Raw genomic sequence first — 115,343 nt, forward strand, 5'->3', positions numbered from 1 at the left:
CCTCTTCCCATCCCGAACAGAGAAGTTAAGCCCTGCAGCGCCGATGGTACTGGGGTTACACCCGGGAGAGTAGGTCGCCGCCACATTATTCAAAATGCCCTTCGATAACTCGGAGGGCTTTTGGCGTTTATAGGGGATTCCAACACTTAAGCGACAATCACCCGGGAGAGTAGCCCACGATAGCTAACCTAGGGGGTCATATTATTTAAGCCACCTATTTGCTGGCTTTTTTTATGTCCATATTTTTAATCTACTTAGACCTTCAAAATTCTTTTGGCTTTTTAATCTTGCCTTATCTTTAAATTCTTTTTTAAACCTGACTTTTATCATATTCTTCACTGGATTCTATCACCTGTAAGCTTTTAGCCGATACATACCTTTGGCTATTCTCTAACAGGAAATGGAAGTCAAAACTAAACAGACATTCAAGTTTGAATTACCGGAAACTTTACTTAAGGAGTTTCACGGTCAGGCTTTGGTTAATTCATTTCAACCTGAACAAAAAGAATCCGAATTATTTCAGGCTGATCAAGACATATCACTTTTTTCTGTCGATTTGTATAAAACGCTTGATTGGCTTCATTCACATGATCTTCCTAAGCCACTTGAGAGAGAAGTTTGTCCAGTCCCTGTATTGCTTTACGTGCCGAAATTCACAACCGATCATCTCTTGTTTCACTATGACGGCACTCCGAACTCAGCCAGGTTAATTAGGAATTTCGTCACCTTGTTCGAGAATCTTATTTCAGAAAGTAAGGCAACGATAATTTCACCCAGTTTTATTCCAAAATCAAAAATCAGGGAAGAGCAGGAAATCATTCAATTGGTTTCATCAACAACCCGGGAGACAAGCTTCATCAAATTTAATTTTTCCAGGATTGGGGATTTTTGGTCCTATGCTGTAAAGCACCAATGTACCCTTTTGGTCACCTCTAAGAATTACCAATCAGATTTGGCTAAGGTTCTTTTCCACTTTTATAAAGGAGAAATCTGGAGTGATAAACTTTCCTTTTATCTCTCACTATAATTTGAGTCAAATGATTTTTATCATGTTTTTCCAACCTTTTAATAAATAAATTTAAAGAAAGTCATAGTGATGAGAGTAGGCGTACAAACAGAAATTCCAAGCAAATGCTACCATTGTGGGGAAGAATGTGCGCATGATTCCTTGACTTTTGAGGATAAAAAATTCTGTTGTCAAGGGTGCAAGTTGGTCTATGAAGTCCTATCTCAAAATGATCTCTGTGAGTACTATACTTTAGAATCCAATCCGGGAAAAAGTCAAAAAAACACCAATTCCCTCAAAAATCGATTTGATTATCTCGATGACCAGGAAGCTGTAAATCAGCTTTTAGATTTCAAAAATGAGCAGGAAAGCCATGTAACCTTTTATATCCCGCTTATCCATTGCGCTTCCTGCATCTGGCTTTTGGAAAATTTGTTCCAGATTAATTCTGCTATTACAGGTAGTCGGGTAGACTTTATAAAGAAGAAGGTCCAGGTTAAATTTTTACACGACCGAATCAGCCTTAAAGAAGTTGTAGTCCTACTTTCTACGCTTGGCTATGAGCCGAAAATCAACCTTTCGGATCTGGATCAAAAAGAAAAGCCTACCGTAGATCGGAAAACTCTTACCAAACTAGGTGTAGCAGGTTTCTGCTTTGGTAATATGATGCTATTCAGCATGCCGGAATATTTTTCCGAGGCAAAGCTTTTGGGTGATGGATTCAAAGGCCTATTTGATTATCTCAATGTGGTTTTGTCCCTTCCTATCGTTTTTTATGCAGCGAGCGATTACTATGTCTCGGCATGGAACTCCATCAGACAGCGGAAGATCAACATGGATGTTCCCATCGTTTTGGGGATCATCGCGTTTTTCTTGTATTCCCTTTGGGAAATTTTTCTCCAAGGTAATGCTGGCTATATGGACAGTTTGGGTGGGCTTTTGTTCTTCCTCCTTTTAGGAAAAGTATATCAACAAAAGACTTTTGCTACCCTGGAATTTGACCGGGATTACAAGGCATACTTCCCTGTGGCTGTCACTCGAATGAATAAGGATCAAGAAGAAGTGATTCCTTTGATCAAGCTTCAAGTCGGAGATGTGATTTTGGTGAGGGATGAAGAATTAGTGCCTGCAGATTCCATTTTATTGAGCAGTCGGGCAAATATCGATTACAGCTTTGTGACCGGAGAGGAAGTTCCCGTTCCCAAACAAAAAGGAGAACTAGTCTATGCTGGTGGAAGGCAAAAGGGAGATCCCATTTTCTTGACCGTTCAAAAATCTCCATCCCAAAGCTACCTGACGGACCTTTGGAATAATGAGTCCTTCGAAAAGCCAAACAAAAAGCTTCTGGAGCCATTGGCAAATAGAATCAGCGGGATTTTCACCTGGACTGTGTTGACCATAGCCGTGGGAGCCTTTGTTTTTTGGATTGGGAAAGACCTCAATCTGGCAGTGAAGGCATTTACGACAGTTTTGATTGTTGCCTGCCCTTGCGCTTTATCCATGTCCACTCCTTTTACCTTGGGAAATACATTGAGGATTTTTGGAAAGGGAAAATTTTACCTGAAAAATGCCTCTGTAGTAGAAAGATTGGCCCTAGTGAATACGGTGATTTTTGACAAAACTGGAACACTTACCGATCCTGCAAATGCCAGTATTCAGTATCATGGAGAAGAGCTTTCGCCAGAAAGTAAATCCATTTTGAAAGCTTTGGTCGAAAGATCAATCCATCCTTTGAGTAATCGAATTAATCTTTGGTTGGGAAAGATTGAAGGGGCAAAGGTGGATCGTTATCAAGAAATCAAAGGCTTGGGATTAACAGCCGAGTACAAAGGCCAAAGTATCAAACTTGGCTCTCGAGAATTGACCAACACCCCTTTCAAAGAACTCCCGAATACCGGGAATCTGGTATTCTTTAATGTGGAAGATACCACTTTGGGCTATTTCCATATTCAGTCAGGTTTACGAGAAGGAGCAACCGAAGTAACCCTTTCCTTAGCTCCTTCCTATGAGCAACATATCCTTTCAGGAGATCATGCCCATGAAAGAGATTATTTAAGCCAGTCTTTTTCCCAAAAAATCCAATTCAATTTCAATCAGAGTCCTTTGGACAAATTGAATTATCTCAAAAGGCTCAATTCGCAAGGGAGAAATACCCTTATGGTCGGAGACGGCTTGAACGATGCCGGAGCGCTACAGGAGAGCCAAGTGGGTGTAGCTATCACGGATCGGGTAAGTCACTTTTCACCGGCAAGTGATGCGATTTTGGATGCGGAAGCATTTGCCAAAATCCCAAGTTTTTTGGCCTTCGCCAAAGACAGCAGAAATATTATCAAAGCAAGTTTCGCCTTAAGTTTTCTATACAATATTGTTGGTTTGAGTTTGGCAGTACAGGGATTGTTAAGCCCTGTCTTCTGTGCCATTCTGATGCCTGTCAGTAGTATTTCGGTGGTGGTCTTTACTACCCTTGCTACAAATTTTGTGGGAATCCGGAAAGGATTAATCACCTCTAAACAAAGCTAAAATGGAAGTAATCTTTGTCCTTATAGCCGTCAGTTTGGTTTTGGCCGTCACGTTTCTCATTCTCTTTTTCAGAGCTATGAAGGATGGTCAATTTGACGACGGCTACACCCCTTCAGTGAGAATATTATTCGAAAACCAGCCTAAAAAATCAATTAAAGATCAACCAAAAAAATCCAAGTCCTATGAATGATGCTACTTTGGAAAGGTTCCATTATGACAATAAGATTGTCAAATACTTTGGAGCCGCTACGATTATCTGGGGCCTAGTCGGGATGTTGGTAGGGCTTATCGCCGCTACTCAGCTTTTCTGGCCGGAGGCTAATTTGGGCAATCCATATACCACTTTTGGTAGGATTCGTCCTTTGCATACCAATGCAGTAATTTTTGCATTTGTCGGAAATGCCATCTTCGCTGGGGTTTATTACTCCATGCCTAGATTGCTGAAAGCCCCAATGTGGAATAAAGCGCTGAGCTGGTTCCATTTCTGGGGATGGCAACTCATTATCTTGGCTGCTGCCATCACATTGCCATTAGGTATTACCACTTCCAAAGAATATGCTGAATTGGAATGGCCTATTGACATTGCAATTGCTTTGGTTTGGGTGGCTTTTGGAGCTAACATGATCGGGACTTTGATTACCAGAAGAGAGCGTCACATGTATGTGGCCATCTGGTTTTACTTAGGCTCATTTGTTACCGTCGCTATTCTTCACATTTTCAATTCCCTTGAGCTTCCTGTTTCATTTTTGAAAAGCTATTCAGCTTATGCTGGTGTTCAAGATGCCTTGGTGCAATGGTGGTATGGACATAATGCAGTAGCATTTTTCTTGACTACTCCATTCCTGGGCTTGATGTACTACTTCTTGCCAAAAGCAGCCAACAGACCTGTTTATTCTTATAAACTTTCCATTGTTCACTTTTGGTCTTTGATTTTCATTTACATGTGGGCTGGTCCTCACCACCTGCTTTACACCGCACTTCCAGAGTGGGCACAAGTTCTTGGAACCATATTCTCCGTGATGCTGATTGCTCCGTCTTGGGGTGGTATGGTGAATGGATTGTTGACTTTGAGAGGAGCTTGGGATAAGGTACGTCAAGAGCCAGTTTTGAAATTCATGGTAGTTGCAGTTACTGCTTATGGTATGGCAACTTTTGAAGGTCCAATGCTTTCACTTAAAAATGTGAACGCGATTGCTCACTATACTGACTGGATCGTAGGTCACGTGCACATTGGAGGTTTAGGATGGAATGGATTCTTGACTTTTGGTATGTTATACTGGATGTGGCCAAGATTATTCAAAACTAACATCTACTCCACTAAGCTCGCCAATACGCACTTTTGGTTGGGAACTCTAGGTATCATTTTCTATGCCTTGCCATTGTATGTTTCTGGATTGACTCAATTCTTGATGTTGAAAGAATTCAATGAAGCTGGAAGATTGGCTTATCCTAACTTCTTGGAAACAGTAATCCAAATCGTACCAATGTACATGCTAAGAGCGGTAGGCGGGCTATTGTACTTGTCTGGTGCGGTGATCATGGTTTACAATATGTGGAAGACTGCCAAGCAAGGAGTTTTCCAAGAAACTGAAGAAGATCAAGCACCTGCCTTGGTGAAATCCTACAATCCAAAAGGAGAATTTTGGCATAGAGCATGGGAAAGAAAGCCTGTTTTCTTTACCATTTTGGCCACGGTTGCAGTAGCCATTGGAGGTGTGGTAGAAATTATTCCTACCATTTTGGTAAAATCCAACATTCCAACCATCAGTTCTGTGAAGCCATACACTCCTCTTGAATTAGAAGGAAGAGACCTTTACATCGCCAATGGATGCGTGGGTTGTCACTCTCAAATGATTCGTCCTTTCCGTTCAGAAACTGAGCGATATGGGGAATATTCAAAAGCCGGTGAATTCGTTTACGATAGACCTTTCCTATGGGGATCCAAACGAACTGGTCCAGATCTACATAGAGTAGGTGGAAAATATCCTGATAGCTGGCATTACCATCACATGGTCGATCCTTCTTCTATGTCACCTGGCTCCTTGATGCCTCCATATCCTTGGATGACTACCAATAAGTTGGATATCACAGATCTTCCTGCAAAAATCAGAACCCTTCAAAAGCTTGGGGTCCCTTATCCTGAAGGATTTGATCAGCAAGCAGCTGCGGACTATGAGTCTCAAGCGGCTAAAGTCGTAGCCAACTTGAAAGAGGCAGGAGTGGAAGTGGCTCCAAATACAGAAATCGTTGCCTTGATTGCCTATCTCCAGAGACTGGGTACTGATATCAAACAAAGTGCAGCTTCAACCAAATAAATTCTAAAGCCATGTATAAAGAAATTCTTAGATCCATAGAGCACATTGAGATTTATCCCATTATCTCCTTGCTCATCTTCGTGACCTTCTTTGTAGGGATGTTTATTTGGGTGGTCCGTGTGCCAAAAACTTACGTGGACCATATGAAATCTCTTCCTATGGATGAACATGAATCAACCCCAACCCAGCCATGAAAAAGTTCTTTGCAATACTCACTTTGATGGGCTTTTCCGGTTTCCCGGTATTTGCCCAAACTGAAGAATCCAACTGGTATTCCAAAATAAGCAGTATGGATTCCAATCAACTTACTCTTTTGGTAATCCTGGGAGTAGTTTTGGTAGTCATCGTTCTGTTATTGATCCTGATGATTTATCTGATGTCTTTCATGTCAGCTGTTTTCAAAAAGGAAAACCCAGCTTTGGCTAATGAGCCATCTTGGTGGGATTCCTTCAAGGAAAGATGGGTGACTGGAAAATTAGCTGATGTGGGAAGTAAGGAAGAAAAAGCCAAAATGATGGCAGACCATTCCTACGATGGGATTACTGAGCTGGATAATTTCATGCCTCCTTGGCTACAATGGGTATTCATTGGAACAATAGGTTTTGCGGTTATTTATTTCGTCAATTATTCTGTTTTAGGTGTTGGACTAACTGGGGCAGAAGAATATGAAGAAGAACTTCGACTTGAGGCTATTGCAGCTGAAACACGAAAGGCTTCCATGCTGGCAGGAATAGACGAAAACTCAGTTGTATTTGATGAGGCAGGAATTCCTTCAGGGAAGACCATTTTCGAAACCAATTGCGCCGCTTGTCATGCCAATGATGGGGGCGGTGGAGTTGGCCCTAACCTGACTGATGACTATTGGATCCATGGTGGTTCAATAAAAGAGGTGTTCTCTGTAGTAAAATATGGGGTAGTTGAGAAAGGTATGATTCCTTGGCAGGATCAGCTATCTCCAGAGCAGATTCAGCAGGTGTCTTCTTATATCTTGACTCTTAAAGGAACCACTCCGGCTAATCCAAAAGAGCCTCAGGGAGAACTCTTTTCCGAAACTCCTGCGGAAGCCGCTCCTGTGACAGATAGCACAACGGTAATAGCAGCAGTTCAATAACTTTATTTGGCTGGGGGAACTTGCCTCCAGCCAATAATTTTTCCATATCATGGCCAAGAAGAATTTTAACCCTAATCTAAACCCCGAAGCTTTTAGAGACTCTTTAGCCTCAGTTAGAGAAGACGGAAAGAGGAACTGGGTTTATCCCAAAAAAGTCAAAGGGTTTTTTTATAAGTACAGGACTTACCTATCCTGGATTCTTCTTGCCATTTTGTTTGCCGGACCATTTATTCAGGTAAATGGACGACCTTACATGTTATTCAATATTTTCGAAAGGAAATTCATCATTTTCGGCGCTGTGTTCTGGCCTCAGGATACAATCTTATTGATCTTTTTACTGCTTATATTTTTTGTCTTCATCATCCTGTTTACAGTGGTCTTTGGAAGGGTTTGGTGTGGATGGGCATGTCCTCAGACCTTATTCATGGAAATGGTATTTCGGAAAATTGAATATGCCATTGAGGGAGATGCCAATCAACAAAGAGCCTTAAATGAAGGGCCTTGGACAACGGAGAAGATTTGGAAAAAGGGATTAAAAATTTCTGTATTTGGATTGATTTCTTTAGCTATTGGCCATTTGGTTATGGCTTACTTGATTGGAATTGATGAGGTAAAGGAAATTGTAACTCAGCCACCTACAGCCCATATGGCAGGGTTTATCGGTCTCTTAGTTTTTTCGGGGATCTTTATGTTTGTCTTTTCTTGGTTTAGAGAGCAGGCCTGTATTGTAGTTTGTCCTTACGGCAGACTTCAGGGAGTGCTTTTGGATAATAACAGCATCAATGTGATGTATGATTATGTCAGAGGAGAACCCAGAGCTCCAATCAGAAAAAATCAGGAAGAATCTCAGTCAAAAGGAGATTGTATAGATTGTGCGCTTTGTGTGCAGGTTTGTCCCACGGGGATTGATATCAGAAATGGTATTCAGATGGAATGCGTGAATTGTACGGCTTGTATCGATGCATGCGATGAAGTCATGGTCAAAGTAGATCGTCCAAAAGGCTTGATCCGATATGCCTCTGAAAATAGCATCAAGGAAGGATTCCAAAAGCTTTTTACAGGACGAGTAAAAGGATATTCTATTGTTCTAACAGTTTTGGTTGCTGCTTTTGTGACTTTGATAGCAACAAGGGATAATCTGGAAGCTACGGTAACCCGTTTCCCTGGAATGACCTATCAGGCAAGAACAGATGGAAATGTTTCTAATTTGTACAACATCACTTTAATCAATAAAACCTTTGAGCCACAGCATGTGACGATGGAGTCAATGGTGAATGGGATTAAAGTAGAGATCGTAGGAGATCAAAACTGGGTGATCGAGCCTCAGACTAAGTTTGAGGGAAGATTTTTCCTGGTTCAGAATCAAAGTGAGGTAAAGGTGCCTCAGCAAAAAGTCCTTCTTGTACTTTCTGCTGATGGAAAAGAATTTGACGATATTGAAACCAACTTCATGGCCCCAGTAGGGACCAAATAAGAAAAATTATGGATTGGGGAAAGGGAATTTTGCTAACCATCTTCGGATTTGTAGCCTTCATTATGACCTTGGTGGTCATTTCTGTGAGACAGGATGATATTCATTTGGTCACTGAGAATTATTACGAAAAGGAAATCAAATACCAGGAGCAAATCGAGCGAGAGAAATCCGCTGTCGGATTGGATCGTGAAGTGGTCATGTTTGATGCTTCAAGCAAAACTATTTATCTGGATTTGCCTGTTGGAGCCAAAGGAAGCCTGCAGCTTTTTCGTCCTTCTGATGCCAGACTAGATCAGGAATTACCCTTGGACATTACCACTGAGGGCAAAACTGCTATTCCTGTGGAGAAACTGAAATCTGGTTATTGGAGAGTTCAGTTAACCTGGACTGAAAATGGCTTGGAATATTACGAAGAGAAAAAAATAACTATCTAATGCTCTGGACTGCTTTTCTACTTGGGTTTTTAGGTTCTTTCCACTGTGTTGGAATGTGCGGACCTATTGCCCTCGCTGTAGGAGGCAGAAGCAACCAGAAGTTTCTTTTTAATAAAGTGATTTATAATCTGGGAAGGACACTTACTTATGCCTTTCTCGGCTTACTTGTGGGTAGTTTGGGTTTTTCTCTTTCGTTGGCTGGAGTCCAACAGGGAATCTCTATTGCCATGGGTCTTTTTGTGGTTTTGCTTTCTTTGAGTTATAAAAGAGCAGACCAATTTCTAACCATTCCGGCTTTATCGGGATTTGTCAATTGGGTGAAGTCAAGGCTTAATCGCTATCTCCAATCAGGAGGGAAGTTTGCATTTTTTTCAACTGGAGCAGTTAACGGGCTTTTACCTTGTGGAATGGTATATATGGCTTTAGTGGTAGCCATGGGGATGCAAAGCCCTGTTTTAGGTTCTGCCTACATGTTTTTCTTTGGTCTAGGTACTATTCCAATGCTTTTAGCCTTGATGGTTTCAGGAAGTTTTTTCCCTGTCTTCAAGAGGCAACAAATTCAAAAAGCAATTCCCTATTTGGGAATTTTGATCGGAGTATTGATGATTTTTAGGGGACTTGGACTTGGTATTCCTGGATTAAGTCCTGAATTAGCTGTTTTTGATTATGGCACTCAGCAGGTGGAAATCACCATGTGTCATTGATCAAATGGCCTTACTAAATGTGGTCGTTGCCTTTTGATTTTGATTCATTCTCAAATCAAACTGAGAACAGATATTCCTGACCACAGCCATTCCCTCTTCGGTGACTTTCAAAGTTAATTGAATGGAGTTGATGAGGTTTTCATTTTCCATTTCGTGGAGCTGTTCGAGATTATGCCTATCCAGCTTTTCCCAAATAGAAAATGGAATAGTTGCTTCCCCTTTGCAAATCAAATCCAAAATCAATTGACGGATTTGCAAATCCTCAGCAGAAAGAATATGCCCTTTAATCAAGGGAAGATGGTGATTCAAGAGATTGGTTTGATACTGCTCCATATTTTTTTCATTTTGTGCAAACCCCAACCAAACATCACTGATGCTACTTGCACCAAGGCCTAAAAGCATTTTGGACTTAATTGTAGTATAGCCCATGAAATTCCGGTGTAAGCTTCCTGATTTTTTGGCCAAGCAAAGTGGATCGTCAGGTAATGCAAAATGATCCATGCCTATTTCTTCGTATCCCATTTCAAGTAATTTTTCCTTTCCGAATTCATAAAGAGCTCGCTTAAGTTGCTCGTCTGGAAGAAAGGCTTCGAAGCTTTTTTGTGCTGGAAAAGAAGAAGGTAAATGAGCATAGCTGTAAAAGGCTATCCTTTCCGGCCGAAGTTCTGAAACCTTTGATAAGGTATCCCAAAGGGTTTCTAAATCCTGATGAGGTAGACCATAGATCAAATCGAAATTTATGGACTGATAACCCAATGCCCGTGCATTTTCAGTCGCTTCTTTTACTTTTTCGAAAGGCTGGATTCTGTGGATGGCTTTTTGCACTTTTTCATCAAAATCCTGAATCCCGAAACTCACTCGATCAAATCCTAAGCTTCTCAGAATCTGAAGGTGTTCATACGTGGTGTTATTGGGATGACCTTCGAAGCTGAATTCTGGGTTTTCTGCGATTTGGGCTGATTTGAGAATTTTGGATAGCAAAAACTCCAAGGAATCGGGACTGAAAAAAGTCGGAGTTCCTCCTCCTAAATGAATGGAGGTAATCGTTGGGATGTCTCCTAAAATTCCAAGATAATGTTCCCACTCTCTCAGTACAGCCTCTAAATAGGGAGTCTCCACCTGATGATTTTTTGTGATTCTCTTGTTGCACCCACAATAGGTGCAAAGACTTTCACAAAAAGGTAAATGAATGTACAAACTGATTCCCTCTTCCTTGCCGAATTGATCAAATGCTATGCTGACCAAATCTTCCCATTTTTTTTCATCCAAGTTGTTTTCCCAAAGCGGCACAGTGGGATAGGAGGTATAGCGCGGTACAGGTTTATTGTATTTTTTGATCAATTCAGGAGCGAGTGCCATAGTTATGAATTTTGAAGCAAATTGATCAATTGAGCTTTAGGGTTTGGTGACTAGGAATACCTAAAAACCTGATTTTTGTCAGGGATTGAATGAAAAATAGATGTGGGATTTTTGCCTTTCTACCTTAAATTAAGGCTAGAAAATAGACCCTTATGTTGAACAGAAGTATCAAAAAAATCGGATTCGTTAGCGCTTTCATTTTGCCTGCTTTATTGATTTTCGGGTATTATGCTGGAGGGCCCTTGATTTGGTCTATCCACGTGTTTGTTTTTTTGATCATTCCATTGATGGATTATCTGGTAAAAAAGGATAATGAAAATATTGCCAAGGAAGCGGTAAGCCAGGTAGCTAAGGAAAGGTTTTACAAGTGGGTTACTTTTGGTTGGGTATATATTCAATTTGCAGTCTTATTTTGGGGCCTTTTTGTAGTCAGTACTATTGCATTAACAACAGACGAATGGATAGCTTTGGTTACTGGAATGGCCTTAGTGACTGGAGGAATTGGAATTACTGTCGCGCATGAGTTAGGCCATAAATCAGATCTTTTGGAGCAATTTTATTCCAAGGTCCTTTTGATGACAGTTTGTTACATGCACTTTTTTATAGAACACAACAGAGGACACCATGTACGAGTAGCCACTCCCGAAGATCCTGCGACCAGTCGGTTTGGAGAAAGTTTCTATTCTTTTTGGTTTAGATCTGTAAAGGATGGCTATTTAAGCGCATGGGATTTGGAAAATGAACGCCTTCGCAAGCGAAAAATCTCTCCGTTTTCTTTTTCCAATCAAATGATCCAATTCCATTTGATAACGCTCTTGTTTATCCTTTTGACCTTTTTTGTCTTTTCTTGGATTCAAAGTCGATGGGTTTGGGAAGTCCCGGTCTTTTTTATAGCCCAGAGTATTTTGGCCTTTTCTTTACTAGAGGCTGTGAATTATCTGGAGCATTATGGGATGGAAAGAAAAAAGTTGCCTAATGGATTTTATGAAAATGTAACTCCACTTCATTCATGGAATGCCTCCCAGCGGATCAGTAATTTCTTTCTTTTTCAGCTTCAAAGACACTCTGACCATCATTGGTTTGCCTCTAAAAGATATCAGGTTTTGGATCACCATGAGGAAAGTCCACAGTTACCTGCCGGATACTCTGCTATGATTTTGGTGGCATTTGTCCCTCCGCTTTGGTATTACCTGATGAATCCACGACTGCAAAAGTGGAAAGAAATACAGGCAATGGAATCAGTCTAGTAAGAAATTATTGAGGAAAGTACTCTTCAACCAAAGCCAGCATAAGAAAAACAGCATGGCCCAGAAAAGGTAAATTCTGTAGTAATCCGTAGTTTCCTTGTATCTGTTTTCCAGAATTTCAGCTTTTTCCAAGGTGTCTATTCGATCAAAAATAGCTTTCAATGCATTTCCATCTGAAGCCCGATAAAATTCTCCGCCCCCAATTCTCGCAATTTCCCGAAGGGTAGTCTCATCCAAATAGCTTTCCACCATTTGAGGTCTTCCAAAGAAGTCTGTTCCGTAAGGCACCATTCCGTCTTTTCCGACAGCGATAGTATAAATTTTAATGTTAAAAGCGGAAGCTAATTGGGCGGCGAAAAGTGGGTCGACATTTCCGGCATTACTTTCCCCATCCGACAAAAGGATCATGACCTTGGAAGGAATCTCGCTTTCCTTCATTCGGTTGGTTCCAGCTGCTAAGGCCGAACCTATGGCAGTTCCTTTAGCTTCAATCATTTGAAAATTGATCTCCTTGATCAATTCGGTGAGTAATTCATAATCATTGGTCAATGGAGAAAGAGAATAGGCTTCTCCTGCAAAAACAACCATTCCAATTCTATCACCAAATCGACCATCAATGAAATCTATGGCGGTTTGCTTCGCAGACTCCAGACGGTTTGGGGTGAAATCTTGCAAATCCATGGATTCAGAAATATCCATGATCAAAAGGATATCAATCCCTTCGGTGAATTGTTCTACCCGTTCATTGCTTCGTTGAGGTCTTGCCAAAGCTATTACAATCAAAAGCAGGGAAAGCATGAAAAATACCGTTGGAACTAGCCTGAGATAAGTCCAGGGGTTTCCTTTTGCCACACGCTTTGGAAGTGATAATTCCAACACCGGGTTTTTGAGGAATTTCACGAATTTTCTCACCAAGAGAAACACTGGAATGATCCAAAGTAGGTTTAGGAAAATAGGTTTTTCCCATTCGTAGGATTGGAAGGTCTCAGGCAAAAACCAAGACCAGCTAAAAAACTCAAGCAGGAGTTCTCTCATTTCGGATCTGGTTTAATTTTTCCTGGTATTTGGTTTTGGCAAGTTGAAGCAGGTATTGAGCGGATTCTTCGGTATTCGCTTCTTTTCCTGCATAGATGATCATGTCAATGGATCTCAAGGCTTTTAAGATTTGAGGATCGCCGAGCTCTTGTGCAATTTCACTCGAAGTCCATTCCTGGAAAGGCATGCCTGTGATGCTTTCGAGGTATCCTTTCCAAAGTCCAACCACCTCATCTGCCAACTCAATTGCTGGGGTTTGATTAAGTAAAGCGGTAAGCTTTTTCCATTTTCTCTCAAATTGCATCCACCTTAGCTTTTCTCTTTTTGCTTTGAGGAAAGCTTTGATTCGCTTCGCAAAAAGCAGAAGGAAAGCACCTAAAAACAAGACAACTGCTCCAAAAATCAACAAACCGATCAACCAATTGAAGGATTTTTCCAAAGGCTGGTAGACATTGTTTTCTTTAAATACCAACTGCTCAGGAATAGAATCCAGCATTAATTTTAGTTTTAGTTCGGCCTCTCCCGAATAATAAGTCAAACTATCATATCTAGTGACTTCATAGACCGGAAGAGACAGATAGGAGCTGGGTTCTAATGAGAAATTAGAGAGAAAATATACCGCACTATCCAAAGTCGTTCCTTCCTGAGTGGAGGAAATGAAGGTTTTTTTCTCCAACAGGACAAAAGGAGAAAAATCATAAGCAGAATCAGGAAAAAAGAGTTGAGATCCCTCAGGATATTTTGCTTTCAACACGAAGCCTACTCTTTCCCCAAGTTTAGCTGAATCTTGGGTGAAATATCCTTCCACTTCCACCTGCTGAGAAAAAGCAGGAAGAGTGAGGATTACCATGAAAAAAATGGAAAGGTATTTACCCACGTTTCATTCGTTTGTTTCTGTACTTAAACAAATCAATCAGAGGAGCCACGATGTCCTGTGTGGTGTCAATTGCCAAATAGTTGATCTGGTTTTTCTTGCATATTTCTTTGAGATGATCCCTCTCCAGCGTAAATGTATCGGAGATTTTTTTGGAGAAACTTCCAAATACAGTATTGACCCAAGTCGTCTTACCTCGCTCTTTATCATAGATGGGTATAATTCCCAAAGAAGGAAGTGCAGATTCTCGTGGGTCTGTAAGTTGAATAGCTACCAAATCATGCCTTTCAGCCAAGGCCCGGAAAGACCTTTCGTAGTTTTCATCGATGAAGTCAGAAATCACAATAATGATACTTCTCTTCTTGATCAGATTCAAGGCAAAGGTAAACATCCCGTTCAGGTCTGTCTTCAGGCTTTTGTTTTTGTGATCAAAAATCCCCCCGATCACTTTGATCCCTTGCTTACTTCCTTTGGCCGGAAGGATCAATTTTTCCTGTTGATCTGAATAGGAAATCAATCCTATTTGACTTCCTTCATAGACAGCGGCAAGTGTTAGAACTCCCGCAACTAGCTTTCCTTGATCAATTTTTTTGTTTCCCAATTGACCAATGTCCTGACTTCCAGAGATGTCTAGGAGGAAATAGACGGATTGTTCCTTGTCCTCCCGAAAGGTTTTTACAAAAGTACCATGGCCTTTTGCGGAAACCTTCCATTCTATGGTTCGTACGTCATCTCCGTACTGGTATGGCCTTAGGTCGTCAAATTCCAAACCAGATCCTTTGAAAAGAGATTGGTATTCCCCCTGAAGATGGTTGTTAGCCACCTTTCTGATCATGATTTCATACTTTCTGAGTTTACTGAACAGCTGATCCATGGGGGTGAATTGAGTGGCCTAAGTTAAGCCCTTGGGCTGAATTATAAAATTTGTCTTCCGTAATCGGTCGGGGGAATATCCGTTAAAAAACCCTAATTTTAGCACGTGAAACGAATACTGTTACCTTTCTTGATTTTAATTTTTGCCAGCTCTTGTCTATCCAAGAAAAAGACCCCCGAGGGTTTGTTGGATGAAGAGCAAATGGTTGCCATCCTTTTGGACATCCAATTGACAGAAGGAATTGTGAGTGCCTTGCCGATTCCCTATGATTCATCAACTATGGTTTATGGACTTCTAGAAAAAGAGATTTTTCTTAAACATGGAGTGCCTGATTCGGTTTTCACATCTAGTATGAAGTATTACCTGGAAGATGCCGCCATGATGGAAAAAATTTACGCTAGGGTGATAGATTCCCTGATGGTAAAAGAAGCCAATCCAGGAATAGAGGAAAGAATGTAATGCTATATCCCTCCAATCTCGAACAGAAAATTAATTTTGTCAAAATCAAGGAATTGCTGAAAGAAGAGTGTACCTCTTCTTTGGGGCAGGAATATGTTGAAAAAGTTGCTTTTTCCTCAGACAACAAGCTCGTTGGCAAACTTCTAGACCAAACCGAGGAGTTTCTGAACATCCTTATTTCTGGCGAGCCTTTTCCTTCTTCAAACTTTACCAACCTCACGCCTTTTTTGGAAAAGGCGAAGCTGGAAGGAGCTTTTCTGGATCAGGAGGAATTTTATGAGGTTAAGCTTGCGCTTCAAACCCTCAGAGGCTGTATCTCATTTTTCCAAAAGCACGGAGAGAATTATCCAGCTTTGGGGAATTTACTCGGGCTCTTGCTGGACTTGGATTTGGGATTGCTCAAAGCTATTGATCAGATCATTGATGAGAAAGGAAAAATTCGCAGCAATGCCAGCAAGGAACTCCAGTTAATCAGAAATCAGCTTTTGTACGAAGAATCCAGACTTCGGAAAGTGATGGATAGGATTTTTAAAGATGCCCGAGCAAAAGGCTTGACGCCCGAAGACGCGGCGATGACCATTCGAGGAGGAAGAATGGTAATTCCTGTAGCAGCTGAAAACAAGAGAAAGCTTCGAGGCTTTATTCATGATGAATCTGCAACGGGTCAGACAGTTTTCATGGAACCTGAGGAAGCCTTGGATATCAACAATGAAATCCGGGACCTCGAATACATGGAAAAGCGGGAAATCATCCGGATTTTAACCCGATTGACTGACCAGCTGAGACCGTCCATTCCTGCCTTGCGTAAAGCCACCAATTATTTGGGTTTGATAGATTTTATTCGTGCCAAAGCCAAATTTGCTCAGAAAACAGAAAGTGTAAAACCGGTTTTGTCCAAAGAGAAGACTTTGAATTGGACTCGGGCAAGGCATCCCATTTTGGAAAAAATTCTAAAATCCCAAGGGAGGAAAATAGTGCCTCTGGATGTTAAATTGGAGGGGAATGCAAGGCTTTTGATAATTTCCGGCCCTAATGCCGGGGGTAAATCAGTGACCTTAAAAACGGTTGCTTTGTTGCAATACATGCTCCAATGTGGACTTTTGATCCCCGTTCATCCGGATTCTAGGAGTTCCTTGTTTGATAATTTTTTTATTGACATAGGAGATGAACAAAACCTGGAAAATGACTTGAGTACTTATTCATCACACTTGATGAGTATGAAGCATTTTACCCAGTTTGCCACCAAAAAGACCATTCTCTTCATTGATGAATTCGGTACTGGTACGGAACCTCAATTTGGCGGGGCAATTGCCGAATCTATCCTTTTGGCTTTGAATAAATTAGGAGCTTTCGGGGTGATCACCACACACTATGGAAATCTTAAGCAATTGGCTAACAAAAACCAAGGCTTGGTAAATGGTGCCATGCGCTACGATGTGGATCGCTTGGAGCCGATTTATCAATTGGAAATTGGCAAGCCCGGTTCTTCTTTTGCTTTGGAAATTGCTTCAATAATAGGCTTGTCCAAAGAGATTTTAGCTTACGCAAAAGGTCATATAGGGGAAGAGCGGGTTCGGTATGATCGATTATTGACCCAATTGGAAAACGAGAAAAATCAATACACCAGTCTTCTGGATGAGGTAAAGAAAAAAGACAAGCTTCTCCAAACTCGACTCAAAGAATATAATCAGCTCAAAGAAACTCTTGAACTGACGAAGAAAAGATACATTCAGGAAGCCAAGCTTGAGGCAAAGTCCCTTTTGGATCAGACGAATAAAAAGATCGAGGCGGTAATTCGGGAAATCAAAGAAGGAAAGGCCGAAAAGGAAGTTACCAAGCTGGTGAGAAAAGAATTGGAGGAGTTTAAGAAAGAAGTCAAGCCAGAGAAAGTAGCGCCAAAAGATCCTGAAATTTTGGTCATTGGAGGAAAAATTGAACCCGGAGATTGGGTAAGGTTGAAAGACAATGGAGCGGTAGCCGAGGTAGTTTCGATCAAAAATAAAGATGTGGAAATTGCCATTGGAGACTTGAAGTCAAATGTGAAGCTTACCCGTTTGGAAAAAATTTCGAAAGGTGAATTTAAAAAAGAAGTGAAGGCCTCCGAGAAAAGAGGAAACTACAATACCAACGAAAAAATGATGGAGTATTCTCCCAATCTTGACCTTAGGGGAAGAAGAGGAGAGGAGATTTTAGCCATGATTCAAACCTTTATTGACGAAGGGTATATGCTGGGTGTGAAAAATCTCCGGATTGTTCATGGGAAAGGAGACGGAATTTTGAGAGAAATCACCAGAAATCTGCTCAGAACCATGCCTCAAGTTGGAAGGATGGAGGATGAACATGCCGATCGCGGTGGAGCTGGGGTTACCTTGGTGACATTGAAATAAAAAAGGGAGCTTTTCGGCTCCCTTAAATTTTTCTAGGTGGGTTATTTTTTAAGCAGTTTGAAGCTGTAATTGCCCACCACGGCATTGGTTCTGCTTCCAGGACTTGGAATGGTAAAGACCAAGGTTAAATTATTTCCAGTTTGGGTAAAAGATATTTCTCTTCCTGAAGCGGGCTTTGTTCCCGATAAAGTGATCTTGTCGAAGTTTGCTCCAGCGAACGCCCAGTTTCCATTGGAGTCAAAAAGGTCATTGCTGTTTCTAGAGGTGTAAGTTTTCGAAGATCCAGAATTTAGGATGATCTCAAAGTTTGGATAAGTGCTCGTAATATCTACCCCGTCACGTGTTACTGATCCTCCTCCTGCAATGGTCCAAGACTGAGTTCCTGAGCCAGTTAGGGCTTCAATGGCTAGCTCTTCAGCGGTTTTTGGTGGAGTTGGATCCGGTTTATCATCCCCACAAGAGGAAAGCGTCAAAAAAGAAATTGAAACAAGTGCTAAAATCAAAAATTTGAATTTCATAAGCTTAACTATTAGAATCGTAAAATTAGGTGTATTAAGGAAAGATCAAAGCTTCAAATCTTACTTGTAATCTTCCATTGCAATTTTTTTCTCGCAGAATTCGTATTCTCTTGGCTCGTTTGAGCAAATAATCAGACTTCGGTCTTTTTGATAATTCTTGATCAACTCACTATACCAGGCGATTCCTTTTTTGTCAAGATTGGAAGTGGGCTCATCCAAAAGAATAAGTGGGACATCTGAAAACATAGCCAAACCCAATTTCAGCCTTTGTTTCATACCTGAAGAAAACTGAGAAACCTGCTTTTGAGTATGTGGTTCCAAATAAAGAATTTCTATCAATTCCTTGGAGGTAATATTATCCAAAGGCTTTTTGAATTGAAAATGAAACTCGATCAATTCAGTCAAGGTAAACTCTTCGGGCAATTCCAAATAGGGAGCTGAAATCGCTAGATTAGAATACCATTCAGTTTCGGGGATGGGTTTATTGGCGATGGAATAGGAAATTTTCCCGGAAGTCACCTGGATATTTCCTGAAATGCATTTAAGCAGGGTAGATTTCCCTGATCCGTTTCCTCCGGTCAGGGCGATACTGGATCCAGAGGGAATATGAAGGGTGAGATTTTTGAAAATCCATTCGTATTGAAAGCGCTTGGCTACTTCCTGTAAGTGGATTTCCAACATATCAATTGATATATCCCTTCATTACCCCACGCTCAGAAGATCGGATAAAGTTGAGGATTTCATCTCTTTCCTTGGTCGCAGGCAGGTTGATTTCAATTTCTTCCAAAGCACGGCTATTGTTCATGCTGTTAAGGAATAAATAGCGATAGACTTCTTGGATATGGGAAATGGATTCACTCGAAAAACCTCTTCTCCTCAATCCCAAAGAATTTACGCCTGCATAAGCCAATGGCTCTCTCGCTGCTTTTGTAAAAGGAGGAACGTCCTTTCTAACCAAAGAACCACCAGAAATCATCGCATGCATGCCGATTTTTACAAACTGGTGAATTGCACTGGATCCTCCTACAATTGCCCAATCGTCAATAGAAACGTGCCCGGCAATTTGAACGGAGTTGGCAATGATAACATGACTTCCAATCACACAATCATGAGCAACGTGTACGTAAGCCATTAATAAGCAGTCGCTTCCTACCACTGTGGTTTGTTTGTCGACTGTTCCCCTTGAAATGGTTACACACTCACGGATCGTTGTATTGTCTCCGATAACCACAGTCGATTCTTCCCCTTGGAATTTTAAATCCTGAGGGATTCCGGCAATGACAGCTCCAGGGAAAATTTTACAATTCTTTCCGATTCGGGCTCCTGGAAAGATGGTCACGTTTGAGCCAATCCAGGTATTTTCTCCAATGACCACATTTTCATGAATCATGGTGAATGGATCGACATGTACATTTGGCCCGAGTTGAGCTCCTGGATCAATTGAGGAGAGCGGACTGATCATGATTCTTTTCTGGTTATGCTGGCTGTCATGACGGCTTCGCAAACAAGGGTACTACCTACATAGGCTTCTCCTCTCATTTTTGCGATGCCTCTACGGATAGGAGCCAAAAGTTCACATTTAAAAATTAGGGTGTCTCCAGGGAGAACCATTTTTCGGAATTTGCAATTTTCAATTCCCAAGAAATAAGTCCAATAATTCTCTGGATCATCCACGGTAGACAAAACAAGAATTCCGCCTGTCTGAGCCATAGCTTCCACTTGAAGAACACCTGGCATTACTGGATTTCCTGGAAAATGTCCCATGAAGAAAGGCTCATTCATGGTTACATTTTTAACTCCGGCTACAACAGTTTCGTCCAAATAAATGATTTTATCAATCAATTGAAATGGATATCTGTGAGGAAGGATATTGCTGATCTGGTTAATATCCATCACCGGCGGAAGCTTTGGATCGTAATAGGGAATATGAGAATTCCCTGCTTTTTCCATGGCTCGTTTTAGCTTTTTGGCGAATGCCACATTCGCTGCATGACCTGGTCTTGCAGCTAAAATCTGAGCTTTCAGCGGACGTCCAACCAAGGCTAAATCTCCAACCACATCCAAAAGTTTGTGTCTTGCAGGTTCGTTTCTGTATCGAAGGTCAACATTATTCAGGATTCCTTCCTTTTTAACTTCGACTGTCTGCTTATTGAACATTTTTGCCAAATGCGCCAATTCTTCTTTTTCAACAATTCGATCTACTACTACAATAGCATTGTTTAGATCACCACCCTTAATCAAATTGGAATTGTAAAGCATTTCCAATTCATGAAGGAAGCAGAATGTCCTGCATGAAGCGATCTCATTTTTGAATTGACTGATATCCGTGATGGAAGCATGCTGGCTTCCCAAGACTGGTGAATTATAATCCACCATGACCGTCACACGATAGTTGTCAGTAGGAAGAGCAACCATTTCTACTTCTCTGGAGGCATCCTTGTACTGGATACTTTCCTGCACTTCAAAAAATCTTCTCAGCGCATTTTGCTCTTCAAGTCCTGCATCCTCAAGAACTTCAATGAATTGTATGGAAGATCCATCCATGATTGGAGGCTCTGGACCATCCAGTTGAATCAAAACATTGTCAATTTCCAATCCCACCAAGGCAGCAAGAACGTGCTCAACAGTGTAAACTCTGGCGCCATTTTGCTCCAAAGTAGTCCCTCTGGAAACATCAACTACCAAGTCGCAATCTGCATCTACTGTTGGTCTTCCTTCCAAATCCACTCTCTGGAACTTGATTCCATGATTTGGAGGAGCTGGGAGAAAGGTCATATTAGAAACCACACCAGTGTGCAAACCCACACCCGCTAGTTCCACTTGTTTTTTGATCGTATGCTGTTTTACTTTCATAATATTCCTTTCGGAAGGTCAGGGCTGCAAAATTAGCCCTTTTTTTCGAGTTCTTTGATCCGCTTTTCTAGACCTTCTAGATTTTTGAAAATCGAATAAGATTTCAGGAAGTTTTTCATTTCCATGCCCATGTACCCAAAAATGGTTTGCCCAGGTGTTTTGATAGACTTGGATATGCCTGTATTTGCTCCAATTGTAGTGTTGTCGGCAATTTTTATATGTCCAACTATCCCCGCTTTTCCTGCGATTACACAGTTTTTGCCAATTTCCGTAGAACCTGATATTCCAGTTTGAGCGGCGATGACAGTATTTTCTCCTATGATCACATTATGGGCAATTTGAACCTGGTTATCGATTTTGGCTCCTCTTTTTATAAGGGTTGAGCCCATGGTTGCACAATCAATAGTAGTGTTGGAACCAACACTCACATGATCTTCGAGAATTACATTACCAATTTGAGGGATGGCTTTATAAGATCCATCCTCCTGTGGAGCAAAGCCAAATCCATCCGAACCAATCACAGCGCCGGGATGAATTTCACAGTTGGCCCCAATGATTGTTTCAGAACAAATCCTAGCTCCCGAATGGATAATGGTATTATTTCCAATCTTCACTTTATCTCCAATAAAGGCCTGAGGATGGATTTTTACATTTTCTCCGATTTGGCAGTTTTTACCGATGTAGGAAAATGCTCCCCGGAAACCTTTTGGTCCCATGGTGCTTGAACTATCTATATAAGAAGGTTCCTGAACTCCCTCAAAGGATGCTTTGGAAAACTGGGAATAGGCCTCTAAAAGCTGGGTAAATCCCAAATAAGCGTCTTTTACCCGGATTAAAGTCGTGGAAAATTTCTTGCTGGGAGTGAAATTTTGAGAAACGATAACGGCAGTTGCGTGAGTCTCATAAAGGTAAGGCTCATATTTTTCATTGGCTAAAAAACTGATTCCTCCAGGTTTTCCCTCTTGGATTTTATCCAGTCTACTCACCTTAAGTTGATCTTCCCCTTCTACTTTGCCTCCTAGAATTGCCGCTATTTGCCCTAATGTGAATTCCATTTCAGATTGGTGGGATTAGTAGGATAAAATTAAGTTTTTGGCTTTACATATATAGTATTTCTCCACGACCTTACTCATCACTTGGATGTTTGGTAGGTCCGCCGCCAAAGCGACATCTATTACATTTCCTTTTTTGGTTAGGATATTGATTCGTTCTGTGGCGAGGTAGCCGTAATTGCTGACTTTTCCATAGGAAAAAAAGTAGTGTAAATCTTCATCCGCAATCCCAAGTTTTTGAAGTGTGTTTTCTTGTTGGTTTTTGATTTCCTCCGGAGAAAATGGTTGACTTACCAGATTGATTTTGAAAAGATTTCTAGTAAGAAACATCTGGGAAATGTTTCTGATCACATAATCTGAATGATTTTTCCAAAGTTTGATCGCTCCCCAGATATCAAAGTCATCCAAGCTCAGGAATTGCTTCAGGATAGTCGGATTCTGCTCAAAATCACTCAGCGTAACATTGTTTTTTAGGAAAAATGCGAACTCATCCGATACATGAAACTGAACTCCACTTTGAGCCAGGTTTTTTGCCCTGGTGATCAAATTGATAAGCATTTTTTCTGCACTGACAGTGGTCTTATGCAGGTAAACCTGCCAATACATAAGCCTTCGGGCACTCAGGAAGTTTTCTATGGAATAAATCCCCTTTTCCTCAATTACCAGTTCATCGTTATGAACTGCCATCATTTTGATAATTCTGTCTGCTCCAATTGTACCCTCAGAGACTCCTGTAAAAAAGCAATCTCGCTGCAGGTAGTCTAACCGATCTATGTCCAGTTGACTCGACACCAATTGATTTAAAAACTTCCTAGAGTATTGGTTTTTGAAAATCTGCAAAGCCAACTCCAATTTCCCCCCAAATTCCTGATTTAACATTTCAATGGTCAGAAGAGAAAGTCTTTCGTGGGGAATGCCTTCCAGAAGGCTGTATTCCAAGGCGTGGGAAAAAGGTCCGTGCCCAATGTCATGCAAAAGAATTGCAATTAAAGCAGCTTCGTATTCCTCTTCAGAAATTTCAGTCCCTTTGATCCGTAAATTATCTAAGGTGATGCTCATCAGATGCATAGCCCCGATGGCATGATGAAATCGGGTATGCAGAGCTCCTGGATAAACGAAGTCGGTCAAACCTAACTGTCGGATCCGGCGTAATCTCTGGAAGTAAGGATGATCAATGATCTCAAAAATCAATTCACTGGGAATAGTGATGAAGCCGTAAACGGGATCATTGAGTATTTTCTGGCTTTTCAATCAGCACGCGTTTGATTGGGTCAAAAGTAATTATAATTTTAAAAACAAACGGAACTCACCATGTCTCAAAAGTTCAGCATTCTCTGGGCAGACGATGAAATCGATCTACTCAAGCCCCACATCCTATTTCTTGAACAAAAAGGATATGAGATTACCACGGTGAATTCCGGAGTCGATGCCATTGAGGAGGTAGAAACCAAGAATTTCGATGTGATTTTTTTAGATGAAATGATGCCAGGGATGACTGGGTTGGAGACTTTGCAGCAAATCAAGCAGCTTAAGCCCCAGATTCCGGTAGTTATGATTACCAAAAGCGAGGAAGAGCATATCATGGACGATGCCATCGGGGGAAAAATTGCCGATTACCTGATCAAGCCGCTCAATCCAAGTCAAATTTGGCTTTCCGTTAAAAAGATTCTTCAGAATAAGCAACTTATCGATACCAAAACTACCCAAAGCTATCAGCAGGAATTTATGCAGATCAGTATGGCTTTGGGTGATGCTCAAGATCATCAGGATTGGGCTGAAATCTATAGAAAGCTTACTTTTTGGGAGCTCGAAATTGATGAGACGGAAAACAAAAACATGCTTGAGGTTCTGGAAACCCAGAAAGCTGAAGCCAATTCCTCATTTGCCAGATTTGTGAAAGAAAATTATCTGGATTGGTTGGAAGAGTCCAATACAGATAAACCCTTACTCTCCAATAAGGTGATGAAGGAGAAGGTTTTTCCGGTCCTGAAAAATCACAAACCCTTGTTTTTCATCGTCATCGATAATCTCCGGCTAGACCAATGGGAGGAAATTGAAAGTCTTCTATCCCCTTATTTTCTAATTGCAGAGAAGGAAACGTATTACAGCATTTTGCCTACCACCACGGCTTTTGCCCGAAATGCACTTTTCAGCGGAATGATGCCTTTGGACATGGCAAGATTTTATCCGAATCTCTGGGAAGACGAAGATTCTGATGAGGGGAAAAATAATTTTGAGGAGGATTGGATTCGGATTAATCTGGAGAAAAACCGTCTTCCTATAAAATTCAGCTACAATAAAATCATTCAAACTAATCAGGGAAAAGCAGTTTTGGATCAATTTCATTCCCTAGTTCAAAATGACTTGAATGTGTTGGTTTATAATTTCGTAGATATGGTTTCACACGCCAGAACGGATATGAAAATGATCCGGGAATTGGCTCCTGATGAATCTGCGTATCGTTCCCTGACTAAAAGCTGGTTTGAGCATTCATCTCTTTTTGATTTGTTTAAAAAGATTCATCACGGCGGCTTTGATGTGATTGTCACCACAGATCATGGGACAAAAAAGGTAAATAAGCCTTACCGAATCGTTGGGGATAAAAATGTCACTACAAACCTACGGTACAAGCAAGGAAAGAATTTAAACTTCGAGGCAGGGAAAGTTTTTGAGATCAAAAAGCCTGAAGAAGCAAAACTTCCAAAGCTCAATGTTTCCTCGACCTATGTATTTGCAGTGGAGGATTATTTTTTCGCTTACCCCAATAATTACAATTACTATGTGAATTATTACAAGGATACTTTCCAGCATGGGGGGATTTCTTTGGAAGAAATGATCGTTCCCATTGTACATTTGCAAGCAAAAAAAGGATAAGGTTGAAGACATTAACCTACGATTTGACAACGATTAAGTCTGCAGCTCAGTGGCTTATTGACCAAGCCGGCTCAGAAAAAATTTGGGTTTTTCAGGGGCAAATGGGTGCAGGAAAAACCACCTTGATCAAGGCGCTTGCTAATCATCTAGGTGTTGAAGATGAAGTAAGCAGTCCTACTTTTGGGATAGTGAATGAATATTCAGGTCGATCCGGTCAAAATATCTATCATTTCGATTTTTATCGGATGGATGACCCGTCTGAAGCTTTGGATATCGGAATAGAAGAGTATTTTTATAGTGGAAGTTATTGCTGGATCGAATGGGCAGAAAAAATTGCCCAATTTATTCCTGATGATTTTCTTTTGATTAAACTTGAAATTCTCTCCGAGAATTTAAGATCCATTCACCTCCAACATAGCCGAGATGCCGACTGATTTTCCCGAACTAACCTCTGTGGGGCTGATGACCAAAGAATCACCTCTTGCTGTGAAAAAAGGCTCTAGACCTTTGCATGTTGGGATTCCAAAGGAAGTTTCACCCCATGAAAAAAGAGTTTCTCTGACTCCAGAAGCAGTGGGTTTGTTGAGTAATAATGGTATTCAGGTGGTGGTTGAGGCTGGAGCCGGGCTTCATGCCAAATTTAAAGATCAGGATTATTCAGATGCAGGGGCTACAATTTCATATTCCCGCAAAGAAGTTCTACAAACGGACATTTTACTAAAAATTGATCCTCCTTCTGTTGAAGAAATCAAGGAAATGTCTTCTGGGGCTTGTTTGATCTCTGCTCTTCAGCTAGAAAATCAAAGTGCTGATTTTATTCAAGCACTCAATGAAAAGAAGATTACCGCTGTTGCTTTTGAGTATTTAGAAGACAAAGTAGGCGGGATGCCCGTAGTCCGGGCCATGTCTGAAATCGCAGGAAGTACGGTCATGCTTATCGCAGCCGAGTATCTTTCCAGCGTAAATGAAGGGAAAGGATTGATTTTGGGAGGAGTTACGGGAGTTCCTCCAACTCAAGTAGTAATTATTGGAGCCGGAACAGTGGCGGAATATGCAGCCAGAACTGCTCTAGGTTTGGGTGCAAATATTAAGGTTTTTGACAACCATATCTATAAGCTGAGGAGAATCAAACACCTGATTGGGCAGCAGATTTATACTTCTACTTTGGATAATTTTAGCCTGACGCATGCCCTAGCCGAAGCCGATGTGGTCATAGGAGCTTTGAGGGCAGAAAAGGGAAAAAATAAAATTGTAGTAACGGAGGAAATGGTGGCCAACATGATGCATGGAAGTATCATAATTGATGTCGGAATAGATCAAGGAGGATGTATCGAAACAGCAAAAATGACTACCCATGACGACCCCATTTTTAAGGTCCATGACGTCATTCATTATTGTGTTCCAAATATTGCCTCGAGAGTTGCTCGAACTGCCTCGTATTCTTTGAGTAATATTTTTACACCCATCATTTTGCAGATGAATGATTTGGGTGGGGCTGAAGAGATGATTTTTAATTACAAATGGTTCCTGAGAGGAGTTTATACCTATAGAGGAAGTCTCACCAATGCTTTACTTGCAAGGAAGTTTGGTTTGAATCACAAAGAGCTGCAATTGCTTTTGGCGGCGAGGTATTGATTAGGATAGGAGGTTTTGTCTAAGCAAAAATTCCAGTTGCTCATTGGCCTTAAGCAAGGCCTGAGTCAGTCTTTCATTTTCTCTTCTCAAAGAATAAACCTCATACGCGTTTTTGATCACGGTACGCAAGTATTCTTCCTCCCATGGTTTGGTAAGGTAATGGTAAACCTGACCTTTATTGATGGCGTCAATTACCGCTTGGATGTCTGTATAGCCAGTAAGTAGTAGTCTTATCGGTTTAGGGTGTACAGGGATTATGCTTTCAAGGAATTCAACGCCAGTTTTTTCAGGCATACGCTGGTCTGTTATGATGATGTCGATTTCTTCATCATTTAGAATTCTTTCTCCCTCTTGTGCAGAAATAGCTAGGAATACCTTGAAATCTCTTCGAAAAGTGGCTTTGAATGCTTGAAGATTGTTTTCTTCATCATCAACATAAAGAATTTTGATTTTTTCCTCAGACTGGCTTTCCATCAATGAAGTACCTCGTAAGTGATTTTTAAAACCAAATAATTGCTTTTTCTCTTAAAAAACAAATGCAGAAAATTGTGATTGAGATATTCAGTACTTTTTGATAAAGAAAATCAATCAACTTAGAAGCAAATTTATCTACTAAAAAATTTTTATTAATTCTGAAAAATCTATATTTACTTCGCTTATCACCCTAAGTGCACATGCTTGAATCTTCAGAAATTGATCTAAAAGGTCGGTTCTATCCTGAGATATACAACCCTAGTATTAAAGAGAGTTGGGAAACAATTCTTGATTTAAAGATGCATCCCTTTCTTACGGTGGTTGATGAAATTGATAGTCAAGTAGCGGATTTGATTAAAGCAGATAATCCTGAAAGGTCTTTTTCAAAAATTGAACTAGATCTTGAAGTCAGAAAATATTTGCCATTATCTGAGAAAGATTTTATTGGAAATTGGATTTTTTACCCTTGGAAAAACACCCTTGTACATGTGCTTCCTAAAGAAGATTTTATAAGAATTAGAACACTCAGAAATAACTTCAAAATTACTCCAGAAGAACAACAAGAATTAGGGAAAAAGAAAGTTGGAATAGTTGGACTTTCAGTTGGCCAAAGTGTCGCTCTTGCAATTTCTCTGGAAAGAGGTTGTGGAGAATTGAGACTGGCTGATTTTGATACCCTAGAGCTAAGCAACTTAAACAGATTAAAGGCAGGCGTAACAAGTCTAGGTCTTGAAAAAGTAGTAATTGCCGCTAGGGAAATAAGTGAAATAGATCCCTATCTGAACATTAAAGTGTACAGGGAAGGAATTAATCAATCAAATATTCATGATTTTTTAACCAGCGGAGGGCACCTTGATCTTTTAATTGATGAGTGCGATAGTTTAGATATTAAACTTTTATTGAGGGAGGAGGCTAAGAAAGAGAAAATCCCTGTTCTTATGGAAACTTCCGATAGAGGGATGTTAGATATTGAAAGATTTGATTTAGAACCAAATAGGCCTAGTTTTCATGGCTTATTAGATGGAGTTAAACCAGAAGATCTTAAAAATCTTTCGAATAAGGAGAAAGTATCGATTGTTTTAAAAATTACTGGCCTTGAAACCCTGTCCTTGAGGATGAAGACTTCACTTCTTGAAATAGGGCAAACAATTACTTCCTGGCCACAGTTGGCCTCAGGAGTATTTTTAGGAGGTGCCTCTGTAGCACATGTCTCTAGAAAGTTATTATTGGGAAGCAATGTGGATTCAGGAAGGTATTACATTGATTTTGACGATATCCTCAAAATCGATTCTCCGTTGGAAGAAATAATAAAACCCAATTATCAGGCGATTTCCGATTTTCAAGAGGAAATCATTTCTCAAATTCCTTCAAATATTCTCCAATCAGCCTATTTTTTATCTAAAGAGGAATTGAAAGAAATTGTGGAAAAGGCAAATTTGGCTCCTTCTGGAGGAAATGTGCAGCCATGGATTTGGGTGTTTGATAAAAAAGGGGTTTTGCACCTTATTCATGACTCGAAGCGAAGCCATTCGATGTTAGATTATAAAGGCACCGGATCTCTAATTGCTTTTGGGGCAGCTCTTGAAAATTTACGATTGGCTTCAGCTAAAATTGGAATTGAAACAGAATTCATTTCTCATATTAACAACTTTGGTGATGAGCTAATTGCTTCGATTAGATTTATTTCCAAGTTTAAAAAACCTGTTGATGTTCCTTATTTGGATCTAGCTGAAGGCATTTCCCTTCGATGTACCAATAGGAAAAATGGAGAAAGAATATTTTTAACTCCCGAAGAAATTGCTGTGTTGGAGAATTTGGCAATCGTGGGTGGTTTAAACCTAAAATTTTCTGAAGATGAATCTGATTTGGAGAATCTTGCAAAAGTGGTGGGTGGAATGGACCGAATGAGGCTATTTCACGATCAAGGGATTGCTGATTTTATTAAAGAAGTTAGATGGTCAGAAAAGGAAGCCATTGAATCAAGAGATGGAATTGATATTGCTACATTGGAGCTTTCTGGTACTGAAAAAGCTGCGATGGGATTATTAAAAGATCCTAGGACAGTAAAATTTTTCAGGAAGTTTTTAATGGGTTATGGCCTTACAAAAATTTCAAAAGACACCTTGTTGACCGCCTCAGGAGTTGCCTTGCTCCAGGGTGGAGAATTTGACCCAAAATCGTATTTAAATGCAGGGAAAGTCTTACAAAGAATATGGATTAAGGCGAATTGTATGGGAATTAGCTTTCAGCCCGTAACAGCAATGTTATTTATTTTTAATCTTGTAGAAAGGGAAAGCAAAAGCGGATTTTCATCAAAAGAGGAACAAGAAATAAAAAAATTGAAGAATGATTTTAATTCAATCTTTAAGAACAAGGAAAATGAGCAAAATTTGTTTCTCTTTAGGCTAAATAAGATGGGAGAACCCAGCGTAAGAGCTTTAAGAAGACCCGTGGAGGAAACATTAATAGTTCTATAATATGTTTAAGTTCAAGGCATTTCGAGCTATTGATGATCCGGTGAGATGTCAAAATTTTATCAAAGGGCATGCAGATGTCTTGAGACAATATGGAGTTACAAAGGTTACCTCATCTAATAATGACTGGATGTATAATCCATTCGTGTATGTTATTACAGTTGAAGTTGAGGAGACAGGAGAAATTGTAAGTGGGCTTAGGATTCACATTGCTCATCCTGATTATCCTTTGCCTATGGAAATGGCAGTTTCACAAGTTGACCACAAGATTTTTGATCTGGTTAAAAAATATTCAGTTGAAGGGACTGGAGAAGTATCTGGGTTATGGAATTCAAAATCTATTTCAGGGTACGGAATTGGAGCAGTATTATTGATCCGGGCAGGAATTGCAATATCTGAACAACTTAAATTAGGATCCTTATTAGCCTTGGTTGCTGAGTATACATTAAAACCATCCCTTCAAAAAGGATTCGAAATTGAAGAGGGAATTGGGAACTCTGGAACCTTTTTTTATCCAAAATTAGATTTGGTTGCAACTTCAATAGTAATGAAGGACCCGTACAATCTTCCCAAGGCGGATCCTGAAGAAAGAGAAATTATTCTTGGAATTCGTAATAATTTAAAATGTGAAAAAACCGAGGTCGGTCCAAAAGGTGATTTTTTGGTAAACTACGACCTTATTTTAGAGAACCCTGATTGGAGAAAAGATGTGTAAAAAAATTATTCTTTTTGTTTTTCTAATCCTTTTTTCAACCTATTCATTTTCATCAGGAAAGGAAAATGGGATAATTAACTGCTTCGAGTATTTATTGGAGGACTCTAATAAGTCTGCCGAAGAAATAGCTTTGTCGCTCGACAAATTCGAAAGTAATGGTTGCAATCAATATAATTTTGGAATCAATAAACAAGTAGTATGGATTAAGCTAAATCCTTCATTGTTTACTCAATTTGATCAGCCTGTCCTGGTTTTGAATTCTTCTTTGGTTGATCATATTGATTTGTTTTCATTTAAGAATGGAGAAGTAATTAATCAATTATCAAATGGGAGATTATCAGATTTTTCTTCTAATCAACGCGATTCTCATAAAATTGCATTCAGCATAACTAGGCAAGAAAAGCAAGCAGACTTTATTTTAGTAAAGCTTGAAAATTCAGATAAGAAAATTTTTATTTCTAACATAATGGAGTCTGGGGACTTCGATGATTCTTTAGAATTTGAGTTTATTTTATTTGGTTTATTGACGGGTGTTTTTGTAGGATTATTTTTCTATAATCTATTTCTTTATTTCTCAGTAAGGGATGATATATATTTTGTGTATGTAGTTCATACTCTTCTGGTTTGGTTCGCTCAAGCTTCGATTCTCGGTTTTACCCAATTTCTTCTTTGGCCCGATTGGGATTGGATGAATTCAAGATCAATAGTTATCTTCTCTTCTTTAGTGAGTATTGTAGGAATTTTATTTCTGAAGATGTTTCTTTCTACGAAGAGGTTTGTTCCTATGCTGGATTTTGGATTTAATTTCATATTTTTTGTATATGGTTTCATTTTGGCCAATGCATTCTTTTTTTCCATAACCTTAAGTTATCAGGTTATTCTAGTTACGCAATCAATAGTAGTTTTGTATGTATTGTATGTTGCTTATGCAGTTTTAAGAAGTGGTTTTAGGCCGGCTAGATATTATTTATTGGCCTGGTCCCTATTTATGATTGGAATATTTCTTTTTGTGTTCAGTGAAATGGGCATAATTCCAACAAATGCTCTTACTGCTTATATTATGCCCTTTGGTTCTGCATTAGAAGTGGTATTACTTTCTTTTGCATTGGCGGATAAAATAAATATTCTAAAAAAGGAAAAAGAGGAAGAGCAAGCTGAGAGGTTACGTGTTTTGAGAGAAAATGAGAATCTTATTCGTGAACAGAATACCATTCTGGAAGAGAAAGTAAAAAGTCGAACTGAAGAATTGGAATTTGCACTGAAAAATCTTCAAAACACCCAAAGCCAGTTGGTGAATCAGGAAAAGATGGCTTCTCTTGGTCAGTTGACTGCAGGTATCGCGCATGAGATTAATAACCCTATCAATTTTGTGAGTTCGAATATCACCCCATTGAAAAGGGATATTAAGGATATTTTGGAAATTATTGATTTCTATCGTGATTCTGGACAAAAAGAATTTACTCCAGAAACTAAGAAAGAAGCCAAGAAATTGGAGGAGGATTTGGAATTGGATTATGTTCTTGATGAGGTGGACCAACTGCTAAAAGGCATGGAAGACGGAGCTAAAAGGACCGTTGAAATCGTAAAAGGGCTAAGACTATTTTCCCGAGTGGATGAGCAGGACGTCAAAAAGGTGGATATTCATGACGGGATTAACAGTACGCTTATCTTGTTGAACTCTTCTATTCCAGGCAAAATCAGAATCTTGAGGGAATTTGGAGAATTGCCTATGGTGGAATGCTTGGCTGGGAAAATCAATCAGGTATTCATGAATATCCTGAATAATGCAGTCCATGCACTGGCTGATCATTTGGATAGCATTCCAGATCCAAAGATTTTAATTACTACAAAATCTTTCTCAGATCATGTTCAAATTGAAATTGAAGATAATGGTCCGGGGATGCCAGACCATGTAAAAAATAAAATTTTCGAACCTTTTTTCACTACTAAACCAGTTGGAAAAGGTACTGGTTTGGGGCTTTCCATAGTTTATTCTATTATTGAAAATCACAAAGGAACCCTGGCTGTAGAAACTGAGGAAGGAAAGGGAACAACTTTTATCATAACACTCCCAATTTATCAAAACGCCCCAAAGTATGATTGATAAAATTCATGTGCTCTATATCGATGATGAGGATAATAATCTCAAGTCATTTAAAGCATCTTTAAGGAAAGACTTTAAAATTTTTACGGCGATTGATGCCGAAGAAGGACTCAGAATCGCTTCTGAAGAAGAAATTCATGTGGTTATAGCTGACCAAAGAATGCCTGGAATGACAGGGACTGAGTTTTTTGAAAAAATGGTCAAGATCAATCCTGATCCTGTAAGGATTCTCCTTACCGGATATTCGGATATCGCCAGCGTAATTGATGCAATTAATAAAGGGGAGGTTTACCGATTTATCGATAAGCCATGGAATATTGAGCAAATCAAGAATTCAATCAAGAATGCTGCAGATATCTTTTTCATGAGAAGAGAGTTAAGGGAGAAAAACCAAAAGCTCAAAAAGTTGCATTCTGAAATGAATCAGTTTGTCTATAGCCTTTCTCATGAATTGAGAGGCCCTTTGATGAGTATTTCGGGTGTTTCAAAATTGGCTAAAATGGAAGTCAATGATCCCAATGTGTTAGAATACTTTGAGATGATTGATACCGCGACTGGCAAGCTGGATGATTTTATTTATAAGATGCTAGACTTTTATCGGTCAACTAAAATCGAAAACAAGGTTACAGAGATTCATTTCAAGGATGTGCTTGATCAACAGATGATTGCGTACCGTGAAAAGTTCGACTTATCCCATTTTCATGTAGAGCTTCAAGTAAATCAGAATTACCCTTTCTTTTCCGATGATTCGAAAATCAGAGTGATTCTCAATAATCTTTTCAGCAACGCGGTACAGTTCCAAAAAAATCAGCACGATGAGAAAAGAATCGGATTGACCGTGGATGTGACTGAGCTTGAAGCTACTATTGTTTTGGAAGACAATGGAATCGGAATTGAAGATCGATACAAGGAAGAGGTTTTTAATCTGTTTTCCCGAGCTACCCAAAAGAATGTAGGTACAGGTTTAGGCCTTTATATGGTCAAGGAAGCAGTAGAACAAATGGGAGGACAAATCTTCCTGGAATCTGAAATCCATCAAGGAACTTCGATTACAGTAGTTTTGCCCAGCATGAAAATCGACTGATTTTTCGGGGACAAGTCATCAGGAAGCGTATCTTTGCAAAAGAAAATTTGAATTTTTTCCAAAAAAAATACGCTTATGATTAATCCATGGCATGATGTAAACATCGGCAAAGATGCTCCAGAGTACGTGATGGGAGTCATCGAAATTCCAAAAGGAAGTAAAGGAAAATACGAACTGGACAAAAAGACAGGAATGTTGCTTTTAGACCGGGTTCTTTTCTCGGCAGTTCACTATCCGGCAAATTACGGCTTTATCCCACAGACCTTTTGCGAGGATCATGACCCGTTGGATATCTTGATCATTTCCCAAATTGATATTCCTTCCATGACTTTGGTGAAAGCAAAAGTTATTGGGGTAATGCGAATGATCGATGGGGGTGAAGCCGATGATAAAATTATCGCTGTAGCTGCCGGAGATCAGTCGGTGAATTATATCGATGATATCGACGAACTTCCACCTCATTTGATGAAAGAAGTTCACCGATTTTTTGAAGACTACAAGAAATTGGAAAATAAGGAAGTAAAAGTAGAAGACTTCCTCGGCAAGGAAGATGCCATGCGGATAATCAACGAAAGTGTCGCGATGTATGATCGGAATTTCCGAACTCCTAGATAAAGTAAAAGCCTGAGCAATCAGGCTTTTTTCGTTTTGATCATTTGCTTTTGAGCTTTCTTTTTGAGGTAATTGACCAATTCGGTGTAGGCCTCATGTTCGTGATTAGAAACTGAAATGGACTGCTGATCCTGAAATGCAATAGTGACTTGTTTGAATTCACGCTTGTTTGCCAGGATCGTTTCTTCCTCCCAAAGCATGATCTCCGATAAAGGATAGACTTTAGTCATTCCTCTCAAAGGGAGTTTAACAATAATGTGTTCCTTTCCTGCGGTGATAAATCTCCATCCTGCCATCATTTTCACCAAAAGCATTAACAAGACCAGTGTGATAATGGAGCAGGCTACCAGATAAAACCAAAGAGGAAATGTTCCTTTGTAAGAAAAATCCCGAAGCAATAGAATCAGCCCTGCCAATAAGACGAGTAAGATTAGACTTAGGGAAATATAGGTGGATATTTTTGGTTTAATGACTACCATGTTTGAGGTGTAATTCGTGGAGTTTTTCTCGGGCAAAAGTCTCCAATTCTCTAAAGAAAGCGAAGAAAATCAATTCAAATTCTGCTTCTTTTTCCAAAAGGACTTCTGGAGCCTCATTCATTTTGGATTCGAAGGTGGTCCTCCTGGATAATCCATTCAGGGATTTTTGGATGCCTTCCAACTCTCGGTAGTGGAGTAACCAGTTTTGGGATTTCATCCAAAAAAACATCTCAGCAAACCGTTCTGGTAGTATTGGGATGTATTTTTCAATTGTCTCATAAGTCTGATCTACAAACTCTTTCAAAGGTTTATCTGAAAGTTTTTCCCAATTTTTTGCTAAAAAATAATCAAAGAAAATATCGGTGATCACACTGCTGTAATGACGAAATCTGGGTCTCAAATAGCTCTGTCCAGCACGAACTAAAGGATGAGAGTCTGTGAAGGTGTCGATTTCCCTATGAAGTAAAATTCCAATTAAGACCTCTCCCTGATAGTTTTTAATCTCCTTTCCTTTGATAAAATCAGCCGCAAAATTCCCAACCAGGACTTCTTCCTGACCAAAGGATAAAAAAGCGTGGGCTAGAAAATTCATGGAATGATTAGAAAAGGAAAACCCTTGGACTTTTACTTAGTTTGTAGGCTAAAATAACCATTGATGCCGAATTACCTCGAAGAATTAAAGCAAGGTCTGAAATTGCTAAAAATGGAATGGCAAGAAGACCTTGCTCAGTACAAGAAAAAGTTTTTGAACACCTCGATTTCTGATAAAAAAAAGGAAGGCATTACTTGGTATCCTGTAGTTCTTAAGAAATCAAAAATCGGAATGGGGGAGCGACTGATTGTGGAGGTGGAAAGAACTGACATCCAGTATCCTTCATCCTTTTCTTCGGGAAAATCAGTTTCTTTTTTTTCGACTCAAGATGGATATACCGGTTCAGAATATCGAGTAAACGGGGTGGTAAACCAAGCCAAAAATGACACGCTAATCATCACCCTTCAGGCGGATGAGGTTCCAGATTGGATGGAAAGCGGAAAGCTTGGGGTTGATTTATTGTTTGATGAAGCCAGTTATCGGGAAATGGAGAATGCCTTGAAAAAGGTGATTTCCTCTGAAAATCTCAGGCTTTCAGAACTACGGGATATCGCTTATGGTCAAAATCCGGTAAAATTTCAACAGATAACCAGTCTCGATTTTTCAGATTTAAACTTTTCCCAAAATCAGGCTTGCCAAAAAATCGAGTCCGCAAAAGACTTTGCCATAGTTCATGGTCCTCCAGGCACGGGAAAGACAACCACCTTAATTGCTGCAATTTCAAGAGCTGTAGAGTTAGGGTTGAGTATTTTGGTTACCGCTCCGAGTAATGCCGCTGTGGATCTTTTGGTGGAAAAATTAATTGACAGAGGGATATCTGCATTAAGACTTGGGCATCCAGCGAGAGTTGAAGAAAAAATTCTGAATCAAACCTTGGATGCCAAAATAGCTTTTCATAAGAGCTATCGAGATTTGAAAAAATTGAGAAAAGAAGCCGAATCCTACCTAAGATTGGCCAAGCAATACAAAAGGAATTTTGGGCCTGAAGAAAAGGCCCAGCGAAAATTAATGTATCAGGAAGTTTCAAGAATCAGAGAGGCAGCCAGTCACTTGGAGGATTATATCCGCACGGATATTTTTCAAAAAACTCAGGTTTTTGCCAGTACCTTGGTAGGGTCATCTTCTTTTCAACTTAAGGGAATGGTGTTTGACGTCGTCTTTATCGATGAAGCTGCACAAGGCCTAGAGGCTGCTACCTGGATTCCGATTTTAAAAGCAAAAAAGGTGGTTTTGGCAGGGGATCATTGCCAATTGCCTCCCACGATAAAGTCTTACGAAGCAGGGAAGCAGGGATTGTCTAAAACCCTTTTTGAGAAGATCATCCAAAGACAACCCGAGTCTTCCCAAATGCTGGAAGTGCAATACCGAATGGCGGAATCGATTATGGGCTTTTCTAATCAGTGGTTTTATGGAGAAAAATTAGAAGCTGCCGAATCTACCCAATCTCATTTTTTTAACTCTGAGGAATCAGTTTTGGAGTGGATAGACACAGCAGGTTCGGGTTATTCTGACCAGGTGGAAGCAGAGAGTCTCAGTACCTTTAATCCCGAAGAAGCCAGATTCGCCTGCAAGTATTTGAATGATACAATCAAGAGAATTGGAATTGCCAGATTTAAGGAAAATAAGTGGACTATAGGTCTTATTGCGCCCTATTCTGCTCAAGTGAGAATGTTGAGGCACTTGATTTTTGAGACGTTCGAGTTTCCAAATTTGAGAGCTTTTGCAGATCTGATTACCATTGATACCGTGGATGGATTTCAGGGGCAGGAACGGGATTTGATGATGATTTCTCTCACCCGATCCAATGAAAAAGGAGAGATAGGATTTTTGTCTGATGAAAGAAGAATGAACGTCGCTCTTACTCGAGCGAAACGAAAATTGATTTTAATCGGGGATTCAGGAACGCTTACTCAGCATCCTTTTTTCGATGCGCTTTTAGCCTATTTCGAAAGTAAAGGAGCTTACAAGAGCGTTTGGGAGTTTTTGTAAATAGTTTTTCTCAAAATAAAATCATGGAAACCGTCTATTGATCAAGGGTATTTGCTTTCTGAAAGGCTAATTCTCCAATTATCATTCTTTGGTTAATTCGGTTTATAAACTCTTGGTATTCCACCTATTTGTAAGGAAATTGGAATCTCAGGTAGAAAGGAATTCAATTTCTTTCCAAGAGTCTCAAACCCAAAATTACTTATGAACCGAAGTTTGTTGTGGATAGGTGCTGTGGCAGTAAGTTTTGTTTTTTCCTGTAAAGAATCCGGTCCTACTCCCGAAACCCCAGATAGTCCTCCAAGAACACCCGAAGAGGAGCTGAGGACTTTTCAGATAGAAAAAGGATTCGAGGTTCAGCTAGTTGCCTCAGAGCCCATGGTGGAGGCTCCAGTCCAAATTCAGTTTGATCAAGACGGTAGATTATGGGTGCTTGAAATGCGGGGTTATATGAATGATATGGAGGGTTCAGAAGAACACCTTCCTGTTGGTTCTGTAGCCATCTTGGAAGATACTGATGGGGATGGGGAAATGGACCACCGTATCGTTTACCTGGATTCTCTGATTATGCCAAGGTCCTTGGGACTTTTTAAAAATGGGGCTCTGATCGCAGAAAATCAATCTTTATGGTGGACAGAAGATTTGGATGGAGACTGGAAAGCGGATGTCAAAACCCTGATTGATTCTACCTATTCTGCGAATGGGTTACCAGAGCATGCGGATAATGGATTTGTGAGAAATCTTGATAATTGGTTTTACAGTGCCAAGTCAAGACTTCGGTATCGCAATTTTGATGGAGTATGGGTTCGTGATTCCACTGAATTCAGAGGACAATGGGGAATCACCCAAGATGATAAAGGCCGGTTGATATATAATTACAATTGGTCCCAGCTCCACGGAGACCTTGTTCCCGCCAATTACCTATCAAGAAATAAAAATCACAAGCCTTCCACAGGGATAGATCACGGCTATACGATTGATAGAAGAGTTTACCCAATACGATCCAACCTTGCGGTCAACCGCGGCTATATTCCAGGGACTTTGGATTCTGCCAATCGCCTATTGGAGTTTACTTCAGCGTGTTCACCTACGATTTACCGAAGTCATCTTTTTCCGAAGGAATATTTTGGGAATGTATTTGTGATGGAAAATGCCGGAAATCTGGTCAAAAGAAATGTGGTCAAGGAGAAAGGGATCTTGATCGAGGCTTTTGATCCTAATCCCGGAAAAGAGTTTTTGGCTTCCACAGATGAGCGGTTTCGACCTGTTCATGGGACAGTTGGCCCTGACGGAGGATTATATATCGTGGATATGTACCAAGGTATTGTCCAGCATGGGGCATACATGACTCCTTATTTGAAGGAAAAGACTTTGGAAAGAAAGTTGGATACACCAGGACACATGGGGAGAATTTGGCGAGTAGTTCCAAAAGGATTTAGGCCAAAGGCTTCACCCAAACTTTCCGAGAAAAACTCCCAAGAATTGGTTGAAATTCTCGCTCATGAGGATGGCTGGTATCGAGATATGGCCCAAAGACTTTTGGTAGAGCAGATGGATCCTAGTTCTATTCTTTTACTGGAAAGTCTTATTAAAAACGGTGATTCCGAACTTGCTAGACTTCATGCCTTATGGACTCTTGAAGGGATGGGAAAGACAAATCCATATCTTTTATTGGAGGTTTTAAAAGGTAATCCTGATCTCCTGAAGTCAGCTTCTCTGCGACTATTGGAAAATGTTGCTTTGGAAAATTCAGTGTTTCTTTCCCAAATAGAGACTGAAGTAAAAAAACAAGTTGGCAGCTCCTCGGAGGAATTTGCTTTGCAGATTGCCTTGAGCAGCTACATCTTTTCTCCAAAGGCCAAATTCACAATTCTCTCTTCAATCCTTGAAAAGTATGGGAATCAAGCACTGATTCGAGATGCGGCCATGAGCAGTTTGGGTGATTTGGAGGCCGATTTTTTACGGACCTTAATGACAAATTCTGCTTGGCAGACTGAGAATCCAGATCGGGAAATTTTCCTTGAAATGTTGGCGGCAGCGGTTGTTACTAAAGGCGATCCAATTGAAATTTCGGGTTTGCTGGCAGGACTTAATCACCCAGAACTAAGCTGGAAAGAAAAAGCTGTTTTGACAGGCATGTCGATTCAGGCGGGAAATGTTGATCAAGTGGGTCAAATTAAAGTTTCTACCGAACCTGAGCTTTTCAAAAGAAAGGATATTCCTCTGGATGGCCTCAAATTGGAAATGCTTATGCGTTTGTTTTCTTGGCCAGGCTTCTCTCCTGATTCTCAACTTGCAGGAACCAATAATCTTGACGAAAGTGGATTGAAGTTATTCACCGATGGCCGACAAAAATACCTTTCTTCCTGCTCAGGCTGCCATGGAAACAACGGAAAGGGAGTGACAAGGATGGGTCCACCTTTGGCGGGTTCTGAATGGGTTCTTGGAGATGAAGTCCGATTGAGTTTGATTTTGCTTCATGGGATTGAAGGTCCTATCGAAGTTCTTGGTAAGAAATACGATGCTCCGGAAATTCTCCCGGTAATGCCTTCTCATTCAACCATGGATGACCGAAGTATTGCCGCGATTTTAACTTATATTAGAAATGAATGGGGAAATCAGGCTCCTGCGGTGACTGGAAGGACAGTGGGTGGAACGCGAGTATTGAACCAAGGGAGGGTTTATCCATGGTCTGAGAAAGAGCTAAATAAGCATATGGAGAAACTTTCCTCAGCCCCCAAACCCTAATCCAAAACCAGCCAGACTATGAATCAAAAAGACAATAAGTCAGAAAATTTCCACGGGAGAAGGGATTTTATGAAGAAATCAAGCCTGGCAGCTCTCGCTTTTTCCATGCCTTTTGCTTCCATGCCGGACTTTCTAAAGGAAATACCAATGGGTGTGGTGGTTCATTCCTATGGAATGCGCTATGGATCCAAGATTCAAAGTCAGAAATATCCGGGTTTTCAAGATGCGCTGGATTTTATGCGGCATTGCCATTCGATAGGGGCTGGAGGAATTCAAACTGGGGTGAGTTCCTGGGCTGATGATTTTTCCAAGAAGGTTAGGGATGAAAGGGAAAAGCTGGGAATGTATTTGGAGGGAAGTATTGGAATGCCTAAAAATCCCGAAGATGTTGCCCGCTTTGAAAAGGAAATTCTATTGGCAAAAGAAGCTGGAGCTCAAGTGATCCGAACAGTTTGTTTGAGCGGAAGGAGGTATGAGAATTTCAAAACTGAAGCTGAATGGGAATCATTTAAAACCAACTCCCTCAAGTCAATTCAATTGGCTGAGCCTATTGTCAGAAAGCATCGCCTGAAACTAGCCATTGAAAACCACAAGGACTGGATGGCTGCCGAGCTGGCAGAATTGATTGAAAACCTGGGAAGTGAATGGGTTGGGGTGACTTTGGATTTTGGAAATAATGTTTCTCTTCTGGAAGAGCCCATGGAGGTGATCCAAACTTTGGCTCCTTATGCTTTCTCTACACACGTGAAAGATATGGGTGTAAAGCCTTATGAAAAAGGCTTTTTGCTTTCTGAGGTTGAATTAGGAAAAGGGATTATTGACCTCAAAGAGGCAATTGCACTTTGCAAAAAACACCAGCCTCAAGTGACTTTCAGTTTAGAAATGATTACCCGTGACCCTTTGGAAGTTCCTTGCCTGGAGGATAGTTATTGGGTCACCTTTGATAAAATGCCTGCATCTGAATTGGCTAAAGTTCTGCGCCTAGTTCAGGATGAAACTTATCCAGGAGAATTGCCTCAGGTCAAAAACCTTTCACCTGAAGAAAAATTAGCCTTTGAAGAAGAAAATGTGGAGAAATGCCTACAGTATTCGAAAAAGATTCTTTTGACGAGCTAAGCTTTCTAGTTCTTGATTTTAAAATTTTAAACTACTTATAAAAACCTACAACCTATGTCTGCTTTAGATTTCAACCAATTACCCGGAATTTCAATTTTTTCACTAAAAGGAAAATCTGCGATTATCACAGGAGGTACCAAAGGACTTGGATTAGCAATGGCAGCAGGATTAGCTTCTGCTGGCGCAAATGTTATGCTGGTCAGCAGAAATGCAGCAGAGGGTGAGGAATCAGCCAAAGAGATATCTTCAAGGTATGGAGTCAAAGCGCTGACTTTTTCAGCCGATGTCAGCGATAAAAGCCAGATGGAAACCATGGCCAAAACTGCCAAACAGGAATTTGGTGGCATCGATATTTTGATCAATTCAGCTGGAATTAACATTCGTGGGGCCATAGACGAACTCAGTGAGGAGGACTTCACCAAGGTAATGGACGTCAATGTAACCGGAACTTGGTTGGCTTCTCGGGCGGTAACCCCTTACATGAAGGAGAAAAATAAAGGAGCGATTATCAACCTTGCAAGTACGCTTGGCTTAGTTGGATTGGCTAATCGGACACCCTACGCATCTAGCAAAGGTGCAGTAGTTCAAATGACCAGGGCCTTGGCTTTGGAGTTGGCTCCTTGGAATATTAATGTTAATGCGATTTGCCCGGGCCCATTTTTGACGGAAATGAATTTACCAATAGCAGATACCGAAGAAGGAAAAAAGTTTGTGGTAGGAGCTACGGCCTTGGGAAGATGGGGAGAACTAAAGGAAATTCAGGGAGCTGCTATTTTTCTCGCCTCAGATGCAGGAAGCTATATGGTGGGTTCTATGCTTACCGTGGATGGTGGCTGGACTGCTAGATAAGTCTTTTTTCTTGACTCAAGAACCCCTTCCCTTCCAAATTTCTAAGCCACAATCAGACTTAGGATATAAATCAATACAATAGAAGTAACTCCAGCGATGATTGTACCGAGGCTATGGGATAGGTTTCCCTGCTTGGTGGTCATCCCTGAAAGCTGAGTTACTACCCAAAATCCACTGTCATTGGCGTGGGAAATAGCCAAGGCTCCAGCACCGATGGCAACAGTGGTAAATACCTTCATGGTTTCAGAATCCAAGCCCAAAGGGCCCATAATCGGAGCAATTATGGAAGCCGTGGTAATCATGGCTACGGTAGTTGAACCTTGGGCTGTTTTCAAAGCAAAAGCAATTAGGAAGGGTAGAAAAATTCCCCAATTCGCATCACTCATCGTGGAAGTGACCAGATCACCTACTCCGGAATTTTGCAGCATTTTCCCAAAAACAGCTCCAGCGCCTGTTATCAATATCACAGGTGCAGCAAGTAAAATAGATTCTCCAATCCAACCCGAAGAGGAAAGCAACTTACGATCGAATTTTTTGGGAAGCGTAAATGAAAGTATAGCTCCAATTAAGAGTGCGATAACTGGTGTACCAATAAATTGAATGGCCTTAACGACAGATCCCTCGCCCATTGGTTTGGATGGATAATTGGCAATCGAGGCGAGAATGATTAAAAAGAGAGGGACAAGAACTGGAAGTAAAGAAGAAAAGAAGGAGGGTCTTTCTTTTGGAGAAAGTGTCTTTTCCTCAGTGATCAATTGAGGTGTTAATGGAATTTTGCTCACCCAGCGGTTTACAAAAAAGATTAAGGGGATCAAGGTGATCAGGGATACCAAACCTCCATAAAATATCACACGTCCCAAATCCGCTCCCAAAATACCTGCAGCAGCAATTGGTCCTGGGGTAGGTGGAACGAGGGAATGGCTTGCCATAGCTCCTAAGGATACTGCAATAATGGTTGCCGCATAGGAGATTTTGCTTTTTGCTGAAAGAGATTTGGCTATCGGGTTCATCATGATGATCGTGCTGTCTCCAAAAACTGGAATGGAAAGCACCCAACTGCTGACCATGAGCGATAAATTCACCGATTTTTCCCCAACCCATTTCAGGACTTTTTCCGCGATCACCATGGCACCACCGGTTTTTTCCAAAAAAGTACCCAAAATGATTCCTAGAAGAATTAATAGTCCGACACTTCCCATTACCCCACCAAATCCCTCTGAGATGGATTTGACGATGAGATCTGCTGGCATTCGCATCATCAGGCCATAAAGAATTGCTCCCACGAAAAGCGCTAAAAATGGGTGAATATCAAACTTGATAATCGCAACCAGGATAATAGCCAAGGCTATCAGGATAATTAGGAAAGTCAGCATTTTGGGTCAATTGGATTACAAAAGGGCATTCCAAAAATCTTTTCGGAAAAGGGAAAGTAAAAAATTATGGAAAATTTAGGGAAAAGAAAGCCCTCCGGTGGAAAAGTTGGTTTTCGGTCTTCTATAAAAGATAAATCCCGACCAAAACTATGGTTTGGGCCGGGATAAGAATTTGGAAATTTGAATTCTTACTTGGATTTAGAAATTGCCTGCTCTACATCTTTTATAATATCATCCACATGTTCAAGTCCAACAGAAAGTCGGATCAAACCATCTGCAATGCCAACTTTAGCACGCTCTTCAGATGATAGCTTGCTATGGGTGGTGGAGGCTGGGTGAGTGATAATACTTCTGCTGTCTCCCAGATTGGCCGTTACAGAAATCATTTGAAGTTGGTCAATGAAACGCTTGGCACGATCAGCACCACCTTTTAAAGTAAGGGTGATGATTCCTCCTCCGGCCTTCATTTGCTTAACTGCCAAATGGTGCTGAGGATGAGACTTGAGAAATGGATATTTTACCGCTTCCAACTCTGGATTTCCCTCGAAATAAGTAGCTACTTTCAACGCGTTTTCACAATGTCTGTCCATTCTTACAGCCAAGGTTTCCATGCTTTTAGATAAAATCCAGGCATTAAAAGGAGAAATCGATGGCCCTGTATGGCGGGTGAAAAACTGAACTTCTTTAATCAGTTCTTTCTTCCCTAAAATCAAACCACCCAAGACTCTTCCCTGACCGTCAATGTATTTTGTTGCACTATGGGTGACGATATGTGCCCCCCATTTCGCTGGCTGCTGCAAATAAGGCGAAGCAAAACAATTGTCCACAACTAGGATAAGGTTATGAGCTTCGGCAAATTTTCCCGCCCATTCCAGATCGATTATTTCCAAACCCGGATTGGATGGGGTTTCAATAAACAGCATTTTGGTGTTGGGCTGAACTAATTTGTCCCAATTTTCATAATCGAAGATATCTCCGTAGGTGGAGGAAATGCCCCATTTCGGAAATACTCTGGTCAAAAGCTGATGCGTTGACCCAAAAAGTGATCTTGAGGCCAATACATGATCTCCTTGCTGTAACAAGGAGGCGAGGCTTCCAAACATTGCTGCCATTCCGGATGCAGTGGCAATTCCGTCTTGGGTTCCCTCTGCAGCGCAGACTTTTTCGATCAGGTCTGAAGAATTAGGATTGGCGTATCGGGAATAAATATTGCCCTGAATTTCGTCTGCAAACATGGCTCTAGCTTCTTCTGCAGAATCGAAAGTAAAACTGGAGGTTAAGAAAATGGGAGAGGAGTGTTCCCGCTCGTTGGTTCTGGATTGGATTCGGATCGAATCGGTTTCGAAGTGACTCATGGTTCGCTGGTTTGGAAAGAGTTTTTTACAGGGACTTTTAAAGAGTTTTCCCTTTTGCAGCATTTGAACCAGTAAAGTGGGGTAGAAATATTTTACGCCAATTTATAGTTCCCGCAGAGGGTAGGAATTGGCACCTTTCTCCTTGGCTGGGGATGGTTGCCAGAGGGTCAATGAGCCTAGTCTCTCGCCTCTTCTTTATAAATCAGTCTCCTGAAGTGGTACAAAGAAAGAAGGAGATTCGGGTATTTCCAAATCTCCTTCAAAATCAATCGTTGAATTGCGTCATAGTTTGGGCTATTCCTATGGTGCAAAAGCCATAGATCATGTCAATGGCCTTGTCCATTATGGTAGGTAGCTCGTCAAATTCCTGCTGGGTAAATCTTCCCAAGACATAATCCACCTGTCTACCTTTTGGGAAATTATCTCCAATTCCCATTCTCAATCTTGGATAATCCTGTCCTCCAGTAAGTGCCTCAATATTTTTAAGTCCATTGTGACCGGCCGCACTTCCTTTTGCTCTCATCCGCAATTTTCCAAAGGGAATGGCAACCTCGTCCACAATTACCAAAATATTTTCCTTGGGGATATTGAGTTCTTTCATCCAATAGTTAACTGCCTTTCCACTTAAGTTCATGTAAGTGGTGGGTTTGATCAGGTGAATCGCTCTCCCTTTGTACTTGATTTCGGTTTTAAAGGCCAATCGATCACTTTTCCATTGAGCGCCTTCTTTGTCTGCTAATCGGTCCACAGTCAGAAAGCCGATATTATGCCGGGTTAGCTCATATTCTGGACCAATGTTGCCCAGTCCAACGATCAGATATTTCATGATAGAAAATTCAGGATGTTCGAAAATAAAAAATCCTGCCTTTTGATGGGCAGGATTTTAGTGCGAATGCAATTCGGATTATTCCGCTTTCTTGCCTCTAAGTGCTCTTGGAATACCAATAGTCACGATAGAAACATTAGGGGAAGTCAAAATTTCATAACCTTCAGGCTGCAATTCTCCAACTTTGAAAGACTTGCCCAAATCCAGAGTGGAAATGTTTACAGGTACATAATCAGGAAGGTTTTTAGCCAATCCTTTTACTTTAAGTCTTCTGGTTTTAAACTCCAGTTTACCACCTTTTGCCAAACCTGGTGAGCTACCTTCGATTTTCACTGGAATTTCGAATTTGATTGGCTTGTCATCAGTAAAGGCCATGAAGTCAGCATGAAGCAATACTTCACTTACTGGGTGGAATTGTGCTTCCTTCAATACAGCAGTGATGATTGTACCTTCGATGTTCAACTCGACCAAGTGAACTTCAGGAGTGTAAATCAAATCTCTGAAAAGGATAGCAGGAGATGAGAAATGAATTTGTTCAGGGATACCTGGACCGTAAACCACGCAGGGAACATTGCCAGAATCTCTGATCTCATTCAAAGAGGCACTGTCGAGATTTGCTCTTTTAAACCCTATAATCTCTAGTGTTTTCATGTGTATTTGTTTTTAAAATTGGTTCTTTTTATATGAACAGAGAACTGATTGAAGTATTTCCTGTCACGGCATGAATCGCTTTTCCAAACAATTCTGCGACAGTTAAAACTCTGATTTTTGGAGAGGTTTGCTTTAGGGCAATGGTGTCAGTGATTACCAACTCTTCCAAAACTGAATTCTCAATGTTTTCATAAGCTTTTCCGGAAAGAACTCCGTGCGTCACGATAGCCCTTACAGAATTAGCTCCTTTTTCGGTGATGATCTGAGCTGCCTTGCAAAGTGTTCCTGCAGTATCAACCAAGTCATCTACTAAAATCACATCTTTTCCCTCCACGTCTCCAATCACTTGCATGGATGCGACTTCGTTGGCTCTTTTTCTGTGCTTATCACAGACGACCATTTCTACTTCGAAATGCTTGGCGAAAGATCTGGCTCTTGCTACACCCCCAACATCTGGAGCTGCGAAAATCATATCTTTAAGCTTAAGCGTGCTCAAATAGGGTGCAAAAATAGCAGATCCGTTCAAATGATCCAACGGAATATCGAAAAAACCCTGAATTTGTCCCGCATGCAAGTCACATGTCATGATCCGATCGGCTCCTGCAGAAGTTAACATGTTGGCAATCAGCTTAGCAGCAATGGAAACTCGCGGTCTGTCTTTTCTGTCTTGTCTGGCGTATCCAAAATAGGGGATTACTGCGCAAACTTTGTAGGCACTAGCTCGCTTAGCTGCGTCAATCATGAGGCAAAGCTCAAGAATATTGTCGCTAGGGGCGTTGGTGCTTTGGATGATGAAAACAGTACAGCCTCGAATAGACTCATCAAAACTTGGGGACATTTCTCCGTCACTAAATTTGGACATCGTAAGCTCTCCAAGCTTTTTTCCATAGCTCTTGGCTATTTTCTCTGCTAGTTTTTCGTTGCTGGTGCCTGCAAATATTTTAACTTCTGACATGTTGGGAATCTGGATTTTGGAGGGATTGATACAGATTGAATAGAAAAACAAAAGTAATGATTTTTGAAGGATGGGCTAATTCTGGCAAGCTCATCCTGGATTTTCTTCAAGAAATTTCTTTCAAAGAGAAGAATCCCAAATTGAATGCTTTGAATCTCCGATCCTGTAATTTTCATCGCCTCCATCACTTTTTGAAAAGGAATCAGCGCTGTTTCAGATATTTTAGAGAAATAGATTCGTATTTTAAAAAGTCTAACCAATCCACCTTCCTTCATGAAGAAAAAAATACTATTTGGGTTTCTGGCTTTTTTCAGCCTGCTCACAGCATTTGCCCAAACTATTCCCACGCCAAAGTCCCATTTCGGATTTGATATTGGTGATCCTTACATGCTCGCCAATTTCACTCAAACTGAAGCCTATTTTAAGAAAGTAGCCGAAGCTTCTGATCGAGTCCAATACACCAGTATCGGACAGACAGAATTCGGAAAAGAACAGCCTATGCTGATCATTACTTCTCCGAAAAATTTCCCACAACTAGAGAAGTACAAAGAGATTTCTCAAAAACTTGGTCGGGCAGAAATTACCCAAGAAGAAGCTAAAGCCTTATCCAAAGATGGAAAGCCTATAGTTTGGATCGATGGGGGTCTTCATGCCAGTGAGGTGGTAGGTGCTCAACAATTGATTGAAACCCTTTATCAATTAGCTTCCAGAAATGATGAGGAGACTTTAAAGATCCTCGATGAGGTAATTATTCTTTTGGTTCATGTCAATCCTGACGGCATGGAAATCATGTCCAATTGGTACATGATGAGTGAGGATAAAAACAAAAGAAATAAAAACATTCCCGTGCTTTACCAAAAGTATGTTGGGCATGATAATAACCGGGATTTCTACATGAACAACATGAAGGAATCTGCCAATATCTCTGTTCAGCAATATGTGGAATGGCTTCCTCAGATCATTTATAACCATCACCAAAGCGGTCCATCAGGTACTGTAGTTGCTGGACCTCCCTATAGAGATCCTTTTAATCATGTTTTTGACCCTTTGATTATCACCAGCCTTGATGCGGTCGGTGCAGCAATGATTAATCGACTGCATGTCGAGGACAAGCCTGGCTACACGAGATTGGATGGATCGGTATTTTCCACTTGGTGGAATGGAGGTTTGAGGACTACTCCATATTACCACAACATGATCGGGATTTTGACCGAAATCGTAGGGGACCCTTCTCCATTTTCGATTCCTTTGGTTCCAGATCGTTTGATCCCAACCAATGGCACTCCTTACCCGGTGACTCCTGGCCCTTGGCCTTTTAGAAGGTCAATCGAGTATTCGGTTTCTTTGAATTATGCCATTTTGAATCATGCCGTAAGACATGGGGATGAATTGCTGTACAATTTCTATTTGATGGGGAAAAATTCCATTGATAGAGGAAATGCCAATACTTGGACGCGTTATCCAAAATATGCGCAAGCAATCCAGGATGAGTTTGACGCTTCCAGAGGTAAAAAAGAAGGTGATGATCCTGAAATGGCAAGCTTTGGATTCCGCTCAGGATTACCACTTCAGTTTTATGATTCGGTTTACAAGGATCCAAGCAAAAGAGATCCAAGAGGATATATTTTGTCAGCAGACCAACCTGACTTTTCCACTGCAATCAAGTTTCTTAATGCTTTGATCAAGTCAGGTGTTTTGGTTCACAAAGCTTCTTCTGACTTTACAGTTGATGGAAAGTCCTATCCAAAAGGTTCATATATCGTAAAAACTGCCCAGTCCTTCCGTCCCCATGTTTTGGATATGTTTGAGCCTCAGGATCACCCGAATGATTTTCTTTATCCAGGAGGACCTCCTGTCCGTCCTTATGACGCTGCTGGTTGGACCCTTGCTTATCAGATGGGGATTGAATTTGACCGCATCTTAGAAGGGTTTGATGGTCCTTTCGTGCGGGTAGCTTATGGTCAATTACTTGCTCCTGAATCTACTTCTCTTCCTTCGGGGTCGGGTTATTTGTTGGATGCAAGAGCGAATGACTCTTTTATGGTAGTCAATGATTTGCTGAAGGCAAAAGTTAAAGTTTATAGAACTTCATCTCCTTCCAATGGACTTCCTGTTGGATCTTTCTATGTTCCTTCTTCAGGTAAAAAAGTCTTAGAATCAGCCGCAAAGAACTATGGGACCAAAGTGATTGCCTCTAGCCAGCCAAAAGACGCCAAAGAAATCAAGCCTTCCAGAATTGCTTTGTACGATTATTATGGAGGTTCAATGCCTTCTGGTTGGGTAAGATGGTTGATGGAGCAATTTCATTTTGACTATCAGTTGATCTTCCCACAAGAAATTGATGCAGGTAATTTGAATGCAAAGTATGACGTCATCCTCTTTATCGGTCCTGGAGTACCAGGAGGTGGTGGAGGTTATGGTGGAGGTTCTCAACCTAAGAAGGAGGAGATTCCAGCTGAATATCACGCTATGATTGGAAGGATGTCTATGGATAAATCCATTCCTCAATTGAAGGATTTTCTTGAAAAAGGAGGGGAGATTGTGACTGTCGGTGCTGCGACTTCTTTGGCTTACCACTTGAATCTACCGGTATCTAATGCTTTGGTGGAAATTATTGATGGAAAAGAAAGATCCTTGCCGGGAGATAAATATTACATCCCTGGAAGTATTCTAGAAATGCATGTTGACAATTCAGCCTCTACCAACTTTGGAATGAAAGAAACTGCCATGGTACTCTTTAACAATAGCCCGGTGTTTAAATTAGCTCCAGAGGCTGGTTTACAAGGAGTAAAACCTTTGGCATGGTTTGGCACTGAACCTCCTTTGAAGAGTGGTTGGGCTTGGGGTCAGCAATACCTTAAAAATGGGGTAACAGCATTTGAAGCTCCTGTAGGAAAAGGAAAGCTTTATGCTTTTGGTCCTGAGATTACGTTTAGAGGTCAGTCTCACGGAACATTTAAAATGCTTTTCAATAATCTTTATCAGTAATATCAGTTAAAAAAGAAAAGATCGCCCCATTGCTGAGGCGATCTTTTTTTATTTGCCTTCGGCGAAATTACTCTCCAAATTTTTCTCTGAGATATTCGATTGCCATTCCGTAGGCCTCTTTACTCGCTGCCTCATCATATTTTGGATTGCTTGGATTTGAAAATCCATGAACTGCTGGGAAAATTTTGTAAGTCAGTTTCTTGCCAGCCTGATTCATTTTGTCAGCAAAATCCTTGATGACCTCCTCAGAAATGTATTGCTCAGTAGCAAACAAGCCCAATACGTCAGAATTAAGCGTCTTCAGCTTTTCAACATCCCGAACAGGCATTCCATAATACATTACCGAGCCGATGGTTTGATTGCCATTTAAAAGTGCAGATTTCAAAGACCATGATCCTCCGAAGCACCAGCCAACGTTGGCAATTTTTGCGTTGGTTCCAGCTAGATTTTTCGCTCCAGCTACAATACTTTCAAGTCTTTCTTCTTTGACAGATTGCATAAATTGACCTGCTTCCTGAGGATTCGAGGTCACTTTGCCGTCGTACATATCCAAAGCGATGACATTTACCTTTCCGCCCAAGTCATCATAGAAGACCTCGGCTTGTTGCTTGATGTGATCATTTAGTCCCCACCATTCCTGATAGACAAACAACCATTGGTTTGAAGGTCCGTTTGCTTTGATGAGATATCCTTTTGCCGTACCTCCATCTGGAGTAGGGAAATCAGTCATTTCACCTTTTCCAATGAATTCAAATTCTACTGGTGAAGGGTGGAATGAAGCAAAGCCAGGTGCATTCACGAATTGTGCCATGTCATCTGAAGGAGTATGGCAAACCGTGATGGAGGCAAATGGGTCTATGGATTCTGGCTTATTTTCTAAAAAGAAAAAGCCAAATCCGCTAAGAAGCAAAATAGAAAAGATTGCTTTATACATTGTTTGTAGGATTTAAGGTTGAATCATTGGGATAAACAGGAAATTACACATTAAGTTTAATTGAAGCTTATAAAAATGCTGAATGGATAATTACCCCAACTATGTGGAAGCCGAATTGATGGTTTGGTTGTTAAAAATGAAAAAACCTCCCGGACTTTGGAGTAGGTTGACTCACGGAACGCAGCAAAAGATCAATTCAATCATTCCTGAGAAGGTTCACAAAGCAATTTCTGTTGCCATTGAAAATATGGTAAAGGCGGTTTTGACGGGTTCAAGTTGGATTATCCCAAAAACTAAAGGAGAAATCTCATTTAAGGAAAGAGAAGATCGAGTTAGAAAAAGAATCAAGTGGTATCGGAATACTGCTTCGGTAGAAGGTGGACTTACCGGAGCCGGCGGGATTTTGCTCGGACTAGCGGATTTTCCTGCGTTTCTCACCATTAAGGTGAAAATGCTTTTTGATATTGCAGCCCTTTACGGAATTGATACAAAGGATTATCAGGAAAGACTCTTTTTATTGTATGTTTTTCAATTGGCATTTTCCAGTCAGACAAGGAGGAATGAGCTCATAGGATTGATAGAAAATTGGGAAAGTTTCAGGACTGAACTTCCGGATAGCTTGGATCAATTTGACTGGAAAACGTTTCAACTAGACTACCGAGATTACATTGATCTTGCAAAACTTGCTCAATTAGTGCCGATTATCGGTGCTCCGGTTGGAGCTATTGCTAATTATAGGCTTACGGAGCATTTGGGGGAATTTGCAATGAATTCCTATAGACTTCGACTTTGGAAAGCCGAATCAAAAAAGTCTTGAAATAAAAAAGCCTTCCAATTTGGAAGGCTTTTGTTGATCCACTAGGGCTCGAACCTAGACTCTTCTGAACCAAAATCAGACGTGTTGCCAGTTACACCATGGATCAATTTGTTAAAGAATCTCTTTAGATTCTTTTAAAGTGTCACAAAGGTAGAGTTATGGTGTTTTTTTTCCAAACCCTTCACCAAACAATTTTTTGAGGATTGTATAAAATGCTTGAACTCAGTAAGAAATTTTTAACTGGCTTTCTGGATGAAATTTTATCTCAAAGGGGAGAGGATTGCTAAAATTATAGGTTCGAAATCGATTGAAATTTGCTGTTTTTATAAAAATAACCTGTCTATGTTGATAAAATGAAAAAAAATGTCTTGTTTTGATTAATATTTTGAAAACTAACCTTAAAAATTATTCTGCTATGAACGTAGAAAAGATGGAAAAAGTGATTCCAAGCGTAGTTGAAAAGCTGGAAAAAATTAAGCAAACAGAATTAGCTTCTGAGCTTAGCTGGTGCTGGGTGAGCTTTAAAAATGACAGTAATCCAGTTGGACTTATTGAAAAAAGTGGTAAAGCACTAGCTGCTTTTGCTGAAGCGAGAGAGAAAAATGCGAAGGCAGTTGCTAAGAAATTGGTTGAAGATTTCGAAAAAGCCTTAGCTTAATTCATTCAAACCAATTCAAAAAGAAAGGCCCATGAATATTAATTCACGGGCCTTTTCTATGATTTATTGTGTAGATTATTCTCCAACAACAACAAACTTAACTTTAGTTTTTACTTCTCTGTGAAGATCTACATCAGCAGTGAATTCGCCTGCACCTTCAACTGGTACAGTGATAGCGATTTTCTTTCTGTCAATGTCAATTCCTTGAGCAGCTAGTGCGTCAGAAATCTGAAGTGTGGTCACTTTACCGAAGATTTTTCCTGAATCACCAATTTTGGCTTTGATTTCAAGAGTAAGTTCAGCAAGTTTTGCTGCTACGTTCTCAGCTTCAGTCTTGATCTTTTCAGCTTTGTGAGCCGCTTGCTTGATGTTTTCAGCAAGGATTTTCTTGTTTGAGCCTGTAGCCAAAACTGCATAGCCTTGAGGGATTAGGTAGTTACGGCCATATCCTGGCTTTACGTCTACCAAATCATTTTTATAGCCAAGACCTTTGATGTCTGTTTTTAATATGATTTCCATTTGTAATGATCTTTTGTGATTGAACGATACAAGACCGAATTATTTCAAACCATCGGTTACGAATGGCAACAAAGCCAAATGTCTTGCTTTTTTGATAGCCTGAGCTACTTTTCTCTGGTATTTCGCAGAGTTACCGGTAAGTCTTCTTGGAAGGATTTTACCTTGCTCATTGACGAATTTCAAAAGGAAGTTTGGATCCTTGTAGTCGATATACTTGATACCATGCTTCTTGAAACGGCAATATTTCTTCTTGATTTCGCCTCTGTTGATAGGTTCGTTTACTAGTGTCATTAGGCTTGCTCCTCCTTAGCTTCAACTTTTTTGTTAAATTCTCCTTTTCTTCTTCTCTCTGCATAAACAATAGCATGCTTATCAAGAGCGGTAGTAAGGAATCTCATTACTTTTTCGTCACGTCTGAACTCAAGTTCAAACTTTCTGATAACTGTTGGATCGGCTTTGAACTCAACTAGTACATAGAAACCGGTAGTCTTTTTGTCGATGGTGTAAGCCATCTTCTTTAGACCCCAATTTTCCACATTGATTACATCTGCCCCCTCTTCTTTTAACAAGTTCACAAACTTGTCGACAGTATCCTTCATCTGAATCTCAGACAAAACGGGAGTTAAAATGAATACCGTCTCGTAACTTCTTTGGAACATTTTTTTTAATGTGTTTAAGGAATTTGAATAAACAGACCGCAAAAGTAGAGGATTATCGCCTTTATTCCAAACAGTTCCAGAAAACAAAACTCCAAGGCCATAAAAAAAGACCTCTTTTGGAGGTCTTTTAAAAATTGGAGCTAGAAGGTTTATTTCACCGTGAAGGTTTTGGTTCCTGCTGGATAATTATCCACGAAAACTTTTACCGTATGGGTTCCAGATGCGTAGTCAGATCCTTTTTCGTAGTAGAAGGTCAATTCTTGATTGGTGTTGTCGAAGATTAGGTCTTGCTTTACTGTATAAAATTGCTCCTGACCATTGATCATAAAGGTACCAGAGCCTTTAGCGACATCGAAAATAGGTTGGTTTTTAGCGTCAAGAATCTGAACATAAATATTTCTTGGGCCTTTTTCAGCTACTTTATTGTCAGCTAAGTTGAAGCTTACTTTCAATCTTTCGATTTGTCTGTTTCTGAAATCTTTGGTGGTTTCTACTCTTTCTTTCCCTCTAGAATTCACAGCGGCAATATTGATATTCTCAGCTTTAAGCATAGATGCTACATCCACTTTGGCCTGAAGATCCTGTTTTTGGATATTGAGTTGAGCGACTTCTTCTTCAATTTCAGCTTGAGTAGTTTTTAGATCTTGATTTTCAGCAAAAAGCTGTTGGTTTGCTGCTCTCAATTCCAAAATCTCTTGATCTTTCTGAGCGATCAGATTATTCAAGTTGTTGATTCTGTTGTTCAAATTAGCAATTTCAGCTGCTGAACGCTGTCTATTTTGATTTCTTTCAGCAATCATCTGATCGCGAACTGCTTCCAATGCTTTGACATCACCTCCGAGTTTCTCGATTTCTTTGATTCGGAGATCAAGTTGATAGGTTACTGAATCAAGACGTTGGTTGAGTTCATTGTTTTCGGTGGAAAGCAATAAGATCTCTTCAGTTTTTTTAGTGCGGTCAACATAATCAGTGTAAAGTTTAATACCACTGATAATGACCAAAAGTACCAAAACAATAATGATGATATTTTTGCTTTGATCTTTTTTAGGATTAGAATCCTTTTCGAAATTGGTGTTCATTTTAAATTTAATTAAGGGCTTACGACATGGTTGATTTAGACGAAAACTTTTGGACCAGCAGGTATGAACAAGGCTATACTGGATGGGACATCGGCTCCGTCTCCACACCCATTTATCAATATCTTTGCCAAATTGAAAATAAGAATATCAAGTTACTCGTTCCAGGTGCCGGTAATGCCCATGAAATAAAAGCAGCATGGGAATTGGGATTCAGAAACGTGTTTTTGCTGGATATTTCAGAAATTCCAATTAATAATTTTTTAGAAAAGAATCCTGATTTTCCAGAATCTCAAACGTTCCATCAGGATTTTTTCAGTCACAATGGACGATATGATTTGATTTTGGAGCAAACTTTTTTCTGTGCCCTGGATCCAAATCTTAGAAATAAATATGCCAGCAAAATGCATGAATTGCTTAACCCTGAAGGAAAGTTGGTTGGGGTATTATTCAATAGAATTTTTCAAAATCCTGGACCTCCCTTTGGAGGGTCAGAAAAGGAATATCGGACATACTTTGATCCATTTTTTAAATACAATACCTACGAAGAATGTAAGAATTCAATTCCTGCCCGAGCTGGTTCCGAATGGTGGATTAATCTTCAAAAATCAACAAGATAAAATCAGATGGCTTTTGGGTCCGGGATTTTCAAAAAACACGATACCACATTCGAAGAAATCAAAGGTTAGTCTTACTTCAGGCGATTTTTTTACTTGTTCCCAAGCTTTTTCCATCTCTTTACTCCAGTGAATATCACCAAGGGCAAAGATGCTTTTCGAATGAGCCCTTTCTTTTAAAAAATTGAAATAGGAAATAGTCCCTTCATACGTGTGAGTTGCATCAATCAATGCAAAATCCACGGATGCAGTATTTTTCAAAAATTCTGGAAGAGTCGATTCAATAGGGCCAATATGAAATTCAATGTTTTTGGGTAAAGGGTCTTGTTGAGCTATTTTTAAAATTTCCTCCGATCCTTCAAATGAATATACTTTTCCCGATGTTGATTTAGCAAGATATCTCGTGCTGATTCCCATGCAGGTGCCCAATTCGATTACAGTAGTGTTTGGAGTTAGTCCACAAAAGAACTGGTAAATCTGAGCATATTTTGATGAACTGGTGGAGTATTTTGTAATGGATTTTATGCTTCGAACTGGTTGTGGAACCTTTTTAGAACCGGCACCTAAATCAAGGACTTCAATTGAATCTGAACTGGTTAACAGGGTTTTTCTAAAAGACTCTATTTCTGGATCACCTAGTTTATTGTCTTTTAAAAAATTTAAAAGGCTGGAATAAATGGTATAAACAAAAGGCGATTGTTGGGAATATTGATCTTCCTTTTGAAGCCAGTAGTTTAAGAAAGCCAAGAATAAATCGACTTTTCCCGCCAAATTAATTGTGGAAGAAATTCGCGATTAATTGAAATTCTGGAATTGCGACTTGGATTTGCTTGCCATCGTAGACCTTTTCCATCAGGTAAGATCCTTTCATTTTTCCAAGTCCTGATTTCAAGTTGCAGCCCGAAACATAGGTATGTGATTCACCCGGTTCCAAAATAGGTTGCTGGCCCACGACTCCCATTCCTTCAACAATTTTTGTACTTTCGGCAGCATCAAAAATTTCCCATTTTCTGGAAATAAGTTGAAAAGTATGCTGACTTTTATTTTCAATAGTCACCCGATAGGTAAATACAAAATGGTGCTGATGAGGATTGGAAAACTCAGCCTGGTAGGTAACTTCTACACTTACCTGGATTCCTTCTGTAACTGCTGTAACCATAGAATGAATCATATTTTACAAAGTAAAGTACAATTTCCGAATAATAAATTGTAAAAATTAATAATGGACGTTAAAATTGAAGATAGTTGGAAGAATGCTTTAATCGATGTTTTTTCCCAAGATTTTTTCCATCAACTGGTAACTTTCGTTAAAGACGAATATAGTACTCAACAGGTTTTCCCTCCAGGAAAAGAAATTTTTAACGCCTTTTGGCACTGTCCCTTGGATAAAGTTAAGGTAGTGATTTTGGGGCAAGATCCTTACCATGGCCCCGGGCAGGCCCATGGACTTTCGTTTTCTGTGAAGCCTGGAATTCCTTTTCCGCCCAGTCTTTTAAATATTTTCAAAGAAATCAAGCAGGACCTAGGGAAGGACATGCCGCCAAATGGGGACCTGTCCAGCTGGGCGGATCAGGGAGTGTTTCTACTCAATGCCACCTTGACAGTACGAGCTCATCAAGCTGGGTCTCATCAAAATAAAGGTTGGGAGATTTTTACAGATAAAGTGATTCAGACTATCAGCGCTTCCCGAGAGCAAGTGGTTTTTTTGCTGTGGGGAGCTTATGCTCAAAAAAAAGCGGAATTGATTGACTCATCTAAGCATTTGATTTTGAAAGCTCCTCACCCAAGTCCTTTGTCTGCCCATAGAGGATTTTTAGGTTGTGGGCATTTCTCAAAAGCAAATCAGTACTTGGAGTCAAAAGGTTTAGAACCTATCAAATGGTAAAAAAAAGGCCCTTTTCGGGCCTTTTGCTTTATTCAATTCCTTTGAAGAATCTGTTCCATCGAATTTTATTGAACATGGATTCGTATTTATCCAGTGAGAGCCACAGGAACCAGGCCTTTCCTACCACATGGTCCTCTGGCACAAAACCCCAATATCTTGAATCAAGAGAATCGTGTCTATTATCGCCCATCATGAAATAGTAATCTTGCTTAAAGGTGTACTGATCTACTTTTTGCCCATCAATGAACAGCTGTCCATCACGTACCTCCACTGATTCGTGGCCTTCATATTTTTCAATGGTAAAGGCATATTTGATCACATTCTCAGGGGTCATTTCCATAGTTTGATCCTTACCTGGAATTAACAAGGGGCCATAATTATCTCTATTCCAAACTACTCCCATTCCTTGAGGGAAGAGTTCAGGCCCTTGTTCTCTTTCTCCTTCAGTATAAATTCTTTTGGTAATTGAAGTGACTACAGGGGAAGATTTTAATCGTTCCACCATTTGGTCAGTAGCATAGATCAAATAGCCCGCCCCATTGGCAAATGCATAGAAACTTTCTGGATTGATTCCATAGTCAGCAAAGAATTCTGCAGTCAATGGTCTATTACTAATCAGGTCGTAGGAATATTGCATTTCCTCAGGTTTTGGTGAAGCCTGCCCATTTACAAATAGTTCTCCTTTTTTAATCTCAATTACGTCTCCTGGGATTCCAACTGCTCGTTTGATATAGTTAGTTTTTAGGTCATTAGGATATTGAAATTCAACAGGGTAGTTGAAAACAACCACGTCATACCTTTCAATTTTACTCAAACCGGGAAGTCTGTAATATGGCAATTGAATCGCATCTGAATAAGATGGGATTTCAGTTCCCCAAATCTTCTGGTGTGTTAAAGGCACCTGAAGTGGTGTCTTAGGAATTCTGGTTCCGTAATGCATCTTGCTCACAAACAAAAAGTCTCCTACTAAAAGAGATTTTTCCATGGAAGCAGTCGGAATAGTAAAAGGCTCAAGAAGTAACCATCGGATTAAACTGGCTGCAACGACTGCAAAAACCAAGGCATCAACCCATTCCCTTGCCGGGGATTTTTTATTTTTTGCTTTACTCATTTTTCAAATTTGATCAAAAGGAAAGAAAATCGTTCATTGAAAGTACGCCTTTTTTGTTTTTTATCCACTCAGCCACCAAAACTGCGCCAAGGGCAAATCCCATTCTGCTATGTGCGGTGTGGGAAATTTCAATGGTGTCAATATCAGAGGAATAAGTAATAATATGTGTTCCAGGCGCTGGATCAATTCGTTTGGAAGTGATCGGGACTGACTGTTCGGAATCGGCCATTTGTCCGGTTAAATTCCATTGAGTTTTAACATCCAAATTCTGGATTATTCCCTCGGCCAAAGTAATCGCGGTCCCGGAAGGAGCATCTTTTTTCTGGGTATGATGAATTTCCTCGATAGCCACTTGATATCCAGAAGTTTCATTCATCAACTTGGCCAAAAATTCATTCACTTTAAAGAAGATATTGACCCCGATGCTATAATTAGAGGCATAAAAGAATGCTCCGTTTTTCTCTTGCGTCAATTTGCTCACTTCAGGCAAGTGTTCCAGCCATCCGGTTGTCCCGGAGACTACTGGAATTCCCCTTTCGATAGCCCAAGTGATATTTCCCAAAGCGGATTCAGGTTGGCTGAATTCAATCACCACATCTACGTCGGCAGGGTTGATTTTTTCAAGCTCAGAGATGTTTTCTAAGTTGATTTTTCCGGCAAGGAAATGGCCTCGGGATTCTGCGATTTCCCCGATAATTTTTCCCATTTTTCCGTAGCCGAGAAGTAAAATATTCATTATTTAAATTGAAGTTTTAAAGAAAGTCCCACAAGATTATTTGATGCGGAAAAAGATTCCAAACTAGGTTCTATTTTAAGTGCCAAGTCATCGCTGATATCAAAACCGGACAAGTGCGCATCGACATTCGCATCGATGATATTTAATGCATAGATTCCGAATAAAAGCAAAATAGTAAAGTCCCTGTTTTGTCTCCAGTAATCCACATTTCTCACTAAGGCATCCCTGTTTAGGGAAGGAAATTGGGAATTGTCACCTTCATCGAAGGCATTGAGTGCATCGATAAAGGTTTGATATCTCTTGTTATTGTATCCGATGAAGTAGATGTCTGTCATAAATCCTGCATAAAGGATGGGTACTTTCCATGCCTTTCCATTGTATACTTGACCTGCTCCAGGTAAAACTGCCGAAAGGATGGTAGCTTTTCTTGGGTTTTTAGGAAGACTAGAGTAATCAATCTTCTTTTTTGGGGTTTCGGTTTGAGTTACCTGAGGAGGATTTTGAGTTTGGGAAAAGCCCGGCAACGTCCAGAAAATGGACAAAAGCAAAAGCCCCATGAGAATCCACGGGGTCTTTTGTTTTCCAAGAGTATGGAAGCCGTTGAATTTCAAGTTTAGATGAGTTCGAGGATTTCTAGAATCCTGTTGAGATCTGAGGCTGAATTAAAAGGGATTTTGATTTCACCCTTATTTCTGTCGTTTGATTTGAGAGCTACCTTGGTTCCGAAATGAGAAGCCAGCCTCTGCTGGATTTTGTTCATTTCGTATTTCCTTACCGGGTCAAGTCCAGGGGATTTTTCTTCCTTTTTAGATTTGCCTTCATTCAAGGATTTAACCAAAGCTTCTACTTTTCTTACGCTGAGTTCTTCTTCTACAGCTTTTTTGAAAATGGAAAGTTGCTTTTCCACATTTTCCACATTGATCAAGGCTCTCGCATGACCCATTGAAATTTGCTGGTCACGGATGGCTGCTTGAATAGTGGGAGGGAGCTTAAGTAAACGCAGGTAATTATTTACGGTAGTCCGGTTTTTCCCAACTCTATCTCCCAATTCCTCTTGCTTCAAATTACATTCTGCAAGAAGTCTTTGGTAGGAATGGGCGATTTCCAGGGCGTTTAGATTTTCTCTTTGGATGTTTTCGATCAATGCCATTTCCAGCATTTGCTGGTCATTGGCAGTTCGGACATAAGCAGGGATCTGCTTTAATCCGGCAATTTTAGAGGCTTGAAAACGTCTTTCTCCAGAAATCAATTGATATTCATTGGGAGCAAGCTTGCGAACTGTAATGGGTTGAATTATTCCTTGCACTCGAATGGACTCTGCCAATTCCTCTAGCGCGTCCTTGTCAAAATGAGTTCTGGGCTGGAAGGGGTTAACCTGAATCTCTTCTAGAGAAATTTCAAAAATTCCAGCTTTTGATACTTCAGGTAGAATTTCGTCTGATTTTCCCTTGGCAGGACTGTCCTGCAAAAGAGCCCCAAGCCCTCTTCCTAATACGCTTTTTTTGTTGGGTTTTGAATCAGACATAATTTCAATTGTTCACTTTTTGGAATCCATTTTTTTGAGCGATTTCTCCTGCCAAATTAAGATAGGCTATCGCACCTTTTCCTTCTGCGTCAAAAGCAATCGCAGGCATTCCAAAACTCGGTGCTTCCGAAAGCCTAACGTTTCTAGGGATAATCGTATCAAAAACCATGTTTTTGAAGTGGATCTTCACTTCTTCTACCACTTGATTGGAAAGACGAAGACGCACATCGTACATGGTTAACAAAATGCCCTCAATTTCCAATTCGGGGTTGAGGCGAGTTTGAATAATCTTGATGGTATTCAATAATTTTCCCAAACCCTCTAATGCGAAATATTCACATTGAACTGGAATAATAACCGAATTGGCCGCAGTAAGGGCATTGATGGTAATCAGTCCAAGTGAAGGGGAGCAATCGATAATGATAAAATCGTAATCTTCCTTTACAGGACTGATTACCTCCTTCATCTTTTCTTCCCTATTGTCCATATTGATCATTTCCACTTCAGCACCTACCAAATCAATGTGGGAGGGTACTAGGTCTAGATGATCAATATTTGTTTTGTGGATGATATCTTTCACAGGAATGTTTTCCACCATGCATTCGTAGATGCTAGTTTCTACCGACTTGGGATCATGTCCCAAACCAGAAGTTGTGTTTGCCTGCGGGTCGGCGTCGATCACCAGAGTTTTATACTCCAGGATCGCCAAACTCGCGGCAAGATTCATTGCAGTGGTAGTTTTTCCAACCCCGCCTTTTTGGTTGGCGATGGCAATAATTTTTCCCATGTTAATTCAAAGGGTATTTGGACTTCAATATTAAACAAATTCAGGTCTTTTCCTTGGTATACCTGACCTTTTTTTGGGTACCCCTAGGAGTGAAAAAAGGTTAAAAAACTGTAAATCAGAAAGGAATAGATTTGTTGAAAATTCTTTTCAGTCAGTTTATGGCAAAAAACAAGGAGCTCCGAAAAGCTCCCTGTTTAATCTTACTTCTTCTTGTTGGCATCTGCGGCTTTCATCGCATCTTCCAATCTTTGCTGAAATTTTGACTTCTTTTTGTTGACGTTCTTAGCCTTATTCTCTTCTACTTTCTGACGGATTTTCGTGTCGTCTACGAATAATTTGATCAAAGCTTGTTGACCAAATGTGAACACGTTGGAAACGAAATAGTAGAAACTCAAACCTGCCGGATAGGAGTTAAGGATGAACATAAACATCACTGGCATGATGTAGCCCAAGTTTTTCATTGGACCTGTAGCCGTTGTCAATTGATTATTAAAGTGTGTGTAAATAATCTGAGAAACAGTCATCAATAAGGTGAACAAACTGACATGAGATCCATAAAAAGGAATGGTAAATGGCAGCTTGAAAAATTCATCGTAGGTGGAAAGGTCTTTCGCCCAAAGGAAGGATTCCTGTCTCAGTTCTATCGAATTAGGGAAAAAGAAGAACATCGCAAACAAGAATGGCATCTGAAGCAAAAGCGGCAAACAGCCTGAAATTGGGCTCACTCCAAGTTGAGAGAAGAGCTTCATTTGTTCCTGTTGCATCTTGGTAGGATCATCTCCGAATTTTTCCTTGAGTTCATCGATTTCCGGCTTGATTACTCTCATTTTGGCCATGCCGATGTAGGACTTATAGGTCAGTGGAGATAGCGCAAGCTTGATCAGGAAGACAATGATGATAATAATGATTCCATAGTTGCTGAAGTATTTTTCCAGAAACTCAAACAGGTGAACAACAATGTATTTGTTAACCCAGCTAACAAAGAAATATCCCATGTCCACATTCTTCTCGAATCCTTCAGTGACCTTTTTGAGGGTTTTGTATTTGTCTGGGCCGAAATAGAAGGAGTAGGCTGATTTTCCATTTTCAACAGGTACGGAGAAAGATGCGCCCATTGTTCGTACAATTGAGCTGTCAGCCGGTGTGCTTTGGGTAAGATTTACATTTTTGAAATCATTTTCAGCAATAATTCCAGCGGTGAAAAAGCGCTGACTAAAGCCAATCCACTTTACTGGTTCGGTAACTGCTGCTTCTTCCGTATCATCGCTTACACCAAGGTTTTCATAGGTTCCAGAAGTCAGGTAGTAATTGACTTGAGATTTTCTTCTGGACTCTGCAAGATCTTTTTCCTGTGCTTTTACTTGGTCGGTCCAAGAAAGTTTTACCTCATTGCCGGTAAATACTCCTTGATAGTTCTCGATTTCGAAACTTTTCTTTACGACATATTCTCCGTCATTGAGAGTAAAAGTCTGCTTGATTGCACCAGATTCGGTTTGGGCAGTAAAAGTCAATTCATGGATTGTCCCTTCCTCACCTGGAGTAGAATTTAGCGATGGAGTGAAGTAGAAATCGGTTAGATTAAATTCTCCAAATCTTGTAGTGATGGATTCGGAAAGATTTGAGCTTTCTTCACTTAGTAAAAGGAGAGGTTCTCCTTTCCAACTTTCATATTCCTTTAATTGAACTTCTTTAATTGCAGCTCCTTTGGTGGAGAAAGTGATTTTCACTTGCTCATTTTCCAAAACCACAACTTTTGCTTCTCCAACAGTTAAAGGAGCCAAAACCCCAAACTTGGAAGCTCGAAGGGAATCCACCAATTCAATTGGAGTCTCTACAACTGCAGAACTTCCGTCAATGGCTGAAGAAATAGACTCCTGTTCTGTTTGAGCTTGATTTTCATCCACAACAGGGGTTTCAGGTCCTGAAGCGAAAAAAATCGAATAAATTAAAATGACCGCCGCAAATAAAATCAGTCCGGTCGCTTGGTTTCTATCCATAAGTATACTTGTGATCCCAACTAAAATGGGATGTTAGTTTATTTCAATTTGTTCTCGATCGCAGCTTGAATGAATTTCACAAAAAGTGGCTGTGGATTTAGCACAGTACTTTTGTATTCTGGATGAAACTGAACGCCAACAAACCATGGATGGTTTTTGATTTCAATAATTTCTACCAAACCTGTTTCAGGGTTTTTCCCGGTAGCAATCATTCCTTTGGCTTCAATACTTTCCAGATACGCATTGTTGAATTCATATCTATGTCTATGGCGCTCCTGAATTTTTGACTTACCATAGGCAGCATAAGCTTTGCTTGATTTTTTGAGCTCGCAAGCATACGAACCCAAACGCATAGTTCCACCCATTTGATCGATTTTCTTTTGCTCTTCCATCAAAGCGATCACTGGGTGAGGGGTTTTTGGATCCATTTCAGTGGAGTTTGCTCCCTCAAGTCCGACTACATTTCTAGCGAATTCGATAACGGCTACCTGCATTCCCAAACAGATTCCAAAGAATGGAATATTATTGGTTCGGGCATATTTTACTGTTTCGATTTTTCCTTCAAAACCTCTTTCTCCAAATCCCGGGGCAACTAAAATCCCATCCAATTCTGAGAGTTTTGATTTTACATTGTCCACATTCAATTCCTCAGAGGAAATGAGTTTAAGATTGACCTGACATTCAACTGATGCTCCGGCATGGGTAAACGACTCAATAATCGATTTGTAAGAATCTGGAAGAGATACATATTTACCGATCAATCCTATGGTTACTTCCTGGGTTGGATTTTTAAGTTTGCCCAAAAAATCCTTCCAGTTTTCAAGGTCCGTATTGGTTTTGGAGGGAAGCTTCAATTTACTTAATACTCGCTCGTCCAATTTTTCCTTTTTCATCAAAAGCGGAACATCATAGATCGATTCCGCGTCCATTGCTTCAATTACGCTGTTCAATTGAACGTTGCAGAAAAGAGCCAATTTCTTTTTCACTTCTTGGGGAAGATGGTGCTCTGTACGACAAACTAGAATATCAGGCTGAATACCTGCTTCCAACAATTGTTTTACTGAATGCTGGGTAGGTTTTGTTTTAAGTTCTTTGGCGGCCTTTAAGTAGGGAATCAAAGTCAGATGAATTACTAGAAAATTACCTGGGCCTAGATCCCATCTGGCTTGACGGACTGCTTCGATAAATGGTAAAGATTCAATATCACCTACGCATCCTCCGATTTCAGTGATGACTACATCAAATTTTCCTTCCTGTCCTAGTTTGTAAAAATTACTCTTGATTTCATCCGTAATGTGAGGAATGACCTGAACGGTTTTGCCAAGAAATTCTCCTTTTCTCTCTTTGGTAATTACGTTGTTGTAAATTCTACCAGTAGTGATGTTATTGCTTTGAGAAGTAGGGACATTGAGAAAACGCTCGTAATGTCCTAGATCTAAGTCAGTTTCAGCTCCATCTTCAGTCACATAGCATTCCCCATGTTCGTAGGGATTGAGTGTTCCCGGATCAATATTTAAATAGGGATCAAACTTTTGGATGGTAACACTGAAACCTCTGGATTGCAGGAGTTTCCCTAAAGAAGCGGCGATGATTCCTTTACCTAAGGATGAGGTAACACCTCCGGTGATGAAAATGTACTTGGTGGATGGGGCCATAAGAAACTAGGCGGAGCTGATTTTTGGTTGGATTCTTATGGGATTCAAAATTAGGGAATTTTCCTGATTGAATTGGGGTGATTCTTGGATTTTTGGAATAACTAATCCTTCTGGTAACTTTCTGGACAATCAAAAAAAGTAAAAATCCTAGGTGTTAAATTCTCTTTTAAAAATTAATATAATTACCATCATGGCTTTTTATTTGAGTCAGTCAGTATTTTGATAAGTATATGATTTAGCCTAATTGAAATAGATTAATGCCATACGATTTTTTAGAATGCTTTGATAAAATCATGTTTTTTCAATTTTTATAAAATAAAATCCTTGTATAAAATTTTGTATTCCTAGGGAATTTTTAAATTGCGAAAATATTGTTTTTAATAAACCCCAAAAAAATATGAGAGAGCTAATTAAAGAATCTATTGTAGATCTTAAAAAGTCTGATGGATTTATTTATGTAACGGCTGAAGGTAAGAAAATTGATCTTCACGAAGCGGCTGCAAGAGGAATTGCGGTAACTCCTGTTAATCCAAAGGATGAAGTAATTAAGAAATTGGAAGCGGCTGGATTATTCCTTACTGACAACAAATTTGTAAACGATCTTAATGATCTTATTGCTGCCTTAAGTGGAGGCTCTTCTTCCAAAGGAGGAGGCAAAAGAAGATCTTTTTCTGATTCAGAAAAAAATAAAATTGTAGCAGAGTGGAAGAAAGTTGAAGCTGCAGGTAAAAAGACAAAGGCTGCTTTTGCTAGAGAAATTGGAGTTGGATACCAGACTTTTATCAATTGGCTTAGAGGGTAATTGTAGCTTGTCTAATAAAAAAAGGCAGCTTTTGCTGCCTTTTTTTTATTTTATGCTATTCTATTTTTATAGTTAAACCAGATTGAAATTATACTCATCCCAATAAAAGTCAGGATTCCAAATACTAGATTTTGTGATAATTCTAAAGATGGAAAATTGAAGGATAAAAACTCTAAAGAAATCTGAGGCATTTTTATAGAAGGTACTTTATTCCATAAGATATCATTTGATTTTTCAGAAGGAGAGAAAATACTTACCGCCAAAAATAGAATTCCTATATAGCCTAAGATAAGCTTCCATCCAAAAGGTGAGATGACAGGTTTGTATTCAACTTTGGGCAAACTACTTATTTTTTGAATCAACCTTGAGGAAAATTCAGAACTTGGAGATTCTAGCCCCGCTTCTTTAATCCAAGAAGCAAGTGGATCAAATTCTTTATTAGGTGTAGTTTTCATTTTATATCTACTAATTTTTTTTCAGATAAGTCAAGTAGGGTCTTGGTAAGGTTTTTTCTGCCTCTATGTAAGACTACTTTAATATTGGATTCTGATAAAGAGGTAATCGCTGAAATTTCTTTAATAGATAGCTCGTCCATATAGAATAGCGTAATTACTGCTGCCTCATTGGAAGATAAACTTTCAATTGCTTTTCGAATTGCTTTTTCTCTTTCCTCTTTTACCAAAATTTCCAATCCATTTTCCCAATGGATATGGTTTTCATCCTCTGGGGTGATCTCCTCATTTAATTCAAAATGAATTTTTTTCTTCCGCAATTTCCCAAGACATTCATGATAGGTGATTTTGTAAAGCCAAGTGCTGAATTTGGAATCTCCTTTAAAGCTGGAAAGATGCTGATAGACTTTGATAAAACTATCCTGGGCGGCTTCTTCTGCCTCCTCTCTGATTTTTAGCATGCGAAGACATAAGGTGAAGACCATCTTTTCATATTTTCCTACGAGCACAGAGAATGCCTGCAGATCTCCCTTTCGGGTTTGCTCAAGGTAATACTGATCGTCTTTTTGTTGCATGCTATCCATTAGATGCCAGACAGGATAAAAAAGTTACAAGAATTTTTTAAAACCTGTAACCTTTTGGTTTTAGGTCGCATCCAATGGAAAACAAATCGAAAAATTTATGCAATCTGAAATTTTAATACCGCTTATTATTTTCTCCGCAATCTTCGGAGTTTCCTATGTGTACCTTACTACAAGGAATAAGGAGCGTTTGGCTTTGATCGAAAAAGGCGCAGACGCATCCCTTTTTAATACCGGAAAAAAGAAGGGCTTTGGCTCTATTGTCCTCAACTTAGCACTATTGGCGATAGGCATTGGGCTCGGTGTATTAGTAGGTGCCATGCTTGAGCAATCCGGAATGGAAGAAGATGTGGCCTACCCAGCCTCTATTTTCATCTTTGCAGGCTTGGGATTAGTCACCAGTTTCTTTGTCAATAGAAAGTTGGATAAAGAAGCCTAAAGTCCAAAAAGTTCTACCCAAACCTCTCCAGAAATGGAGAGGTTTTTTTATTGATTCTTCCAAAGGAAAGGCGGGGCAGGATATTCTGCTTATTTTTGTGCCAAAATTTAGTGTTTTGGATCATTCAAGTATTGTAAAATCATTCAGAGACAAGGGGTCTGTTGTCATTCAGGAAGGAAATTCTAAGAAAATTAAATTTCTAAAGCCCGAGCTTTGGACAGAGGAAATGGGGCAAGATTGGGTTTATCTCCTTTCTGATATTTTTCAAATCAGATCAATTTGCGAGCCTTTCTCAGAGGTTTCTTTAGATATTGTGGAGTTCGCCTCCAAACCCACCATTTACCATAGTCCGGCAAACAAGATTATATCTAAAGCTCCAATGACGAATGGAAATTTAAAATTCGCTTTGATCCGGGAGCCCAATTGGAATAAGCTGCTTTTCCAGATTTCCCAGCCTATTTTGGCAAAAGAAGGGGATTGGAAAGAAATTGATTTCAAGACAAATGTATTTTATCCCCTTCTTATGGCAGGCACCAAAGAGATGTTTCTAGGTCCTGAGGGAGATGTAAAAATCATAAAGGGATGAATTTCAAAACTCAGCTAGCACAATTTGAGGTATTTGATAAAGTCGCCCATGCTGCTCAAAAGCTTGGGCTAAAAACCTATGTGGTAGGAGGGTATGTCCGTGATTTGGTTTTGGGAAGACCCAGCAAGGATATTGATTTTACCTGTGTGGGAAGCGGAATTCTTCTAGCTCAGGAAGTAGCAAAGGGTTTTGACCAGCATGTTCCGTTATCCATTTTTAAGAATTTTGGAACAGCCATGCTCAAATTGGACGATTGGGAATTGGAGTTTGTGGGAGCTAGAAAAGAATCCTACCGACAAGAATCCCGAAAGCCAATTGTGGAAGATGGTACGCTGGAAGAAGATCTGGAAAGGCGTGATTTCACCATCAATGCCATGGCAATCTCTCTCAATAAGGAAGATTATGGGGAATTGATTGATCCATTTGATGGAATGGGAGATATCAAAAGGAAAATCATCCGAACTCCTTTAGAACCCAATATCACTTTCTCAGATGATCCTCTGAGAATGTTAAGGGCTGTACGATTCGCAGCTCAATTGAATTTTGATATTGATGCGGATACCTTTTTTGCCTTGTCCGAAAATGCTTATAGGCTTAAGATCATCTCTGCCGAGAGGATAATCGATGAGGTGAATAAAATTATTGCTACGCCAAAACCTTCCTACGGCTTCAAATTGCTTTTTGCATCCAAACTGCTTCATGAGTTTTTTCCAGAAATGGTAGAGCTTCAGGGGGTAGACTCGGTGGACGACAAATCCCATAAGGATAATTTCTACCATACCCTACAGGTGTTGGATAATGTCTGTCAGGCTTCCAACAATCTTTGGCTACGCTGGGCAGCTATTATGCACGATATTGCCAAGCCAGCGACTAAAAGATTTAATCCAAAAGCTGGTTGGACCTTTCATGGTCATGAGGATAAAGGGGCTAGAATGACTCCTGCAATTTTCAGAAGGTTGAAGTTGCCCATGGATGACCGTATGAAATACGTCCAAAATCTTGTCCGACTTCATTTACGACCCATTGCCTTGGTAAAGGATGAGGTGACTGATTCGGCACTTCGAAGATTGCTTTTCGATGCAGGAGATGAGATTGATGATTTGATGACCCTTTGTCGGGCCGATATCACTTCTAAAAACAATAAAAAAGTCCAGCGCTACTTGGAGAACTTCGACAAAGTCGAGAAAAAGCTGAAGGAAGTTGAAGAAAAAGACCAAGTAAGAAACTTTCAGCCACCAGTAAGTGGGGAAGAAATCATGGAAACTTTTGGAATTCCTCCTTCTAAAATCATCGGAGATATAAAAGAAGAAATCAAAGAAGCTATATTGGAGGGCAAAATCTCTAACAATCCCCAGGAGGCTCGAAAACTGATGTTTGAAATTGCCTCTCAAAAGGGATTAAATCCTGTAAAATCAAATTAAAGTAATAAACTATCGTTCGTATGAAGCGCGTATTTCTCATGCTGCTCCTGGCTTTCAGCGCCAGCTATCTTTCTGCCCAAACGGCAACTGATTCCATTCCAAAATTGGATCCAAAGACCAAAAATGCCCTGAATGCTATTGACCAGTTCAACTATCAGATGGCCTTGAGATACAATGACCGGGCTATGGCCAAAACCAAATTGTATGATCTTATTGCCAGAAATCCTGAAAATATGAGATACATGGAAGCGCTAAGCAGTCTGTATTTTGAATCAGGTCAGGTAGCCTCTGCGGCTTTGGTTGCAATGGATATTCTCCAGGTAAATGACAAAAATGTCGGAGCCTTAGAAATTGCCGCTTATTCCTTGGAGCAATTGGGAGCATTGGACAGAGCCTTGCCTCAGTACGAAAGTCTCTACCTTTTAACTGGAGATAATTACAGTCTTTATAAATCAGCTTATCTTCAATACGCCCTAAAGCGATACGAAGAGGCGATCAATTCAGTAAACATGCTGGTGAAAAATGCCAAGGCTGACGAAAAAATTGGTTTCCCAATTTCTGAAACAGAGACTCAGGAAGTAGACATGAAAGCTGCTGCATTAAACCTAAAAGGATTGATTTATTTGGATCAAAACTCCAAAGCAGAAGCAAAAGTAGCCTTTACAGAAGCCCTGCAGATTGATCCAAATTTCGCTGGGGCTAAAGAAAACCTAGCCAAATCGAATTAATTCTAGTTTGGATATCTTTATCGAAAGCCGGCTTTAAGTCGGCTTTTTTTATTGTTTTTGGTATGTAGCTATGCCTTTAAATACCTTGTTTTTTTTGTAGCTTGAAGAGCTAACCCAAATGATCTTCTATCTTTTCCACTCCTATGATTCGCAAAATATCACGCTCTGCTTCCTTTCTTTTTTTACTGATGTTGATCTCGACCTTTTCTTTTTCCCAGGAGAAAAGAGTCTATAAAGAGCCCAAATTCCATACTGAATGGTCTAAGCCATCAGAGTATCCAGACCGGATTGTCTTAAACTTTGGACAGAATCCGGGGAGAGAAGTTAATGTCACCTGGAGGACGGATGCCTCGATCACTCAAGCTTTTGCTGAGATAGCCATAGCTTCTGCAGCACCAAAGTTTTGGAAAAATGGGGAAACGCTAAAAGCGAAAACAGAGGTTTTGGATGCCAGAGAAATTCAGGATGCCGAGGTTTTGGCGCATTATCATTCGGTTGAATTTCAAAACCTTTTGCCCGATACGATTTATGCTTATCGTGTTGGGGATGGGGAGCGATGGAGTGAATGGTTCCAGTTCCGAACTGCCTCAGAAAAATCCGGAGAAAAGTTTTCCTTTCTCTATGTCGGAGATGCGCAAAATTATGTGCTGGAACTTTGGTCTAGACTGATTAGGGAAGGTTTTCGAACTGCACCGGATGCCAAGTTTTTTATTCATGCAGGAGATTTGATCAATAGTGCACATCGAGAGCAAGAATGGCATGAATGGTTTACTGCAGGAGGTTTTATTCATAGCATGATTCCATCTTTTCCTACTCCGGGAAATCATGAATATCGAGCAAAGAATCAGGAGGAAGTCAATCAAAAACAAAGAAGCCTTTCTGTTCAATGGAGACCTCAGTTTACCCTTCCGCTCAATGGGCCAAAGGGTTTGGAAGAGACCGTGTATTACATGGATTACCAAGATGTCCGGGTGATTTCTTTGGATTCCAATCGAGATCAGGTAATTCAGGCAGTTTGGCTGGAGGAAGTACTGAAAACCAACCCAAAAAAATGGACCGTGCTTACCTACCATCACCCACTTTTTTCTGCTTCTAATGGAAGGGATAATGTCGAATTAAGGGAACTATGGAAGCCGATTTTTGATAAATATCGTGTTGATATAGCCTTACAGGGTCATGACCATGCCTATGCAAGGGGAAGGGTTTCTCCTGGAGAAAACGTGATGGAAGGAGTCAATCTGAAAGATCAAACTGGAACTGTCTATGTGGTCAGTGTCAGCGGAGGAAAGATGTATGATATTGGTGATGATTGGACGGCAAAAGGAGGGCAGAGAGATCGAATTGCAGAAAATACCCAGCTTTTTCAGGTGATTACTGTAGAGGGAGATCGAATGAAATATGAGTCCTACACAGCAATAGGGGAGCTATATGATGCTTTTGAATTGGTTAAAGGGAAAAATGGAATCAACGAGTTTATTGAACTTCGGGTAAATGCAGTTCCCGAAAAGACTCATAAAAATACTATTCCCTATAAAGATTGATCAGGGAAATAGAAGGAAGGCTATGGTGGTGGTAACTAAGGAAAGGCTAAAGCTTAGAAGAATGATTCGTAGGTAGTTGGTCTGCCAGTGTTTTCCATTTCCTGAATTCCCAGTCACCAACTTTCTTACGGGTCTAATAGAAAGCTGCACGATGGCAAGAATTCCTAAAAAATAGACCAAAAACAGAATACAAAAGGTTGCTATCTCCTCCATGATTTCAAGTTAATCTCAGAATCCAAACGAAAAAAGATTTTTCAAATAAATAACGATTTGGTGACCAAAGAAAAGAGGCGATGGAATTATCCAACGCCCCTTTTTTAATAAAATTTTGTTTAATGTACTGCTATAGAATCAGGATTTCCATCAGGATCATTATTAACTGTCCCATCGGATCTAATATTTCCCAAAAGAAGAATTCCTGCTACATGAGGAGAAGCCATAGAAGTACCTGCCCATGATTCATATCCACCTCCCGGAACAGAGGACAAAATTCCGACACCAGGTGCAGCATAGTCAACTGGAGGGTTTCCAAAATTGGAGAAAGATGCCCAATTATCATTTTTATCCATTGCCGATACTGTATAAATATTTGGTCCATTGGCACTGGCAGGGGATTTGGTAGATGCATCTGTACTTTCATTTCCAGCAGCAAGGGCAAACTTGACTCCTTTCGAAGCCGCAGCAATGACTGCATCATTTACGGCTTGAGAAAATCCTCCGCCTAAACTCATATTTGCAACATCTCCATTTTTTCCATTTGCTCCTACATAGTCAACACCAGCGATAACTCCTGAATAGGATCCAGAACCTCTTGAGTTTAATACTTTAACAGGAACCACAGTCGCCCCTGGTGCCACACCAATTACACCAATTGTATTGTTGATGGCTGCAACAGTTCCAGAGACATGAGTTCCATGACCATTTCCATCCGCTCCAAGATCAGAATCTTTCCCAGAAGTAAATGCATTAAATCCTTTTGAAGCATCCACCTTCAAATCAGGATGAGAACTGTCAATCCCAGAGTCAATGATATAAGCCACTCCACTTCCTGTGTAAGAGGAAACACCATTTACTCTAGTAATCCCCCAAGGAGTTTGTTGGCCAGTAGAACCACCACCTCCACCACCGCCTGGACCTTTTCCTGGAGGGGGAGCTAAAGCAACGATTCTATCCTGTTCGATATAATCTACAGAGGGATCATTGGCTAAAACAAGAGCTTGTTCTTCTGTCAATTTAATCGCAAATCCTTCAACGGTCGATCCGTACACTGGACCTAGATTTTCTTCAGAAATTCTATACTTCGCCAACAATGCAGTGCTTGATTTCCGCATCGCTTCCTGTACTCCCTGATAGCTCAAATCCTTTCTAGAATTTAATCCTGTTGGCTTCATCACTACGATGTATTGGCCAGGAATTAAATCCCCATTTTGGTATTTGACGAATTCCAAAGCTTCAGAATTGTCCAGTCTGAATTCCTCTTCCGGCTGGCAGGAAAAGATCATTGCCCCAATACAAGAAGCAATGGCCAGGGACCGAATTTTTGATGGTTTGCTAAAGTTTTTCATTTGTTTTTAATGGTAAGTTTGATGGTATTTGAAACGTTAATTGAATAAGTATCAAAAAATCAAATTAAAATCCAAGAAAAAAATGCTTTTAAAAAAGAAAAGGCCACTTTGATGAGTGGCCTTTTCTTGGTGATTATTACCTTTTAAATCAATTGTCTTCTAGTTTTATCTGGTACAATTCGGTAAGTTTTTCTTTGGCAATAGGATCATTTTCGATCAAGTTTCCAAAGCGAGTTTTTCGCTCCAGAGTACTTCCTACATCGATTCTGTCCAGTTTTTGAACGCGTGCCCCTGAAGGAACTCCGGTGATTTGCTCAATGGCTTTTCGAAGAAGCAATTCATTCACATCTCCTAGTGGCTTGAGTCTTTCGGATGATTCTTTTGCCTCGATATTCGGACCAAAGCCATTGATATAATCGGACTGATCTAAGCTATTGAAGCTTCTGGTTACTATTGGAAGAATTCCATATTTGTTCTCCTTATTTTCCTCGTCTTCAAATGGAATGGATCCTACGTTCTTCCCGGTAGTTTTATCCCCGATCAGGAACACTTCCATATAAGGTCTCAAACCATTGATAATCAATTCAGAGGCAGAAGCAGTCCTGGTAGAAGTCAAAATGTAAACTCGATTTCCCTTTAATGTATTTCCAAGGTTTTGAGTCTTGTTTTTGAAAGTAGTCTGCACATTTTTGAGTTGGTCAAACTGCATCAAATAGGAATTGTACTTGGTCTTAGAGAATACCTTGGTGTTATCCACTCCAGGTCCAATTAAGCTTGCAAGATTTACAGCTGAAGAAACAAAACCTCCTCCATTGTATCTGAAATCGACCACTAAATGCTTGATTCCTGCGTTTTTAAATTTTAAGAACACAGCATCCATTTGGTCATCATAAGCCGTGCTACCCGAACCAGGCCCAGGAGAGAAGAAGTGGTAAACGACGTAACCAATTTTCTCACCATTAATGGTGTATATCGAATCTAAGAAATTTGGGTTCTCTGAAAGTTGAACTGGAGTAAGGGAAACATCAGGTTGAGAAGAAAATCCACCAGCAGATTCAGAAAAACGAATAAAACTCAAAGTGTGTGGCTTATCCAAAGTGCCTAATACGACCCGGTAATTTTCCAAAGTCATTTGGGTACCGTTGATTTTGGTGATAATATCACCTCTCAACAAACCTGCAGCTGCGGCTGGGCTTCCTTTTTTGATGTAAGAAATTTCAGCAATTACATTGTTGTTACTTGAGCTTTCTCTATAAAGGGTAAACTCGTAACCAGCCTCCAATTCAATACCGTTTAGGGAATTAATCAGCTCTTGGTAATCTGGATAAATAACCGAAAAGCGGTCTGTAGGTCTATTGAGCAAGGATTCGAAATAATCCTCCGGATCTGAAGTATTGGCAATCGGAGTTTTCATTTCGTCAAGCCAGAGGTATACTTCGTCCATTACGTCTTTGATCCACTTGTTGATCGCAATATTTGGATTTACCTTTTCTTCAATTATAGGCTCAATTTCCTCCTCATCTTTACAAGAGAAAATGCCCAAACCCAGCAACCCAAACAGCAGAACTCTAAATAGGAAATTAACTTTCATAAGGTATTGGTTGAATAATTTGTATAACGCTCTCAAAAGGAGCATGTTTCCCAATTTCCGATTTTTTTGGAATTAAGAGGAAGTTCCGAATGAAACGTCGTGCATCTGACTATCCAGAAGCTTGCCTTTTTCACATTTCAGCACACGATATGGGAATTTACGAAGCAGGTCATGATTGTGTGTAGCCATCAAGATTGCTGTTCCCTTCTTATTGATATCCTGAAAAAGTTTGAAAATCTCGTCGGCCACGTTTGGATCCAAATTCCCTGTTGGTTCGTCCGCTAGAAGGATCGATGGTTCGTTGAGCAAGGCACGGGCAATCACGATTCTTTGCTGCTCTCCACCTGAAAGTTGATGAGGCATTTTCATAAGTGAATCAATCAATCCCACCTGAATCAATACTTCGCTGATTCTTTCTTTGATTTTTACCTTATCTGTCCATCCAGTTGCCTTCAGAACAAAGGCTAAGTTTTCACTGACATTCCGATCATAGAAGAGTTGGAAGTCCTGAAAAATGATACCGATTTTTCTTCTCAGAAAAGGGATTTCTGAATTTTTGATTTTGGAAAGGTTGAATCCTACGACCTCAGCATGTCCAGCCTGAAGAGGAAGATCTGCATAAAGAGTTTTTAATAAGGAGCTTTTCCCGCTTCCAGTTCTTCCAATCAGGAATACAAATTCATGTTGCTCCACTGAAAAATTGACCTCGGACAACACCGGAGATTCTCCCTGAAAAATGGTGGCCTGTGTCATTTGCAACACAGGTTGGGTACTAAAATCCATAGTTAAAGTTCTAATTTTTGAAGTTTTCCAAACGGAAGATTTTTGATCAATTCTTCCAACTGATCTTCTTTTCCTTCCAGTCCAAATTTTTCGACGTTTTTCATCGGGCGATCTGCTCTAAAATAAGCCACCAAGACAAAATTCTCGTCTCTGATTTGGATATAATCCGGGATTTTGGCCTTGCCTTTTACCTTGATAATGTACATAAGGGTCAATAAATGGGCTGCTTTTGGAGTAAAGCAGCCCTTGGTGTTTATTTTCCAGCGGCTTTGGCGTGGTCAGCCAAAAACTGAGCCAAGCCAGAATCTGTCAATGGATGCTTCAATAATCCGGTGATTACTTTCAAAGGACAAGTAACCACATCGGCTCCAAGCTCAGCACACTTAATCAAGTGCATGGTGTGTCTGATAGAAGCAGCCAAAACCTCAGTTTCGTAGCCGTAATTGTTATAGATGTGAACGATCTGGGCGATTAGTTCTAAACCGTCGTAGGAGATATCATCCAAACGCCCAATGAAAGGAGAAACGTATGATGCTCCTGCTTTTGCAGCCAAAAGGGCCTGACCTGAAGAAAATACCAGAGTACAATTGGTACGGATACCCTCGCTATGAAAATATTTGATGGCTTTAATTCCCTCTTTAATCATCGGGATTTTTACCACGATTTTGTCGTCAATCTTCGCCAATTCTTTCCCTTCTCTAATCATGCCTTCGTAATCCGTTGCAATCACTTCCGCACTGACTTTGTCGTCTACGATATTGCAAATGGCCTTGTAATGTGCTTTCACATTGGCGTCTCCGCTGATCCCTTCTTTTGCCATAAGGGAAGGATTGGTGGTCACGCCATCTAAAATGCCCATGTCGTAGGCCTCACGGATTTCAGCCAGATTAGCTGTGTCAATAAAGAATTTCATAGAAATAGGTTTTGGTTATGTAAACTAGATTGGGTCGGGAGATTGTTTTCCGTATTGGACAAAGTTAGAAGATTAATCAGGAATCGAAATCTTCAAAAAATAGGAATCAGGAAAATTTAGGCAAAAAAAGAAGCGGCATCGCACCGCTACAACCGCCTACCCTTGCTTCCTTCCGGACCTGGGGGATTCAGCAGGAGCTGGTCGTGCCGCTAAGCCACAAAGGTACAGCAAAATTGACTCACGGCAATATCTTTTTCTAAAATCCATGCTATCTGCCTTGGATTCAGAATAAAAAAGAAAAATCCGGAGCCTTTTGACCCCGGATATTTTCCCTAAGCTAGCTGAATGAATTGTAGATCATCCATGGACTATGCATCATTATCCCAATTTAGCCAAGCTTTCTTCCAAGGCTTTGATTTTTGCTTCAGCGTCCGCTTGCTTTTTCTTTTCCATCTCTACCACCTGAGCAGGTGCCCCAGCTACGAATCGTTCATTGCTGAGTTTTTTCATAACCGAATTCAAGAAGCCTCGAGTGTATTCTAGTTCCTTTTGAATATTGGCCTTTTCTTCCTCCACATCTATAGTATCTCCCATTGGGATAAAGCATTCATCGGCTTTCACTACAAAACTCATGGCGTTTTCCACCTTTTCTGCGAAGGACAGGGAAGAAAGATTTGCCAACTTGGTCAAAACTGCCTCGAAGCTGGTGTAAAGACCTTTATTCTTTGCATTGATAGTCAAATCCAAAGCGTCTTTTGGTGACATACCTTTTGATGCTCTCAAGTTTCTTACTTGGGAAACTACCTCAAAAACCTGAGCGGCATCTTCGATGATTTTTGGTTCAAAGCTTTTTTCATTTGGCCAAGAAGCCAAAATCAAGGATTCTTCGACACTTCTTTCTTTGATCTGATGCCAGATTTCCTCCGAAAGGAAAGGCATAAATGGATGAAGAATTTTTAGAATATTTTCGAAAAACTCTAGCGTTTTATCATAAGTAGCCTGGTCAATTGGCTGCTGGTAGCCTGGTTTGATCATTTCCAAATACCAGGAGCAGAAGTCGTCCCACACTAATTTATAGGTAGTCATCAAGGCATCTGAAATTCTGAATTTTTCAAAATGCTCATTGATTTCATTCAGGGCTTGATTAAATCGGTTTTCAAACCATTCCAAACTTGCTGAATTTGCTGATCCGTCTAAACTTGGATCGATTTCCCAACCTTTAACCAAGCGGAATGCATTCCAAATCTTATTGGCGAAGTTTCTACCTTGCTCCACCAGCTTTTCGTCGAAAGGCAAATCATTTCCGGCAGGAGAGGAGAAAAGCATTCCTGTCCGTACCCCATCAGCACCATATTGTGCAATCAAGTCCAAAGGATCAGGAGAGTTACCCAAAGATTTGGACATTTTTCTGCCAAGCTTATCTCGTACGATCCCAGTCAGATACACGTTTTTAAATGGCTTTTCGCCCATGTATTCGTATCCGGCAATGATCATTCTGGCTACCCAGAAAAACAAAATTTCCGGAGCAGTGACCAAATCATTGGTGGGGTAGTAGTATTTCAGCTCCTCATTAGGTTTTCCAGTGCTAAAAACTTCCGTATCGAAAACCGAAATCGGCCATAGCCAAGAGCTGAACCAAGTATCCAAAACATCTTCGTCTTGCTTTAAATCTGCAAGAGTGAAAGTTTTTCCAAACTTTGAATTGGCAATTTCTAAGGCTTCCTCGGCCGTTTTTGCAACCACAAATTCTCCGTTTGGTAGATAGAATGCCGGGATTCTATGTCCCCACCAAAGCTGTCGTGAGATACACCAATCCCTTACATTTTCCATCCAAACTCGATACATGTTTTTGAATTTGGGTGGATGAAGCTGGATCAAATCATCCATTACCGAAGTAAAGGCAGGCTTGGTGATTTCGTCCATTTTCAAAAACCACTGCAAGGAAAGCTTAGGTTCGATTACTGCATCCGTTCTTTCGGAGTGGCCGACATTAGATTTGTAATCTTCGATTCGGTCCAATTGGCCAATTTCATCCAGAAGCTTCCCGATTTTCTTTCTGGCTATGAAACGGTCCTCACCTACAAGAATTTGTGCCTTCTCATTAAGGGTTCCGTTATCATTTAGAATGTCGATTACTTCAAGCTTATGTTTGATCCCCAGCTCATAATCATTGATATCGTGGGCAGGAGTCACTTTAAGGCATCCGGTACCAAACTCCATGTCCACGTACTCATCCTCGATGATTGGAATAGCACGGTTGATCAATGGGATAATGGCTTTTTTCCCTTTGAGATGGGCAAATCTTGGATCATTAGGATTGATACAGATCGCTACGTCTGCCATGATGGTTTCAGGCCGGGTAGTAGCAATGGTCAAAAACTGATCTTCAGCACCTTCGATTTTATACTTGATATAATAAAGCTTCGAAGCAATTTCCTTCATGATCACTTCGTCATCCGAAAGGGCAGTTTGACCCTTTGGATCCCAGTTAACCATTCGGATCCCACGATAGATTTTTCCTTTTTTGTACAAATCCACAAAAACAGAAATCACCGCATCGCTTAGCCCCGGATCCATGGTAAAGGCTGTCCGATCCCAGTCGCAGGAGGCTCCGAGTTTTTTCAGCTGCTCAAGGATAATTCCTCCGTATTTCTCCTTCCATTCCCAAGCATGCTTCAGGAATTCCTCTCGGGAAATATCCTTTTTGTCAATTCCTCTTTCTTTCAAAAGCTGAACAACCTTGGTTTCTGTAGCAATGGAAGCGTGGTCTGTTCCCGGAACCCAGCAGGCGTTTTTACCTTGCATTCGGGCTCTACGGATCAAAACATCCTGAATAGTATTGTTCAGCATGTGGCCCATGTGAAGCACGCCAGTGACGTTTGGCGGAGGAATTACAATGGTGTAAGGTTCCTTGCTGTGGTCAATTTTTGAGGAAAAGAGCTTGTGCTCCATCCAGTAAGCGTACCATTTGGCCTCGGCAGATGCCGGTTCGTATTTGCTGGCAATAGACATACTCGGGGTTATTTTTTCGAAGGGGCAAAAATAGCAGAAAAAGGGGAAAAGGCCTTGTAGGATTCCAGAACCCCTCAAACAAAAAAGGCCAACTTTACAGTCGGCCTTGATTTTTCTTCTACTTAAGTTCTATTTCTTGATCATTGGAAGGGCAATTCTGCTCTGGAATTTTCCTCCATGATGGATGGAGTTAGTGGCTACTTTTCCAACTGTTTCGTCATAGTTATTTCCACCTGTATTCATATTTCTATCAAATCGAGGGAAGTTAGAAGAAGTGATTTCGATACGGATTTGATGTCCTTTTTCGAAATAATTGGAGGTACTCATTGGGGTCATCTTGATTTCATAGACTTTTCCATTTTCCATGAAAACTTCCTTGTCATACCCTTCCCGATAGCGAACCCGCTGTATGGTTTCATCCAAATTATAAGCCTTGCCATCAGGGTAAACATCAATCAATTTGATGGTCACATCGGTATCCAGGACATCTGAGGAAAGGTAAAGGTAGCTTTCAATAAATCCGGAAACTTCCACTCCTTCAGCCAAAGGCTCTGAAGTGTAAACTAAGATATCGTCTCTGAGTTCCATTTCACTTTGGTCAAAGGCACCTCCCACGACCGCATTACCTGTACAGCAGACATTTCCTCCATATGAGTTTACCGGGTTCATCGGATCATATTTGAAGGTGTCCTTAGCTTCTGATTTTGGTGCTTTTGAGATCAGCTTTCCGTTCCCGTTTCTAGTGTTGGCTTTTCCCTCTGAATCCAAAAAGAATGGAGTCATCACTGCTGCTTTTGGAGGCCAAACATCCGAACTCTGCCATTTATTGAGTCCCATAGTGTAATAGGTAACTTTCGGCATTTTGGAGATGGTGCCACTTTCGTCTTTACCCTTTAGCCACAAATCAAACCAAGCGGTGATTACCTCGTCATAGTTCCATCTTGCATCGCCCACGCTTCTTTCTCCAATCACAGTATTTTCTGTAGCTCTGGTGTAGGAGCAATGAAGTACCGGGGCAATAATCAAATACTGATTATCCCGAGCCATTTGGCTGATTGCGTTTTGTCTTACGTGATTATAGAGAGCGATATTGGGCGATGAGGAAACATCATACCAAGAGACAAACCACATGCTTGGCTTATCAAAGGGCATATTGTCATGATAAAGTCCGCCTTGAAACCATCTCGGGTCATTCGGTTTGCGGGTTATCATTTCCTCATAGATTCCCATCGGGCCATTTACATTTTTGATAATGTCCTGTACTGGAAGATGAGATAGACCTTCTTTCCAGTCTACTCTTGGGTATTCAGGGGCCATGTCATAAAATCTCTGCAATCTCAAGAGGTCTTTTTGTTCGATTCCTTGAGGTAATTTTGGAGCCATTGGATCATGCTGGGTTCCATAAAGCCAAGCTGTGAAAAGCATCTGTCCGGCGCCACCTCTGTACCAGTTACCCTGCTCATAAAACTCTCCGATTTTTCCAACTCCTGCTCCATAGCCTTGAGGCACCAAAGCTGCCAATGCCGGGTGATTTAAAGAGGCGGCAGCCATTTGCCATTCTGCAGTGGAGGAGCAACCTAATAAACCGATCTTTCCATTGCTCCAAGATTGTTTGGACATCCACTCAAATGCGTCATAACTATCTGTCAGCGGGGTGCCTAGAATATCCCAATTTCCCTCTGAGAAAAATCTTCCTCTTTCATTTTGAACCACATAAGCATATCCCTTTTTTACCCAGGATAAGGCAGTCTGAAGGGATCTTTCATTCATTTCCCCATTTCCATAAGTGTTGAAATTGTAGGGGGTTCGGGAGAAAACTACAGGGAACTTTGCATCTCCTTTTGGGCGATAAATATCTGTAGCCAGCCTGGTTCCATCTCGCATGGGCATCATTACTTTTTGATCGATGACTGCGATTTCATCCAGCTGGACTAAAACAGACTTTTCTTGGGAAAAACCTACGGGAGAAATTCCCAGAAAGGCCAAAAAAAGAAGAATTCGGAAAATTGATCTCATTGCAATTGGGGTTTAGAAAGGGAAGATAAACAACAAAATTTAATTCGGTGATTAGATTCTTGTAAACCAATTGTTTTTGGGGATGGTGAGGAGATTCTAAAGCCCATAGACAAGTTCTATTTTTTGTTTTTGGAGGATAAGGCTAACTTTGGCCGACAATAATTTTTGATCATGAGCGAAAGTGCCATTCCTGCCCTGAGTACCTGGGTGGAAGTTCCAAAGAATTCCGATTTCACTATTTACAATCTTCCTTTCGGAGTTTTTAAAAATAAAAAGCTGAGTCCACGTATTGGAATTGCCATCGGAGACAAGATTGTGGATTTGAGTGTGCTGGATCAAGAAGGCTTCTTTTCTTCTTTTTTCTTGCCTGAAGGTATATTCCTGAAGGATTCACTCAATGAGTTGATTGAATTGGGGAAAACCCAAACCAAGAAAATTAGGGAACGAGTTCAGCAATTGCTTTTGGCGGAGAATGAAGAGTTGAGAGATCATTCTGCCCGGGGTAAAGTCATGGTTAATAGAAAAGAAGCCGAAATGCTTCTCCCTGTCAAGATTGGAGACTACACGGATTTTTACAGCAGTATTGAGCATGCCACCAATGTGGGGAAAATGTTCAGAGATCCAGAGAATGCTTTATTGCCAAACTGGAAGCATTTGCCTGTGGGATATCATGGAAGAGCTTCCTCTATTGTAGTATCTGGAACTCCGATCCATAGACCGAAAGGTCAATTCAAAGATCCGGATATGGAAAAGCCTGCCTTTGGACCTAGCCGAAGATTGGACTTTGAATTGGAATTAGCCTTTATCACCGGAAAATCAACCAAACTTGGAGATTCAGTGAGCACTTCTGAGGCTGAGGATTATATTTTCGGTTTTGTGCTCTTCAATGATTGGTCTGCAAGAGATATTCAAGCTTGGGAATATGTTCCCTTGGGTCCGTTTCTAGGGAAAAATTTCGGTTCCACCATCTCTCCTTGGGTAGTAACTTTGGAAGCCATAGAGCCATTCCGAGTTCAGGGGCCTAGCCAAGACCCAGAGGTTTTGGATTACCTCAAATGTGAAAACCCGCATAGTTTTGATATTCAATTGGAAGTTGCAATCCAACCTGAAGGAAAGTCAGCAAGTAAAATCTGTACTTCCAATTTTAAATACATGTATTGGAATATTGCCCAGCAGCTAGCCCATCATACGGTGAATGGATGTAATATCAATGTTGGGGATATGATGGCTTCAGGAACTATCTCCGGCGCAACCGAGGATTCATTTGGTTCCATGTTGGAATTGAGTTGGAAAGGAACCAGGCCTGTGAAATTAGCAGATGGAGAGGAACGAAGGTTCATCGAAGATGGAGATACCGTAATTATGAAAGGGTTCTCTGAAAAAGATGGAATCCGAGTCGGGTTCGGAGAAGTCAGCGGTCAGATTTTACCTGCAAAAAATTAACAAAAGAGGCTCCATCAAGGGAGCCTCTTTTTATTTTCTCTCGGAAAGAATTTTAAAGAGTAATTCTGGTTCGTCGGTGGTAATAAAGTCAACCCCAAGATCCAATAACCAATTCATGTCTTCTGCTGAGTTTACAGTCCAGGAGTTTGTGGTGAGCCCCAAAGCTTGAGCTTCTTTGATCCATTCTGGTTTTTGTCTAAGGAGCCTGATATTGTAGTCAAAACCAAAGAAGCCATCTTCTTTGAGTTGGGCTGGAGATTTGTCCCCATTTAGGTAGGCAACATTTGCTTTCGGATCGGTGGCAATGGCTTTTTTTCCTCCCTCATAACTAAATGTGATGTAATCCACCCATTTCTGAGCTTTCATCTTTTTTACAGTTTTTACAGCCATTTCTCCAACCTTCTCACTTCTCTCGACACTGATTTGAGAAGGTTTAAATTCTAAAATCAACTTTGTTCCTTTTTGCTTCTTTCCTTCCTTGAGGTATTCCTCCAAGGTTGGGATTTTTTCTCCGTTTGGGAGTTTTTGACTCAAAAGCTGCTGATAAGTGGTATGCTCAATCTCCATTCCCATAAACTCCCCATCGTGATTCACTACCAAAACATCATCGGAAGTCATCCAAACATCAAATTCAGAACCTTCACAGCCCAGAGCAATTGCCTGATTTAGGGAGGCAAGTGAGTTTTGAGGAAAACCTTTGGCTTTCCAAGCTCCCCGGTGAGCAATGATTTTGTTTTTATGAAAGGACTTTTGGCCAAAGCTTGGGGTCATGGCTAGAATAAGAAGGATAATGGAAAGAAAATTACGAATCATAGCAAAAGAAGTCAGGGGTTATTATGGCTTGTCTAAAGTATCAATTCCGTTTCAGAATTTATTTTCAAACCTAGAGTTTCACAAAATCTTAACACAAAAAAGCCGCTTGGAAGTAATTCAAGCGGCTTTTGCTATTTAGTCATGTGCTCCGTGTTCTCCATGGACATGTCCATGTTTGAGTTCTTCTTTCGTGGCTTCCCTGACTTCAATAATTTTTCCTTCAAAATGAAGATTAAATCCAACCAAAGGGTGATTGAAGTCTAAGATGAGTTGCTCACCTAGATTTTTCACCACCTTGGCTTGCATGCTGTAGCCATTTTCGTCCATTAGTGGAAGGAAGTTTCCTTCTTCCAGCATCTCAGGAGAAAAACCCCGATCTCCAGAAAATTGATCTTTTGGCAAGGTGATTATCAGTTCATCATCCTGCTCTCCATAGGCTTCCTCGACAGAAAGGGTAAAGCTGAAATCTTCGCTGTCTTCCCTTCCTTCTAGGAGTTCTTCGAATTTTTCTGGAAGGCCACTTTGTCCAAAAAGAAAGTAAAAAGGATCTTCCTCATCCCGGATTTCTACGCTGAATGGGGTGGATTCAATTTCATCTTCCAATTTGCTGACTTTGAGTTCGTAGGTCAGGCCTACCACTGCATTTGCCTGAATTTTCATAACTGATAAGTTTATTTAGTAAGGCCGTATTTCAGGCGAATGCGAATTCTTTCTTTAAGTACTGCCCATTTATTTTTAGGCGTGGAGGTTCTCAGAGGTTTTGCGGCTCTAAAAACAAAATATTGGTAATCCTTTTCCTCGAAGAACAAGTCATAGGTTTCCATTTTCTCAAGGAAAAAATTATTGGCAGTAATATTCTTGATCAAATCACCAGAATCCAAGGGCTGGTCAATGACCTGAAGTTTGGCAGGTTCATTTTCAATCATCCATTGTAAATACCTCGGTGCGGGGATATGGATGAAAATTACAGAATCCTGGTGGGCATGTTTTTGGATGTTTTGGAAAAGTCTGAAGTGTTGATCCACCGGGATATGTTCCAATACATCAGGAAATACAAAGAAGTCAAACTTCAAGTCTTTCTTGTCGAAGTCCGACATGTCCGAAACTTCAAAGCTTAGGTTTTTCTGATCTTTCCAAAGCAGCTTTGCCTTTTCTATGCTTTCTGGAGAAATATCCACAGCCAAAACCTGTCCTTTTGGGACCTGAGTTGCAAGTAAGTGAGATACGGTTCCAATGCCACAACCTACTTCTAGGATTTTGTGATCAGGCTTTAATCCAGCCAATTTCACCTTGTCCAAAATGCTCAAATGCCTGGAATTGATGCCGGTTTTTTGCTGCTTTTCAGCAAACTGATCATAAAAGCTGACGACCTTATCTTTTTCTTCAGACTGCATTTTTTTCTCGGTAGGTAAGGAAAATTCCGGCGATCAAACCTACTGCGATAAGATATTGGAATATCACCATCGGAGTTTTGGTGGAATAATAACTGGACGGAGCAAAGGTAAAGACAATTTCGTGGCTTCCTTCAGGAACTTCCAATCCTCTAAGCAGGTAATTCACTCGCAGGATGGGCGATTCTTTTCCGTCGATGGTCGCAGTCCAGCCTTCAGGATAATAGATTTCTGAGAAAACAGCCAATCCGCCTTTGCTCATTTCCGCTTTGTAAGTCAATTGATTCGGGGCAGTTGAAGCCAAGGAGATTTGTCCGGCACCTGCAGTTTTCTGACCGAATTCTTCAGTATTTATCGTTGCTTGAGTCTTGGTGTTTATCTCGCCTAGACGATCCATTTCCTCTTGATTGGTGGTAACAGAAACCAGTTCAGAAGGAATCCATGCCGCACCATTGGCCAAAGGATTTTCAAAAACTGAATTGGCATCCGATCCTGCGATAAGGTATTTGGCGTTGAGCATGTTGATAACTCCAATCCCTTCCCAGTCAAAAGTTCCCTCCTGAGCTTTTTGAATAAATTCTTGCAACTCGAATTGAAGTTGGTTGTCTACCAAATCCTGGTAGCGGCGAAGTTTTGCACCATGGTAGCCTCCAAGACTCTGGAATCTGTAGCTCGTTCGGGCACCTTGGGTTAATCCTTCAGTGAGAGGCAAAACTCGGAAATATCCTTGGTCTGCTTCGATAACTTTATCTGCTGCTGTTTCTGCAAAAAACTGTCTGGAAGGATTTCCTTGGAAAGATTCTTGGTTTAAGTAGCGACGATTGATGGTCCAAACATCCAAAGTGACCAGTGCAATTAATCCCAAGCCAAGGATTAGGTCGGAGATTTTTCCTTTGATTTGGAAATAGATCAAACCAAGCGCAACAGCGATGAAGGCAAAGCTTTTCCAAGCTGAAGCAGAAAGCATGGCTTTTCTATCAGCCTTTAGAGCTGAAACCAACCAATCTGGAAAATTGGCGTCTGCAGCTCCTTCAAATCTGAAAAATGCCCCAGATGCCACTGCTAAAATCAAAGTCAATCCTGCCACAATTCCAACAGAAATCAGCAAAGGTCTTAATTCTCCTTTTTCTGAAATTCGCTCCAAAGCGATCATTCCCAAAACAGGAATAGCGAATAGCGTCATTCCTAAGGCCATGGAAACAGCCCTAAACTTATTGTACCCCGGTAGATAATCGAAAAGGAGGTAGTTGAACCAACCCAGATTTTTGCCCCAACTCAGCATCAGCGAAAGGATAATGACCGTCCCGAAAGTGATCAGGGATTCTTTTGGAGCTACCCAGAAACCCAGGATTGCCAGAAAAACCAAAATCACACTTCCGTAAATCGGACCACCGGTGAATGGCTGATCACCCCAATAGGTTGGAGCGGATTGAATAAAACCATTGATTTGACTAGGGTCAAGACCTTGAGATCGGAGTGCTTTTTCAGATTCTGAATCTTTGGGAAGTGGAGTATTACTTCCACCTCCATAAAAATCAGGAATAATGAGGGTCAGGGTTTCAAGAACTCCATTGGACCAGCCAAAAGCATATTCCGAGTCCAGTCCTGCCTTAGCAGTTTCCAAAGTTGCCTTTCCTCGAGTAGAGTAGGGGCTATACTCAAAAGCCGTCGCCAATCGACCTAAATTACCTCCAACTGCTAAAATTGCTCCAAGGACCAAGAAGCCCAGTGACTTGGATAAATTTCCAAATCCTTCCTTTTTCCAGTCAAAAATGAGACGAACCAAGACATAGATGACGGAAATAATTAGCGTGTAGTAGGTGATTTGAAGGTGGTTGAATTTCAGCTGAAGCAAAAGCCCTAGAGCTAAAAGTGCTGCTCCCAAAATCCTTTTTCTCTCAAAGGCCAAATGAATCCCGGCAATAATAAAAGGAATAAGACAAACTGCCCAGATTTTAGCGTTATGTCCGGCTTCAAGAGAAAGTAAATTGTAGGTATTGAAAGAAAAGGCGATAGCTCCAGCTACTGAATAAATTGGCCGAACCCCGTAGCTCAGAAGTAAAATATACATCCCCAGCATTCCAAAAAACAGCCCGTTGATCGGATGGGGAAGTCCCAAAGTCAAAATCGAAATCAAAAGATTGGTGATGTCTCCCGGAAACTCCAAGCTGATGAAATAGGTAGGCATTCCTCCAAACATGGAGTTGGTCCAAAGGAGTTGCTCTCCGGTTTCGGCTCTGTAGTCCAAAACAGCCTTTGCAGATCCTTCCCATTGTAAAATATCTCCCTGAAAAATGATCTTCCCATCGAAAACCATGGGTGAAAAATAAAGCACCACAATCAGGTAAAACAGCAGGATTCCCAAGAGATGCGGTAAAAGATCTTTCTGAAAATTAAGCTTCATGAACAAAGGGTTTCAAAATTTTAGCTCGCAAATTAGGGAATTCAGAGGAAAGAATGAGGGGAAATCATTTTGGACTATACTCACTGATTGCCCAGATCAACATGGTTTATTGCTAGACAACCTTTTTTCAAATCATTGAATGCGCTTTTAAGGAATAAATTCTGTTTTGATGGTTTTTTTAGTCAAATCAGGCAATACCAAACACAGACACCTAAAATCCCGGAATAAAAATTCCATCTGTGAAAATCTGTGGGATCTGTGAGCCAAAAAAACCGGAAGGAAATGCCCAAAATCATTACTTTTGCACCAAATAGCCGAAAATTCGCATGTTTGATAATTTAAGTTTGAAGCTTGACCGGGCCTTTAAAACCCTGAAAGGAACCGGGAAAATCACTGAAATCAACGTAGCATCCACTGTAAAGGAGATTCGTAGAGCCTTGATCGATGCCGACGTTAACTATAAAGTAGCCAAAGAAGTCACCGACAAGATCAAAGAGGAGGCCATGGGCCGGGACGTTTTGATCTCTGTATCTCCGGGGCAACTTTTGGTAAAAATTACCCAAGAAGAGCTTACCAAATTAATGGGTGGCTCCAAAGTGGATATCAAACTGGCAGGTGATCCAGCAGTGATCTTGATTTCAGGTTTGCAAGGTTCTGGTAAAACCACTTTTACCGGAAAATTGGGGGCTTTTTTGAAAAAGAACGGACGTCAGGTTCTCTTAGTGGCCTGCGATATTTACCGACCGGCTGCGATTGATCAGCTGAAAGTATTGGGAGAGCAAATTGGGGTTGAAGTTTACGCAGAACCTGAAAATAAAAATGCCCTTCAGATCGCTAACAATGCGATTGCCCATGCGAAAAAGACGGGTAAGAAAACCGTAATCGTCGATACCGCGGGTCGTTTGGCAGTCGATGAGCAAATGATGCAGGAAATTGAGCAATTGAAAAAGGCGCTCAATCCTTCCGAAACCTTGTTTGTTGTAGACTCGATGACTGGTCAGGATGCGGTGAATACTGCAAAGACCTTTGACGAAAGATTGAATTTCGATGGGGTGGTACTGACCAAATTGGATGGTGATACCCGAGGTGGTGCTGCGATTTCCATTCGACACGTGGTGAATAAGCCAATCAAGTTTATTTCCACTGGTGAGAAAATGGAAAATCTGGATGTGTTCCATCCGGATCGTATGGCTCAGCGAATCCTGGGAATGGGTGACGTGATTTCCTTGGTCGAACGGGCCCAGCAGGCTTTTGACGAGGATGAAGCCAAGCGAATCAATGCCAAAATCCGCCAAAACAATTTCAATTTTGATGACTTCCTTTCTCAGCTAGAGCAGGTGAAGAAAATGGGAAATATCAAGGATTTGATGGGGATGATCCCGGGCATGGGTAAAGCGATGAAAGGCTTAGATATAGATGATGATTCTTTTAAACCTATCGAAGCGATCATTCGAAGCATGACTCCAACAGAACGCCAGAATCCTGACGTAATCAACGGAAGCAGAAGAAAGCGTATCGCTGATGGTTCGGGTAGAACAATTACCGAGGTTAACAATTTGATGAAGCAGTTTGACGATATGCGCAAACTAATGAAGCAAATGAACAAAATGGGCGGTGCCAAACAGGCGCTAGGCAGAATGATGCCTCCAGGAATGGGAAAAAGATAAGGATTTCGGATTTTTGAAATCGGATTTACGAATCTAAATTCAAGGAATTATAGACCCAGTCAGAAATGATTGGGTTATTTTTTTGCTTTTTGACTTTCAGAAAAAAAATAGGGTATTGACTCCCGTAGTCTAATATTAAACCTATTTCCTAACTTCCAGACTCCCATACATCCTAACTTCAGTAAAGCGTTTTATCCCCCTTTTTCTTCCAGGTTTCAAAGTTTTTCAGACTTTCCTCTCGCAAGAGTGAGACCATTGGGATTTTTCTTTGCTCCGGCTTTATCTCAATTTCATGATAGATAAAATCATCGTCAAATCCTGCATTTGCTGCGTCTTCTTTGGTACAGGCATAGAATACTTTAGCAGGTCTTGCCCAGAAAATAGCCCCCAAACACATTGGGCAAGGTTCGCAGGAGGTGTAGACTTCGCAGCCTTCCAGCTGAAAATGATTCAGATTTTTGCATGCATCTCGGATTGCCACCACTTCCGCATGAGCAGTTGGGTCGTTGGTTTTCAGGACCATGTTAGATCCTTTGCCGATAATTTTTCCCTCCTTCACGATCACACAGCCAAAAGGCCCACCATTTCCTGACAACATGCCTTCTTTTGCCAAATGAATGGCCTCACGCATAAAAAGTCTTTGAGTTTGGTCCATGCCTAAAGATAGTCTTTACAAGGCAGTAGATAGAAAGCAGTTTGAAGATTTTTACCAGATGCGAACTTGGAACCGCCTACTGCCGACTGGATCAATTCATCCAGCGACTCAGGAATTCTAGGAATTGGTCTTTGTACATGTCACCCACCGCTATTTGGTGGTTGCCAATATGGATTACATTTTTTGCTACGGAATCAATATGGTCCAATGCCACGATAAAAGATCGGTGAACTCGCATGAATTTATCTGATGGAAGCAATTCCTCCATGTTTTTCATGCTGGTCAAGGAAAGTAATGGGTTGGGCTTGGACTTCAGGTGGACTTTTACATAATCCTTATAGGCCTCCACATGGGTAATATCCTTAAGCATCACCTTGACGAGTTGGTACTCCACTTTCAGAAAAATGTATTCGGGAGAGGAAGCACTTTCTCTTGGGGTAGTTAGTATTTCAGAATCTTTTACCCGGTCAAAATATTGGTAAGCTTTAGTTGCTGCGGCAAGAAAATCCTCGTAGCTGTAGGGCTTAAGTAAATAGTCAAGAGCTTCTACTTTGTACCCTTCAATGGCAAATTGGTGGTAGGCGGTGCAAAAAATAATTCGTGTTTTTTCTGAATTCTTTTTCCCATCCAAGATTCTGGCCAGCTCCATGCCTGATAGATCTGGCATTTGAATGTCCATAAAAATCAACTGGACTTCATTCTGGTTGATAAATCCCAAAGCCTCAATGGCATTGGAAAACTTGCCAATCAGCTCCAAAAATGAGGTTTGTGTGATGAACTTCGAAAGGAGCTCCAGTGCTAAAGGTTCATCATCTACAGCGATACATTTGATTTTCATGCCAGATTGATGGTCAGATTTACCCAATACTCTTGTTTGGATTCGTCTTTACCAAATTTCAGGCGATGTTTTTCTGGATAAATCAAACTTAATCTTCTTTGGGTATTTGTCAGCCCGATCCCATTTTCATGCGCTTCAGGACTGTCAGGATTGACTGGGAAAATATGATTTCTGGTTTCGAAAAATAGCGTATCTCCCATGATTTCAATCTTAATCAGGATTTCACTTTCCTTCTGAGAGCTTACTCCATGCTTGAAACAGTTTTCCAAAAAAGGAAGCAAAAGCATAGGAGCAATAATCAAATCTTCCTTAGGTTCCTCGATTTGGATGTTGAGTTTGACCTTTGAAGAAAGTCTCATTTTCATCAATTCGATGTAATCCCCGATGAAATGTAACTCTTTAGAAAGGAGTGTTTCATTTTTCTGGTTTTCATACAATACATACCGCATCATTCTGGAAAGCTTCAACAAAGCTTCCTGTGCTTTGCTGACATCCAGATTGGTCAAGGCATAAATATTATTCAGGGTATTGAAGAAAAAGTGAGGATTTATTTGCGCTTTCAAATAGGATAACTCAGTGTTGATCCGCTGCTGATCCATTTCTCTTCGAAGGGCTTCATCTTTTTGCCATTTCTCAACCAGAGCAACCGAAGTACTCAAACCAATAGAAATCACATACAATAATAGCTGAAACACATCTCCTGGAAGCCATCTTCTTCCCGGTTCAAATGGCTTATCTGGGTTAAAGACTTGGTGCATAGCTCTACCATAACCAGTAAATTGCTCGAAATAGACTATCAAGCCATAAAAAAGGATTGCTCCCAAAATGATGATTAGGAGATAGAGGTAGTTTTTTCCCTTGAGTAGAATTTTAGGTACAAGGAAAGAGGAGTTGGAATAAAAGATCGCAATCAGTATTCCGATAAGAAATACCTGTTTTAGCCAAAATTGATAAGGCAGTTCGACCTCTCCCATTCTCCAGGAAAGAGGAGAAAGGAGCAATAAAACCACGCACAGCATGATCCACCCCAAGAGGTGAACAAGAATTGAAAGATTCTTTTTTTGGATGAAAATGGCCATTGGGTTGAATTTCAGTAATCAAACTAAAGGAATTTACTTTTCAACCTCAAATCAAATCTACTAATCCAGCCATTCTCCCTATGAACAATCGATTAAGGCGGACCAAAGAGGTTTATCGGGTCAGTGGGTGGTTTTATCCTGATTGAGCTATGTTTTGTCGACAAAACCACGGAGGTGGTCTATTACATTTTAAAAGGCAAAACAATGCGGTCAACTTTGGGGTAAGTATAGGCAAATGCCCCATTTGAAAACAAAACCATGAAAAAATTACTCAATCTAGTATTCGCTTTTTTCTTAGTAGGTTCTGGGTTAGCTATAGCTCAGGAGACACAAGACGCCAAAGCCCCTGCAAGAATTATTGGTGTTGCTAAGGATCTTAAAACCGGAGAGCCGGTGGCTTACGCAACGGCTGCTTTATATAAGGCAGGCTCTGAAGTAAGCATGGCTGGCGCAGTTGCTGGCGGCCAAGGTGTTTTTTACATCACAGGATTTGATTTAGGGACTTACGAACTTCAGGTTTCTTTTATCGGATATGAAACCGTAAAAAGGACTATCAATGTAAACTCTCTTGAATCCGACATCAATTTAGGTGAAATCGGAATGAGTGACGAAGGAGTCGCTTTGGAAGAAGTCACTGTTCAAGGTCAGCGCGAGTTGATCGAAGAGCGAGTAGATAGAACCATCTACAAGGCTGAAAATGATAAATCCACCGCTGGTGGTGATGCAACTGACGTATTGAGAAGAGTTCCTATGCTTTCTGTGGATTTAGACGGAAACGTCTCTATGAGAGGTAGCTCAAATATTTTGGTTTTGATTGATAACAGACCATCTGCAATTGCAGCTTCTTCTATATCTGATGCCTTAAGACAAATTCCTGCTGATGAAATCAAAGCTGTGGAAGTAATTACTTCACCATCTGCTCGATTTGATGCGGAAGGTACTTCCGGTGTGATTAACATCGTAACCAAGAAAAACAACCTTCAGGGTATGACCTTGAATATCAATTCAGGATTTGGACTTAGAGGATCCAACTTGGGTCTTCAGGGAAGCGCCAGAAAAGGAAAGTTTGGATTTTCATTGGGTGGTTTTGGTAGATCAGGGTATAATATTTTAGGAAGATTTGATAATGAGCAGTTGACTACCAATCCGAATGGAACGGTTAGAAGAACACTTCAATCAGCTGACACCGAGAGAAGAGACATCTTCGGACGTTACAATTTTGGGGTTGATTACGAGATTGATAAGTTTAATTTCTTGACTGGTTCTGTGAATTTCGGAATTAGAAATTCTAAAAACTGGCAGAATGATTTTTTAACTAGCACCTTTATCAATGATCAATTGACAAGCCAGCAGTTGAGAGAAACCAATACTCTGGATAACTCAAACTCTGTAGATGTAAGTGTCAACTACGTTAGAACTTATGAGAAAAAGGGTAAAGAGTTGAGTTTGCTTACGCTTTATTCTACTAATGCAAGAGAAAATTCCTTCACCAATTCTCTTTTCGAAGAGGATATGGAGGAGATTGCTTCAAGACTTAGAAACGTTAACCCTAGCAAGAATCAGGAGTTTACTGTTCAGTTGGATTATGTGACTCCACTTGATCAAAAAGGAAATCAGATTTTGGAATATGGAGCTAAGAATATCTTGAGAAGAGCTTTCTCTGACTTTGCTTACTTCCAATCAACCGGAGCGGACGGAGATTTCGTGGAATTGGAAGATCCAACTTTGAGCAATGAGTTTAGCTATGATCAAAATGTAACTGCTGGGTATGCATCTTATACTTTCCCTTTGTTGAAAAACTATACTTTGAAAACTGGTCTTAGATATGAGTATACTTCTATCAAGGCAGATTTCAAGACAGACTTCGAAGCGGAGATTCCTTCTTATGGAACTTTGGTGCCAAGTGTGAATGCAAGCCGAAAATTGAAAAATGGCAACATGATCAAGGCGGCTTATAACAGAAGAATTCAGCGTCCATCTTTGAGATTTTTGAATCCAAACATTGACGTATCTAACCCGCAGCAGATTTCTCAGGGTAATCCTGAATTGGAGCCAGAGTTGACAGATAACTACGAGTTGGGCTATAGCACCTTTATCAAAGGAACTACCATCAACTTCACTGGTTTCTACAGAAACACAACAGGTTCAATTCAGCCTATCAGAAATGTACTCCCAACTGGAATCATTTCAACTACCTATGAAAACATCGGTCAGGAACAGGCTTTCGGAACCAATATTTTCTTCAATATCAATATCAACAATAAGTTCTCCTTGAATGGAGGTACAGACTTGTACTACGCGATGTTGGATAATGGTCTTACAGATCCGCAGTTTGCAGCTCAAAACGAAGGTTGGGTAATCAGTGGAAGAATGTTTGGAAACTATACGCTTCCTAAAGATTGGCAGATCCAGCTTTTCACCTTTGCTAGAGGACGTCAGGTACAGTTGCAGGGATCTTCAGGGGGATTTGCAGCTTATGGCTTGAACTTTAACAAGCAGTTGAAGGAAAAGAGAGGTTCAATAGGATTTGGAGCTGAAAACTTTTTGGCAAAAGAGTTTATCATCAGAAATGAGATTGTTACTCCAACAATCGTTCAGAATAGTACCTCTGCGCTTAGAAATATGAATTTCAAAGTAAACTTCAGCTATCGTATTGGAAAATTAAGCATGGACCAGAGACCTAGAAGAAGAAAGTCTGTTAACAACGATGACTTGAAGGATGGTGGAGATGGTGGCCAAATGGAAAACAACGGAGGGGCTGCTCCGGTTAGAAATAATAGATAATCAAATTTTCCTCCCAGAGGAGATTTTACAGAAACAGATAGATAGATTGGGTAACAAAAAAGCCAGACTTTATAGGTCTGGTTTTTTTTATTTCATCTTAAACATTTTGAATTTTAAAGTAGTTAATTTGTAGCGATTCTTTGAAAAGTTCCATTCTAAGAATCGGTCATTAGGAAGTCACCCAACCCCTCCTAATTACTTCCCATCTTTTTCATTTTTCGACTATGATATGTATCTATTCGGGCTTAGGTCAAAATAGGTGGTATGGTAATTGGTGTAATGAAAAAGAAAAAAGTTCTGAAATCTGATTTAGCTACTAATGAAAGGTGCCGGAAGATCTGAAGTGTTTAAATAATTCTGTCCAAATAACTATAACCCCAAAAAGAAGATCAAAGATGAACCAGACCAAAACTTTAGAGATGTTTTCTGATTCTTTTGTTTTTCTTTTTAAGCTATTGACCCTTTCTATCTTTTCTTCGATTATTTTTTCCTGTACACCAGAAAAGAAATTAATTATCCCTCAGGAACCTACCATTTGGGTGGTTTCAGAGATTTATGTTCCAAATGAAGAGAAGTTCAATGGGATGGTGGGATACAAGATTATACCTGTCAATCCAGGAAATATCAATGCAAGGCCTACTTGGAAATTAGACCACAAAGGAAAGTATGAGGTGGGTCAAAAGGTGGATTTTTTACCACTTTCTGATAATAAGACTGCCAGTAAGTAAAGCTGGAATGTTGGGTATCAAAAATCAAGATCAATTGCCTTTACTTTAAAAAATTGAAAGAGCTATAAAGCAAAAAGCCCGACTCAACTGAGTCGGGCTTTGATTTTTTAATCATTTATCTTTTGTAGAGTACTTTATTAATTGCCTCTACTGTTCTTTTCACATTAGGAATAGTGATATCAATGTAAGTTGGCGCATAGCTCAAAGGAATATCCATGGAGTTTACTCGGATCACAGGAGCATCCAAGTAGTCAAATGCAAATCTTTGGAAATGATAAGCTAGTTCTGAAGAAATAGCCGCAACAGGATTGGCTTCCTCAACTATTACAACTCGGTTAGTCTTTTTCACAGACTCCACGCAAGTGGCATAATCTATTGGACGAACAGTTCTCAAATCGATCACTTCGCATTCGATTCCTTGTTTTGCCATTTCCTCAGCAGCTTCCAAAGCTACTTTCATCATCTTTCCAAAGGAAATCACGGTGACGTCCTTTCCTTTTCGTTTTACATCAGCAACTCCAATTGGAAGCAAGTATTCGCTTTCAGGAACTTCTCCTTTGTCAGAATACATCAATTCTGACTCCATGAAGATTACCGGATCTGGGTCACGAATGGCAGCTTTAAGTAAGCCTTTTGCATCGTATGGATTAGATGGAACAATCACTTTCAAACCTGGAGTATTGGCAAACCAGTTTTCAAAGTTAGAAGAGTGAGTTGCTCCCAATTGACCGGCGTTTCCGGTAGGACCTCTGAAAACGATTGGAACTGAATAAGCTCCACCGGACATCGCATACATTTTTGCTGCGGAGTTGATAATCTGGTCAATCGCAACCAGAGAGAAATTGAACGTCATGAATTCAATGATCGGACGTAGTCCATTCATCGCGGCACCCACACCCAAACCTGCAAATCCAAGTTCGGAGATCGGTGTGTCATAGATCCTGTCTGGACCGAATTCATCGAGCATTCCCTGGGATACTTTGTAGGCACCGTTGTATTCAGCAACTTCTTCACCCATTAAAAAGACGTTTTTGTCGCGTCTCATTTCCTCGGACATGGCCTCTCTCAAGGCTTCCCGAAATTGTATTTCTCTCATGATTTATTGACAAAATTTTGGCTCGTAAAAATAGGAAGGAATCGGGCATTTGCAAAAGTTACCCGATTCTTTGTCCTCGATGGATTTTAGCCCAGATAAACGGTTTTTGCATTGACGAATTCCAGGATCCCATGCCGGGCAAGTTCACGACCATATCCTGATTTTTTAATTCCTCCAAAAGGAAGCCAAGGATTGGATGCTACCATCGAGTTAAGAAAAACTGCCCCAGTTTCGATTTCGGCTGCAATCAATTCTCCTTTTTTAAGGTCTTTGGTCCAAAGGGATCCGCCAAGTCCAAATTCGGTTGCATTTGCTAAGGAAATAGCTTCTTGGACGTTTTTGACCTTAAAAATGGATGCTACGGGACCAAATAATTCTTCTGAAAATGCAGGAGAATCATGTGGAATATCTGTGAGAATCGTAGGTTCAAAGTCAGCAGGGTTTCCTGTTGGGGCTTTGCCTCCTACCACAATTTTTCCACCCATTTCTTTTGTCTTTTGAACTTGTTCAAAGAGTTCTACAGCCAAGTCCGGTCTTGCAATACAAGCAAAATCAGAATCCTCATCTAAGGGATTTCCTTTTTTCAAGGCTGAAAGATGTTTTTTGAAAAGGGCTAAAAATTCATCGTAAACGCTTTCTTCTACTATAAATCTTTTTGCTGCAATACAGCTTTGACCAAAATTGATCATTCTGGCTTTGACAGCAGTCTCTGCCGCCTTTTCAATATCTGCATCTGCCAAAACAATAAACGGATCGCTGCCGCCCAGTTCCAAAAGTGTTTTTTTGATGTGTTTTCCAGCGGTCGATGCCACAGCCGCTCCCGCTTTTTCACTTCCTGTTAAAGAAGCTGCTTTAATAATTGGATTTTCTAACAATCGAAGCGTAGAATCCGAATCGATCAATAAGGTCTGAAAAGCTCCTTCTGGAAAACCTGCTTTTTCAAATACTTCCTGAATGGCAAGCGCGCATTGGGGGACATTGGAAGCATGCTTTAACAGAGCTGTATTCCCAGCCATTAAAGTTGGTGCAGCAAACCTGAAAACCTGCCAGAAAGGAAAGTTCCATGGCATTACTGCCAAAATCACTCCAAAGGGCTGGTAAAGAACTTTGGCCTTTTTTCCGTCCGGAAGATCAATTCGGTCTGATTGGAGGAATTCTTCCCCTTTTTCTGCATAGAAATCGCAAACCCAAGCACATTTTTCTACTTCGGCTCGAGATTCTTTGATTACTTTTCCCATTTCAAGGGAAATCAGTTTTGCATAATGCTCCCGGTTTTCCCGGAGTTCATTAGCCGCTCTTTTTAATAAGGAAGACCTATCAGTGAAGCTTGATTTTTTCCAACTCTCAAAGGTATTTTGGGCTTTTTCAGCCGAGATTTCCATTTCCCTTGGAGTCAAAGGGACAAACTCTTTTAAGACTTCTCCGGAAAAAGGGTTTATGGATTTAATCAATTTCATTTTTCTACGGGTTTGCCGGAGTTTTGCCAGTTGGTGATTCCGCCTTCGAGCATATACACGTGCTTGAATCCGGCTTTTAGCATTTGACCGGCTGCTTTTCTGGTTCTATTGCCTGACTTGCAATACAGGAGGTAGGTTTTCTTTTTGTCCAAGGACTGGATTTCTGTCCCGAAATTTTCTCCCAGGAAATTAATGTTCACCGAGCCCGCCAAATGTCCTTCAGCTGCTTCTTCAGGAGTTCTCACATCCACTACCATTGATTTTTTCTTTGTTGACATTTTTTCAAACTGGGCAATGGAAATTACCTGAATTGAGTCTTTTTCAACGGTTTGAGAAAAGGCTAGCGAGCTGGTAACTAGGAACGCAAGAAGAAATAAGATTCTGATTTTCATGATTTATTGGGTTTTTAGATTTAAGACCTGCATAATTGAACTCAAAATTTACACTCTTTCAAGTCAAAATGCCTCAAAAGATCGGACTGATTTCGGATTCTCACAGTTACATTGATCACAAAACAATTTCCTATTTGGAAAATGTGGATGAGATCTGGCATGCTGGAGACATTGGAGATTTGGCTGTAATTAGATCTTTACCAGAAGGAAAAACCATCCTCGGAGTCTATGGAAACATTGATGACCAGGAAGTTCAAGGTCAGTTTCCGGAATGGCTGGAGTTTGAAGTGGAGGGAGTGAAGGTATTAATGACTCATATAGGAGGGAAGCCTCCCAGATATGCCAAGGGGGTCAAAGAGCGGATCAAAACGGCAAAGCCCCAGATTTTTGTTTGTGGCCATTCACACATTTGTAAAGTGGAATTTGATCAGGCCTTAAATTGTCTTTATATGAATCCCGGGGCTATTGGGCAACAGGGATTTCATCAAATGAGAACCCTTTTATTATTTGAACTGGAAAAAGGTAAAATCCAAAATCTCCGAGTTGTCGAGTTGGGTAGGAGAGGGCAGATTTGATGCTAAAAAAGAAAATAAAAAAAGCCTGATCACTCAGGCTTTAAGTTCTTCAGAAGAAGACTACTTATTTGTTGAAAGAAGCCTTAAGCTCTTCTACGTCTACGTTCTTGATTACAGGCTTAGCGCTCAACTGCTTGATTTTGATCACGCGAGCATTCTGGCTCTGTCTTTTTCTTCTCAGTTTTCTTTTAAGAGTAGTTACACCCATGGCTGTATATGTTTAAGTTTTTGGATTCGAAACGAGGCGCAAAGATAGAAATTGAAATTTTATCTGCCTAAAAATCTTTGAACTTTATTCTGGGGGAAAGCTAGAGTTTGGGCCGGTTTTTTGGGATTTTGCCTTAAATTTGGCCTTCATTCACCAAAAATACCTCATGCAAAAGCCAAGTCTTCCCAAAGGAACCCGTGATTTTGGACCTGTTCAAATGGCCAGAAGAACCCATATCTTGGAAGTGATCAAGGAGACTTTTCAACTTTTCGGTTACCAGCAGATTGAAACTCCTGCCATGGAAAACCTAAGTACACTAACAGGTAAATATGGAGATGAAGGAGATCAGCTTCTTTTTAAAATTTTAAATAGTGGTGATTTCCTGAAAGATGTTGAGTCCACTGATCTTGAATCGGGTGCATCTGCCGTCTTGCCAAAAGTTGCTGAAAAAGGCCTTCGCTACGATTTGACTGTTCCTTTTGCCAGGTATGTGGTCATGAACAGAAATGAATTGACTTTTCCCTTCAAGCGCTATCAAATCCAACCGGTATGGAGAGCTGATCGTCCCCAAAAAGGGCGATACCGCGAATTTTACCAATGCGATGCAGATGTGGTTGGCACGGAAAGCTTGGTTTGCGAGGCTGAAATCATCCTAATGATCCGAAATGTTTTCGGGAAATTGGGATTGAAGGATTACAGCATCAAAATAAACAACCGAAAGATCCTTACTGGAATTGCTGAAGCGATTGGGGAAGAAGGAAAGGAGGGTCCTCTTTGCGTTGCTATTGATAAATTAGATAAAATCGGCTGGGAAAAAGTTCAGGAAGAGTTATCTCAAAGAGGATTTGGAAATCAATCCATCCAAAACTTAGCTCCTTTGGTTAGTTTGGAAGCAGATCTTGCCGGAAAGGTGGAATTCTTGAAATCCTTTTTGAAAAATTCTGAGACAGGATTAAAAGGAGTCGAGGAGCTGGAAGAGGTTTTCCAGATTCTTTCCCAAATGGGAGAAAATTTAGACTTCGTTGATTTCGACATCATGCTGGCTCGAGGCCTTTCTTATTATACAGGGGCAATTTTCGAAGTAAAGGTCAATGGAGTTTCCATTGGCTCAGTAAGTGGAGGAGGGAGATACGATAACCTAACTGGAGTATTTGGTCTGCCCGGAGTTTCTGGCATAGGTTTTTCTTTTGGAGTCGATCGCTTGTATGATGTTTTGGATGAGTTGGGCCTGTTTCCGGAAGAAAACCTAAATGGAACCAAATTGCTCTTGACTTATTTTGATGAAAAAGGATTCAGCTATGCTTTGAGCTTGTTGAATATATTTCGCAAAGCAGGAATAAAAACAGAAATCTATCCTGACCAGGCTAAGATTAAGAAGCAATTTGAGTTTGCTACCAAAAAACAGATTTCTTTCGTGGGGATTTGTGGTGATAATGAGATTCAATCAGGAACAATTTCGATTAAGAACTTAAATTCCGGAGAACAGAATTCTTACTCCATACAAGAAGCAGCTGGATTGCTGGAGAATTTGTAAAAATGAGCATGGCCATCTTGACCAATACCAGTAAGTGGCTGCCTAGAATTTGAATATTAAAAATAAAATAGAAAAGCATGTTTGATTTGATGGGGATGATGGGCAAGGTAAAAGAGGCCCAAGCCAAAATAAAAGAAGCCCAAGCCAAGCTAGTTTTCCTTCAAGCCGAAGGTGAAGCAGGTGCTGGTTTAGTAAAGGTGCAAGTAAACGGAGAAAGAAAGGTGATGAAAATTACCATGGATGAATCTCTTCTGACTCCGAATGATAAGGAAATGCTAAGCGATCTCATTGTGGCAGCTACCAATAAAGCCATGGAAGAAATTGAGCAAAAAATTAAGGCTGAAATGAAATCTGCTACCGAAGGGATGATCCCCAATATCCCCGGGATGGATTTTGGAAACATGTTTGGATGAAATCCTGCGCCATTGTCATTCTAAATTTCAACGGGGAAAAGGTCCTGCCTATTTTTCTCCCTTCTGTGATTCAACACAGTAAGTTTGATATTTGGATTATCGACAATGCCAGTACCGATCAATCTCTTCAATTGATCAAGAATAATTTTCCAGAAGTTCATTTGATCCAGCTAAAATCGAATTTCGGATTTGCTGGCGGATACAATTGGGGCTTGGAAGAGCTTAGAGGAAAATACGCCAACTTTTTATTGCTCAATTCTGATGTAGAGGTTAGCCTAGATTGGGACCAAAATTTAGTTTCATGGCTGGAAAATCATGAAGATTTTGCAGCTGTCCAGCCTAAGATTCTTTCATGGCAAGAAAAAAACAAGTTTGATTATGCAGGGGCAGGAGGAGGTTTTTTGGATGCATTGGGATATCCCTATTGTAGAGGCAGGATTTGGAATTCTATAGAAGAAGACCGAAATCAATACAATGATTCGATTCAGGTGGATTGGTCTTCCGGTGCCTGCATGTTGATCAGGGCAGATGATTTTTTTGAACAAGAAGGATTTGATGCACATTTTTTTGCCCACATGGAGGAAATAGACTTATGCTGGAGACTCAGGTTGTCGGGCAGAAAAATCGGATACATTGGAGGTGTTCATGTTTTTCACCAAGGTGGAGCTACTCTTTCGAGATCTAATCCTAAAAAACTTTATTTGAATATCCGGAACAGCCTGGGTATGCTTTATAAAAATTTACCCACGATTACCTTTTTCCTGATATTTACACTAAAAATGGTTTTGGAGATGGCTTCTGCTTTGGGATATATTTTCTCAGGAGAAAAGGAATCTTCAAAAGCGGTATTCAGGGGTTACAGCGATTTTTTTAGCACCCGCTCGGTATATCACAAAACAAAAATCAAAAGGCCTGATTTGGTAATTTCCAGATCAGGCCCTGTAAGATTTATATTTTGGCACTTTTTTGTCTTAAGAAAAAAGACTTTTAGTCAACTTTAATCAAATAAAACTGGGTTGTTCATCTTTCTAAAATATTTCCTGATTTTCATAATCATTGCCATAGAAACGTAGACGATGATCGGAGATCCAAGAGTGACAAACGATGAATAAATGAAGAACAAACGGATACTATCTATAGGGAAATGCAATTTTTCTCCCAACCTTGAGCAAACGCCAAAAGCACGTTCTTCAAAGAATAATTTTAATTTTTCCATGGATAGTGGTGGTTTAGTGGTCACAAAAATAAAAATAAAGAGCTTCTTTTCTATAATTCAATTGAATATCAGAATGTTTAAGAATCTTCCGCTTCTTTTTTTGATGTTTTTTCTTTGTTCCAGCCTTGGGGCAATAACGGTGCCTGAATTAAAATATTTGGAAAACACCACTTTAGCTCCATACAAATTAAAGCTGGAAGGGGATTCGATTCGATTTGAGTTAAAGGGTACAATTCCCATTGAATCTGCCATTACTGCCAAAACACCCAAATTAAAGCTTGTTTATTATTCTCCTAATGAGAGAATTGAATTAGGTGATATCCCTCTAAATCGTAAAATGGCTTTCTATGAATACCAGATTAGGAAGTCATTAAAATTTGAAAAGTGGATGTTGGATGGGGTTTTGGAGCTCCAATATTTTCAAGGGAAAAAGGAAACCTCGATTCCCATCGAGAAAAAGGTACTTGCCAGAGGAGTAATAGCACCTCAATTGATGGTAAAGCTTGGTGAGGTTTACCCTGATGAACCCATACCCAATGTCGGGCTTTACATTACTACCGGGTTATTGGACCGAGAAATGACCCAAAGTGGAGAATTTACTTTTCAATTTGATTTAGGGTCTGCCCAGTTTAAAAACACTGGCTCTCAATCAAGAGAAATTTCGAGACTGGAAGAATTTATCAAGGATTTTCCTGAAGTGATTTCCATAAAAATAACTGGGCTTCAGTCTCCTGAGTCGGAGGAAGGGAAAAGCAGCAAGTTGGGAATGGACAGAGCCTTGGCCGTAAAAAATAGACTTAAGGCAAATTTTTCAGGAGTGCCTGACTCCTTACTAAAGGTGGACTCAAGATGGAATGATTGGTTTGACCTGAGGATATTATTGCGGGACTATGAGGGGGTTTCTCCCCAAAGAAAAGATGAAATGTATGCGGTACTGATGAACAATGAATCTTTCCTGCAGCAATCGTCAAGATTAAAACAAATTCCGGGGTTTACTCAGGTAGAAAAAGACCTAATTCCTAGACTTAGAGCAGTTACAGTATCAATTCTTGCCAAGCCACGAATTGGATTGGACATGGAACAAACGTCTAGGTTAAATCAGTCTCTTAAAAATGATACTGGTAAAACTGAACTTTCATTTGCTGAGTGGGCTTTGGCCGGTGAATCTACCAATAGTTTGGATGAGAAAGCTGCTATTTATTCTAAAATGACAGAATATTTCCATTCTCCTCTACCATATAATAACATGGCAGTTGTAAGGATGAGGCAGGCCCAGCGTACACTGGATTATCAATCTAAGGAATTGCTTTGGGAAGAAGCTGAAAGACTACTTAACCAAGCTTATAGAATCGAAGCAAATCCCTATAGTCTGCATAATTTGGGACAGATTTTGGCATTAAAAGGAGAATATTGGGAAGCCTACAAAAAACTTTCGGATGCTTCTGTAGGATTTCAAAATAAGGATTTGATAAAGGTGAATGAAGCTATACGAGGAGCCTTGGATATTTTAAGAGGTGACTATAAACTAGCCATCTTGAGATTTGACTATCAATTTTCTGATCCAAAGGACTATTTTAATAAAGGTCTTGCTCACTTTTTAGCTGAGGATTATGCAAAAGCGAATATGGCTTTTGAAGAATCTGTATTTGCAGGAAGAAATTTTGGATATGGATTCTATGGTCTTGCAATGATTGGAGCAATGTCAGGTCAAAAAGAAGTTGCTTTGATTCAGCTGTCAAAAGCCATAAGTTCGAATAAGCAGCTGGCAAAACAGGCTTTTTCTGATCCGATATTTGAGGAATTGAGAGAGGATAAGGATTTTTCCTCAATAGTAAGGATCGATTAAAAAGTAGAACCTATTTAATAAGGTAGAAGAAAGAGAATGCCCGAATTTTTTATCGTGAAAAGAAATGTTCCTAAAATTTTTAATAAATTAGATTGTGAAAAATAAAAAAAATGAAAAAAACGCTTTTTCCGAAGATTATTTAAGGTTTGGCGTTTGATATTTGTTTTAGAATAATTAACATTGACGATTAAGAAATAACAATTAAACCCAAAACTCTTGCCTATGACCTTGATTACTTAGCATTACCCTTCTCTCAACTAGCATCGAAAGATGCGCTCAAGCCTATCGGTTATTTAGTTCGCAGGTCAGACCTGACCAGGTGTAGTTGCAATAGAATCCTGATTATCAGACTTTTTCTATTGTAATTATTTTAAGAATAATCGCAAACGATTGCATAATCAATTAACGAACAAGTTTTTGAGATTAATCTTGTTACCCAATCTATCTATGTTTATGAAAAAAGTTTACAAAATTCTAAGTGTGTGTCTTACGCTCTTAGTCCTATCCGCCGGTGCTGCCTTCGCGCAAAAAACCGTGTCGGGTACGGTCCTCGACGAGTATGGTGTAGGCCTACCGGGTGTTTCGATCCTGGTGAAAGGTACTACGACCGGCACAGCGACAGACATTGATGGGAAGTATTCCCTCAGTGTTCCTAATGATCAAGCAACCTTGGTGTTTTCTTTTATCGGTTACTCCTCTCTTGAACAAGTTGTAGGAGCAAGAAGCGTTATTGACGTTTCTATGAAGCCAGATGAAAGAACTCTTACTGAATTGGTTGTTACAGGTTACTCAATTGACTCCAGAAGAGAAACTACTGGTGCGATTGCAACTGTTAATCCAAGAGACCTTACTGTAATCCCTACTGGTAACGTTGAGCAGACCCTTCAAGGCCGTGTTTCAGGTGTTACTGTAATTACTAACGGTCAGCCTGGAACTTCTTCTATCATCCGTGTTCGTGGTTTCGGTGCCTTCGGTGGTAACGAGCCTCTTTACATTGTTGATGGTTTGCCAACTGGATCAACTGATTTCTTGAATCCTGATGACATCGAATCTACCACTGTATTGAAGGATGCTGCTGCAGCTTCTATCTATGGTGCTCGTGCTGCTAACGGGGTTATCGTTTACACCACTAAGAGAGGTGCTAGAAACAAGAAATTAAGAGTTGATTACAATGGTATGTTCGGTGTAACTGATCCAGGTACTGGATTGGATATGATGAACCCACAGGATTATGCTACTTATACTTGGTTGGCAGAGACTAACACTGCTAGAATCAATAATGTAGCTCCTAAATATGGTCACCCTCAGTTTGGAACTGGATCTACTCCAGTTATGCCTTATTACTTGAGTTTGATTACCAGAAACCCAACAACCGGTGCATTTGGTGTTGCTTCTGGTCAGCCAGGTCCTCTTTCTCAAGCTCAAATCGATCAGCAAAGAGAATGGTACAATATTGATCCTTCTAAAGGAACTGTTCGTCAGTTGACTAGAGCGATGACCGGTGAGGGTACTGACTGGTATGATGCGCTAACAAGAGTTGCTCCACTTCAAAGACATTCTTTGGGTTTCAATGGTGGTTCTGAAACTTCTAGATACTTCATCGGTCTTGGTATCCAGGAGCAGGATGGTATCATGATTGGAAACACATTCAAGAGATACTCACTAAGAGCAAACTCTGAATTTGATGTTACTAAGAGAATCAGAGTTGGTCAAAACTTCCAGGCTACCTATAGACAAGTATTAGGTCAGCAAGGTGGTACTGGTGGTAGAGGGGTTTCTGATGATGAAAATGACATCCTTCAGGCATTCCGTATGCCATCTATCATTCCAGTATATGATGAATTTGGTGGATATGCAGGTACTGCTTCAAGAGGTTTTAACAACCCAAGAAACCCTGTAGCTAACAGAGATGGTCAAAATGATAACAGAAACTTCAATGCCAATGCCTTCGGTAACGTGTATGCTGAGTGGGATATCATTGACAATTTAATGTTCAGAACCTCAATTGGTGGTCAGTACAATAACTATTACTACTGGGGTTATTCCAGATTGCAGTATGAAAACTCAGAAAACAACTCTGCATTTGGTTACAACGAAGGTTCTGGATTCTCTTTCGGATGGACTTTCACCAATACCTTGAATTACAAGAAGACTTTCGACAAGCATGCATTTGATGTATTGTTAGGTCAGGAAGCTTTGAATACAGGTGTAGGAAGATCTATCGATGCATCTGGTCAGAATCCTTTCTCTACAGATCCTGACTTCATTACTATCACCAACTTGCCAGTAGGTACTCGTCAAGTTAACTCAGCTCAATTCAAGGGTGTTAACTTCTCTTCTTACTTTGGTCAATTAAAATATACTTACAATGATAAGTATATCTTCAGTGCTGTAGTTAGACGTGACGGTTCTTCAAGATTTGGTGCTAACGCCAGATTTGGTACATTCCCTGCATTCTCTGCAGCATGGAGAATTTCTTCTGAATCCTTCTTGCAGTCTGCAACTTGGATTGATGATTTGAAAATCCGTGGTGGTTGGGGACAAATGGGTAACTCCAATAACGTAGATCCATTGAACCAGTATTCCTTGTTCTCTGGTAACGTTGGTGCCTCTTCTTATGACATCACTGGTTCTAACTCTGGAGCAATCATCGGTTTCAGAAGATCTAGAATTGGTAACCCTAACGCTCAGTGGGAAACTGCTGTAACTCAAAACATTGGTTTTGATGGTACTTTCTTCAATGGACGTTTGGATGTTATTTTCGACTGGTGGAAAAAGGATACCAAGGACTTGTTGTTTACAGTTCCAATTCCTTTGACTGCGGGTAGTAACGCGGCAGCACCTGCTGTAAACGTAGGTTCTATGTTAAACAGAGGTCTTGATCTCTTGGTTTCTACAAGAGGTAACTTAACAGGTGACTTGACTTATGAATTGACTGTTACTGGTTCTACATTGAAAAATGAGATCGTATCCCTTTCTGAAGGTCTAGATTTCATCACTACAGTTAACCCATCTTACAGAGGTATCCAGCCAATCCGTAACGCAGTTGGTCAGCCACTTTCTTCTTTCTTCGGATATAATGTAGAAGGTCTATTCAGAAACCAAGAGGATGTGAATTCTCACGCTACTCAGGCTGGTGCTGCTCCAGGTCGTTTCAAGTTTGAAGACGTAAATGGTGATGGCGTAATTTCCCCTGCTGATAGAATTTTCTTGGGAAATCCAGTACCTGATTTCACTGGTGGTTTGAACTTCACTTTAGGATATAAAGGATTCGATCTTTCTGCTTATTTCTACACTTCAATTGGAAACGAAATTTGGAACCAGTCTAGATGGTTTACTGACTTCTTCCAGACATTTGAAGGTGCAGCAATTTCTGAGCGTTTGAAAAAGGCTTGGACTCCTGAAAACCTAAATGCAGAAATTCCAGTTGTTGAAAGAACTGCAAACTTCTCTACATCAGATGTGGCTAACTCATTCTATGTAGAAGATGGATCTTACTTGAGATTGCAAAACCTTACTTTGGGTTATTCTGCTCCTGCTAGCTTGCTTCAGAAGTTGAGAATGGAAAGACTTAGAGTATTCGGTTCTGTAAACAACTTGTTTACTTTAACTGGATATGAAGGTTTGGATCCTGCAGTAGGTGGTGATGCCGACTTGACTTTCGGTATCGACGTGGGTAACTACCCAGTAACAAGAGGATGGACTTTTGGTTTAAACCTTAGCTTCTAATCCAACAACTTAATTCGAATCGAGTTATAGAAACTATAATAGATTAATAAAATGAAGAATTTCAAATTAAAGATTGGAGCGTTACTAGCATCGACAGTGATGATGGTAGCCGTGAGCTGTAGCGAAGAGTTTCTGGATATCCCACCAGTTGGGCAACTTTCAGAAAATCAATTGAAATCTCTAGCTGGTCTTGATGCTTCTTTGATTGCTGCCTACTCCCAAGTAAATGGTAGAGGTAACCGTTTAGGTTCTCCTTCCAACTGGGTTTGGGGAAGTATTCGAGGTGGCGAGGCTAACAAAGGAACTGACCCTGGTGATTTCAGTACAATTAACCCTATTCAGCGTTTTGAAAATAACGCTGCTGGTGGTGAGATGGGATCTAAGTACAATGTTTGCTACGAAGGTATTGCCCGTGCAAATAACGTATTGAGACTTCTTAAGGATCCAGGATCGGATGTTACTCCTGCTGATGTAAAAAGATTGACTGCTCAAGCTAAGTTCTTGAGAGCTCACTTCTATTTCGAATTGGCTCGTGACTATAATAGAACTCCGTACGTGGATGAGAATGTAGATTATGGATCAGGTTTGGAAGAAGTTAAAAATGATAAGGACCTTTGGCCTTTCATTATCAAAGATTTGCAGGATGCAATCGTAGATCTTCCAGCTACTCAGCCTCAGGTTGGTAGAGTTAATCTTTGGGCTGCTAGAGCATACCTAGGAAAGGTATACATGTATACTAAAGAGTATGCTAAGGCAAAAACTGAATTTGATGCTGTTATCAAAGATGGTGTAACCTCTAATGGTAAGAAATATGGTCTAGTTCCATATTATGATGATGCCTTCAGAGCTGCGAATGATAACCACGAAGAGTCAGTTTGGGCTTACCAAGCTGCAGCTAACACTGGTTCAGTAGCTAATGCAAACCCTGAGTTTGACTTGAACTTCCCATACAATACCGGTCCTGCTGGTCCCGGTAACTGCTGTGGATTCTTCCAGCCAAGCTTTTCTTTCGTAAATGCCTTTAGAACTGTAAATGGCCTCCCTCTTTTAAATAGAACCTACAACAGTCCTGCAAACGAAGTAAAGAGTGATATGGGTATTTCATCAGGTGCTGCTTTCACTCCAGATGCAGGTACTTTGGACCCAAGATTAGACCATACTGTAGGTAGAAGAGGAATTCCTTATTTGGATTGGCAAGATCATCCAGGCCAAGCTTGGATTCGTAACCAGCCAAACGCAGGTCCTTACTCCCCTAAGAAGTATGTGTATGCTAGATCTGAGCAAGGTTCCTTCCAGGATAACTCATCTTGGACTCCAGGTTATACCGGTATCAACTTTATGATTATCCGTTTCGCTGACGTATTGTTACTTGCAGCTGAGGCAGAAATTGAAGTTGGAAGCTTAGAAAAAGCCAGAGAATATGTGAATCGTGTTAGAACTAGAGCTATTAACTCTAAGCTTAAGAGAGCTGACGGATCAATGGCTGCTAACTATGATATCAAAACTTACGATGCACCATGGACAGATAAAGCGGTAGCTCAGTCTGCTGTAAGAATGGAGCGTATGCTTGAGTTAGGTATGGAAGGCCACAGATTCTATGATCTTCAAAGATGGGGTACTGCACAAGTTGAATTGGATTATTACTTCGCTTATGATGCAGTTAAACTTCCTGCAGCTTTGGGTGGAGCCAAATATACCAGCAATTATAAGTGGGTTCCAATTCCTCAAGATCAGATCGACCTTGTTGGTTCTGATATCTTGACTCAGAATCCTGGTTTCTAAGAATTCTTAATAATTAGAATTATAAAAGGGAAGGTCATTTGGCCTTCCCTTTTTCTTTTATCTAGGATTAATTGCTTTATTTTTTTCTTCTGAGTAGGGAAAATAGTAATTTTCAAAACCCTATAAGCACCTAAAATCCTTATGAAGTTTTCTTTATTCCCTTACCTATTACTTCTAGTATTATTTATCTCTTCTTGTAAAAAAGATGATAAACTATTTGTTCTGAAGTCTCCGGATGAAACCGGAATTGATTTCAACAACCAGATCATTGAGTCTGACAGTTTCAATATTCTTACTGATGAGTATATTTTTAATGGAGGTGGAGTAGCCGTCGCAGACTTTGACCAAAATGGATTACCGGATTTATTTTTTACAGGAAATCAGGTTCCAAATAAACTTTACCTGAATCAAGGTGACTTTAAATTCAAAGACATCTCTGAGGTTTCAGGTATTTCTGCAGAGAATCGCTGGTGTACTGGGCTGGCTGTAGCCGACATAAATGGAGATGGCTTTCCTGATATTTATGTAGCGACTGCTATGAAAAAAGGTCCAGGAGAAAGGAATAACCTTCTTTTTATCAACCAAGGAGTAGACAAGGATGGAAATGTGACTTTCACGGAAATGGCGTCAGATTATGGAGTTGCTGATCCAGGAAATGGAATGGGAGCAGGGTTTATCGATTATGATTTGGATGGGGATTTGGATCTTTATGTGTTAAACAATGAGCAGGTAACTGCCAAGCCAACCAACTTCAGGGAAAAAGTAACGGATGGCTCGGCCGTAAATAATGATGCATTTTATAGAAATAACGGTGATGGAACCTTTACCAATGTGACTCTTGAGGCTGGAATTCGCTATGAAGGCTTCGGATTAGGATTAGCAATATCCGATATGAACAATGACGGATGGCCAGATATTCACGTCAGCAATGATTACATCACCAACGATATTCTTTATATCAATAATCAAGACGGTACTTTTTCGAATAAAACCAAGGAAAATCTCAGACATCAAAGCCAATTTTCCATGGGTTCTGATATAGCTGATTTTAACAATGATGCTCTTCCTGATTTGATCACCATCGATATGCTCGGTGAGGATAATTATAGAAAAAAAACCACCATTGGAAAGAATATTTATCAGACCTATATCAACAACGAGCAGTTTGGATACGAATACCAATATGTAAGGAACATGGTTCATTTAAACAATGGACCTGATATTCCATTTAGTGAAGTGGGGTTGATGGCCGGTGTTTACCAAACAGATTGGAGTTGGGCGCCACTTTTTGGAGATGTGGACAATGATGGACTCAGAGATTTATTGGTCACCAATGGCTTTCCTAGAGATATTACGGATAAAGACTTTGCTAATTACCGTGCAGATGTAGGAAGTATTGCTTCAGTTCGGCAATTGCTGGATTCTATTCCTATCGTTAAAATCCCGAATTACTCCTACAAGAATAAGGGGGACTTAACCTTTGAAGACAGCGGAGATCTATGGGGCTTAAATGTTCCTTCCTTTTCCAATGGGGCGGCTTTAGTTGATTTAGACTTAGATGGGGATTTGGATTATGTGGTAAACAATATCAATGATCCAGCTTTCATTTTTGAAAACACCCTTAATCAGCAAAAAGAAAAGCCGAATTACTTGAGAATAAAATTGGATGGCCCAATAACAAATCCTTCAGGATTGGGTGCAAAAGCCCTTTTGAAATTTGAGGACGGGCAACTCCTTTACCAAGAAATGCAGGTTATCAGGGGCTATATGTCATCGGTTGAACCGATTATGCATTTTGGTCTGGGATCCAAACCTAAAGTAATGGAGATTAACGTTTTTTGGCCAGATGGTAAAGAATCCAAACTTTCTGAGGTGGATGCTAATCAGGTATTGACGATTTCTTATGCTGAGGCTAGTCCTGGAGCGAATAACTTGGCTATTCTTGATTTTGGATACGGCAATTCTTTATTCACTGAGGTTTCGCAGAACTTAGGCATTGACTTTTTGCATCAGGAGGAGGATAAAATTGACTTTAATATTCAAAGAACACTTCCTCACAAATTATCTCAATATGGGCCAGCCTTGGCTGTCGGAGATTTGAATGGGGATGGATTGGAAGATTTGGTGATTGGTTCTTCTTCAGGAAAGGATCCCGTTTGGTATGTCCAAAATTCTGATGGGACTTTCTCTCAAAAGCCTTTACTTCCCGGAAGCCCAAATTCCTATGAAGAAACAGGGATTCTCCTCATTGATATAGAAAATGATGGAGATTTAGATCTGTATTTGGTTGGTGGAAGTGCTGAATTTGTTCCGAATTCAGTAGAGTATTCTGACCGGATTTTCTTGAATGACGGCAAAGGAAATTTCACTCTGGATGAGAGATTTTTGGGAGATAAATCGAATGGAAGTACGGTAAGAGGAGCGGATTTCGATGGAGATGGTTTTGTTGATCTTTTTGTAGGAGGAAGGACTCCAGTGACTAGATTCCCTTATCCAGACCAGAGTTTCTTGTATAAAAACAATGGGGGAGTTCTGGAAGATGTTACAAAAACCTGGATTCCTGAATTAGAAAATTTAGGAATGATTACCGATGCGGTTTGGTCGGATGTAAACGGAGATGGTAAAGTTGATTTGGTAGTGGTGGGTGAATTGATGCCGATTACTGTATTTGTCAATCAGGGAACACGATTTGAAAAATTGAAAGAAACCGGTTTGGAAAATTATTCCGGTTGGTGGAATTCCATTGCCACAGCTGATTTTGACCAAGATGGAGACTCAGATTGGGTAGTTGGAAATATTGGTGCAAATAACACTCATCATCCTTCCTCGGATCGACCTTTGAAAATCTATGCAAAGGATTTTGATAACAATGGAAGTATTGATCCTGTGACTTTCGCCTTCTACAAGGATAAAATCGGTGGAACTTACCAATCATTCCCGAGTCATTTTTGGGATGATCTTTATGGTCAAAGCACCTTGTTTAGAAGGAAATTCGAGCGCTATAAGTATTATGCTCTATCCACTGAGCAAACTCTTTTAAGTGAGGAAGAGAAAAAGGATGCCCTGATCTTGACAGGTAATTTTGATCGATCTGTATGGGTTGAAAACTTAGGACAGGGTAAGTTCAAAGTTCATGAATTGCCCACCATGGCTCAATTAGCCCCTATAAATGGAATCGTAACTGAGGATGTCAACTCCGATGGATTTGCTGATATTTTATTGGTAGGTAACGATTATGGAAATGAGATCTTCATTGGAAGATTAGATGCTTCTATTGGGCTGGTACTTGTGGGAGATGGGAAAGGTGGATTTTCTCCGATGAATCCAAAGCAAAGTGGATTTGTGGTTCCGGGAGATGCCAAAGCTTTGGTGAAGCTTTCACCCAAAATGGGTTCAGCCATTTACTTCGCTTCCCAAAACCGTGGTAAATTATTGGCATTTCAATCCCAATCCCAAGAGTCCAGATCTTATTCTTTGCCTCAGGATATTATGGCTGTTTTGGTTGAATTACCTGGAGGAAAATCACAAAGATTTGATTTGGGATTGGGCTCTGGATTTGGTTCGCAATCTGGTAGAGATGTAACCATACCATCCAATGCCATCAGTGCATCGATGATCAACTACAAGGGTGAAAAGATTCCTTTGAAAATCACCGCCAATAACTAATCACTTGTAAATTTGATCGGGATTTGCTTCGCAAATGTCAATAATTAATTCGGCGAGTTTGTCGGTGACATCTTCAAAATACCGCCTCCCTTTTTCAGGGGAGGCTTTTTTTGGATTACCTATTCCGGTATCTTCTGTGACTTGAGACCATTTTCTTTCTGCCCAAGCCCACTTTTCACGGATGCCTTTGATTACAGATTTTTTCTCAGCACCATCACCCGCTTTTTCCAATGGTAGGACCAGTTCTGGATGTAAGTATTGAATTAGTGCAGTTTCCATTTCATCGGCATGATCCCCTGCTTCCTCAAAGTATTTGCTTTTATCTAATGCCTGAAACCAATTGCAGGTGAAAAGCATCATGTCTGGGAATTTCAAGCCCAATTCACGAAGCATGGGTTGAAAATTATTTCCACCATGACTATTGACTATCAGGAGTTTTTTCAGGCCCTGTCTATTCAATACCTCAATTATATCCTGTAAAATGATCAATTGGGTACTTGGATTCATGTTGATATCCAAATAGATATCGCTTTGCCCTGTATTTACTCCAAAAGGTATGGTAGGCAAAACCACCACTTTTGCTCCTTTTTCCCAAGCCTTTTTAGCGCCTTCTGAACCAATCGCGTCAGCTTCATAAATATCGGTGCCATAGGGCATATGGTAATTATGTGCTTCTGTGGCTCCCCAAGGGAGAATGGCGAGTTCGTATCGAAACGATTTTAAATCTTTCCAATTTGCTTCTTTCAGAATATAGGGTCTCATTTTGGGAGAGGAATTAGATAAATGGATGGGCTAATTTGGGTCAAAAGTTCTAATTTGACAGCTAGATTCTAAAATACATTTCATGTCTCAAAGAAGAAAGTTTATCAAGCAATCCCTTTTGGGTTCTGCACTTTTTTTACCTGGAGTCGCCGCATCTTGTGCTCAGACTAATGAACAAAAAACTCCGAGTGGTGAAAAGCCCTTGATTTTATCTACTTGGAATCATGGCCTTCCCGCCAATCAGGATGCTTGGGCCAAACTGAATGAAACTGGAAGTATACTCGATGCCGTAGAGGCAGGGGTTAGAAATACCGAATTGGATATGGAAAATCTTTCTGTGGGTTTGCAGGGATTGCCAGACAGGGAGGGGATTACTACTTTGGATGCCTCGATTATGACTGGAGATGGGTCCTGCGGTTCAGTTGCCTTTGTCAGACAAATTAAACACCCGATTTCCCTTGCCAGGGCGGTAATGGAAAAAACCCCTCATGTGATGTTGGCTGGAGAAGGAGCAAGGCAATTTGCGATTGCTCAGGGTTTTCCATTGGAAGAAGAGAAATTGAGTACTAAGGCTCAGGAGGCCTATGACCAATGGAGAATTACCAGTCAATACAAACCCGTGATCAATATTGAAAATCATGACACGATTGGAATGATAGGAATAGATGCCGCAGGAAAACTAGCCGGAAGTTGCACCACCAGCGGCTTGGCTTACAAAATGCACGGCAGAATTGGAGATAGCCCGATTATCGGAGCGGGATTGTTTGTGGATGATGAAGTTGGGGCAGCAACCGCCACAGGTCTGGGAGAATCCATTATCCGAATTTGCGGTAGTTTTTTAATCGTGGAATTGATGCGGCAGGGGAGAACTCCCCAAGAAGCTTGCGAGGAAGCAGTGAGAAGATTAATTGCGAAAAACAAAGGGATTGAGGATATCCAAGCTGGATTTTTAGCCATAAATAAATATGGGGAAGTTGGTGCTTTTGCAGTTCATCCAGGATTTAATTATGCCAAAGCCACTGCTGAAGGAAATGTTTTGATAGATTCGGGAAGCCATTTCAGCAAATGAGTAAAGGAATTTTAGAAGCACCGGTTTTTAATTTACAGGGAGCCTTAGAGGCCGCTCAATTTGGCATTGACCGATTGGAGCTTTGTGCCAATTTTCCAGAAGGGGGAGAGACGCCAAGTGCAGGGATGCTCAGGTTTCTCAAAAGTGAGGTTGATATTCCCATTTTTGTCATGATCCGCCCAAGGGGAGGAGATTTTGTCTACTCCCAAAAAGAATTGATCGTGATGAAGCAAGATATTCAGCTGCTAAGTGAGCTTGGGGCTGATGGCTTTGTTTTT

104 protein-coding genes, 1 tRNA gene, 1 rRNA gene, 1 other RNA gene and 1 riboswitch (1 of these 108 running past the window's edge) are annotated in these 115,343 nt (G+C 40.4%); of the genes, 50 read left to right on the plus strand and 57 right to left on the minus strand.

The genetic code is table 11. The features are described from left to right. The 10 genes from rrf to DFQ04_RS17430 all read left to right on the plus strand — a co-directional run. Positions 1-86 (plus strand): 5S ribosomal RNA (gene rrf, locus DFQ04_RS17385); the annotation flags it as partial. A gap of 314 nt (positions 87-400) precedes the next feature. After that, positions 401-1,027, plus strand: a complete 627-nt coding sequence (locus DFQ04_RS17390) for a hypothetical protein (protein ID WP_133558239.1) — start codon at positions 401-403, stop codon at positions 1,025-1,027. 69 nt (positions 1,028-1,096) lie between these two features. Continuing rightward, positions 1,097-3,526 (plus strand): heavy metal translocating P-type ATPase, encoded by a 2,430-nt coding sequence (locus tag DFQ04_RS17395; protein WP_133558241.1) that lies wholly within the window; start codon positions 1,097-1,099, stop codon positions 3,524-3,526. Between the two features lies 1 nt (position 3,527). Further along, positions 3,528-3,716: a cbb3-type cytochrome oxidase assembly protein CcoS gene (ccoS, locus tag DFQ04_RS17400; protein WP_133558243.1), complete on the plus strand. Its 189-nt coding sequence runs from the start codon at positions 3,528-3,530 to the stop codon at positions 3,714-3,716. Next, a complete protein-coding gene (ccoN, locus tag DFQ04_RS17405; protein WP_133558253.1) occupies positions 3,709-5,841 on the plus strand; it encodes a cytochrome-c oxidase, cbb3-type subunit I in 2,133 nt (710 codons plus the stop codon). The genes ccoS and ccoN overlap by 8 nt, the downstream gene beginning before the upstream one ends. Positions 5,842-5,852: 11 nt before the next feature. Then, a complete protein-coding gene (locus DFQ04_RS17410; RefSeq protein WP_133558255.1) occupies positions 5,853-6,035 on the plus strand; it encodes a cbb3-type cytochrome c oxidase subunit 3 in 183 nt (60 codons plus the stop codon). Continuing rightward, complete coding sequence (locus DFQ04_RS17415; RefSeq protein ID WP_133558257.1) at positions 6,032-6,952, plus strand: cbb3-type cytochrome c oxidase N-terminal domain-containing protein; 921 nt, start codon at positions 6,032-6,034, stop codon at positions 6,950-6,952. Before DFQ04_RS17410 ends, DFQ04_RS17415 begins: the two co-directional genes overlap by 4 nt. A 49-nt stretch (positions 6,953-7,001) precedes the next feature. Next, a complete protein-coding gene (gene ccoG / locus DFQ04_RS17420) occupies positions 7,002-8,426 on the plus strand; it encodes a cytochrome c oxidase accessory protein CcoG (RefSeq protein WP_133558259.1) in 1,425 nt (474 codons plus the stop codon). An 8-nt stretch (positions 8,427-8,434) separates the two neighbouring features. Next, the gene (locus DFQ04_RS17425) at positions 8,435-8,860 is read left to right on the plus strand and encodes a FixH family protein (protein ID WP_133558261.1); all 426 of its coding nucleotides are present in this window, start codon (positions 8,435-8,437) and stop codon (positions 8,858-8,860) included. Then, complete coding sequence (locus DFQ04_RS17430) at positions 8,860-9,564, plus strand: sulfite exporter TauE/SafE family protein (protein WP_133558263.1); 705 nt, start codon at positions 8,860-8,862, stop codon at positions 9,562-9,564. Before DFQ04_RS17425 ends, DFQ04_RS17430 begins: the two co-directional genes overlap by 1 nt. Here DFQ04_RS17430 and hemN read toward each other — a convergent pair whose 3' ends face one another. After that, a complete protein-coding gene (hemN, locus tag DFQ04_RS17435; protein ID WP_133558265.1) occupies positions 9,565-10,923 on the minus strand; it encodes an oxygen-independent coproporphyrinogen III oxidase in 1,359 nt (452 codons plus the stop codon). A gap of 152 nt (positions 10,924-11,075) precedes the next feature. Here hemN and DFQ04_RS17440 point away from each other — a divergent pair, with 152 nt between their 5' ends. Continuing rightward, positions 11,076-12,170 carry an alkane 1-monooxygenase gene (locus DFQ04_RS17440; RefSeq protein WP_133558267.1) on the plus strand — a complete coding sequence of 365 codons (1,095 nt, stop codon included), beginning with the start codon at positions 11,076-11,078 and terminating at the stop codon, positions 12,168-12,170. Here DFQ04_RS17440 and DFQ04_RS17445 read toward each other — a convergent pair. Genes DFQ04_RS17445 through DFQ04_RS17455 form a run of 3 tightly spaced genes read right to left on the minus strand, consistent with a single transcriptional unit; the run spans position 12,162 to position 14,953 of the window. After that, the gene (locus tag DFQ04_RS17445) at positions 12,162-13,205 is read right to left on the minus strand and encodes a vWA domain-containing protein (RefSeq protein WP_133558269.1); all 1,044 of its coding nucleotides are present in this window, start codon (positions 13,203-13,205) and stop codon (positions 12,162-12,164) included. The two genes, DFQ04_RS17440 and DFQ04_RS17445, sit on opposite strands and share 9 nt — an antisense overlap. After that, on the minus strand, positions 13,186-14,055 hold the full coding sequence (locus tag DFQ04_RS17450) for a hypothetical protein (protein ID WP_133558271.1): 870 nt from the start codon (positions 14,053-14,055) through the stop codon (positions 13,186-13,188). The genes DFQ04_RS17445 and DFQ04_RS17450 overlap by 20 nt, the downstream gene beginning before the upstream one ends. Positions 14,056-14,074: 19 nt before the next feature. Next, positions 14,075-14,953: a DUF58 domain-containing protein gene (locus DFQ04_RS17455; protein ID WP_133558273.1), complete on the minus strand. Its 879-nt coding sequence runs from the start codon at positions 14,951-14,953 to the stop codon at positions 14,075-14,077. Positions 14,954-15,058: 105 nt separating this feature from the next. Here DFQ04_RS17455 and DFQ04_RS17460 point away from each other — a divergent pair, with 105 nt between their 5' ends. Then, entirely contained in the window at positions 15,059-15,412 is a 354-nt protein-coding gene (locus DFQ04_RS17460; RefSeq protein WP_133558275.1) for a DUF4296 domain-containing protein, read from the plus strand. After that, the gene (locus tag DFQ04_RS17465; protein WP_133558277.1) at positions 15,412-17,799 is read left to right on the plus strand and encodes an endonuclease MutS2; all 2,388 of its coding nucleotides are present in this window, start codon (positions 15,412-15,414) and stop codon (positions 17,797-17,799) included. Before DFQ04_RS17460 ends, DFQ04_RS17465 begins: the two co-directional genes overlap by 1 nt. Positions 17,800-17,840: 41 nt before the next feature. Here DFQ04_RS17465 and DFQ04_RS17470 read toward each other — a convergent pair whose 3' ends face one another. The 6 genes from DFQ04_RS17470 to DFQ04_RS17495 are packed head-to-tail and all read right to left on the minus strand — an operon-like array spanning position 17,841 to position 23,473. Beyond that, complete coding sequence (locus DFQ04_RS17470; RefSeq protein ID WP_133558279.1) at positions 17,841-18,317, minus strand: hypothetical protein; 477 nt, start codon at positions 18,315-18,317, stop codon at positions 17,841-17,843. A 60-nt stretch (positions 18,318-18,377) separates the two neighbouring features. Then, a complete protein-coding gene (locus DFQ04_RS17475; protein ID WP_133558281.1) occupies positions 18,378-18,998 on the minus strand; it encodes an ABC transporter ATP-binding protein in 621 nt (206 codons plus the stop codon). Position 18,999: 1 nt separating this feature from the next. After that, positions 19,000-19,779: an acyl-ACP--UDP-N-acetylglucosamine O-acyltransferase gene (lpxA, locus tag DFQ04_RS17480; RefSeq protein ID WP_133558283.1), complete on the minus strand. Its 780-nt coding sequence runs from the start codon at positions 19,777-19,779 to the stop codon at positions 19,000-19,002. Continuing rightward, complete coding sequence (locus DFQ04_RS17485) at positions 19,776-21,170, minus strand: bifunctional UDP-3-O-[3-hydroxymyristoyl] N-acetylglucosamine deacetylase/3-hydroxyacyl-ACP dehydratase (protein ID WP_133558285.1); 1,395 nt, start codon at positions 21,168-21,170, stop codon at positions 19,776-19,778. Before DFQ04_RS17485 ends, lpxA begins: the two co-directional genes overlap by 4 nt. A 32-nt stretch (positions 21,171-21,202) precedes the next feature. Beyond that, complete coding sequence (lpxD, locus tag DFQ04_RS17490) at positions 21,203-22,225, minus strand: UDP-3-O-(3-hydroxymyristoyl)glucosamine N-acyltransferase (protein ID WP_133558287.1); 1,023 nt, start codon at positions 22,223-22,225, stop codon at positions 21,203-21,205. A 15-nt stretch (positions 22,226-22,240) separates the two neighbouring features. Then, entirely contained in the window at positions 22,241-23,473 is a 1,233-nt protein-coding gene (locus DFQ04_RS17495) for an HD domain-containing protein (protein WP_133558289.1), read from the minus strand. 60 nt (positions 23,474-23,533) lie between these two features. Here DFQ04_RS17495 and porX point away from each other — a divergent pair, with 60 nt between their 5' ends. The 3 genes from porX to DFQ04_RS17510 are packed head-to-tail and all read left to right on the plus strand — an operon-like array spanning position 23,534 to position 26,731. Next, positions 23,534-25,096 carry a T9SS response regulator signal transducer PorX gene (porX, locus tag DFQ04_RS17500; RefSeq protein WP_133558291.1) on the plus strand — a complete coding sequence of 521 codons (1,563 nt, stop codon included), beginning with the start codon at positions 23,534-23,536 and terminating at the stop codon, positions 25,094-25,096. A gap of 2 nt (positions 25,097-25,098) precedes the next feature. Beyond that, positions 25,099-25,530 carry a tRNA (adenosine(37)-N6)-threonylcarbamoyltransferase complex ATPase subunit type 1 TsaE gene (tsaE, locus tag DFQ04_RS17505; protein WP_133558293.1) on the plus strand — a complete coding sequence of 144 codons (432 nt, stop codon included), beginning with the start codon at positions 25,099-25,101 and terminating at the stop codon, positions 25,528-25,530. Further along, positions 25,520-26,731 carry an alanine dehydrogenase gene (locus DFQ04_RS17510; RefSeq protein ID WP_133558295.1) on the plus strand — a complete coding sequence of 404 codons (1,212 nt, stop codon included), beginning with the start codon at positions 25,520-25,522 and terminating at the stop codon, positions 26,729-26,731. The genes tsaE and DFQ04_RS17510 overlap by 11 nt, the downstream gene beginning before the upstream one ends. Here the strand turns inward: DFQ04_RS17510 and DFQ04_RS17515 are convergent, their stop codons facing one another. Next, the gene (locus DFQ04_RS17515; RefSeq protein ID WP_133558298.1) at positions 26,732-27,205 is read right to left on the minus strand and encodes a response regulator; all 474 of its coding nucleotides are present in this window, start codon (positions 27,203-27,205) and stop codon (positions 26,732-26,734) included. 200 nt (positions 27,206-27,405) lie between these two features. On the opposite strand from DFQ04_RS17515, the gene DFQ04_RS17520 reads away from it, so the two are divergent. The 5 genes from DFQ04_RS17520 to DFQ04_RS17540 all read left to right on the plus strand — a co-directional run bounded on the left by DFQ04_RS17520 (position 27,406) and on the right by DFQ04_RS17540 (position 34,197). Then, positions 27,406-29,682, plus strand: coding sequence for an Rv1355c family protein (locus DFQ04_RS17520; protein WP_133558300.1), 2,277 nt, complete (start codon positions 27,406-27,408; stop codon positions 29,680-29,682). A gap of 1 nt (position 29,683) precedes the next feature. Continuing rightward, entirely contained in the window at positions 29,684-30,394 is a 711-nt protein-coding gene (locus tag DFQ04_RS17525; RefSeq protein ID WP_133558302.1) for a hypothetical protein, read from the plus strand. Next, entirely contained in the window at positions 30,387-32,498 is a 2,112-nt protein-coding gene (locus DFQ04_RS17530; RefSeq protein WP_133558303.1) for a sensor histidine kinase, read from the plus strand. Before DFQ04_RS17525 ends, DFQ04_RS17530 begins: the two co-directional genes overlap by 8 nt. Next, entirely contained in the window at positions 32,491-33,582 is a 1,092-nt protein-coding gene (locus DFQ04_RS17535; protein ID WP_133558305.1) for a hybrid sensor histidine kinase/response regulator, read from the plus strand. The genes DFQ04_RS17530 and DFQ04_RS17535 overlap by 8 nt, the downstream gene beginning before the upstream one ends. 75 nt (positions 33,583-33,657) lie before the next feature. Then, positions 33,658-34,197: an inorganic diphosphatase gene (locus DFQ04_RS17540; protein ID WP_133558307.1), complete on the plus strand. Its 540-nt coding sequence runs from the start codon at positions 33,658-33,660 to the stop codon at positions 34,195-34,197. 17 nt (positions 34,198-34,214) lie between these two features. On the opposite strand, the gene DFQ04_RS17545 is transcribed toward DFQ04_RS17540, so the two are convergent. Both DFQ04_RS17545 and DFQ04_RS17550 read right to left on the minus strand, forming a co-directional pair. Then, entirely contained in the window at positions 34,215-34,673 is a 459-nt protein-coding gene (locus tag DFQ04_RS17545; RefSeq protein ID WP_133558309.1) for a hypothetical protein, read from the minus strand. Beyond that, positions 34,660-35,265 carry an acyl carrier protein phosphodiesterase gene (locus DFQ04_RS17550; RefSeq protein ID WP_133558311.1) on the minus strand — a complete coding sequence of 202 codons (606 nt, stop codon included), beginning with the start codon at positions 35,263-35,265 and terminating at the stop codon, positions 34,660-34,662. The genes DFQ04_RS17545 and DFQ04_RS17550 overlap by 14 nt, the downstream gene beginning before the upstream one ends. A gap of 63 nt (positions 35,266-35,328) precedes the next feature. On the opposite strand from DFQ04_RS17550, the gene DFQ04_RS17555 reads away from it, so the two are divergent. From DFQ04_RS17555 to DFQ04_RS17570, 4 genes are all read left to right on the plus strand, one after another. Next, on the plus strand, positions 35,329-37,254 hold the full coding sequence (locus DFQ04_RS17555) for an AAA domain-containing protein (RefSeq protein WP_133558313.1): 1,926 nt from the start codon (positions 35,329-35,331) through the stop codon (positions 37,252-37,254). Positions 37,255-37,455: 201 nt separating this feature from the next. Continuing rightward, the gene (locus DFQ04_RS17560; protein ID WP_133558315.1) at positions 37,456-39,999 is read left to right on the plus strand and encodes a DUF7133 domain-containing protein; all 2,544 of its coding nucleotides are present in this window, start codon (positions 37,456-37,458) and stop codon (positions 39,997-39,999) included. 18 nt (positions 40,000-40,017) lie between these two features. Further along, a complete protein-coding gene (locus DFQ04_RS17565) occupies positions 40,018-41,115 on the plus strand; it encodes a sugar phosphate isomerase/epimerase family protein (RefSeq protein ID WP_133558317.1) in 1,098 nt (365 codons plus the stop codon). A gap of 54 nt (positions 41,116-41,169) precedes the next feature. Then, positions 41,170-41,964 carry an SDR family NAD(P)-dependent oxidoreductase gene (locus tag DFQ04_RS17570; protein WP_133558319.1) on the plus strand — a complete coding sequence of 265 codons (795 nt, stop codon included), beginning with the start codon at positions 41,170-41,172 and terminating at the stop codon, positions 41,962-41,964. Between the two features lie 41 nt (positions 41,965-42,005). On the opposite strand, the gene DFQ04_RS17575 is transcribed toward DFQ04_RS17570, so the two are convergent. From DFQ04_RS17575 to DFQ04_RS17595, 5 genes are all read right to left on the minus strand, one after another. Continuing rightward, entirely contained in the window at positions 42,006-43,337 is a 1,332-nt protein-coding gene (locus tag DFQ04_RS17575; protein ID WP_133558321.1) for a GntP family permease, read from the minus strand. A gap of 188 nt (positions 43,338-43,525) precedes the next feature. Further along, positions 43,526-44,692 (minus strand): trans-sulfuration enzyme family protein, encoded by a 1,167-nt coding sequence (locus DFQ04_RS17580; protein ID WP_133558323.1) that lies wholly within the window; start codon positions 44,690-44,692, stop codon positions 43,526-43,528. Between the two features lie 99 nt (positions 44,693-44,791). Next, a riboswitch (SAM riboswitch) is annotated at positions 44,792-44,896 on the minus strand. A 61-nt stretch (positions 44,897-44,957) separates the two neighbouring features. Next, positions 44,958-45,518, minus strand: coding sequence for an aminoacyl-tRNA hydrolase (gene pth / locus DFQ04_RS17585; protein ID WP_133558325.1), 561 nt, complete (start codon positions 45,516-45,518; stop codon positions 44,958-44,960). Positions 45,519-45,596: 78 nt separating this feature from the next. Next, the gene (locus tag DFQ04_RS17590; RefSeq protein ID WP_133558327.1) at positions 45,597-46,169 is read right to left on the minus strand and encodes a 50S ribosomal protein L25/general stress protein Ctc; all 573 of its coding nucleotides are present in this window, start codon (positions 46,167-46,169) and stop codon (positions 45,597-45,599) included. A gap of 28 nt (positions 46,170-46,197) precedes the next feature. Next, positions 46,198-47,124: a ribose-phosphate pyrophosphokinase gene (locus tag DFQ04_RS17595; protein WP_133558329.1), complete on the minus strand. Its 927-nt coding sequence runs from the start codon at positions 47,122-47,124 to the stop codon at positions 46,198-46,200. A gap of 273 nt (positions 47,125-47,397) precedes the next feature. On the opposite strand from DFQ04_RS17595, the gene DFQ04_RS17600 reads away from it, so the two are divergent. Next, positions 47,398-50,112: a M14 family metallopeptidase gene (locus DFQ04_RS17600; RefSeq protein ID WP_133558331.1), complete on the plus strand. Its 2,715-nt coding sequence runs from the start codon at positions 47,398-47,400 to the stop codon at positions 50,110-50,112. Positions 50,113-50,179: 67 nt separating this feature from the next. On the opposite strand, the gene DFQ04_RS17605 is transcribed toward DFQ04_RS17600, so the two are convergent. Next, complete coding sequence (locus tag DFQ04_RS17605) at positions 50,180-51,046, minus strand: dienelactone hydrolase family protein (RefSeq protein WP_133558333.1); 867 nt, start codon at positions 51,044-51,046, stop codon at positions 50,180-50,182. An 82-nt stretch (positions 51,047-51,128) separates the two neighbouring features. Between DFQ04_RS17605 and DFQ04_RS17610 the strand changes: the two genes are divergently transcribed. Further along, on the plus strand, positions 51,129-51,863 hold the full coding sequence (locus DFQ04_RS17610) for an EcsC family protein (protein ID WP_133558335.1): 735 nt from the start codon (positions 51,129-51,131) through the stop codon (positions 51,861-51,863). A 33-nt stretch (positions 51,864-51,896) separates the two neighbouring features. On the opposite strand, the gene DFQ04_RS17615 is transcribed toward DFQ04_RS17610, so the two are convergent. After that, a tRNA-Gln gene (locus DFQ04_RS17615) sits at positions 51,897-51,969 on the minus strand. 267 nt (positions 51,970-52,236) lie between these two features. On the opposite strand from DFQ04_RS17615, the gene DFQ04_RS17620 reads away from it, so the two are divergent. Next, positions 52,237-52,521, plus strand: coding sequence for a hypothetical protein (locus tag DFQ04_RS17620; protein ID WP_317129614.1), 285 nt, complete (start codon positions 52,237-52,239; stop codon positions 52,519-52,521). A gap of 75 nt (positions 52,522-52,596) precedes the next feature. On the opposite strand, the gene rplI is transcribed toward DFQ04_RS17620, so the two are convergent. The 4 genes from rplI to DFQ04_RS17640 form a co-directional block, all read right to left on the minus strand. Beyond that, positions 52,597-53,040, minus strand: coding sequence for a 50S ribosomal protein L9 (rplI, locus tag DFQ04_RS17625; RefSeq protein ID WP_133558337.1), 444 nt, complete (start codon positions 53,038-53,040; stop codon positions 52,597-52,599). Positions 53,041-53,079: 39 nt separating this feature from the next. Continuing rightward, positions 53,080-53,331 (minus strand): 30S ribosomal protein S18, encoded by a 252-nt coding sequence (gene rpsR / locus DFQ04_RS17630; protein WP_026953421.1) that lies wholly within the window; start codon positions 53,329-53,331, stop codon positions 53,080-53,082. Then, positions 53,331-53,699 (minus strand): 30S ribosomal protein S6, encoded by a 369-nt coding sequence (gene rpsF / locus DFQ04_RS17635; protein ID WP_133558339.1) that lies wholly within the window; start codon positions 53,697-53,699, stop codon positions 53,331-53,333. The genes rpsR and rpsF overlap by 1 nt, the downstream gene beginning before the upstream one ends. 149 nt (positions 53,700-53,848) lie before the next feature. Further along, a complete protein-coding gene (locus tag DFQ04_RS17640; RefSeq protein ID WP_133558341.1) occupies positions 53,849-54,778 on the minus strand; it encodes a hypothetical protein in 930 nt (309 codons plus the stop codon). Positions 54,779-54,804: 26 nt separating this feature from the next. On the opposite strand from DFQ04_RS17640, the gene DFQ04_RS17645 reads away from it, so the two are divergent. Next, entirely contained in the window at positions 54,805-55,395 is a 591-nt protein-coding gene (locus tag DFQ04_RS17645; RefSeq protein WP_133558343.1) for a class I SAM-dependent methyltransferase, read from the plus strand. Here the strand turns inward: DFQ04_RS17645 and DFQ04_RS17650 are convergent. Together DFQ04_RS17650 and apaG are read right to left on the minus strand one after the other, a co-directional pair. Next, on the minus strand, positions 55,384-56,139 hold the full coding sequence (locus DFQ04_RS17650; RefSeq protein WP_243739713.1) for an O-methyltransferase: 756 nt from the start codon (positions 56,137-56,139) through the stop codon (positions 55,384-55,386). The two genes, DFQ04_RS17645 and DFQ04_RS17650, sit on opposite strands and share 12 nt — an antisense overlap. 25 nt (positions 56,140-56,164) lie before the next feature. Beyond that, complete coding sequence (gene apaG / locus DFQ04_RS17655) at positions 56,165-56,551, minus strand: Co2+/Mg2+ efflux protein ApaG (RefSeq protein WP_133558457.1); 387 nt, start codon at positions 56,549-56,551, stop codon at positions 56,165-56,167. A gap of 63 nt (positions 56,552-56,614) precedes the next feature. Between apaG and ung the strand changes: the two genes are divergently transcribed. After that, complete coding sequence (gene ung, locus DFQ04_RS17660; RefSeq protein ID WP_133558347.1) at positions 56,615-57,277, plus strand: uracil-DNA glycosylase; 663 nt, start codon at positions 56,615-56,617, stop codon at positions 57,275-57,277. Between the two features lie 28 nt (positions 57,278-57,305). On the opposite strand, the gene lepB is transcribed toward ung, so the two are convergent. From lepB to DFQ04_RS17695, 7 genes are all read right to left on the minus strand, one after another. Next, positions 57,306-58,388: a signal peptidase I gene (lepB, locus tag DFQ04_RS17665; protein WP_133558349.1), complete on the minus strand. Its 1,083-nt coding sequence runs from the start codon at positions 58,386-58,388 to the stop codon at positions 57,306-57,308. A 13-nt stretch (positions 58,389-58,401) separates the two neighbouring features. Continuing rightward, positions 58,402-59,124, minus strand: coding sequence for a 4-hydroxy-tetrahydrodipicolinate reductase (gene dapB, locus DFQ04_RS17670; protein WP_133558351.1), 723 nt, complete (start codon positions 59,122-59,124; stop codon positions 58,402-58,404). Further along, positions 59,124-59,735 carry a DUF5683 domain-containing protein gene (locus DFQ04_RS17675; RefSeq protein ID WP_243739714.1) on the minus strand — a complete coding sequence of 204 codons (612 nt, stop codon included), beginning with the start codon at positions 59,733-59,735 and terminating at the stop codon, positions 59,124-59,126. Before DFQ04_RS17675 ends, dapB begins: the two co-directional genes overlap by 1 nt. Positions 59,736-59,737: 2 nt before the next feature. Further along, complete coding sequence (locus DFQ04_RS17680) at positions 59,738-60,649, minus strand: ParB/RepB/Spo0J family partition protein (RefSeq protein ID WP_133558353.1); 912 nt, start codon at positions 60,647-60,649, stop codon at positions 59,738-59,740. 4 nt (positions 60,650-60,653) lie between these two features. Next, positions 60,654-61,436 (minus strand): ParA family protein, encoded by a 783-nt coding sequence (locus tag DFQ04_RS17685; protein ID WP_133558355.1) that lies wholly within the window; start codon positions 61,434-61,436, stop codon positions 60,654-60,656. A gap of 200 nt (positions 61,437-61,636) precedes the next feature. After that, the gene (gene yidC / locus DFQ04_RS17690) at positions 61,637-63,433 is read right to left on the minus strand and encodes a membrane protein insertase YidC (protein ID WP_133558357.1); all 1,797 of its coding nucleotides are present in this window, start codon (positions 63,431-63,433) and stop codon (positions 61,637-61,639) included. Between the two features lie 38 nt (positions 63,434-63,471). Further along, positions 63,472-65,088, minus strand: a complete 1,617-nt coding sequence (locus tag DFQ04_RS17695) for a CTP synthase (RefSeq protein ID WP_133558359.1) — start codon at positions 65,086-65,088, stop codon at positions 63,472-63,474. 397 nt (positions 65,089-65,485) lie between these two features. Between DFQ04_RS17695 and DFQ04_RS17700 the strand changes: the two genes are divergently transcribed. Beyond that, positions 65,486-65,890 carry a hypothetical protein gene (locus DFQ04_RS17700; RefSeq protein ID WP_133558361.1) on the plus strand — a complete coding sequence of 135 codons (405 nt, stop codon included), beginning with the start codon at positions 65,486-65,488 and terminating at the stop codon, positions 65,888-65,890. A gap of 50 nt (positions 65,891-65,940) precedes the next feature. Here the strand turns inward: DFQ04_RS17700 and DFQ04_RS17705 are convergent, their stop codons facing one another. Together DFQ04_RS17705 and DFQ04_RS17710 are read right to left on the minus strand one after the other, a co-directional pair. After that, positions 65,941-66,345 (minus strand): hypothetical protein, encoded by a 405-nt coding sequence (locus DFQ04_RS17705; RefSeq protein WP_133558363.1) that lies wholly within the window; start codon positions 66,343-66,345, stop codon positions 65,941-65,943. Beyond that, complete coding sequence (locus DFQ04_RS17710; protein WP_166637324.1) at positions 66,342-66,917, minus strand: RNA polymerase sigma factor; 576 nt, start codon at positions 66,915-66,917, stop codon at positions 66,342-66,344. Before DFQ04_RS17710 ends, DFQ04_RS17705 begins: the two co-directional genes overlap by 4 nt. Positions 66,918-67,023: 106 nt before the next feature. On the opposite strand from DFQ04_RS17710, the gene DFQ04_RS17715 reads away from it, so the two are divergent. The 5 genes from DFQ04_RS17715 (at position 67,024) to DFQ04_RS17735 (ending at position 71,638) form a co-directional block, all read left to right on the plus strand. Next, the gene (locus DFQ04_RS17715; protein WP_133558367.1) at positions 67,024-67,362 is read left to right on the plus strand and encodes a DUF6249 domain-containing protein; all 339 of its coding nucleotides are present in this window, start codon (positions 67,024-67,026) and stop codon (positions 67,360-67,362) included. Positions 67,363-67,477: 115 nt separating this feature from the next. After that, entirely contained in the window at positions 67,478-67,948 is a 471-nt protein-coding gene (locus DFQ04_RS17720) for a hypothetical protein (RefSeq protein ID WP_133558369.1), read from the plus strand. Then, entirely contained in the window at positions 67,945-69,369 is a 1,425-nt protein-coding gene (locus DFQ04_RS17725) for a CCA tRNA nucleotidyltransferase (protein WP_133558371.1), read from the plus strand. The genes DFQ04_RS17720 and DFQ04_RS17725 overlap by 4 nt, the downstream gene beginning before the upstream one ends. A gap of 20 nt (positions 69,370-69,389) precedes the next feature. Beyond that, the gene (locus DFQ04_RS17730; protein WP_133558373.1) at positions 69,390-70,097 is read left to right on the plus strand and encodes a tetratricopeptide repeat protein; all 708 of its coding nucleotides are present in this window, start codon (positions 69,390-69,392) and stop codon (positions 70,095-70,097) included. A gap of 143 nt (positions 70,098-70,240) precedes the next feature. Further along, positions 70,241-71,638 carry a purple acid phosphatase family protein gene (locus DFQ04_RS17735; protein ID WP_133558374.1) on the plus strand — a complete coding sequence of 466 codons (1,398 nt, stop codon included), beginning with the start codon at positions 70,241-70,243 and terminating at the stop codon, positions 71,636-71,638. Here DFQ04_RS17735 and DFQ04_RS17740 read toward each other — a convergent pair whose 3' ends face one another. The 9 genes from DFQ04_RS17740 to DFQ04_RS17780 form a co-directional block, all read right to left on the minus strand. Further along, entirely contained in the window at positions 71,639-71,851 is a 213-nt protein-coding gene (locus DFQ04_RS17740; protein ID WP_133558376.1) for a hypothetical protein, read from the minus strand. A 119-nt stretch (positions 71,852-71,970) separates the two neighbouring features. Further along, on the minus strand, positions 71,971-73,203 hold the full coding sequence (locus tag DFQ04_RS17745) for a S8 family peptidase (RefSeq protein WP_208110550.1): 1,233 nt from the start codon (positions 73,201-73,203) through the stop codon (positions 71,971-71,973). 148 nt (positions 73,204-73,351) lie between these two features. Then, complete coding sequence (locus DFQ04_RS17750; RefSeq protein WP_133558378.1) at positions 73,352-74,794, minus strand: S41 family peptidase; 1,443 nt, start codon at positions 74,792-74,794, stop codon at positions 73,352-73,354. A 72-nt stretch (positions 74,795-74,866) separates the two neighbouring features. Then, a complete protein-coding gene (locus DFQ04_RS17755) occupies positions 74,867-75,577 on the minus strand; it encodes a cell division ATP-binding protein FtsE (protein WP_133558380.1) in 711 nt (236 codons plus the stop codon). 2 nt (positions 75,578-75,579) lie between these two features. Further along, complete coding sequence (locus DFQ04_RS17760) at positions 75,580-75,783, minus strand: fructose-6-phosphate aldolase (RefSeq protein ID WP_133558382.1); 204 nt, start codon at positions 75,781-75,783, stop codon at positions 75,580-75,582. 47 nt (positions 75,784-75,830) lie between these two features. After that, entirely contained in the window at positions 75,831-76,490 is a 660-nt protein-coding gene (gene fsa / locus DFQ04_RS17765) for a fructose-6-phosphate aldolase (protein ID WP_133558384.1), read from the minus strand. A 126-nt stretch (positions 76,491-76,616) separates the two neighbouring features. Next, positions 76,617-76,703, minus strand: an RNA gene (gene ffs, locus DFQ04_RS17770) — signal recognition particle sRNA small type. A gap of 165 nt (positions 76,704-76,868) precedes the next feature. Next, complete coding sequence (locus DFQ04_RS17775) at positions 76,869-79,502, minus strand: valine--tRNA ligase (RefSeq protein WP_133558386.1); 2,634 nt, start codon at positions 79,500-79,502, stop codon at positions 76,869-76,871. 129 nt (positions 79,503-79,631) lie between these two features. Beyond that, entirely contained in the window at positions 79,632-81,518 is a 1,887-nt protein-coding gene (locus DFQ04_RS17780) for a CocE/NonD family hydrolase (RefSeq protein WP_133558388.1), read from the minus strand. A 171-nt stretch (positions 81,519-81,689) separates the two neighbouring features. Between DFQ04_RS17780 and fahA the strand changes: the two genes are divergently transcribed. Further along, positions 81,690-82,961 (plus strand): fumarylacetoacetase, encoded by a 1,272-nt coding sequence (fahA, locus tag DFQ04_RS17785; protein WP_208110551.1) that lies wholly within the window; start codon positions 81,690-81,692, stop codon positions 82,959-82,961. Positions 82,962-82,991: 30 nt separating this feature from the next. On the opposite strand, the gene DFQ04_RS17790 is transcribed toward fahA, so the two are convergent. From DFQ04_RS17790 to DFQ04_RS17805, 4 genes are all read right to left on the minus strand, one after another. Next, positions 82,992-83,774 carry a glycerophosphodiester phosphodiesterase gene (locus DFQ04_RS17790; RefSeq protein ID WP_133558390.1) on the minus strand — a complete coding sequence of 261 codons (783 nt, stop codon included), beginning with the start codon at positions 83,772-83,774 and terminating at the stop codon, positions 82,992-82,994. Positions 83,775-83,909: 135 nt separating this feature from the next. After that, complete coding sequence (locus DFQ04_RS17795) at positions 83,910-84,434, minus strand: FKBP-type peptidyl-prolyl cis-trans isomerase (RefSeq protein ID WP_133558392.1); 525 nt, start codon at positions 84,432-84,434, stop codon at positions 83,910-83,912. A gap of 11 nt (positions 84,435-84,445) precedes the next feature. Then, positions 84,446-85,168 (minus strand): class I SAM-dependent methyltransferase, encoded by a 723-nt coding sequence (locus DFQ04_RS17800; protein WP_133558394.1) that lies wholly within the window; start codon positions 85,166-85,168, stop codon positions 84,446-84,448. Beyond that, a complete protein-coding gene (locus DFQ04_RS17805) occupies positions 85,158-87,569 on the minus strand; it encodes a YfhO family protein (RefSeq protein WP_133558396.1) in 2,412 nt (803 codons plus the stop codon). The genes DFQ04_RS17800 and DFQ04_RS17805 overlap by 11 nt, the downstream gene beginning before the upstream one ends. A 326-nt stretch (positions 87,570-87,895) precedes the next feature. On the opposite strand from DFQ04_RS17805, the gene ffh reads away from it, so the two are divergent. After that, complete coding sequence (ffh, locus tag DFQ04_RS17810) at positions 87,896-89,236, plus strand: signal recognition particle protein (RefSeq protein WP_133558398.1); 1,341 nt, start codon at positions 87,896-87,898, stop codon at positions 89,234-89,236. 178 nt (positions 89,237-89,414) lie between these two features. Here the strand turns inward: ffh and DFQ04_RS17815 are convergent, their stop codons facing one another. The 3 genes from DFQ04_RS17815 to DFQ04_RS17825 form a co-directional block, all read right to left on the minus strand. Beyond that, complete coding sequence (locus DFQ04_RS17815) at positions 89,415-89,891, minus strand: nucleoside deaminase (RefSeq protein ID WP_133558400.1); 477 nt, start codon at positions 89,889-89,891, stop codon at positions 89,415-89,417. 91 nt (positions 89,892-89,982) lie between these two features. Beyond that, complete coding sequence (locus DFQ04_RS17820; protein WP_133558403.1) at positions 89,983-90,729, minus strand: LytR/AlgR family response regulator transcription factor; 747 nt, start codon at positions 90,727-90,729, stop codon at positions 89,983-89,985. Further along, positions 90,726-91,808: a sensor histidine kinase gene (locus tag DFQ04_RS17825; RefSeq protein ID WP_243739715.1), complete on the minus strand. Its 1,083-nt coding sequence runs from the start codon at positions 91,806-91,808 to the stop codon at positions 90,726-90,728. Before DFQ04_RS17825 ends, DFQ04_RS17820 begins: the two co-directional genes overlap by 4 nt. A gap of 258 nt (positions 91,809-92,066) precedes the next feature. Between DFQ04_RS17825 and DFQ04_RS17830 the strand changes: the two genes are divergently transcribed. Together DFQ04_RS17830 and DFQ04_RS17835 are read left to right on the plus strand one after the other, a co-directional pair. After that, the gene (locus tag DFQ04_RS17830) at positions 92,067-94,592 is read left to right on the plus strand and encodes a TonB-dependent receptor domain-containing protein (protein WP_133558405.1); all 2,526 of its coding nucleotides are present in this window, start codon (positions 92,067-92,069) and stop codon (positions 94,590-94,592) included. A gap of 395 nt (positions 94,593-94,987) precedes the next feature. Continuing rightward, positions 94,988-95,320: a hypothetical protein gene (locus DFQ04_RS17835; protein WP_133558407.1), complete on the plus strand. Its 333-nt coding sequence runs from the start codon at positions 94,988-94,990 to the stop codon at positions 95,318-95,320. Between the two features lie 115 nt (positions 95,321-95,435). Here the strand turns inward: DFQ04_RS17835 and DFQ04_RS17840 are convergent, their stop codons facing one another. From DFQ04_RS17840 to DFQ04_RS17850, 3 genes are all read right to left on the minus strand, one after another. Beyond that, positions 95,436-96,416 carry a pyruvate dehydrogenase complex E1 component subunit beta gene (locus DFQ04_RS17840; RefSeq protein WP_133558409.1) on the minus strand — a complete coding sequence of 327 codons (981 nt, stop codon included), beginning with the start codon at positions 96,414-96,416 and terminating at the stop codon, positions 95,436-95,438. A gap of 86 nt (positions 96,417-96,502) precedes the next feature. Continuing rightward, positions 96,503-97,873, minus strand: a complete 1,371-nt coding sequence (locus tag DFQ04_RS17845; protein ID WP_133558411.1) for an NAD-dependent succinate-semialdehyde dehydrogenase — start codon at positions 97,871-97,873, stop codon at positions 96,503-96,505. Next, positions 97,870-98,265: a rhodanese-like domain-containing protein gene (locus DFQ04_RS17850; protein WP_133558413.1), complete on the minus strand. Its 396-nt coding sequence runs from the start codon at positions 98,263-98,265 to the stop codon at positions 97,870-97,872. The genes DFQ04_RS17845 and DFQ04_RS17850 overlap by 4 nt, the downstream gene beginning before the upstream one ends. A 68-nt stretch (positions 98,266-98,333) precedes the next feature. Here DFQ04_RS17850 and DFQ04_RS17855 point away from each other — a divergent pair, with 68 nt between their 5' ends. Next, the gene (locus DFQ04_RS17855) at positions 98,334-98,840 is read left to right on the plus strand and encodes a metallophosphoesterase family protein (protein ID WP_133558415.1); all 507 of its coding nucleotides are present in this window, start codon (positions 98,334-98,336) and stop codon (positions 98,838-98,840) included. A gap of 64 nt (positions 98,841-98,904) precedes the next feature. Here DFQ04_RS17855 and DFQ04_RS18370 read toward each other — a convergent pair whose 3' ends face one another. Continuing rightward, a complete protein-coding gene (locus tag DFQ04_RS18370; RefSeq protein ID WP_166637325.1) occupies positions 98,905-99,048 on the minus strand; it encodes a hypothetical protein in 144 nt (47 codons plus the stop codon). Positions 99,049-99,214: 166 nt separating this feature from the next. Here DFQ04_RS18370 and hisS point away from each other — a divergent pair, with 166 nt between their 5' ends. The 3 genes from hisS to DFQ04_RS17870 all read left to right on the plus strand — a co-directional run bounded on the left by hisS (position 99,215) and on the right by DFQ04_RS17870 (position 101,996). Continuing rightward, positions 99,215-100,582 carry a histidine--tRNA ligase gene (hisS, locus tag DFQ04_RS17860; protein ID WP_133558417.1) on the plus strand — a complete coding sequence of 456 codons (1,368 nt, stop codon included), beginning with the start codon at positions 99,215-99,217 and terminating at the stop codon, positions 100,580-100,582. A gap of 77 nt (positions 100,583-100,659) precedes the next feature. Then, positions 100,660-100,995 carry a YbaB/EbfC family nucleoid-associated protein gene (locus DFQ04_RS17865; RefSeq protein WP_133558420.1) on the plus strand — a complete coding sequence of 112 codons (336 nt, stop codon included), beginning with the start codon at positions 100,660-100,662 and terminating at the stop codon, positions 100,993-100,995. After that, positions 100,992-101,996: a glycosyltransferase family 2 protein gene (locus tag DFQ04_RS17870; protein ID WP_133558421.1), complete on the plus strand. Its 1,005-nt coding sequence runs from the start codon at positions 100,992-100,994 to the stop codon at positions 101,994-101,996. Before DFQ04_RS17865 ends, DFQ04_RS17870 begins: the two co-directional genes overlap by 4 nt. On the opposite strand, the gene DFQ04_RS17875 is transcribed toward DFQ04_RS17870, so the two are convergent. Beyond that, a complete protein-coding gene (locus DFQ04_RS17875; protein WP_133558424.1) occupies positions 101,993-102,211 on the minus strand; it encodes a PspC domain-containing protein in 219 nt (72 codons plus the stop codon). The two genes, DFQ04_RS17870 and DFQ04_RS17875, sit on opposite strands and share 4 nt — an antisense overlap. A 73-nt stretch (positions 102,212-102,284) precedes the next feature. On the opposite strand from DFQ04_RS17875, the gene DFQ04_RS17880 reads away from it, so the two are divergent. The 4 genes from DFQ04_RS17880 (at position 102,285) to DFQ04_RS17895 (ending at position 113,234) form a co-directional block, all read left to right on the plus strand. Continuing rightward, positions 102,285-104,057, plus strand: a complete 1,773-nt coding sequence (locus DFQ04_RS17880) for a TPR end-of-group domain-containing protein (RefSeq protein WP_133558426.1) — start codon at positions 102,285-102,287, stop codon at positions 104,055-104,057. Positions 104,058-104,504: 447 nt separating this feature from the next. Continuing rightward, positions 104,505-107,786, plus strand: coding sequence for a SusC/RagA family TonB-linked outer membrane protein (locus DFQ04_RS17885; protein ID WP_133558428.1), 3,282 nt, complete (start codon positions 104,505-104,507; stop codon positions 107,784-107,786). A 51-nt stretch (positions 107,787-107,837) separates the two neighbouring features. Continuing rightward, the gene (locus DFQ04_RS17890; protein ID WP_133558430.1) at positions 107,838-109,568 is read left to right on the plus strand and encodes a RagB/SusD family nutrient uptake outer membrane protein; all 1,731 of its coding nucleotides are present in this window, start codon (positions 107,838-107,840) and stop codon (positions 109,566-109,568) included. Between the two features lie 141 nt (positions 109,569-109,709). Beyond that, a complete protein-coding gene (locus tag DFQ04_RS17895) occupies positions 109,710-113,234 on the plus strand; it encodes a VCBS repeat-containing protein (RefSeq protein WP_133558432.1) in 3,525 nt (1,174 codons plus the stop codon). Here DFQ04_RS17895 and DFQ04_RS17900 read toward each other — a convergent pair whose 3' ends face one another. Next, positions 113,235-113,996 (minus strand): creatininase family protein, encoded by a 762-nt coding sequence (locus tag DFQ04_RS17900; RefSeq protein ID WP_133558434.1) that lies wholly within the window; start codon positions 113,994-113,996, stop codon positions 113,235-113,237. 82 nt (positions 113,997-114,078) lie between these two features. Here DFQ04_RS17900 and DFQ04_RS17905 point away from each other — a divergent pair, with 82 nt between their 5' ends. After that, a complete protein-coding gene (locus DFQ04_RS17905) occupies positions 114,079-115,065 on the plus strand; it encodes an isoaspartyl peptidase/L-asparaginase family protein (protein WP_133558436.1) in 987 nt (328 codons plus the stop codon). Next, positions 115,062-115,343, plus strand: partial view of a copper homeostasis protein CutC gene (locus DFQ04_RS17910; RefSeq protein WP_133558438.1) — the 5' portion only. The gene runs 456 nt beyond the window's last position; the window shows 282 of its 738 coding nt (coding positions 1-282); the start codon lies at positions 115,062-115,064; its stop codon lies off the right edge, out of view. Before DFQ04_RS17905 ends, DFQ04_RS17910 begins: the two co-directional genes overlap by 4 nt.

Origin of the sequence: Algoriphagus boseongensis, from assembly GCF_004362805.1 — a bacterium.
Taxonomy (GTDB): Bacteria; Bacteroidota; Bacteroidia; order Cytophagales; family Cyclobacteriaceae; genus Algoriphagus; species Algoriphagus boseongensis.

Excerpts from the sequence above, each read along its gene's own strand:
- DFQ04_RS17390 (WP_133558239.1), top strand. The coding sequence starts at position 401 with ATGGAAGTCAAAACTAAACAGACATTCAAGTTTGAATTACCGGAAACT.
- DFQ04_RS17395 (WP_133558241.1), top strand. The coding sequence starts at position 1,097 with ATGAGAGTAGGCGTACAAACAGAAATTCCAAGCAAATGCTACCATTGT.
- ccoS (WP_133558243.1), top strand. The coding sequence starts at position 3,528 with ATGGAAGTAATCTTTGTCCTTATAGCCGTCAGTTTGGTTTTGGCCGTC.
- ccoN (WP_133558253.1), top strand. The coding sequence starts at position 3,709 with ATGAATGATGCTACTTTGGAAAGGTTCCATTATGACAATAAGATTGTC.
- DFQ04_RS17410 (WP_133558255.1), top strand. The coding sequence starts at position 5,853 with ATGTATAAAGAAATTCTTAGATCCATAGAGCACATTGAGATTTATCCC.
- DFQ04_RS17415 (WP_133558257.1), top strand. The coding sequence starts at position 6,032 with ATGAAAAAGTTCTTTGCAATACTCACTTTGATGGGCTTTTCCGGTTTC.
- ccoG (WP_133558259.1), top strand. The coding sequence starts at position 7,002 with ATGGCCAAGAAGAATTTTAACCCTAATCTAAACCCCGAAGCTTTTAGA.
- DFQ04_RS17425 (WP_133558261.1), top strand. The coding sequence starts at position 8,435 with ATGGATTGGGGAAAGGGAATTTTGCTAACCATCTTCGGATTTGTAGCC.
- DFQ04_RS17430 (WP_133558263.1), top strand. The coding sequence starts at position 8,860 with ATGCTCTGGACTGCTTTTCTACTTGGGTTTTTAGGTTCTTTCCACTGT.
- hemN (WP_133558265.1), bottom strand. The coding sequence starts at position 10,923 with ATGGCACTCGCTCCTGAATTGATCAAAAAATACAATAAACCTGTACCG.
- DFQ04_RS17440 (WP_133558267.1), top strand. The coding sequence starts at position 11,076 with ATGTTGAACAGAAGTATCAAAAAAATCGGATTCGTTAGCGCTTTCATT.
- DFQ04_RS17445 (WP_133558269.1), bottom strand. The coding sequence starts at position 13,205 with ATGAGAGAACTCCTGCTTGAGTTTTTTAGCTGGTCTTGGTTTTTGCCT.
- DFQ04_RS17450 (WP_133558271.1), bottom strand. The coding sequence starts at position 14,055 with ATGGTAATCCTCACTCTTCCTGCTTTTTCTCAGCAGGTGGAAGTGGAA.
- DFQ04_RS17455 (WP_133558273.1), bottom strand. The coding sequence starts at position 14,953 with ATGGATCAGCTGTTCAGTAAACTCAGAAAGTATGAAATCATGATCAGA.
- DFQ04_RS17465 (WP_133558277.1), top strand. The coding sequence starts at position 15,412 with ATGCTATATCCCTCCAATCTCGAACAGAAAATTAATTTTGTCAAAATC.
- DFQ04_RS17470 (WP_133558279.1), bottom strand. The coding sequence starts at position 18,317 with ATGAAATTCAAATTTTTGATTTTAGCACTTGTTTCAATTTCTTTTTTG.
- DFQ04_RS17475 (WP_133558281.1), bottom strand. The coding sequence starts at position 18,998 with ATGTTGGAAATCCACTTACAGGAAGTAGCCAAGCGCTTTCAATACGAA.
- lpxA (WP_133558283.1), bottom strand. The coding sequence starts at position 19,779 with ATGATCAGTCCGCTCTCCTCAATTGATCCAGGAGCTCAACTCGGGCCA.
- DFQ04_RS17485 (WP_133558285.1), bottom strand. The coding sequence starts at position 21,170 with ATGAAAGTAAAACAGCATACGATCAAAAAACAAGTGGAACTAGCGGGT.
- lpxD (WP_133558287.1), bottom strand. The coding sequence starts at position 22,225 with ATGGAATTCACATTAGGGCAAATAGCGGCAATTCTAGGAGGCAAAGTA.
- porX (WP_133558291.1), top strand. The coding sequence starts at position 23,534 with ATGTCTCAAAAGTTCAGCATTCTCTGGGCAGACGATGAAATCGATCTA.
- DFQ04_RS17510 (WP_133558295.1), top strand. The coding sequence starts at position 25,520 with ATGCCGACTGATTTTCCCGAACTAACCTCTGTGGGGCTGATGACCAAA.
- DFQ04_RS17515 (WP_133558298.1), bottom strand. The coding sequence starts at position 27,205 with ATGGAAAGCCAGTCTGAGGAAAAAATCAAAATTCTTTATGTTGATGAT.
- DFQ04_RS17520 (WP_133558300.1), top strand. The coding sequence starts at position 27,406 with ATGCTTGAATCTTCAGAAATTGATCTAAAAGGTCGGTTCTATCCTGAG.
- DFQ04_RS17525 (WP_133558302.1), top strand. The coding sequence starts at position 29,684 with ATGTTTAAGTTCAAGGCATTTCGAGCTATTGATGATCCGGTGAGATGT.
- DFQ04_RS17530 (WP_133558303.1), top strand. The coding sequence starts at position 30,387 with ATGTGTAAAAAAATTATTCTTTTTGTTTTTCTAATCCTTTTTTCAACC.
- DFQ04_RS17535 (WP_133558305.1), top strand. The coding sequence starts at position 32,491 with ATGATTGATAAAATTCATGTGCTCTATATCGATGATGAGGATAATAAT.
- DFQ04_RS17540 (WP_133558307.1), top strand. The coding sequence starts at position 33,658 with ATGATTAATCCATGGCATGATGTAAACATCGGCAAAGATGCTCCAGAG.
- DFQ04_RS17545 (WP_133558309.1), bottom strand. The coding sequence starts at position 34,673 with ATGGTAGTCATTAAACCAAAAATATCCACCTATATTTCCCTAAGTCTA.
- DFQ04_RS17550 (WP_133558311.1), bottom strand. The coding sequence starts at position 35,265 with ATGAATTTTCTAGCCCACGCTTTTTTATCCTTTGGTCAGGAAGAAGTC.
- DFQ04_RS17555 (WP_133558313.1), top strand. The coding sequence starts at position 35,329 with ATGCCGAATTACCTCGAAGAATTAAAGCAAGGTCTGAAATTGCTAAAA.
- DFQ04_RS17560 (WP_133558315.1), top strand. The coding sequence starts at position 37,456 with ATGAACCGAAGTTTGTTGTGGATAGGTGCTGTGGCAGTAAGTTTTGTT.
- DFQ04_RS17565 (WP_133558317.1), top strand. The coding sequence starts at position 40,018 with ATGAATCAAAAAGACAATAAGTCAGAAAATTTCCACGGGAGAAGGGAT.
- DFQ04_RS17570 (WP_133558319.1), top strand. The coding sequence starts at position 41,170 with ATGTCTGCTTTAGATTTCAACCAATTACCCGGAATTTCAATTTTTTCA.
- DFQ04_RS17575 (WP_133558321.1), bottom strand. The coding sequence starts at position 43,337 with ATGCTGACTTTCCTAATTATCCTGATAGCCTTGGCTATTATCCTGGTT.
- DFQ04_RS17580 (WP_133558323.1), bottom strand. The coding sequence starts at position 44,692 with ATGAGTCACTTCGAAACCGATTCGATCCGAATCCAATCCAGAACCAAC.
- pth (WP_133558325.1), bottom strand. The coding sequence starts at position 45,518 with ATGAAATATCTGATCGTTGGACTGGGCAACATTGGTCCAGAATATGAG.
- DFQ04_RS17590 (WP_133558327.1), bottom strand. The coding sequence starts at position 46,169 with ATGAAAACACTAGAGATTATAGGGTTTAAAAGAGCAAATCTCGACAGT.
- DFQ04_RS17595 (WP_133558329.1), bottom strand. The coding sequence starts at position 47,124 with ATGTCAGAAGTTAAAATATTTGCAGGCACCAGCAACGAAAAACTAGCA.
- DFQ04_RS17600 (WP_133558331.1), top strand. The coding sequence starts at position 47,398 with ATGAAGAAAAAAATACTATTTGGGTTTCTGGCTTTTTTCAGCCTGCTC.
- DFQ04_RS17605 (WP_133558333.1), bottom strand. The coding sequence starts at position 51,046 with ATGTATAAAGCAATCTTTTCTATTTTGCTTCTTAGCGGATTTGGCTTT.
- DFQ04_RS17610 (WP_133558335.1), top strand. The coding sequence starts at position 51,129 with ATGGATAATTACCCCAACTATGTGGAAGCCGAATTGATGGTTTGGTTG.
- rplI (WP_133558337.1), bottom strand. The coding sequence starts at position 53,040 with ATGGAAATCATATTAAAAACAGACATCAAAGGTCTTGGCTATAAAAAT.
- rpsR (WP_026953421.1), bottom strand. The coding sequence starts at position 53,331 with ATGACACTAGTAAACGAACCTATCAACAGAGGCGAAATCAAGAAGAAA.
- rpsF (WP_133558339.1), bottom strand. The coding sequence starts at position 53,699 with ATGTTCCAAAGAAGTTACGAGACGGTATTCATTTTAACTCCCGTTTTG.
- DFQ04_RS17640 (WP_133558341.1), bottom strand. The coding sequence starts at position 54,778 with ATGAACACCAATTTCGAAAAGGATTCTAATCCTAAAAAAGATCAAAGC.
- DFQ04_RS17645 (WP_133558343.1), top strand. The coding sequence starts at position 54,805 with ATGGTTGATTTAGACGAAAACTTTTGGACCAGCAGGTATGAACAAGGC.
- apaG (WP_133558457.1), bottom strand. The coding sequence starts at position 56,551 with ATGGTTACAGCAGTTACAGAAGGAATCCAGGTAAGTGTAGAAGTTACC.
- ung (WP_133558347.1), top strand. The coding sequence starts at position 56,615 with ATGGACGTTAAAATTGAAGATAGTTGGAAGAATGCTTTAATCGATGTT.
- lepB (WP_133558349.1), bottom strand. The coding sequence starts at position 58,388 with ATGAGTAAAGCAAAAAATAAAAAATCCCCGGCAAGGGAATGGGTTGAT.
- dapB (WP_133558351.1), bottom strand. The coding sequence starts at position 59,124 with ATGAATATTTTACTTCTCGGCTACGGAAAAATGGGAAAAATTATCGGG.
- DFQ04_RS17680 (WP_133558353.1), bottom strand. The coding sequence starts at position 60,649 with ATGTCTGATTCAAAACCCAACAAAAAAAGCGTATTAGGAAGAGGGCTT.
- DFQ04_RS17685 (WP_133558355.1), bottom strand. The coding sequence starts at position 61,436 with ATGGGAAAAATTATTGCCATCGCCAACCAAAAAGGCGGGGTTGGAAAA.
- yidC (WP_133558357.1), bottom strand. The coding sequence starts at position 63,433 with ATGGATAGAAACCAAGCGACCGGACTGATTTTATTTGCGGCGGTCATT.
- DFQ04_RS17695 (WP_133558359.1), bottom strand. The coding sequence starts at position 65,088 with ATGGCCCCATCCACCAAGTACATTTTCATCACCGGAGGTGTTACCTCA.
- DFQ04_RS17700 (WP_133558361.1), top strand. The coding sequence starts at position 65,486 with ATGAGAGAGCTAATTAAAGAATCTATTGTAGATCTTAAAAAGTCTGAT.
- DFQ04_RS17705 (WP_133558363.1), bottom strand. The coding sequence starts at position 66,345 with ATGAAAACTACACCTAATAAAGAATTTGATCCACTTGCTTCTTGGATT.
- DFQ04_RS17710 (WP_166637324.1), bottom strand. The coding sequence starts at position 66,917 with ATGCAACAAAAAGACGATCAGTATTACCTTGAGCAAACCCGAAAGGGA.
- DFQ04_RS17715 (WP_133558367.1), top strand. The coding sequence starts at position 67,024 with ATGCAATCTGAAATTTTAATACCGCTTATTATTTTCTCCGCAATCTTC.
- DFQ04_RS17725 (WP_133558371.1), top strand. The coding sequence starts at position 67,945 with ATGAATTTCAAAACTCAGCTAGCACAATTTGAGGTATTTGATAAAGTC.
- DFQ04_RS17730 (WP_133558373.1), top strand. The coding sequence starts at position 69,390 with ATGAAGCGCGTATTTCTCATGCTGCTCCTGGCTTTCAGCGCCAGCTAT.
- DFQ04_RS17735 (WP_133558374.1), top strand. The coding sequence starts at position 70,241 with ATGATTCGCAAAATATCACGCTCTGCTTCCTTTCTTTTTTTACTGATG.
- DFQ04_RS17740 (WP_133558376.1), bottom strand. The coding sequence starts at position 71,851 with ATGGAGGAGATAGCAACCTTTTGTATTCTGTTTTTGGTCTATTTTTTA.
- DFQ04_RS17745 (WP_208110550.1), bottom strand. The coding sequence starts at position 73,203 with ATGAAAAACTTTAGCAAACCATCAAAAATTCGGTCCCTGGCCATTGCT.
- DFQ04_RS17750 (WP_133558378.1), bottom strand. The coding sequence starts at position 74,794 with ATGAAAGTTAATTTCCTATTTAGAGTTCTGCTGTTTGGGTTGCTGGGT.
- DFQ04_RS17755 (WP_133558380.1), bottom strand. The coding sequence starts at position 75,577 with ATGGATTTTAGTACCCAACCTGTGTTGCAAATGACACAGGCCACCATT.
- DFQ04_RS17760 (WP_133558382.1), bottom strand. The coding sequence starts at position 75,783 with ATGTACATTATCAAGGTAAAAGGCAAGGCCAAAATCCCGGATTATATC.
- fsa (WP_133558384.1), bottom strand. The coding sequence starts at position 76,490 with ATGAAATTCTTTATTGACACAGCTAATCTGGCTGAAATCCGTGAGGCC.
- DFQ04_RS17775 (WP_133558386.1), bottom strand. The coding sequence starts at position 79,502 with ATGTCTATTGCCAGCAAATACGAACCGGCATCTGCCGAGGCCAAATGG.
- DFQ04_RS17780 (WP_133558388.1), bottom strand. The coding sequence starts at position 81,518 with ATGAGATCAATTTTCCGAATTCTTCTTTTTTTGGCCTTTCTGGGAATT.
- fahA (WP_208110551.1), top strand. The coding sequence starts at position 81,690 with ATGAGCGAAAGTGCCATTCCTGCCCTGAGTACCTGGGTGGAAGTTCCA.
- DFQ04_RS17790 (WP_133558390.1), bottom strand. The coding sequence starts at position 83,774 with ATGATTCGTAATTTTCTTTCCATTATCCTTCTTATTCTAGCCATGACC.
- DFQ04_RS17795 (WP_133558392.1), bottom strand. The coding sequence starts at position 84,434 with ATGAAAATTCAGGCAAATGCAGTGGTAGGCCTGACCTACGAACTCAAA.
- DFQ04_RS17800 (WP_133558394.1), bottom strand. The coding sequence starts at position 85,168 with ATGCAGTCTGAAGAAAAAGATAAGGTCGTCAGCTTTTATGATCAGTTT.
- DFQ04_RS17805 (WP_133558396.1), bottom strand. The coding sequence starts at position 87,569 with ATGAAGCTTAATTTTCAGAAAGATCTTTTACCGCATCTCTTGGGAATC.
- ffh (WP_133558398.1), top strand. The coding sequence starts at position 87,896 with ATGTTTGATAATTTAAGTTTGAAGCTTGACCGGGCCTTTAAAACCCTG.
- DFQ04_RS17815 (WP_133558400.1), bottom strand. The coding sequence starts at position 89,891 with ATGGACCAAACTCAAAGACTTTTTATGCGTGAGGCCATTCATTTGGCA.
- DFQ04_RS17820 (WP_133558403.1), bottom strand. The coding sequence starts at position 90,729 with ATGAAAATCAAATGTATCGCTGTAGATGATGAACCTTTAGCACTGGAG.
- DFQ04_RS17825 (WP_243739715.1), bottom strand. The coding sequence starts at position 91,808 with ATGGCCATTTTCATCCAAAAAAAGAATCTTTCAATTCTTGTTCACCTC.
- DFQ04_RS17830 (WP_133558405.1), top strand. The coding sequence starts at position 92,067 with ATGAAAAAATTACTCAATCTAGTATTCGCTTTTTTCTTAGTAGGTTCT.
- DFQ04_RS17835 (WP_133558407.1), top strand. The coding sequence starts at position 94,988 with ATGAACCAGACCAAAACTTTAGAGATGTTTTCTGATTCTTTTGTTTTT.
- DFQ04_RS17840 (WP_133558409.1), bottom strand. The coding sequence starts at position 96,416 with ATGAGAGAAATACAATTTCGGGAAGCCTTGAGAGAGGCCATGTCCGAG.
- DFQ04_RS17845 (WP_133558411.1), bottom strand. The coding sequence starts at position 97,873 with ATGAAATTGATTAAATCCATAAACCCTTTTTCCGGAGAAGTCTTAAAA.
- DFQ04_RS17850 (WP_133558413.1), bottom strand. The coding sequence starts at position 98,265 with ATGAAAATCAGAATCTTATTTCTTCTTGCGTTCCTAGTTACCAGCTCG.
- DFQ04_RS17855 (WP_133558415.1), top strand. The coding sequence starts at position 98,334 with ATGCCTCAAAAGATCGGACTGATTTCGGATTCTCACAGTTACATTGAT.
- DFQ04_RS18370 (WP_166637325.1), bottom strand. The coding sequence starts at position 99,048 with ATGGGTGTAACTACTCTTAAAAGAAAACTGAGAAGAAAAAGACAGAGC.
- hisS (WP_133558417.1), top strand. The coding sequence starts at position 99,215 with ATGCAAAAGCCAAGTCTTCCCAAAGGAACCCGTGATTTTGGACCTGTT.
- DFQ04_RS17865 (WP_133558420.1), top strand. The coding sequence starts at position 100,660 with ATGTTTGATTTGATGGGGATGATGGGCAAGGTAAAAGAGGCCCAAGCC.
- DFQ04_RS17870 (WP_133558421.1), top strand. The coding sequence starts at position 100,992 with ATGAAATCCTGCGCCATTGTCATTCTAAATTTCAACGGGGAAAAGGTC.
- DFQ04_RS17875 (WP_133558424.1), bottom strand. The coding sequence starts at position 102,211 with ATGGAAAAATTAAAATTATTCTTTGAAGAACGTGCTTTTGGCGTTTGC.
- DFQ04_RS17880 (WP_133558426.1), top strand. The coding sequence starts at position 102,285 with ATGTTTAAGAATCTTCCGCTTCTTTTTTTGATGTTTTTTCTTTGTTCC.
- DFQ04_RS17885 (WP_133558428.1), top strand. The coding sequence starts at position 104,505 with ATGTTTATGAAAAAAGTTTACAAAATTCTAAGTGTGTGTCTTACGCTC.
- DFQ04_RS17890 (WP_133558430.1), top strand. The coding sequence starts at position 107,838 with ATGAAGAATTTCAAATTAAAGATTGGAGCGTTACTAGCATCGACAGTG.
- DFQ04_RS17895 (WP_133558432.1), top strand. The coding sequence starts at position 109,710 with ATGAAGTTTTCTTTATTCCCTTACCTATTACTTCTAGTATTATTTATC.
- DFQ04_RS17900 (WP_133558434.1), bottom strand. The coding sequence starts at position 113,996 with ATGAGACCCTATATTCTGAAAGAAGCAAATTGGAAAGATTTAAAATCG.
- DFQ04_RS17905 (WP_133558436.1), top strand. The coding sequence starts at position 114,079 with ATGTCTCAAAGAAGAAAGTTTATCAAGCAATCCCTTTTGGGTTCTGCA.